The sequence below is a fragment of the Streptomyces sp. NPDC055099 genome (assembly GCF_053607685.1).
Window position 1 is genome coordinate 1 of the sequence record NZ_JBSGUA010000012.1, and the last position, 112163, is coordinate 112163.

General features: G+C 70.8%; 103 protein-coding genes, 1 rRNA gene and 2 pseudogenes (1 of these 106 running past the window's edge). 43 read left to right on the forward strand and 63 right to left on the reverse strand.

Annotation, left to right across the window (positions count from 1 at the left end; all coding sequences use genetic code 11):
- Positions 1-90: ribosomal RNA gene (locus tag ACWFRU_RS27010) — 16S ribosomal RNA — on the reverse strand; the annotation flags it as partial.
- Positions 91-981: 891 nt separating this feature from the next.
- Here ACWFRU_RS27010 and trpS point away from each other — a divergent pair.
- The gene (gene trpS, locus ACWFRU_RS27015) at positions 982-1992 is read left to right on the forward strand and encodes a tryptophan--tRNA ligase (protein ID WP_453690745.1); all 1011 of its coding nucleotides are present in this window, start codon (positions 982-984) and stop codon (positions 1990-1992) included.
- An 89-nt stretch (positions 1993-2081) separates the two neighbouring features.
- On the opposite strand, the gene proC is transcribed toward trpS, so the two are convergent.
- The 4 genes from proC to ACWFRU_RS27035 form a co-directional block, all read right to left on the reverse strand.
- Entirely contained in the window at positions 2082-2894 is an 813-nt protein-coding gene (gene proC / locus ACWFRU_RS27020) for a pyrroline-5-carboxylate reductase (RefSeq protein ID WP_453690746.1), read from the reverse strand.
- Positions 2895-2982: 88 nt separating this feature from the next.
- Positions 2983-3720 (reverse strand): ABC transporter permease, encoded by a 738-nt coding sequence (locus ACWFRU_RS27025; RefSeq protein ID WP_453690747.1) that lies wholly within the window; start codon positions 3718-3720, stop codon positions 2983-2985.
- Entirely contained in the window at positions 3717-4523 is an 807-nt protein-coding gene (locus ACWFRU_RS27030; RefSeq protein ID WP_453690748.1) for an ABC transporter ATP-binding protein, read from the reverse strand. Before ACWFRU_RS27030 ends, ACWFRU_RS27025 begins: the two co-directional genes overlap by 4 nt.
- Before the next feature lie 109 nt (positions 4524-4632).
- The gene (locus ACWFRU_RS27035) at positions 4633-5190 is read right to left on the reverse strand and encodes an EamA/RhaT family transporter (protein ID WP_453690749.1); all 558 of its coding nucleotides are present in this window, start codon (positions 5188-5190) and stop codon (positions 4633-4635) included.
- Between the two features lie 176 nt (positions 5191-5366).
- Here ACWFRU_RS27035 and ACWFRU_RS27040 point away from each other — a divergent pair, with 176 nt between their 5' ends.
- Positions 5367-7604 (forward strand): protein kinase domain-containing protein, encoded by a 2238-nt coding sequence (locus tag ACWFRU_RS27040; protein ID WP_453690750.1) that lies wholly within the window; start codon positions 5367-5369, stop codon positions 7602-7604.
- Between the two features lie 37 nt (positions 7605-7641).
- Here ACWFRU_RS27040 and ACWFRU_RS27045 read toward each other — a convergent pair whose 3' ends face one another.
- The 5 genes from ACWFRU_RS27045 to ACWFRU_RS27065 form a co-directional block, all read right to left on the reverse strand.
- Positions 7642-7935, reverse strand: a complete 294-nt coding sequence (locus ACWFRU_RS27045; protein ID WP_453690751.1) for an SH3 domain-containing protein — start codon at positions 7933-7935, stop codon at positions 7642-7644.
- 150 nt (positions 7936-8085) lie between these two features.
- Positions 8086-9939: a dihydroxy-acid dehydratase gene (gene ilvD, locus ACWFRU_RS27050; protein ID WP_453690752.1), complete on the reverse strand. Its 1854-nt coding sequence runs from the start codon at positions 9937-9939 to the stop codon at positions 8086-8088.
- 147 nt (positions 9940-10086) lie between these two features.
- Positions 10087-10731, reverse strand: a complete 645-nt coding sequence (locus tag ACWFRU_RS27055; RefSeq protein ID WP_453690753.1) for a TetR/AcrR family transcriptional regulator — start codon at positions 10729-10731, stop codon at positions 10087-10089.
- The gene (locus ACWFRU_RS27060) at positions 10728-11552 is read right to left on the reverse strand and encodes a sugar phosphate isomerase/epimerase family protein (RefSeq protein ID WP_453690754.1); all 825 of its coding nucleotides are present in this window, start codon (positions 11550-11552) and stop codon (positions 10728-10730) included. The genes ACWFRU_RS27055 and ACWFRU_RS27060 overlap by 4 nt, the downstream gene beginning before the upstream one ends.
- A 98-nt stretch (positions 11553-11650) precedes the next feature.
- The gene (locus ACWFRU_RS27065; protein ID WP_453690755.1) at positions 11651-12610 is read right to left on the reverse strand and encodes a Ppx/GppA phosphatase family protein; all 960 of its coding nucleotides are present in this window, start codon (positions 12608-12610) and stop codon (positions 11651-11653) included.
- A 71-nt stretch (positions 12611-12681) separates the two neighbouring features.
- Here ACWFRU_RS27065 and ACWFRU_RS27070 point away from each other — a divergent pair, with 71 nt between their 5' ends.
- Complete coding sequence (locus tag ACWFRU_RS27070) at positions 12682-13524, forward strand: hypothetical protein (protein WP_453690756.1); 843 nt, start codon at positions 12682-12684, stop codon at positions 13522-13524.
- 5 nt (positions 13525-13529) lie between these two features.
- Here the strand turns inward: ACWFRU_RS27070 and ACWFRU_RS27075 are convergent, their stop codons facing one another.
- Entirely contained in the window at positions 13530-15254 is a 1725-nt protein-coding gene (locus ACWFRU_RS27075) for a BACON domain-containing protein (protein ID WP_453690757.1), read from the reverse strand.
- Between the two features lie 195 nt (positions 15255-15449).
- Between ACWFRU_RS27075 and radA the strand changes: the two genes are divergently transcribed.
- Positions 15450-16859 (forward strand): DNA repair protein RadA, encoded by a 1410-nt coding sequence (radA, locus tag ACWFRU_RS27080; RefSeq protein WP_453690758.1) that lies wholly within the window; start codon positions 15450-15452, stop codon positions 16857-16859.
- Positions 16860-16938: 79 nt separating this feature from the next.
- Positions 16939-18063: a DNA integrity scanning diadenylate cyclase DisA gene (gene disA, locus ACWFRU_RS27085; RefSeq protein WP_363210644.1), complete on the forward strand. Its 1125-nt coding sequence runs from the start codon at positions 16939-16941 to the stop codon at positions 18061-18063.
- A 76-nt stretch (positions 18064-18139) separates the two neighbouring features.
- On the opposite strand, the gene ACWFRU_RS27090 is transcribed toward disA, so the two are convergent.
- Positions 18140-18961: a hypothetical protein gene (locus tag ACWFRU_RS27090; RefSeq protein WP_453690759.1), complete on the reverse strand. Its 822-nt coding sequence runs from the start codon at positions 18959-18961 to the stop codon at positions 18140-18142.
- Positions 18962-19145: 184 nt separating this feature from the next.
- On the opposite strand from ACWFRU_RS27090, the gene ACWFRU_RS27095 reads away from it, so the two are divergent.
- Positions 19146-19814: a phosphatase PAP2 family protein gene (locus tag ACWFRU_RS27095; protein WP_453690760.1), complete on the forward strand. Its 669-nt coding sequence runs from the start codon at positions 19146-19148 to the stop codon at positions 19812-19814.
- A 25-nt stretch (positions 19815-19839) separates the two neighbouring features.
- On the opposite strand, the gene ACWFRU_RS27100 is transcribed toward ACWFRU_RS27095, so the two are convergent.
- Positions 19840-20493 carry a response regulator transcription factor gene (locus tag ACWFRU_RS27100; RefSeq protein ID WP_453690761.1) on the reverse strand — a complete coding sequence of 218 codons (654 nt, stop codon included), beginning with the start codon at positions 20491-20493 and terminating at the stop codon, positions 19840-19842.
- Complete coding sequence (locus tag ACWFRU_RS27105; protein WP_453690762.1) at positions 20490-22061, reverse strand: sensor histidine kinase; 1572 nt, start codon at positions 22059-22061, stop codon at positions 20490-20492. The genes ACWFRU_RS27100 and ACWFRU_RS27105 overlap by 4 nt, the downstream gene beginning before the upstream one ends.
- A gap of 321 nt (positions 22062-22382) precedes the next feature.
- On the opposite strand from ACWFRU_RS27105, the gene ACWFRU_RS27110 reads away from it, so the two are divergent.
- The 5 genes from ACWFRU_RS27110 to cseC all read left to right on the forward strand — a co-directional run bounded on the left by ACWFRU_RS27110 (position 22383) and on the right by cseC (position 26788).
- On the forward strand, positions 22383-23306 hold the full coding sequence (locus ACWFRU_RS27110) for an A/G-specific adenine glycosylase (RefSeq protein WP_453690763.1): 924 nt from the start codon (positions 22383-22385) through the stop codon (positions 23304-23306).
- Positions 23307-23454: 148 nt separating this feature from the next.
- Complete coding sequence (locus ACWFRU_RS27115) at positions 23455-24003, forward strand: SigE family RNA polymerase sigma factor (protein ID WP_363210638.1); 549 nt, start codon at positions 23455-23457, stop codon at positions 24001-24003.
- Between the two features lie 20 nt (positions 24004-24023).
- Positions 24024-24644 carry a hypothetical protein gene (locus ACWFRU_RS27120; RefSeq protein WP_453690764.1) on the forward strand — a complete coding sequence of 207 codons (621 nt, stop codon included), beginning with the start codon at positions 24024-24026 and terminating at the stop codon, positions 24642-24644.
- An 18-nt stretch (positions 24645-24662) separates the two neighbouring features.
- Positions 24663-25376, forward strand: coding sequence for a two-component system response regulator CseB (gene cseB, locus ACWFRU_RS27125; protein WP_363210636.1), 714 nt, complete (start codon positions 24663-24665; stop codon positions 25374-25376).
- 53 nt (positions 25377-25429) lie between these two features.
- A complete protein-coding gene (cseC, locus tag ACWFRU_RS27130) occupies positions 25430-26788 on the forward strand; it encodes a two-component system sensor histidine kinase CseC (protein WP_453690765.1) in 1359 nt (452 codons plus the stop codon).
- Positions 26789-26985: 197 nt separating this feature from the next.
- Here the strand turns inward: cseC and ACWFRU_RS27135 are convergent, their stop codons facing one another.
- Positions 26986-28563, reverse strand: a complete 1578-nt coding sequence (locus tag ACWFRU_RS27135) for an MDR family MFS transporter (RefSeq protein WP_453690766.1) — start codon at positions 28561-28563, stop codon at positions 26986-26988.
- 157 nt (positions 28564-28720) lie between these two features.
- Here ACWFRU_RS27135 and ACWFRU_RS27140 point away from each other — a divergent pair, with 157 nt between their 5' ends.
- Positions 28721-29296, forward strand: coding sequence for a TetR/AcrR family transcriptional regulator (locus tag ACWFRU_RS27140; protein ID WP_453690767.1), 576 nt, complete (start codon positions 28721-28723; stop codon positions 29294-29296).
- 39 nt (positions 29297-29335) lie between these two features.
- Here ACWFRU_RS27140 and ACWFRU_RS27145 read toward each other — a convergent pair whose 3' ends face one another.
- Positions 29336-30037, reverse strand: a complete 702-nt coding sequence (locus tag ACWFRU_RS27145; RefSeq protein ID WP_453690768.1) for a M23 family metallopeptidase — start codon at positions 30035-30037, stop codon at positions 29336-29338.
- Between the two features lie 523 nt (positions 30038-30560).
- Here ACWFRU_RS27145 and ACWFRU_RS27150 point away from each other — a divergent pair.
- Positions 30561-33836 carry an NACHT domain-containing protein gene (locus ACWFRU_RS27150; RefSeq protein ID WP_453690769.1) on the forward strand — a complete coding sequence of 1092 codons (3276 nt, stop codon included), beginning with the start codon at positions 30561-30563 and terminating at the stop codon, positions 33834-33836.
- On the opposite strand, the gene ACWFRU_RS27155 is transcribed toward ACWFRU_RS27150, so the two are convergent.
- Positions 33826-34245, reverse strand: a complete 420-nt coding sequence (locus ACWFRU_RS27155) for an ATP-binding protein (RefSeq protein WP_453690770.1) — start codon at positions 34243-34245, stop codon at positions 33826-33828. The two genes, ACWFRU_RS27150 and ACWFRU_RS27155, sit on opposite strands and share 11 nt — an antisense overlap.
- 312 nt (positions 34246-34557) lie before the next feature.
- Between ACWFRU_RS27155 and ACWFRU_RS27160 the strand changes: the two genes are divergently transcribed.
- From ACWFRU_RS27160 to ACWFRU_RS27170, 3 genes are read left to right on the forward strand one after another with little or no spacing between them, the layout of a single operon-like run.
- Entirely contained in the window at positions 34558-35463 is a 906-nt protein-coding gene (locus tag ACWFRU_RS27160) for a helix-turn-helix domain-containing protein (RefSeq protein WP_453690771.1), read from the forward strand.
- Positions 35456-35638: a DUF397 domain-containing protein gene (locus ACWFRU_RS27165; RefSeq protein ID WP_453690772.1), complete on the forward strand. Its 183-nt coding sequence runs from the start codon at positions 35456-35458 to the stop codon at positions 35636-35638. Before ACWFRU_RS27160 ends, ACWFRU_RS27165 begins: the two co-directional genes overlap by 8 nt.
- Positions 35635-35829, forward strand: coding sequence for a DUF397 domain-containing protein (locus ACWFRU_RS27170; protein ID WP_453690773.1), 195 nt, complete (start codon positions 35635-35637; stop codon positions 35827-35829). Before ACWFRU_RS27165 ends, ACWFRU_RS27170 begins: the two co-directional genes overlap by 4 nt.
- Before the next feature lie 27 nt (positions 35830-35856).
- On the opposite strand, the gene ACWFRU_RS27175 is transcribed toward ACWFRU_RS27170, so the two are convergent.
- Positions 35857-36570, reverse strand: a complete 714-nt coding sequence (locus ACWFRU_RS27175; protein ID WP_453690774.1) for a DUF4232 domain-containing protein — start codon at positions 36568-36570, stop codon at positions 35857-35859.
- A gap of 206 nt (positions 36571-36776) precedes the next feature.
- On the opposite strand from ACWFRU_RS27175, the gene ACWFRU_RS27180 reads away from it, so the two are divergent.
- Both ACWFRU_RS27180 and ACWFRU_RS27185 read left to right on the forward strand, forming a co-directional pair.
- A complete protein-coding gene (locus ACWFRU_RS27180) occupies positions 36777-37211 on the forward strand; it encodes a PPOX class F420-dependent oxidoreductase (RefSeq protein WP_453690775.1) in 435 nt (144 codons plus the stop codon).
- Between the two features lie 225 nt (positions 37212-37436).
- Entirely contained in the window at positions 37437-40001 is a 2565-nt protein-coding gene (locus ACWFRU_RS27185; RefSeq protein WP_453690946.1) for an NACHT domain-containing protein, read from the forward strand.
- A 156-nt stretch (positions 40002-40157) separates the two neighbouring features.
- Here ACWFRU_RS27185 and ACWFRU_RS27190 read toward each other — a convergent pair whose 3' ends face one another.
- On the reverse strand, positions 40158-42683 hold the full coding sequence (locus ACWFRU_RS27190) for an ATP-dependent Clp protease ATP-binding subunit (RefSeq protein WP_409058953.1): 2526 nt from the start codon (positions 42681-42683) through the stop codon (positions 40158-40160).
- Between the two features lie 441 nt (positions 42684-43124).
- Between ACWFRU_RS27190 and ACWFRU_RS27195 the strand changes: the two genes are divergently transcribed.
- Complete coding sequence (locus ACWFRU_RS27195) at positions 43125-43718, forward strand: SCO3374 family protein (RefSeq protein WP_453690776.1); 594 nt, start codon at positions 43125-43127, stop codon at positions 43716-43718.
- Here the strand turns inward: ACWFRU_RS27195 and ACWFRU_RS27200 are convergent.
- The 11 genes from ACWFRU_RS27200 to ACWFRU_RS27250 all read right to left on the reverse strand — a co-directional run bounded on the left by ACWFRU_RS27200 (position 43697) and on the right by ACWFRU_RS27250 (position 52386).
- Entirely contained in the window at positions 43697-44035 is a 339-nt protein-coding gene (locus ACWFRU_RS27200) for a histone-like nucleoid-structuring protein Lsr2 (RefSeq protein WP_363210622.1), read from the reverse strand. The two genes, ACWFRU_RS27195 and ACWFRU_RS27200, sit on opposite strands and share 22 nt — an antisense overlap.
- Positions 44036-44258: 223 nt before the next feature.
- On the reverse strand, positions 44259-44792 hold the full coding sequence (locus ACWFRU_RS27205) for an amino-acid N-acetyltransferase (protein WP_363210621.1): 534 nt from the start codon (positions 44790-44792) through the stop codon (positions 44259-44261).
- Between the two features lie 9 nt (positions 44793-44801).
- Positions 44802-45317 carry a BlaI/MecI/CopY family transcriptional regulator gene (locus ACWFRU_RS27210; protein ID WP_453690777.1) on the reverse strand — a complete coding sequence of 172 codons (516 nt, stop codon included), beginning with the start codon at positions 45315-45317 and terminating at the stop codon, positions 44802-44804.
- Positions 45318-45503: 186 nt separating this feature from the next.
- Entirely contained in the window at positions 45504-45674 is a 171-nt protein-coding gene (locus ACWFRU_RS27215) for a hypothetical protein (RefSeq protein WP_363210619.1), read from the reverse strand.
- 13 nt (positions 45675-45687) lie between these two features.
- Positions 45688-46329, reverse strand: a complete 642-nt coding sequence (locus tag ACWFRU_RS27220) for a hypothetical protein (protein ID WP_453690778.1) — start codon at positions 46327-46329, stop codon at positions 45688-45690.
- 103 nt (positions 46330-46432) lie between these two features.
- Positions 46433-46795: a hypothetical protein gene (locus tag ACWFRU_RS27225; protein ID WP_453690779.1), complete on the reverse strand. Its 363-nt coding sequence runs from the start codon at positions 46793-46795 to the stop codon at positions 46433-46435.
- Between the two features lie 139 nt (positions 46796-46934).
- Positions 46935-47741 carry a type III pantothenate kinase gene (locus tag ACWFRU_RS27230; protein WP_363210616.1) on the reverse strand — a complete coding sequence of 269 codons (807 nt, stop codon included), beginning with the start codon at positions 47739-47741 and terminating at the stop codon, positions 46935-46937.
- A 7-nt stretch (positions 47742-47748) separates the two neighbouring features.
- Positions 47749-48732 carry a carboxylating nicotinate-nucleotide diphosphorylase gene (nadC, locus tag ACWFRU_RS27235; protein ID WP_453690780.1) on the reverse strand — a complete coding sequence of 328 codons (984 nt, stop codon included), beginning with the start codon at positions 48730-48732 and terminating at the stop codon, positions 47749-47751.
- Positions 48733-48734: 2 nt separating this feature from the next.
- Complete coding sequence (locus ACWFRU_RS27240; RefSeq protein WP_453690781.1) at positions 48735-50447, reverse strand: L-aspartate oxidase; 1713 nt, start codon at positions 50445-50447, stop codon at positions 48735-48737.
- Positions 50444-51445: a pantoate--beta-alanine ligase gene (panC, locus tag ACWFRU_RS27245; RefSeq protein ID WP_453690782.1), complete on the reverse strand. Its 1002-nt coding sequence runs from the start codon at positions 51443-51445 to the stop codon at positions 50444-50446. The genes ACWFRU_RS27240 and panC overlap by 4 nt, the downstream gene beginning before the upstream one ends.
- Complete coding sequence (locus ACWFRU_RS27250; RefSeq protein ID WP_453690783.1) at positions 51442-52386, reverse strand: Rossmann-like and DUF2520 domain-containing protein; 945 nt, start codon at positions 52384-52386, stop codon at positions 51442-51444. Before ACWFRU_RS27250 ends, panC begins: the two co-directional genes overlap by 4 nt.
- A gap of 147 nt (positions 52387-52533) precedes the next feature.
- Here ACWFRU_RS27250 and ACWFRU_RS27255 point away from each other — a divergent pair, with 147 nt between their 5' ends.
- Positions 52534-53697: a threonine aldolase family protein gene (locus tag ACWFRU_RS27255; protein ID WP_453690784.1), complete on the forward strand. Its 1164-nt coding sequence runs from the start codon at positions 52534-52536 to the stop codon at positions 53695-53697.
- Here the strand turns inward: ACWFRU_RS27255 and ACWFRU_RS27260 are convergent.
- Positions 53654-53881: a hypothetical protein gene (locus ACWFRU_RS27260; RefSeq protein WP_453690785.1), complete on the reverse strand. Its 228-nt coding sequence runs from the start codon at positions 53879-53881 to the stop codon at positions 53654-53656. The two genes, ACWFRU_RS27255 and ACWFRU_RS27260, sit on opposite strands and share 44 nt — an antisense overlap.
- 259 nt (positions 53882-54140) lie before the next feature.
- On the opposite strand from ACWFRU_RS27260, the gene ACWFRU_RS27265 reads away from it, so the two are divergent.
- A complete protein-coding gene (locus ACWFRU_RS27265; protein ID WP_453690786.1) occupies positions 54141-55259 on the forward strand; it encodes a DUF5937 family protein in 1119 nt (372 codons plus the stop codon).
- 36 nt (positions 55260-55295) lie between these two features.
- Here the strand turns inward: ACWFRU_RS27265 and ACWFRU_RS27270 are convergent, their stop codons facing one another.
- Together ACWFRU_RS27270 and ACWFRU_RS27275 are read right to left on the reverse strand one after the other, a co-directional pair.
- The gene (locus ACWFRU_RS27270; RefSeq protein WP_453690787.1) at positions 55296-55970 is read right to left on the reverse strand and encodes a response regulator; all 675 of its coding nucleotides are present in this window, start codon (positions 55968-55970) and stop codon (positions 55296-55298) included.
- A gap of 29 nt (positions 55971-55999) precedes the next feature.
- Positions 56000-57202, reverse strand: a complete 1203-nt coding sequence (locus ACWFRU_RS27275; protein ID WP_453690788.1) for a sensor histidine kinase — start codon at positions 57200-57202, stop codon at positions 56000-56002.
- Between the two features lie 162 nt (positions 57203-57364).
- Between ACWFRU_RS27275 and ACWFRU_RS27280 the strand changes: the two genes are divergently transcribed.
- Complete coding sequence (locus ACWFRU_RS27280; RefSeq protein ID WP_453690947.1) at positions 57365-58348, forward strand: SAM-dependent methyltransferase; 984 nt, start codon at positions 57365-57367, stop codon at positions 58346-58348.
- Here the strand turns inward: ACWFRU_RS27280 and ACWFRU_RS27285 are convergent.
- Entirely contained in the window at positions 58313-59464 is a 1152-nt protein-coding gene (locus ACWFRU_RS27285; RefSeq protein WP_453690789.1) for an NADH-quinone oxidoreductase subunit D, read from the reverse strand. The two genes, ACWFRU_RS27280 and ACWFRU_RS27285, sit on opposite strands and share 36 nt — an antisense overlap.
- A 63-nt stretch (positions 59465-59527) precedes the next feature.
- On the opposite strand from ACWFRU_RS27285, the gene ACWFRU_RS27290 reads away from it, so the two are divergent.
- Positions 59528-60046 carry a PH domain-containing protein gene (locus tag ACWFRU_RS27290; protein WP_453690790.1) on the forward strand — a complete coding sequence of 173 codons (519 nt, stop codon included), beginning with the start codon at positions 59528-59530 and terminating at the stop codon, positions 60044-60046.
- 14 nt (positions 60047-60060) lie between these two features.
- Complete coding sequence (locus tag ACWFRU_RS27295; protein ID WP_453690791.1) at positions 60061-61386, forward strand: PH domain-containing protein; 1326 nt, start codon at positions 60061-60063, stop codon at positions 61384-61386.
- A 149-nt stretch (positions 61387-61535) separates the two neighbouring features.
- Here ACWFRU_RS27295 and ACWFRU_RS27300 read toward each other — a convergent pair whose 3' ends face one another.
- The 4 genes from ACWFRU_RS27300 to ACWFRU_RS27315 all read right to left on the reverse strand — a co-directional run bounded on the left by ACWFRU_RS27300 (position 61536) and on the right by ACWFRU_RS27315 (position 65125).
- Positions 61536-62534, reverse strand: a complete 999-nt coding sequence (locus ACWFRU_RS27300; protein WP_453690792.1) for a hypothetical protein — start codon at positions 62532-62534, stop codon at positions 61536-61538.
- Between the two features lie 152 nt (positions 62535-62686).
- Positions 62687-63661: an ABC transporter substrate-binding protein gene (locus ACWFRU_RS27305; protein WP_453690793.1), complete on the reverse strand. Its 975-nt coding sequence runs from the start codon at positions 63659-63661 to the stop codon at positions 62687-62689.
- A 58-nt stretch (positions 63662-63719) separates the two neighbouring features.
- Complete coding sequence (locus ACWFRU_RS27310) at positions 63720-64400, reverse strand: ABC transporter permease (RefSeq protein ID WP_453690794.1); 681 nt, start codon at positions 64398-64400, stop codon at positions 63720-63722.
- Positions 64397-65125, reverse strand: coding sequence for an ABC transporter permease (locus tag ACWFRU_RS27315; RefSeq protein WP_363210601.1), 729 nt, complete (start codon positions 65123-65125; stop codon positions 64397-64399). Before ACWFRU_RS27315 ends, ACWFRU_RS27310 begins: the two co-directional genes overlap by 4 nt.
- A 133-nt stretch (positions 65126-65258) precedes the next feature.
- On the opposite strand from ACWFRU_RS27315, the gene ACWFRU_RS27320 reads away from it, so the two are divergent.
- A complete protein-coding gene (locus ACWFRU_RS27320) occupies positions 65259-66416 on the forward strand; it encodes an ABC transporter ATP-binding protein (RefSeq protein ID WP_453690795.1) in 1158 nt (385 codons plus the stop codon).
- A 64-nt stretch (positions 66417-66480) separates the two neighbouring features.
- Here ACWFRU_RS27320 and ACWFRU_RS27325 read toward each other — a convergent pair whose 3' ends face one another.
- Complete coding sequence (locus ACWFRU_RS27325; RefSeq protein WP_453690796.1) at positions 66481-67599, reverse strand: alpha/beta hydrolase; 1119 nt, start codon at positions 67597-67599, stop codon at positions 66481-66483.
- Between the two features lie 187 nt (positions 67600-67786).
- On the opposite strand from ACWFRU_RS27325, the gene ACWFRU_RS27330 reads away from it, so the two are divergent.
- The 6 genes from ACWFRU_RS27330 to ACWFRU_RS27355 all read left to right on the forward strand — a co-directional run bounded on the left by ACWFRU_RS27330 (position 67787) and on the right by ACWFRU_RS27355 (position 72735).
- Positions 67787-69637, forward strand: a complete 1851-nt coding sequence (locus tag ACWFRU_RS27330; protein WP_453690797.1) for a phosphatidylglycerol lysyltransferase domain-containing protein — start codon at positions 67787-67789, stop codon at positions 69635-69637.
- A 30-nt stretch (positions 69638-69667) separates the two neighbouring features.
- Complete coding sequence (folP, locus tag ACWFRU_RS27335; RefSeq protein ID WP_453690798.1) at positions 69668-70540, forward strand: dihydropteroate synthase; 873 nt, start codon at positions 69668-69670, stop codon at positions 70538-70540.
- Complete coding sequence (locus ACWFRU_RS27340; RefSeq protein WP_453690799.1) at positions 70537-71064, forward strand: nuclear transport factor 2 family protein; 528 nt, start codon at positions 70537-70539, stop codon at positions 71062-71064. Before folP ends, ACWFRU_RS27340 begins: the two co-directional genes overlap by 4 nt.
- A gap of 133 nt (positions 71065-71197) precedes the next feature.
- The gene (gene folB, locus ACWFRU_RS27345) at positions 71198-71557 is read left to right on the forward strand and encodes a dihydroneopterin aldolase (RefSeq protein WP_363210595.1); all 360 of its coding nucleotides are present in this window, start codon (positions 71198-71200) and stop codon (positions 71555-71557) included.
- Positions 71554-72165: a 2-amino-4-hydroxy-6-hydroxymethyldihydropteridine diphosphokinase gene (gene folK / locus ACWFRU_RS27350; RefSeq protein WP_453690800.1), complete on the forward strand. Its 612-nt coding sequence runs from the start codon at positions 71554-71556 to the stop codon at positions 72163-72165. The genes folB and folK overlap by 4 nt, the downstream gene beginning before the upstream one ends.
- 84 nt (positions 72166-72249) lie before the next feature.
- A complete protein-coding gene (locus ACWFRU_RS27355; RefSeq protein ID WP_453690801.1) occupies positions 72250-72735 on the forward strand; it encodes a DUF3180 domain-containing protein in 486 nt (161 codons plus the stop codon).
- A gap of 31 nt (positions 72736-72766) precedes the next feature.
- On the opposite strand, the gene folE is transcribed toward ACWFRU_RS27355, so the two are convergent.
- From folE to dacB, 6 genes are all read right to left on the reverse strand, one after another.
- A complete protein-coding gene (gene folE / locus ACWFRU_RS27360; protein ID WP_453690802.1) occupies positions 72767-73372 on the reverse strand; it encodes a GTP cyclohydrolase I FolE in 606 nt (201 codons plus the stop codon).
- A gap of 132 nt (positions 73373-73504) precedes the next feature.
- Complete coding sequence (gene ftsH / locus ACWFRU_RS27365; RefSeq protein WP_363210592.1) at positions 73505-75529, reverse strand: ATP-dependent zinc metalloprotease FtsH; 2025 nt, start codon at positions 75527-75529, stop codon at positions 73505-73507.
- Between the two features lie 204 nt (positions 75530-75733).
- Positions 75734-76294: a hypoxanthine phosphoribosyltransferase gene (gene hpt, locus ACWFRU_RS27370; protein ID WP_135330538.1), complete on the reverse strand. Its 561-nt coding sequence runs from the start codon at positions 76292-76294 to the stop codon at positions 75734-75736.
- A 51-nt stretch (positions 76295-76345) separates the two neighbouring features.
- Entirely contained in the window at positions 76346-77473 is a 1128-nt protein-coding gene (gene tilS / locus ACWFRU_RS27375; protein WP_453690803.1) for a tRNA lysidine(34) synthetase TilS, read from the reverse strand.
- 239 nt (positions 77474-77712) lie between these two features.
- The gene (locus ACWFRU_RS27380) at positions 77713-78831 is read right to left on the reverse strand and encodes a zinc-dependent metalloprotease (protein ID WP_453690804.1); all 1119 of its coding nucleotides are present in this window, start codon (positions 78829-78831) and stop codon (positions 77713-77715) included.
- A 111-nt stretch (positions 78832-78942) separates the two neighbouring features.
- Positions 78943-80523 carry a D-alanyl-D-alanine carboxypeptidase/D-alanyl-D-alanine endopeptidase gene (dacB, locus tag ACWFRU_RS27385; protein ID WP_453690805.1) on the reverse strand — a complete coding sequence of 527 codons (1581 nt, stop codon included), beginning with the start codon at positions 80521-80523 and terminating at the stop codon, positions 78943-78945.
- Between the two features lie 85 nt (positions 80524-80608).
- Between dacB and ACWFRU_RS27390 the strand changes: the two genes are divergently transcribed.
- Both ACWFRU_RS27390 and ACWFRU_RS27395 read left to right on the forward strand, forming a co-directional pair.
- Positions 80609-81097, forward strand: a complete 489-nt coding sequence (locus ACWFRU_RS27390; RefSeq protein WP_135330561.1) for an inorganic diphosphatase — start codon at positions 80609-80611, stop codon at positions 81095-81097.
- Between the two features lie 130 nt (positions 81098-81227).
- The gene (locus ACWFRU_RS27395) at positions 81228-82901 is read left to right on the forward strand and encodes a threonine/serine ThrE exporter family protein (RefSeq protein ID WP_453690806.1); all 1674 of its coding nucleotides are present in this window, start codon (positions 81228-81230) and stop codon (positions 82899-82901) included.
- A 22-nt stretch (positions 82902-82923) separates the two neighbouring features.
- Here the strand turns inward: ACWFRU_RS27395 and ACWFRU_RS27400 are convergent, their stop codons facing one another.
- On the reverse strand, positions 82924-83616 hold the full coding sequence (locus tag ACWFRU_RS27400; RefSeq protein ID WP_453690807.1) for a DedA family protein: 693 nt from the start codon (positions 83614-83616) through the stop codon (positions 82924-82926).
- Between the two features lie 137 nt (positions 83617-83753).
- Between ACWFRU_RS27400 and ACWFRU_RS27405 the strand changes: the two genes are divergently transcribed.
- Positions 83754-84122, forward strand: a complete 369-nt coding sequence (locus ACWFRU_RS27405; RefSeq protein WP_453690808.1) for a YbjQ family protein — start codon at positions 83754-83756, stop codon at positions 84120-84122.
- A gap of 110 nt (positions 84123-84232) precedes the next feature.
- Here ACWFRU_RS27405 and ACWFRU_RS27410 read toward each other — a convergent pair whose 3' ends face one another.
- Positions 84233-84988, reverse strand: a complete 756-nt coding sequence (locus tag ACWFRU_RS27410) for a MerR family transcriptional regulator (RefSeq protein WP_453690809.1) — start codon at positions 84986-84988, stop codon at positions 84233-84235.
- 148 nt (positions 84989-85136) lie between these two features.
- Between ACWFRU_RS27410 and ACWFRU_RS27415 the strand changes: the two genes are divergently transcribed.
- Complete coding sequence (locus ACWFRU_RS27415) at positions 85137-86564, forward strand: glutamate decarboxylase (RefSeq protein WP_453690810.1); 1428 nt, start codon at positions 85137-85139, stop codon at positions 86562-86564.
- Between the two features lie 12 nt (positions 86565-86576).
- Here ACWFRU_RS27415 and ACWFRU_RS27420 read toward each other — a convergent pair whose 3' ends face one another.
- The 3 genes from ACWFRU_RS27420 to ACWFRU_RS27430 form a co-directional block, all read right to left on the reverse strand.
- The gene (locus tag ACWFRU_RS27420) at positions 86577-87326 is read right to left on the reverse strand and encodes an ABC transporter permease (protein ID WP_453690948.1); all 750 of its coding nucleotides are present in this window, start codon (positions 87324-87326) and stop codon (positions 86577-86579) included.
- Positions 87327-87400: 74 nt separating this feature from the next.
- Complete coding sequence (locus ACWFRU_RS27425) at positions 87401-88378, reverse strand: ATP-binding cassette domain-containing protein (protein ID WP_453690811.1); 978 nt, start codon at positions 88376-88378, stop codon at positions 87401-87403.
- A 120-nt stretch (positions 88379-88498) separates the two neighbouring features.
- Positions 88499-89140: a PadR family transcriptional regulator gene (locus tag ACWFRU_RS27430; protein WP_453690812.1), complete on the reverse strand. Its 642-nt coding sequence runs from the start codon at positions 89138-89140 to the stop codon at positions 88499-88501.
- Between the two features lie 42 nt (positions 89141-89182).
- On the opposite strand from ACWFRU_RS27430, the gene ACWFRU_RS27435 reads away from it, so the two are divergent.
- A complete protein-coding gene (locus tag ACWFRU_RS27435) occupies positions 89183-89806 on the forward strand; it encodes a bleomycin resistance protein (protein ID WP_453690813.1) in 624 nt (207 codons plus the stop codon).
- Here the strand turns inward: ACWFRU_RS27435 and ACWFRU_RS27440 are convergent.
- From ACWFRU_RS27440 to ACWFRU_RS27450, 3 genes are all read right to left on the reverse strand, one after another.
- Positions 89803-90348: a DinB family protein gene (locus tag ACWFRU_RS27440; RefSeq protein WP_453690814.1), complete on the reverse strand. Its 546-nt coding sequence runs from the start codon at positions 90346-90348 to the stop codon at positions 89803-89805. The two genes, ACWFRU_RS27435 and ACWFRU_RS27440, sit on opposite strands and share 4 nt — an antisense overlap.
- Positions 90349-90506: 158 nt before the next feature.
- Positions 90507-91964 (reverse strand): aldehyde dehydrogenase family protein, encoded by a 1458-nt coding sequence (locus ACWFRU_RS27445; protein ID WP_453690815.1) that lies wholly within the window; start codon positions 91962-91964, stop codon positions 90507-90509.
- Between the two features lie 85 nt (positions 91965-92049).
- Positions 92050-92913, reverse strand: a complete 864-nt coding sequence (locus ACWFRU_RS27450) for a helix-turn-helix domain-containing protein (protein ID WP_365826057.1) — start codon at positions 92911-92913, stop codon at positions 92050-92052.
- 329 nt (positions 92914-93242) lie between these two features.
- On the opposite strand from ACWFRU_RS27450, the gene ACWFRU_RS27455 reads away from it, so the two are divergent.
- Positions 93243-93728: an ATP-binding protein gene (locus tag ACWFRU_RS27455; protein WP_160506374.1), complete on the forward strand. Its 486-nt coding sequence runs from the start codon at positions 93243-93245 to the stop codon at positions 93726-93728.
- 69 nt (positions 93729-93797) lie between these two features.
- Here the strand turns inward: ACWFRU_RS27455 and ACWFRU_RS27460 are convergent, their stop codons facing one another.
- The 5 genes from ACWFRU_RS27460 to rpmG form a co-directional block, all read right to left on the reverse strand.
- The gene (locus ACWFRU_RS27460) at positions 93798-94037 is read right to left on the reverse strand and encodes a DUF397 domain-containing protein (protein ID WP_363210578.1); all 240 of its coding nucleotides are present in this window, start codon (positions 94035-94037) and stop codon (positions 93798-93800) included.
- Between the two features lie 267 nt (positions 94038-94304).
- Complete coding sequence (gene rpsR / locus ACWFRU_RS27465; protein ID WP_451215233.1) at positions 94305-94544, reverse strand: 30S ribosomal protein S18; 240 nt, start codon at positions 94542-94544, stop codon at positions 94305-94307.
- Positions 94545-95678, reverse strand: coding sequence for a CobW family GTP-binding protein (locus ACWFRU_RS27470; protein WP_453690949.1), 1134 nt, complete (start codon positions 95676-95678; stop codon positions 94545-94547). It abuts the gene before it with no gap.
- A gap of 44 nt (positions 95679-95722) precedes the next feature.
- Complete coding sequence (locus tag ACWFRU_RS27475) at positions 95723-95968, reverse strand: type B 50S ribosomal protein L31 (protein WP_363210576.1); 246 nt, start codon at positions 95966-95968, stop codon at positions 95723-95725.
- Between the two features lie 5 nt (positions 95969-95973).
- On the reverse strand, positions 95974-96138 hold the full coding sequence (rpmG, locus tag ACWFRU_RS27480; RefSeq protein WP_009719228.1) for a 50S ribosomal protein L33: 165 nt from the start codon (positions 96136-96138) through the stop codon (positions 95974-95976).
- Positions 96139-96227: 89 nt separating this feature from the next.
- On the opposite strand from rpmG, the gene rpmB reads away from it, so the two are divergent.
- The 3 genes from rpmB (at position 96228) to ACWFRU_RS27495 (ending at position 97381) form a co-directional block, all read left to right on the forward strand.
- Positions 96228-96464 carry a 50S ribosomal protein L28 gene (gene rpmB, locus ACWFRU_RS27485; protein WP_389902020.1) on the forward strand — a complete coding sequence of 79 codons (237 nt, stop codon included), beginning with the start codon at positions 96228-96230 and terminating at the stop codon, positions 96462-96464.
- Positions 96464-96769 (forward strand): 30S ribosomal protein S14, encoded by a 306-nt coding sequence (gene rpsN, locus ACWFRU_RS27490; RefSeq protein WP_453690816.1) that lies wholly within the window; start codon positions 96464-96466, stop codon positions 96767-96769. The genes rpmB and rpsN overlap by 1 nt, the downstream gene beginning before the upstream one ends.
- A 96-nt stretch (positions 96770-96865) precedes the next feature.
- Complete coding sequence (locus tag ACWFRU_RS27495) at positions 96866-97381, forward strand: hypothetical protein (protein ID WP_453690817.1); 516 nt, start codon at positions 96866-96868, stop codon at positions 97379-97381.
- A 21-nt stretch (positions 97382-97402) separates the two neighbouring features.
- Here ACWFRU_RS27495 and ACWFRU_RS27500 read toward each other — a convergent pair whose 3' ends face one another.
- The 3 genes and pseudogenes from ACWFRU_RS27500 to ACWFRU_RS27510 form a co-directional block, all read right to left on the reverse strand.
- Entirely contained in the window at positions 97403-99721 is a 2319-nt protein-coding gene (locus ACWFRU_RS27500; RefSeq protein WP_453690818.1) for an FUSC family protein, read from the reverse strand.
- Positions 99722-100091: 370 nt separating this feature from the next.
- Positions 100092-100919 (reverse strand): annotated as a pseudogene (locus tag ACWFRU_RS27505) (DUF2786 domain-containing protein); the annotation flags it as partial.
- Positions 100920-101107: 188 nt separating this feature from the next.
- Positions 101108-101167: pseudogene (locus tag ACWFRU_RS27510) on the reverse strand (hypothetical protein); the annotation flags it as partial.
- A gap of 510 nt (positions 101168-101677) precedes the next feature.
- Here ACWFRU_RS27510 and ACWFRU_RS27515 point away from each other — a divergent pair.
- The 3 genes from ACWFRU_RS27515 (at position 101678) to ACWFRU_RS27525 (ending at position 106402) form a co-directional block, all read left to right on the forward strand.
- Complete coding sequence (locus ACWFRU_RS27515) at positions 101678-102484, forward strand: ABC transporter ATP-binding protein (protein ID WP_453690819.1); 807 nt, start codon at positions 101678-101680, stop codon at positions 102482-102484.
- Complete coding sequence (locus tag ACWFRU_RS27520) at positions 102484-104622, forward strand: FtsX-like permease family protein (RefSeq protein ID WP_453690820.1); 2139 nt, start codon at positions 102484-102486, stop codon at positions 104620-104622. The genes ACWFRU_RS27515 and ACWFRU_RS27520 overlap by 1 nt, the downstream gene beginning before the upstream one ends.
- A gap of 61 nt (positions 104623-104683) precedes the next feature.
- Positions 104684-106402 (forward strand): bifunctional 3'-5' exonuclease/DNA polymerase, encoded by a 1719-nt coding sequence (locus ACWFRU_RS27525; protein WP_453690821.1) that lies wholly within the window; start codon positions 104684-104686, stop codon positions 106400-106402.
- A gap of 33 nt (positions 106403-106435) precedes the next feature.
- Here ACWFRU_RS27525 and ACWFRU_RS27530 read toward each other — a convergent pair whose 3' ends face one another.
- Both ACWFRU_RS27530 and ACWFRU_RS27535 read right to left on the reverse strand, forming a co-directional pair.
- Positions 106436-109717, reverse strand: coding sequence for a BTAD domain-containing putative transcriptional regulator (locus ACWFRU_RS27530; protein ID WP_453690822.1), 3282 nt, complete (start codon positions 109715-109717; stop codon positions 106436-106438).
- 371 nt (positions 109718-110088) lie between these two features.
- On the reverse strand, positions 110089-112163 hold the 3' portion of the coding sequence (locus ACWFRU_RS27535) for an ATP-binding protein (protein ID WP_453690823.1). The gene runs 208 nt beyond the window's last position; 2075 of the gene's 2283 nt are visible here — the last part of the coding sequence; its start codon lies off the right edge, out of view; it ends in the stop codon at positions 110089-110091.

A 112163-nucleotide genomic window follows, 5' to 3' on the forward strand; every position in this document is an offset into this window, starting at 1 on the left:
AATCCACCCCGAAGGGCTTCATCGTTCGACTTGCATGTGTTAAGCACGCCGCCAGCGTTCGTCCTGAGCCAGGATCAAACTCTCCGTGAATGTTTTCCCGTAATCGGGATCGCATCCGCGTTGAGCGGAACCAGGAAGAGGAATAATCTTCCGGTTCACAGCGTCCTCGCTGATGTTGCCACCCCAAGGGGGCGGACTTTTCAAAGGAACCGCGTCCGGCCATAAAGGCCGAGACGGGGTTGTCAATCTGGCGTTGACTTTTGGCACGCTGTTGAGTTCTCAAGGAACGGACGCTTCCTTTGTACTCACCCTCTCGGGCTTTCCTCCGGGCGCTTCCCTTCGGTGTTTCATTTTGTCTTGCTGTCCTGCGTTTCCGACTCTATCAGACTCTTTCGTGTCCGATTTCCTCGGTGCCTTTCCGGTTCCCGCTCCGGCCTTTCGGCTTTCGCGTTTCCCTTTCCGGCGAGTCCGACTCTACCAGATCCTTTCGGGCCTGATTCCCAGTCAGCGGGCTTTGACTTCCCGGCTGTTGGGCCGTTCCGACGAGTGAGACTTTAGCGGAATCCTGCCTCCCGACCTAATCGGGGGCGTCCTTTCGAACGCGGATTCCTCATTTCGCAAAAGCGCATGAAAACGAGCAGACGACGGGGCATCGAAGATGACACGGCATCGATCGTTTGAATGGTTCTGCGGAATGGTTGCCCGGGGACCGACCAGGGGTCGGCGCTCACGCCGGACAACTCGGAGAACACTACGTACGCGGTCCGGGCGTGTCAACCCTGGTCCACGGTCACCTGCGAGGGCTACCGTAGGAGGCGTGACTACACATGCGCACACCCAGCTGTGGTGGGCCGCCTGACTGGCGGCCGTACACGCGCATGTACCCAACGGCTGCCGACCTGGCGGCCGTTTCTTGTTTCTCCCCCTGGAGGACCCGGAGCCCGGTCGTCGGGCCGGCGGTCCTGACCAAGAGGCGGAGAGATGACGAGGATCTTCAGCGGGATCAAGCCGACCGGGCACCTGACCCTGGGGAACTACCTGGGCGCCGTGCGCCAGTGGGCAGAAGTCGATCAGCACCGGGCCGAGTCGCTGTTCAGCGTCGTCGACCTGCATGCCCTGACCGTCGACCACGATCCCGGCCGGGTGCGCAGGCTCAGTCGGCAGGCGGCGACGCTGTTGCTGGCGTCGGGGATCGATCCCGAGCGGGCCACTGTGTTCGTACAGAGTCATGTGGACGAGCACGCCAGGCTCTCGTATCTGCTGGAGTGCGTCGCGACGGACGGCGAGATGCGGCGGATGATCCAGTACAAGGAGAAGTCGGCGCTGGAGCGGGCTCGCGGCGGGAGCGTGCGGCTTTCGCTGCTCACCTATCCCGTGCTCATGGCGGCGGACATCCTGGCGTACGGGGCGGATGAGGTGCCGGTCGGGGACGACCAGGTGCAGCACGTGGAGCTCACCCGGGATCTGGCCGTGCGGTTCAACCAGCGGTACGGACACACGTTCGTGGTGCCGCGGGCCACGTATCCCAAGGTGGCGGCCAGAGTCATGGATCTGCAGGACCCGATGTCGAAGATGGGGAAGTCCGGCGATGCCGGCGCCGGGATCGTCTATCTGCTGGACGAGCCGGACGTCGTGCGGAAGAAGATCCTGCGGGCCGTGACCGACAGCGGGTCCGAGGTCGAGTACGACCGTGAGGCCAAGCCGGGCGTCTCGAATCTGCTGGAGATCCTCGCGGCCTGTGAGGGTGGGAACCCCGAGGGCTTGAGCGGTGTATATGAAACGTACGGGGCTTTGAAGAAGGACACCGCCGACGCCGTGGTGGAGATGTTGAGGCCCCTGCAGGCGAAGCACAAAGAGCTGGTTGCTGATCCCGCGTATGTGGAGGGGGTGTTGCGGCGGGGAGCTGAGCGGGCCAGGGAGATGTCGAGGCCGACGGTGGACACGGCCTATCGCGCGATCGGCCTGCTGCCTCCGGTGGACGAGGCGCGGTGAGAGTGGCGCGGTAGGCGGAGTACGGGGGCCGGTGTCGGGGCGCGGCCAGGGTGGGTGCGGCCTGTGCGCGCCCCGGCACCGAGAGGGGGTCAGCTGTTGTTGCCGGAGGCCAGTTCGCGGCTGCGGTCGCGGGCGGCTTCGAGGGCGGCGATGAGGGCTGCTCGTACGCCGTGGTTCTCGAGTTCGCGGATGGCGTTGATGGTGGTGCCGGCAGGGGAGGTGACGTTCTCGCGGAGCTTGACGGGGTGTTCGCCGCTGTCGCGGAGCATCACGGCGGCGCCGATCGCGGCCTGGACGATGAGGTCGTGGGCCTTGTCGCGGGGCAGGCCGAGGAGGATGCCCGCGTCGGTCATGGCCTCGACCAAGTAGAAGAAGTACGCGGGGCCTGAGCCGGACAGGGCCGTGCAGGCGTCCTGCTGGGTCTCGGGGACGCGGAGGGTCTTGCCGACGGCGCCGAAGATCTCTTCGGTGTGGGCGAGGTGGGCGGCTGTGGCCTGGCTGCCCGCGGAGATGACGGACATGCCCTCGTCCACGAGGACCGGGGTGTTGGGCATGACGCGGACGACAGGGGTGCCGGCTGCGAGGTGCTCTTCGATGAAGGAGGTGGTGATACCGGCGGCGGCGCTGATGACCAGGCGGTCGGGGGTGATGTGCGGGGCGAGCTCTTCGAGGAGGCGGCCCATGTCCTGCGGCTTGACGGCGAGGATGAGGGTGTCGGCCTGCTTGGCGGCCTCGGCGTTGGTGACGGGGTCGACGCCGTAGCGGGTGCGCAGTTCCGTGGCGCGTTCGGAGCGGCGGGTGGTGACCAGGAGGTCGGCTGGGGCCCAGCCGGCCCGGATCATGCCGCTGAGGAGGGCTTCGCCGATCTTGCCGGTGCCGAGGACTGCGACGGGCTGGGGCATGTGTGGTCACCCTCCGGGTGCGGGTCGGCGCTTCGGCCGGGGGCGGGGCAGCGCCTCGGCCAGGTGAGGTCATCCTCGCATTGGTGGGTCAGGCCGTGCGGCGGCGGAGGGTTGCGGCGCCCAGGGCGAGGACGAGTACGGCGCAGCCCGCGACGATGACCGCGTCGCGTACGAAGTCGCCGGTGATGTCGGGGTGGCGCAGGACTTCGTTCATGCCGTCCACGGCATACGACATGGGGAGGACGTTGGAGATCGCTTCGAGGGCGGGGGCCATGTTGTCGCGCGGGGTGAACAGGCCGCAGAGGAGGAGCTGGGGAAAGATCACGGCCGGCATGAACTGGACGGCCTGGAACTCGGATGCCGCGAAGGCGGAGACGAAGAGGCCCAGTGCCGTGCCGAGCAGGGCGTCGAGGAGGGCGACCAGGAGCAGCAGCCAGGCGGAGCCGGTGACGTCCAGGCCGAGGGCCCAGAGCGCGAGGCCGGTGGCGAGGACGGACTGGATGACGGCGAGGAAGCCGAAGGCGAGGGCGTAGCCGGCGATGAGGTCGCCCTTGGCCAGGGGCATGGCGAGGAGGCGTTCGAGGGTGCCGGAGGTGCGTTCGCGGAGGGTGGCGATGGAGGTCACCAGGAACATCGTGATGAGGGGGAAGATGCCGAGGAGTGAGGCGCCGATGGAGTCGAAGGTCTCCGGGCTGCCGTCGAAGACGTAGCGCAGGAGCAGCAGCATCACGCAGGGGACGAGCAGCATCAGGGCGATGGAGCGGGGGTCGTGGCGGAGCTGGCGCAGGACACGGGCCGCAGTGGCGAGGGTGCGGTAGGTGTTCATCGGGGGCTCCCGGAGGGGGTGGTGCTGCCGGTGGGGGTGTCGCCCTGTGCGGCGGTGGCCTCGTCGACCAGGTGGAGGAAGGCCGCTTCGACGGTCGGGGTGGCGGTGCGGGTGCGGAGGGCTTCGGGGGTGTCGTCGCCGAGGAGTTCGCCTTCGCGCATGAGGAGGAGGCGGTGGCAGCGTTCGGCCTCGTCCATGACGTGGGAGGAGACGAGGATCGTGGTGCCTCGGTCGGCGGCGATGGAGTGGAAGAGGTTCCACAGGTCGCGGCGGAGTACGGGGTCGAGGCCGACGGTGGGTTCGTCGAGCACGAGGAGTTCGGGGGCTCCGAGGAGGGCCACGGCAAGGGAGACGCGGCTGCGCTGGCCGCCGGAGAGGTTGCCCGCGAGGGCGTCGGCGTGGGTGGTCAGGTCGACGTCGGCGATGGCGCGGGTGACGTGTTCGTGGCGGCGGTGGGCGGCGGGGCCGCGGCCGGGGTCGAGGACGGCGGCGAAGTAGTCCAGGTTCTGGCGGACGGTCAGGTCGTCGTAGACGGAGGGGCTCTGGGTGACGTAGCCGATGCGGGAGCGGAGGGCGGGGGCGCCGGCCGGCTGGTCGAGGACCTTCAGGGTGCCGGTGACCTTGGCCTGGGTGCCGACCGTGGCGCGCATGAGGGTGGATTTGCCGCACCCCGAGGGGCCGAGGAGGCCGGTGATCTGGCCTTTCGGGACGGTGAAGTTCAGGCCGCGCAGGACGGTGCGGGGGCCTCGGACGACGGTCAGGTCCCGCGCCTCGATGGCGGGGGGCTCCTTTATATTCATCATGTGATGATTATGGCGCCTCGGAGGCCGGGGGCGTCAAGGGACAAGGGAAGAGCCACGCACTATGCGTGCGTGGCTCTGGGGGGTGGGCCCTCTTGTCGGAATGCTCGGGTCAGGTCCTCTTCTTCTTGCGGGAGGGGTTGCCCGTGCGGCGGGACGTGCGCTTCGCGTACTGCTGGCGGGCCGCCTCGTACTCCTCGCGGTGGAGTGCTTCGCCGGGGGCCTCAGTGAGGGAGCGGACGAAATAGGCGAGGAGTACGCCGACGAAGCCGATCGTCAGCAGGCCGCGCATCGAGGACTGGGACGCCGGGTCGTGGCGGCGGGTGAAGCCCTCCCAGGTACGGCGGAAGGCGATCGCGCTGCAGACCGAGAACATGATGAGGACCAGGAAGTTCACGAACGTCCCCACGTCCGCGATGGCCATGCCCTCGTACGCGAACCGCAGCACGAAGCAGCCGGCCGCCGCCGCGAGCAGTGAGCCCACCGCGACGCACGCGCGGCGCGCCCCGTAGCCGTTGTCGTGGCCGACCCAGGTCGTGCCGAAGAAACGGAGGGGCTCGGGCTGCGGGCCGGGGGCCGTCGCGGACGACGGGGACGCGGACGACGGGGCCGACGGGGACGGCCCGGCTTTCGCGTCCGTGCGGTCGGGGGTGCTGGAATCTGCGCTCACCCCTCGAGTATCGCCCGCGGCGGTCGCGGCGCGGCGGCTCCGGGCAGGCGCGCCCTATTCGTCCCCCGCCTTGCCCTGCCGTACCACTCGGCGGCTAGTTTGTGGGGCGGGACGGATGAACGGGCTCATGCGAGAGCTGCGGGAACTGGTGCACGCCGGACGAGGAGGTCGAAAGAGTGTCGCTTCGCGGAGGTGACCCGGCCGAGATCGGCGGTTACCCGCTCGAGGCGCGCCTCGGCTCGGGCGGCATGGGCACGGTCTATCTGGCGCGTACGGCCTCGGGGCGCCCCGTGGCGATCAAGCTGATCCACCAGCAGTTCGCGGGGGACGAGGAGTTCCGCATCCGCTTCCGGCAGGAGGTGGCCGCGGCGCGGCGGGTGAGCGGCGCGTTCACCGCCGCCGTGGTCGACGCCGACCCGGAGGCCGAGTACCCGTGGATGGCGACGGCCTATATAGAGGGGCACACGCTCGCCCAGGAGATCGCCAAGAAGGGCCCGCTGTCCGGCGCGGAGCTGCGCACGCTCGCCATCGGTCTGACGGAGGCGCTGCGTGACATCCACCGCGTGGGAGTCGTGCACCGTGACCTGAAGCCCTCGAACGTCGTGCTCTCGCCCGAGGGGCCGCGCGTCATCGACTTCGGCATCTCGCGCGCCGCGGACCAGCAGACGCTGACGATGACGGGACGGGTCATCGGTACGCCGCCGTTCATGTCACCGGAACAGTTGCAGGCCCCGCGTGGGGTCGGGCCACGCTCCGACGTCTTCTCGCTGGGCACGCTGCTGGTGTACGCGGCGACGGGGCAGGGGCCGTTCGATGCGGACAGCCCGTATATGACGGCGTATCAAGTGGTGCACGAGGCACCGGCGTTGGACGCTGTCCCGGCCGCCCTGCGCGCCGTGGTCGAGCCGTGCCTCGACAAGGACCCTGACGCGCGCCCCTCGGCGGACCAGCTTCTTGAGCGGTTGCGGGACCTGCCGGTCGAGATGGGGGACGCGGCGGGGGCACGGGCCAGCCGTATGCGGGACATCGATACGCAGCATCATCGTCCCTCCTCTCCGGGCGACGGGCCCGGAAGCGCAGGAAGCACGGGAAGCACCGGGAGCACCCCCGCCGCCCCGCGTCCGCGCCGCCGTTGGCGCTCCGTGCTCGCCGCCGCCGTCGCCGTGGCCGCCCTCGGGGGCGGGGTCGCGGCGCTCCAGCTCGGCTCGTCCGACGAGTCCACCGGCGCCAATGGCGACGATGGTGGTGCGGGCAAGGACCGCACCGTCGCGGCCGCCGAGGCGCCACTGCCCGACGGCTACCGGCCGTGGCGCACGAGTGTGCCCAACGACAAGGGCATCCCGGACGAGGTGCGCTGTGTGCCCCGCGGGGACGCGTTGTTCTGCGGGGGCGGCGGAGTCGTCGCGACCCGGCTGCGGATCTCCGACGGCAAGGAGATCTGGAAGGTGAAGAGCCCCGGCGTGCCCATGCAGGGCATGCACATCGTGGGCGCCACGAACGACACCGTCCTCGGCTACCGCATCCCGCCGGAGGTCGCCTCGTCCGGAAAGCCCGTCCAGTTGGTGGCGTTGGACGCGAGGACCAGCAAGGAGCTGTGGTCCCGCCCGATCAGCGGCCAGTCCCAGATCTACACCGGCCGTTCGCAGGACGCGGTTCTCTCCGGCTCCACGGTCCTGTCGGTCGAGCCGGGCCGTGCGCGGGTCGAGGCGAGGGACGCGCACAGCGGGCGCATGCTCTGGTCGACGCCGTTCCCGGCGGGCTCGGAGTGCACGCCGGTCCCGGCCGGTCAGCGGATGTACGCGATGTGCGCGCCGTCCGCCCAGGTCGCGAACGTCGAGGTGCGCAATCCCGTTCTCCACACCCTCGACCTCGGGTCGGGGACGCTCGGCAAGGGCATCCCGGTCGAGGGGCCCGTGCACCCGGTGGGCGGCGACGACGGCAGGCTCGTGCTCCTGCACCAGCGGTTGAAGGGTCCCGAGTTCCTCGGGTACGACAAGGTGCTGCGGGTCGAGCCGGTCAGCGGTCGCGTCTCGGCCCGGCCGCTGAAGTCGACGTACAACGCCACGACCGGCGTCGCCGGCGGCACGGTCTACCTCGCGGAGCCGACCGGGCGGATCAGCGCGGTGGATCCCGCGACCGGGCGCCAGAAGTGGTCCCGGCAGACGGGTGTGGAAGGGGCCTCCGGGCCGACGGCGAGCGGCGGTGCGCTGTACTTCAGCTCGCCCAGCGGGCGTGTGGTCGCCCTTTCACCGCGGGGCAGGACGCTGTGGAGCACCGATCCGCGGGCCGAGGGGCTTGGCGGTGAGGTGAACGCGAGTCCGCGGGTCGCGGTCTCGGGGCGGGTGATCTTCGTGGCGGCGGCCAAGAACACCGTGTTCTCGTTCGACGCGACGAAGCCGCCGAAGTCCGGGTGAACTTCGGCGGCTTCTACTGCCTTTTGCGTGCGGTGGGTCAGCAGCGGGGCGCCACGTAGCCGTCGCTGCCCGTGCGGACGTACGTGTCGGAGACGTAGCGGCCGCTGCCGATGCGGTCCCAGAGCTTCGATGTGCCGGTCGGGCCGGTGACCTTCTCGCCCGGCTTCTGGCAGTGGATCGTCACTCGGGAACCCGCCGAGAGGCGGCCCACCTTGCCGTACGACGTGCCCGGGCCGGAGCGGACGTTGACGTCCGCGACGATCGGGTACGTTCTTGCCGCCGCGGCTTCGATTTCCTCCGCGGATTCCGGTGCTATGACGTTCTCGCTCATGCTTCTCTCCCCCGTGAAGCGGGCGGCTTCGACACCGCCCTTTGCATGTTCGTCACTGGGGGGACGCGTGAGGGTGGCGGGGCGGTTGCGGAGTCGGGGGTTCCTTTCCCCGACCCCGCCCCTTCCGGACGGGCTGAAACACCCCGCCGATCAGCCCAGCTTCGACACGTCCCGCACCGCGCCGCGGTCCGCGCTCGTGGCCATGGCCGCGTAGGCCCGCAGTGCTGCCGAGACCTTGCGTTCGCGGGACTTGGGGGCGTAGACGCCGCCGAGTGCCTCGCGACGGCGGGTCAGCTCGGCCTCGTCCACCAGGAGTTCGATGCCGCGGTTCGGGATGTCGATGCGGATGCGGTCGCCGTCCTCGACCAGGGCGATCGTGCCGCCGGACGCCGCCTCGGGCGACGCGTGGCCGATCGACAGGCCCGACGTGCCGCCGGAGAAGCGGCCGTCCGTGACCAGGGCGCAGGCCTTGCCGAGCCCGCGGCCCTTGAGGAACGACGTGGGGTAGAGCATTTCCTGCATGCCGGGGCCGCCCTTGGGACCCTCGTAGCGGATGACGACGACGTCGCCTTCCTTCACCTGCTTCTTGAGGATCTTGTCGACCGCTTCTTCCTGCGACTCGCAGACCACGGCCGGGCCCTCGAACGTCCAGATCGACTCGTCGACGCCCGCCGTCTTCACGACGCAGCCGTCCACGGCGAGGTTGCCCTTGAGGACCGCGAGGCCGCCGTCCTTCGAGTACGCGTGGGCCGCGTCCCTGATGCAGCCGCCCGCGGCGTCCGTGTCCAGGGAGTCCCAGCGCTTCGACTGGGAGAAGGCCGTCGCCGAGCGCTCGCAGCCCGGAGCCGCGTACCAGAGCTCGACCGCCTCGTCCGACGGGGAGCCGCCGCGCACGTCCCACGTGTCCAGCCAGTCCTTGATGGACGCGGAGTGGACCGAGTGCACGTCCTCGTTCAGGAGGCCCGCGCGGTACAGCTCGCCGAGGATCGCGGGGATGCCGCCGGCGCGGTGCACGTCCTCCATGTAGTACGTGCCGCCGGGCGCGACGTTCGGGGCGACCTTGGCCAGGCAGGGGACACGGCGCGAGACCTCGTCCATGTCGGCGAGGTCGTAGTCCAGCTCGGCCTCCTGGGCGGCGGCGAGCAGGTGCAGGATCGTGTTCGTCGAGCCGCCCATGGAGATGTCGAGCGCCATGGCGTTGTCGAAGGCTGCGCGGGTGGCGATGTTGCGCGGCAGGACCGAGTCGTCGTCCCCGTCGTAGTACCGCTTGGCGATCTCGACGATCGTCGCGCCGGCCCTCTCGTACAGCGCCTTGCGGCCGGTGTGCGTGGCGAGCATCGAGCCGTTGCCCGGCAGGGAGAGGCCGATGGCCTCGGTCAGGCAGTTCATGGAGTTGGCGGTGAACATGCCGGAACAGCTGCCGCACGTCGGGCAGGCGTTCTCCTCGATGCGGAGGATGTCCGCGTCCGAGACCTTTTCGTTGACCGCGTCGCTCATCGCGTCGACCAGGTCGAGTTTTCGGACCGTGCCGTCGACCAGCGTGGCCTTGCCGGCCTCCATCGGGCCGCCGGAGACGAAGACCGTCGGGATGTTGAGGCGCAGGGCCGCGTTCAGCATGCCGGGGGTGATCTTGTCGCAGTTGGAGATGCAGATCAGCGCGTCCGCGCAGTGCGCCTCCACCATGTACTCCACCGAGTCCGCGATGAGGTCGCGGGAGGGCAGGGAGTAGAGCATGCCGCCGTGGCCCATCGCGATGCCGTCGTCCACGGCGATCGTGTTGAACTCGCGGGGGATGGCGCCCGCCGCCGTGATCGCCTCGGAGACGATGCGGCCGACCGGCTGCAGGTGGGTGTGGCCCGGGACGAACTCGGTGAAGGAGTTGGCGACGGCGATGATCGGCTTACGCCCGATGTCCGCGCCGGGTACACCGGAGGCACGCATAAGGGCGCGTGCGCCCGCCATGTTGCGGCCGTGGGTGACTGTGCGGGACCTGAGCTCGGGCATCGTCGCTCGCTCCTTCAGGGATCTGGAGAGACATAAGGATCGACTGTTCTCGAGCGTACGCCGACGCTCCACGATCTGGACAGGCTGTCCGGATAGCGGGACGCCTGTCTCGGTGAGCGGCCCATGAGAAGGGGCGTGAAGGGGTACTCAGGGGCCCGTCAGATGGCCCTGCACCACCGGCGCGAGTCGCGCGATGATCGCCTCCGGGTCGGCCGACGCGAGCGGCTCGACCTGGATCACGTAGCGCAGCATCGCCGTGCCCACGAGCTGCGCGGCCGCCAGTTCCGCCCGCAGCTCGGCGTCCGGCTGGTCGATGCGGCGCGCCACCTTGCCGAGGAGCTGCGTCGTGACGAGACGGCGGAAGACGGCCGCCGCGGTGTCGTTGTTCACCGCCGAGCGCACGATCGCGAGGAGCGGGACGCGCGTCGCGGGGTTCTCCCAGACGCCGAAGATGAAGCGGGTCAGGCGCTCCCCGACGCTGTCGAGCGGGCCGTCCTCGATCGCGGTGGGAGCGTCGAGCGCGGGCGCGAAGGCCACCTCGATCGCCGAGGCGAAGACCTGGTCCTTCGTGCCGAAGTAGTGGTGCACCAGCGCCGAGTCCACCCCGGCGGCCTTGGCGATCCCGCGCACGGACGTCTTCTCGTACCCCCGTGCGGAGAACTCGGTGCGGGCCGCCTCCAGGATGCGGTCCCGCATCGCGGGGCCCTCGGCCGACTGCGTACGGGAGGGCCGTCCCCTGCGGCGCGGAGCCGCACCGCCCTGTGCCGCACCGCCGGGCGCCGACGCCGTCACGAGCGGGGCACCTGCACCGCGGACGCCAGATGCAGCCGCGTGTACGCGAGGGCCTCGGCGAGGTCCGCCTCCCGTTCGGCGCTGGACATCGCGCGCCGCGTGTTGACCTCGATGACGACGTGGCCGTCGAAGCCGCTCGTCGCGAGGCGCTCCAGGAGTTCGGCGCACGGCTGCGTGCCGCGGCCCGGCACCAGGTGCTCGTCCTTGGCGGAGCCCTTGCCGTCGGCGAGGTGGACGTGCCCGAGGCGGTCGCCCATGCGGTCGATCATCCGCATCGCGTCCGTGCGGGCGGTCGCGGTGTGGCTGAGGTCGACCGTGAAGTGACGGTAGTCGTCCTTGGTGACGTCCCAGTCGGGGGCGTAGGCGAGCATCTCGCGGTCGCGGTAACGCCACGGGTACATGTTTTCGACGGCGAATCGCACGTCCGTCTCGTCGGCCATCCGCCAGATGCCGTCGACGAAGGCGTTCGCGTAACCCCGCTGCCAGCGGAAGGGCGGATGCACGACGACGGTCGACGCGCCCAGCTTCTCGGCGGCGACCTGCGCGCGCTGCAGCTTCACCCAGGGGTCCGTGGACCACACGCGCTGGGTGATCAGGAGACATGGGGCGTGAACGGCGAGGATCGGGATCTGGTGGTAGTCGCTGAGTCTGCGCAGGGCTTCGATGTCCTGGCTGACGGGATCCGTCCAGACCATGACCTCGACACCGTCGTAGCCGAGGCGCGCGGCGATCTCGAAGGCCGTCGCCGTCGACTCCGGATAGACCGAGGCCGTCGACAGGGCGACCTTCGCATCCGGGATGCGCACCACTGGTTCTGCCACGAGGGACAGCGTACGGGCCACGCCTGGGCGCGGGGGAGGTGGTCTCCCCCACACCCGGGTCGGATGTGACGTATGTCTACAACCGCCGAGTCGTACGTCTACGCGCCGTCGTCGGTGGTGGCCACCTGGGTCGCCGGAAGGTGGTCGAGGCGGCGCAGGATGACGCCCTCGCGCAGCGCCCAGGGGCAGATCTCCAGCGTCTCGACCCCGAAGAGATCCATGGCGCCCTCGGCGACGAGCGCCCCCGCGAGCAGTTGCCCGGCCCGCCCCTCGGAGACTCCGGGCAGCTCGGAGCGCTCGGCCGTCGTCATCGCCGCGAGCTGCGGGACCCAGTCCTCCAGGGACTTCCGCTTCAGCTCGCGCTGGACGTAGAGGCCGTCGGCGGAGCGTGCGGCGCCCGCGAGCCTGGCCAGCTGCTTGAACGTCTTCGACGTCGCCACGACGTGGTCCGGGGCGCCGAAGCGGCTGAACTCGCCCACCGTGCGCGCGATCTGGGCGCGCGCGTGCCGCCGCAGCGCCTTCACGTCGGCCGGGTCCGGCGGGTCCTGCCGGAACCAGGCGGACGTCAGACGGCCGGCGCCGAGCGGCAGGCTGACCGCCGCGTCCGGCTCCTCGTCTATCCCGTACGCGATCTCCAGGGAGCCGCCTCCGATGTCGATGACCAGGAGTTTTCCCGCCGACCAGCCGAACCAGCGGCGGGCCGCGAGGAAGGTGAGACGGGCTTCCTCGGCGCCGGTGAGGACCTGGAGGTCGACGCCGGTCTCCTCCTTGACGCGGGCCAGGACCTGATCGGCGTTGCTGGCCTCGCGTACGGCGGAGGTCGCGAACGGCAGCAGATCCTCCACGCCCTTGTCCTCCGCGGCCTCCATCGCGTCGCGGACGGTGCCGACGAGGCGCTCGACGCCTTCGGGGCCGATCGCCCCGGCCTCGTCGAGGAGTTGGGCGAGGCGCAGGTCCGCCTTGTGCGAGTACGCGGGCAGGGGGCGCGCGCCGGGGTGGGCATCCACCACCAGCAGATGCACCGTGTTCGAACCTACGTCGAGGACACCGAGTCTCATATACGGAACGCTACTGCGCGTACGGCGCTCGCTGGTCCTCGGACCGGGTACCGCGCGCATACCCTGGAGACGTGCCAAAGACGAAAAAGGCGAAGACCGACAAAACGAAGTCGAAGAAGATGTCGGGGAAGCCGGAGAAGCCGGGAAAACCGGGTAAGGCGCTGCCGGACGAGAAGGGCCTCGACTTCGCCCGCGCCTGGGTGGAGTTCCCTGATCCCGCGGACGACGAGCAGGTCTTCCGCTGCGATCTGACATGGCTGACCTCTCGGTGGACCTGCATCTTCGGCAGTGGCTGCCAGGGCATCCAGGCGGGCCGGGCGGACGACGGCTGCTGCACGCTGGGGGCGCATTTCTCGGACGAGGACGACGAGAAGCGGGTCGCCGAGTCCGTGGCGCGGCTCACGCCGGACATCTGGCAGCACCACGACATCGGCACGGTGAGCGGCTGGGTGTCGACGGACGACGACGGCGAGCGACAGACCCGTCCGTACAACGGCTCCTGCATCTTCCAGAACCGCCCCGGTTTCGCCGGGGGCGCGGGGTGCTCGCTGCACATCCTGGCGCTGAAGGAGGGCCGCGAGCCGCTGGAGACGAAGCCGGACGTGTGCTGGCAGCTGCCGGTGCGCCGGACGTACGAGTGGATCGACAGGCCCGACGACACGCGCGTCCTCCAGGTGTCCATCGGGGAGTACGACCGGCGGGGCTGGGGCCCCGGCGGCCATGACCTGCACTGGTGGTGCACGTCGGCGACCTCGGCGCACGGCGCCGGGGACCCGGTGTATGTCTCCTACCGCCCCGAGCTGACGGAGCTGATGGGCAAGGAGGGTTACGACCGGCTCGCGGAGCTGTGCGAGGAGCGACTGGCGTCGCAGTTGCCCTTGCTCGCTCCGCATCCGGCGGACCCTTCTAGGTAGCGCGGTCAGCCCTCGCTCGGACTCGGGTCGCCGCTGTCGCTCGGCGGCGGTGTCGAGTTGCCCGGGTCGGACGGGGTGGGCGTCGGGTCCGGGGTGCTCGGGGTCGGGTCCGGGTCCGACGGCGTGGGGGTCGGGTTCGGCGTCGAGGGCGTCGGCGTCGGCTTCGGAGGGGTCGGCTTCGGGGTCGGCCGGGGGCCGGGGTGCGTGGGGCGGCCCGAACCGCTGCCGTACCCGCTGATCGAGACGATCGCCCCCGAGGGCGCGATGGAGACGCGGGCGCTCCAGTGCCCGGCCGGCTCGCGCGCGTGGTCGACGTACACCCGGATCGTGAACGTCTCCCCCGGTGCGAGTGTCCCGGAGGACCGGCTCAGGTAGAGCCAGGACGCCCCCGTGCTCGCCGACCAGTGGACCGGTTCGCCCCCGGACGCGGAGAGCGTGATCAAGGTCGTGCCGCCGCTCGGCTGCGCCTGGACGGTGAGGCGGCCCGCACCGGTCCCGGAGCGGGAGGGGGGCGAGCCGGCACTGATGACCTCTACGGAGACGTCCGGTGAGCGGCTGCCCGCGGTGAAGCGGGGATCGGGCGGCATGTGGGCGTTGCCCGCGTTCTCGTAGTCCTCGCGCCGTTCGTCGCCGTTCATCCCGTCTGCCCCGTCCTCGCTCGCGCTGACGGAGCGGCCGTCCTGGCCCTCGCCGGTCAGGGGCGCTCCCCGGTAGGCCGCCCAGAGCGCGAGGACGGGGGCGGCCACCACGGTGGCGACGACCGTCGTCGTCACGGCACGCGCGCGCATCCGGTCGCGGCGGGCCGCGTGGTCCTTGGGGTCCATCGGGAATCCGTGCCGGTCGAAGCGCGGACCGCCGCCCCGCGCGCGCGGGACATGCGCCATCGCCACGTGCACGGCGGCCCGCGGGGCCTCGATGACGGGCAGGGCGGCGGGGGACGCCGCGGTGCCGGGCCAGGCCGATGAGCCGGCGCGCTCGGCGGTGCGGCGGCAGCGCGGGCAGTCGTCGACGTGCCGGACGAGCTCGCGGCGCAGGGCCGTGCCGAGCAGGAGTTGGTTGTCGCCGGTGAGGCGCGCGACGATCGGGCAGGTGCCGGTCTCCACGACGGCGAGCGCGGCCCGGGTGCGCTCCACCTCGCAGGCGGCGGACGCGAGGAGGTCGCGGGTCTTCACGAGGTCCATGCCGATGACCGCGGCGACTTCCTTGGCGGTGAGCTGGTGGCGTACGGCGAGTTCCAGGGCCTCGCGCTGTTCGGGCGTCGTCCCCGCGGCCTCGGGCCAGGCCAGCTGGGCGAGTTCACGCCGCCGCTGCCGCTCCGTCTCGTCCGGGGGCATGTCGGCGCCGTCCGCGGGGGCGTCCGCCTTCGGGACGCGGGGGGCCGCTCCGGAGGCGTGGGCGCCGCCCTGCCGCTTGCGCTTGGCCTCGGCGAGGGCGCGCAGGCAGACCCAGCGGGCGAGTGCGTACAGCCAGGACTTCAGTTCGGCCTCGGTGGCGGGGCCGCGTGAGCCGCGGCGCTCGGCGATGGCGAGCACGTCGCCCAGGGCGGCGGTCGCGGTGTCGTGATCGCAGAGCACGGACAGGCAGTACGTGAACAGTCCGTCCAGACAGGGCTCATAGCGTGCGGGCGGCGCCTGCGGCACCGAGCGGGGCACAACGCGCTGGCGCGCGTCACGATGCGCCCGGTGTGCGCCGGTTGCTTGGGTGGGGGTTTCCGGCCTGCTGCTCATCACCCGTGCGAAGTTAGGCGGATGATGCCGGGCCTCTCCTCCCACTTGAGCACATTTAATCCTTACGGGTGAACAGATCCCTCAAAAGGGGACAGGAACCCATGATTCCGTGACCCGCGCACGCGCCCGAAACGGTTCGCCTCTCGCACGCCCGGCCGCAGTCGGTGAATGTCAGTGGCGCCCGCTACGGTTCGGTTCATGGCTGCCCGTACGAAGTCCGGCAAAGACCGGCCGTCCTATCGCTGCACCGAGTGCGGCTGGCAGACGGCCAAGTGGCTCGGCCGCTGCCCCGAGTGCCAGGCCTGGGGCACGGTCGAGGAGTACGGCGCGCCCGCTGTCCGCACCACCGCCCCCGGCCGCGTCACCTCCACCGCCCTGCCCATCGGCGAGGTCGACGGCCGCCGCGCCACCGCACGCTCCACCGGCGTCCCCGAGTTCGACCGCGTCCTGGGCGGCGGCCTCGTGCCCGGCGCCGTGGTCCTGCTCGCGGGCGAGCCCGGCGTCGGCAAGTCGACGCTGCTCCTGGACGTCGCGGCGAAGTCGGCGAGCGACGACCACCGCACGCTCTATGTGACCGGCGAGGAGTCGGCGAGCCAGGTCCGGCTGCGCGCCGACCGCATCAAGGCGATCGACGACCACCTCTATCTCGCGGCGGAGACCGATCTGGCCGCCGTCCTCGGCCACTTGGACGCGGTGAAGCCCTCGCTCCTCATCCTCGACTCGGTCCAGACGATCGCGTCCCCGGAGATCGACGGGGCGCCGGGCGGCATGGCCCAGGTCCGCGAGGTGGCGGGCGCGCTGATCCGCGCCTCCAAGGAGCGCGGCATGTCCACGCTCCTGGTCGGCCACGTCACCAAGGACGGCGCCATCGCGGGACCCCGCCTCCTCGAACACCTCGTGGACGTCGTCCTGTCCTTCGAGGGCGACCGCCACGCGCGCCTGCGCCTGGTCCGAGGCGTCAAGAACCGTTACGGGACGACGGACGAGGTCGGCTGCTTCGAACTGCACGACGAGGGCATCACCGGCCTCGCCGACCCCAGCGGCCTCTTCCTCACCCGCCGCACGGAACCCGTCCCGGGCACCTGTCTGACGGTCACGCTCGAAGGGCGCCGGCCCCTGGTGGCCGAGGTCCAGGCCCTCACCGTCGACTCCCAGATCCCCTCGCCCCGGCGCACCACGTCCGGCCTGGAGACCTCCCGCGTCTCGATGATGCTGGCCGTCCTCGAACAGCGGGGCCGCATCACCGCACTCGGCAAGCGCGACATCTACAGCGCGACGGTCGGCGGCGTGAAGCTCTCCGAGCCCGCCGCGGACCTCGCGGTCGCCCTCGCCCTGGCCAGCGCGGCGAGCGACACCCCGCTGCCGAAAAATCTCGTCGCGATCGGTGAAGTGGGCCTGGCGGGCGAGGTCAGACGGGTCACGGGAGTCCAGCGCAGGCTCGCCGAAGCGCACCGCCTGGGCTTCACGCACGCCCTTGTCCCGGCCGATCCGGGCAAGATCCCGGCCGGTATGAAGGTCACCGAAGTCGCCGACATGGGGGACGCGCTGCGGGTACTTCCGAGGTCGCGTCGCAGAGAGGCCCCACGGGAGGCCGAAGAGCGCCGGTAGACTTTGCCCTGGTCTCGCCCATCCGTACGAAGCGGTCGTACGGACCGGGGCTTGGACAACCCGCGACCCGAGGAGTGCAGTGGCAGCCAACGACCGGGCGTCAGCTCCCGGCAAGCCCGGTGGGAGTTCCGGCGCCGACGGGCTGATGCGCGCCTCCCTGAGCGCGGTCGCGCCCGGCACGGGCCTGCGCGACGGACTGGAGCGCATCCTCCGCGGCAACACCGGAGGGCTCATCGTCCTCGGCTGGGACAAGACAGTCGAATCGATGTGTACGGGCGGATTCATCCTGGACGTCGAGTTCACGGCGACGCGGCTGCGCGAGCTGTGCAAGCTCGACGGCGGCATCGTCGTCGACAAGGACATCACCAAGATCCTGCGGGCGGGCGTGCAGCTCGTCCCCGACCCGACGATCCCCACCGAGGAGACGGGCACCCGGCACCGCACCGCGGACCGTGTGTCCAAGCAGGTGGGCTTCCCCATCGTCTCCGTCTCCCAGTCGATGCGCCTCATCGCGCTCTACGTGGACGGCCAGCGCAAGGTCCTGGAGGACTCGGCGGCGATCCTGTCCCGCGCGAACCAGGCCCTCGCGACCCTTGAGCGGTACAAGCTGCGCCTCGACGAGGTGGCGGGCACCCTGTCCGCCCTGGAGATCGAGGACTTGGTGACGGTGCGGGATGTCACCGCCGTCGCCCAGCGCCTGGAGATGGTGCGCCGCATCGCCACGGAGATCGCCGAGTACGTGGTGGAGCTGGGCACCGACGGCCGCCTTCTCGCCCTCCAGCTAGACGAGTTGATCGCGGGCGTCGAGCCCGAGCGCGAGCTGGTCGTCCGGGACTACGTGCCCGAGCCCACCGCCAAGCGCTCCCGCACGGTCGAGGAGGCGCTCTTCGAACTGGACGCGCTGAGCCACGCGGAGCTGCTCGAACTTCCCACCGTGGCGCGGGCGTTGGGTTACACCGGCTCCCCCGAGGCGCTGGACTCCGCGGTCTCCCCGCGGGGCTTCCGCCTGCTCGCCAAGGTGCCGCGCCTTCCCGGCGCGATCATCGACCGCCTGGTCGAGCACTTCGGCGGCCTGCAGAAGCTTCTCGCTGCGAGCGTCGATGACCTGCAGACCGTGGACGGCGTGGGTGAGGCGCGGGCCCGCAGTGTCCGCGAGGGGCTCTCGCGCCTTGCGGAGTCGTCGATCCTGGAGCGGTACGTCTGATTCTGGAGCGGTACGTCTAGCGGGTGCTGCTGAGTGGGTGGGATTTTTGCCCGCCCACCCACCCGTTACTCAGCGGTCAGCTGTCCTCAAGTACGAACGACGTCTTCACCGAACCGAGGCCCGGGGACTTGGCCTCCACCAGGTACGTGCCGGGGGACGCGCTGCCCGCCGAAGGCGTCGCGCAGTTCGGCTCGCTCCCCCTGCGGTCCCACTCCACGGTGTGCGTGACGCTCCCGTCACCCGGCACCCGCAGCAGGAGGCTTCCGCCGCCCGCCGGGCAGTCGGCGGAGGACCAGATCTCCTTGTCGCCGTCCGCCTGAGTGATCGTCAGCACGGTCTTCTTGCCGCCGAGATCCACCTTGCAGGCCTTGCCCGCGCTGTTCGCGGCGACGAGTTCGAACTTCGGCTTCTCGCCGACCTCGTATCGGTTGTGGACGCTCTTCAGCTTCAACTTCACGTCGGCGCGCACGCAGTTGGGCAGGCTCGACCCCGCGGGCAGTTGTCCGCCCGCACCGCCGCCGCCCTTGGCGCCGTCGTCCGAGCCGCTGCCGTCACCGCCGCCGGAGCCGCCCGAGCCGCCGGACCCCTCGGAGTCACCCGAGCCGCCGCCGGAGCCACCGGAGCCGCCCGAGCCGGAGTCGCCCTCGTCGCCCGACTCCTCACGCCCGCCCGGGTTTTGGCTGATGGCGGGCCCGGAGCCGGAAGGCCCTGGCGTGATGGACGTGGCGGGCCCGGAGCCCGACGGGCCGTCGGCGCCGTCCTTCTTGCCCCCACCGCCCATGGTGATCACCCACACGGCCAGAAGCGCCAGCAGTCCGATCAAGGACAGCAGAACGGCCCTCCGACGCCAGTAGATGGTGGAGGGAAGCGGCCCGACCGGATTGCGCAGAGATCCCACGGCCCAAACCTTACGAGAGATCCGGGCCTTGTCCTGCCCCACCCGCCGCCCAGAGTCACAAAGTTTACGGATCATCATCACGGAACGAGCGACTCCGCTTTCGTACCCCTGTCTTTCGTCAGGGGGTGTGACGGGTCGATCGCCGGGTGTGACGATTCGGACCCACTACGTACCGTCCGTAATCATGGACACCATGACCGACGATCTCTATCGCGATGTCACCGACTTCGCCAACGACACCCCTACCTGGTTCCAGCATCTCGCCGAGGTGTGGACGGAACTCGGACTGCTGCTTTTCGGTGTGCTCTTCATCGTCGCCTGGTGGCGGGCACGGCGCGGTGATCCCCGTGCCCTCGCGATAGCCGTCCTCGCGCCCCTCGTCACGGCGGTGGCCTACGTCTGCAGCGAGACGCTCAAGTCCGCGGTCGACGAGGAGCGTCCGTGCCGGGCCGTCGCCGGCGCGGTCACCTCGATCGTCGAGTGCCCCGCGTACGGCGACTGGTCCTTCCCCAGCAACCACTCGACGATCGCCGGGGCCGCCGCCGTGGGCCTCGCGCTCGCCTGGCCGCGGATCGCGGCGCTGACGCTGCCGATGGCCGTACTCATGGCGTTCTCGCGGGTCTTCGTGGGCGTGCACTATCCGCATGACGTGGCGGTGGGCCTGCTCCTGGGCGCCGTGCTCGCCCTACTCCTCGTACGTCTGGCGACCCGACCCGTGGCGCGTGTGGTCGAGACGATGCGTGGTTCGTCGACGGGCGTCGTCAGGTGGTTCGCGGGGCCGGGGGATCCGTTGTCGGCGTCACAGGAGTCGCGGCCGGGGTCACACCGGCGGCCCGCGTCGCACCGGCGCTGAGGCTGCGGAGGTTACTGAGCGGGCGTCAGAGGCGCACAAGTCCCGCTTCGTAGGCCACGATCGCCGCCTGGACGCGGTTCTTGACCCCGAGCCGGTCGAGGACCGCGCTCACGTACGCCTTGACCGTGCCCTCCACCAGATGGAGCCGGGCGGCGATCTCCGGGTTGGACAGGCCCTCGCCGACGAGCCCGAGCACTTCACGCTCGCGCGGGGTGAGGGCCGCGGTCCTCGCGCGGGCGTCGGCGCCACGGCCCATGCGCTGGGCGCCGTAGCCGTCGATGACGTGGCGAGCCACCTTGGGCGAGAGGAAGGCGGCGCCGCCGGCCACCGCGCGTACGCCCGCGATGAGTTCGTGCGGGTCACCGGACTTCAGCAGGAAGCCGGTGGCTCCCCCGCTGAGCGCTCGCGCGACGTACGCGTCCTCGGAGAAGGTCGTCAGCATCGCGACCGCGGTGCCGGGCATCGTCCGTACGATCTCCTCGCCCGCGGCCAGGCCGTCGAGCCCCGGCATACGGATGTCGAGGAGCGCGACGTCGGGCCGGTGGGCCTGGGCCAGGGTGATGGCCTCTCTCCCGTCGCCCGCCTCCGCGACGACCTCGATGTCCTCGCCCGCGCCGAGGATGGCGCGGACGCCCGCGCGGATCATCGCCTCGTCGTCGGCCAGTAGTACGCGGATCACCGCACTCGCTCCTTCTCTTGCTCGGTTTCGGTCCCTGCTCCGGCCGGCGCTTTGGGGATCACGCTTTTCTCCGCCAGGGCCCCGTCCTTGAAACAGACCCTGAAGTGCCGGACGGCGACGAAAAGTTCACCGCTGGCGCGGTAGTAGCGGCAGGCGGCTCCTTCGGGCGGCGGGGTCGGGGCGCGTTCCGCGGGCGGGTCGGACGCGACCAGGTCGGGGAGCAGGCGCTCGGCGTCGGCCTGGGTCTGGCCGACCGACAGGCGTGCGTAGTCGGCCGGTTGCAGGACGGCGTGCGAGCGCGAGTACGCGTACCAGGCGAAGGCGCCGCCGACGAGGAGGACTCCGGTGGCCAGGGCGGCGCCGAAGGCGAGCAGGGTCCGGCGGCGGGCGTAGGCGAGTCCTTGGCCGGTGTGTTGCGCAGGGCGCGGAGCTTGGGCCCGGGATTCGACTTGGGCTTCGACTCGGAAGCCGTCGCCGTGCGGGCCCGCGTGGAGGGTGCCGCCGAGGTCTTCGACCCTGGCCCGCAGGTGTGCGAGGCCGGAGCCCGCGCCGGGGCCGGAACCCGGGCGCTGGGGCGCCCCGTTGGTGACGACGACCGCCGTTTCGCGCACTTCTACGGTGACGGGGGCGCCGGGGGCGTGCCTGGCGGCGTTGGTGAGGGCTTCCTGGACGACACGGTGGAAGGTTCGCTGGGTGGCTTCCGGGGTTTCTCTTCCACTCAAGTCCGTACGCTCCCCTTTCTCGCCGTCCTGCTTGTACTGCACGGGCAACCCTGAGTCGGCGGCCCGTTCGACCAGGGCCCGCACGCTTTCGCCCGCCGGGCCGAGGGGGGCGGCCTCGTCCCCCTCCTCCCTCAGCAGGCCGATGATCTGGTGCAGCCGGTCGGTGGCGTCCGACGCTGCCACGCGAAGGTCGGCCGCGGCGGTGCGGTGCCGTTCCGGCAGGTCGGCGGCCACCTGGAGGGCGCCTGCCCGCACCGCGATGAGGCTCAGCTCGTGGCCGAGGGAGTCGTGCATGTCCTGGGCGATGCGGGCCCGTTCCCGCAGCCGGGCCCTGTCGGCGACGATGCGCTGCTCGCGCTCCAGTTGGGCGGCGCGGGTCCAGCCGGCGGCGGAGAGTTCGCGGGCCTGGCGGAGGTAGCGCCCGGTGAGCCAGGGGAAGACGGCGCCGAAGAGCAGGGTCCCCATGAGGACGAGCCACTCCACGACGGGGTCCACGCCGCGTACGAGGATCTTGGCTGTGCCGATGAGGGCGGTGGCCCCGAAGGCGAGGGCCGCGGGGCGGAGCCGGGTGGACCGGCGGCCCATCAGCAGCGCGAAGGTCGCCAGGGCGGGGCCGTACGAGACGGTGAACAGGGAGGGTGCCGTGGCGAGCCCCAGCGCTGCGGCTGCCGCGAAGGCTGTGGCCGGGCGGCGGTGCCGGGTGGCGGTGGCCAGGGCGAGGACGGTGGCTCCGGTTGCCTGCAGCCATGCGGGGTGGGGCTCGGTCAGCCCCAGTGGGGCCGCGCAGGCGGCGGGTATCGCCAGGGCCGCCCAGAGGAGGGCGCCGCGCCCCCGATCACTTTTCACCCCCCGAAGCTACTTCCCCCTGACCGGCGTCCGCCCCTGCCGATCGTCAGGTCCTCCCGCGGCTGCGCCGCTGAAGCCCTGCATCCTTTCTGACCGAAGGGCCTCCCCCACCCACCCGCCCGTACACCCCGCATCCACCCCTGACCGAACAAGCCTTTCCCACCCACCCGCCCGATTGCCCCGCGAACACCTCTGAGCGAACAGACCTTTTCCGCCCACCCGCCCGATTGCCCCGCATCCCTTCCCGTCCGCCCCCCGGCGAGGACAAAGCGGCCCCGCCTGGCCCGCCCCCCGGTGGGCCCGTGGCAGGATCGTCTTGCCATGACTGCGCCCACGAAGCCCATGCCAATGTCAGACAGCCCCGAGCCCGCCGGCGAGGCCCTGCACGGTCCCGTCATCGCCTGGTTCGACGCGAACGCGCGCGACCTGCCGTGGCGTCGGCCCGACGCCGGGCCCTGGGGCGTGATGGTCAGTGAGTTCATGCTGCAGCAGACGCCCGTAAGCCGCGTCCTGCCCGTGTACGAGCAGTGGATCGCCCGCTGGCCCCGCCCCGCCGACCTCGCCAAGGAAGCCCCGGGTGAGGCCGTCCGCGCCTGGGGGCGCCTCGGCTACCCCCGCCGCGCGCTCCGCCTGCACGGCGCCGCCGTAGCCATAACGGAACGGCACGGCGGCGACGTACCGACGAAGCACGCGCAGCTCCTCGCGCTGCCCGGCATCGGTGAGTACACCGCCGCGGCCGTGGCGTCGTTCGCGTACGGGCAGCGGCACGCCGTGCTCGACACGAACGTCCGCCGGGTCTTCGCGCGGGCCGTGACCGGCGTGCAGTACCCCCCGAACGCCACCACCGCCGCCGAGCGCAAGCTGGCCCGCGCCCTCCTCCCCGAGGACGAGCGCACGGCATCCCGCTGGGCCGCCGCCTCCATGGAGCTCGGCGCCCTCGTCTGTACCGCCAAGAACGAGAGCTGCGCACGTTGCCCCATCGCCGCGCAGTGTGCGTGGCAGGCGGCCGGTAAGCCGGCGCATCAGGGGCCCGCCCGGCGGGGGCAGACGTACGCGGGCACGGACCGCCAGGTCCGCGGCAAGCTGCTCGCGGTGCTCCGGGAGGCCGTCGCCCCCGTTCCGCAGGCGGCCCTCGACCGCGTGTGGGACGAGCCCGTGCAGCGGGCCCGCGCCCTGGACGGACTCGTCTCCGACGGTCTCGTCGAGCCGCTTCCCGAGGGGCTCTACCGGCTCCCCCTGACCTAGCTTTACGCCTCGCCTACTTCTGTTACACAACCGACGGAAGGCCGTGCGCCCTCCGCTGGCTGCTCCGCACAGCCTCGTGACAACGCCTCCGTAGCTTCATAGCCGTACCGCACAAGCAGCGGTGGTCGGTGAACGGAGGCGGTTGGGTATGGCGCACGGCGAGGTGCTCGAGTTCGAAGAGTACGTCCGCACTCGGCAGGACGCCCTGCTGCGCAGTGCCCGGCGCCTGGTCCCCGACCCCGTCGACGCGCAGGACCTGCTGCAGACGGCGCTCGTGCGGACGTACGGCCGCTGGGACGGCATAGCCGACAAGCGGCTCGCGGACGCCTATCTGCGCCGCGTCATGATCAACACGCGTACGGAGTGGTGGCGGGCCCGCAAGCTCGAAGAGGTCCCCACCGAGCAGATGCCCGACGCCCGCGTGGAAGACTCAACGGAACAGCACGCGGACCGTGCCCTCCTGATGGACATCATGAAGGTGCTCGCACCCAAGCAGCGCAGCGTCGTCGTGCTGCGACACTGGGAGCAGATGTCCACCGAGGAGACGGCCGCGGCACTCGGCATGTCCGCGGGAACGGTCAAGAGCACCCTGCACCGGGCGCTCGCCCGGCTCCGCCAGGAGCTGGAGAGCCGGGACCGCGAGGAGCCCGCCACCGGCGCGCTCGAACGTGAGGAGCGGGAGCGTTGCGCGGCCTAAGCACCCGGGCTGGCAGGACGATGAGGGCGGGGAGCGCGGCGGCGGTCGCACTCGCCGCCATCGGCCTTTTCCTCACGTCCTGCTCGACCGGCGGCTCCGGCGCCCGTGACGAGGGGCCCGGCAACCGCGGCGAGACGGTGATGACCCCCTCGGCGTCCCCGACGCCGTCGACGACGTCCGCGCCGTCGCCGCCCACCAGCCTGGAGGCGGTCGAGCTCGTCAAGGACGACCCGAAGGTGAGCCGGACGGTCAAGCGCGACCTGAAGCCCTGTGTCGCCGACGAGTATCCGGTCGACGTCTCGTACGGCAGCCTGACCGGAGGATCTGCTTCCGATGTGGTCGTGAACATCATGACCTGCGGCGATGCGGTCGGCACCAGCAGTTACGTGTATCGCGCCGAAGGCAAGAAGTACGAGAATGTCTTCCAGGACGAGGAGCCGCCCGTCTACGCGGAGATCGACCGGGGCGACCTGGTGGTGACCAAGCAGGTGTACGAGAAGGGTGACCCGGTGTCGTATCCGTCCGGCGAGGAAGTCATCACGTACCGCTGGTCCTCGAACCACTTCACCGAGACGGACCGCACCCGCAGTCACTACAGCAGCGCGGCAGGCGGCGACGCACCCGCCCCGACGGAGAACTGAGAGAACTGAGAGCCCCCGATGGCAGAGCACACGCATGTCCTGTTCGTCGAGGACGACGACGTCATCCGCGAGGCGACGCAGCTCGCGCTCGAACGGGACGGCTTCGTCGTCACCGCGATGCCCGACGGCCTGAAGGGCCTTGAGGCCTTCCGCGCCGACCGTCCGGACATCGCGCTGCTCGACGTGATGGTGCCGGGCCTTGACGGCGTCTCGCTGTGCCGCCGCATCCGTGACGAGTCGACGGTTCCGGTGATCATGCTCTCGGCGCGTGCCGACTCCATCGACGTCGTGCTCGGCCTGGAGGCGGGCGCCGACGACTACGTGACCAAGCCCTTCGACGGCGCCGTCCTGGTCGCCAGGATTCGCGCCGTCCTCCGCCGCTTCGGGCACGCGAGCGGCCCCGACGCGGGGGCGCCCGTCGGCGGTGAGGGCGGTTCGCCCGACGGCGGCGTGCTGCACTTCGGCGATCTGGAGATCGACACGGAGGGCATGGAGGTCCGCAAGGACGGCGCCCCGGTGGCGCTGACGCCGACCGAGATGCGCCTGCTGCTCGAATTCTCGTCCGCGCCCGGCACGGTCCTCTCCCGCGACAAGCTCCTGGAGCGCGTGTGGGACTACGGCTGGGGCGGCGACACCCGCGTCGTCGACGTCCATGTGCAGCGGCTGCGCACGAAGGTGGGCCAGGACCGGATCGAGACGGTCCGCGGCTTCGGCTACAAGCTCAAGGCATGAGCCGACCGCATGGCTGAAGTACCAAGAGGTCCGGCGCGTTTCGGGGGACACATATGAGCAGGAGGACGGTGGCCGCGCTGCGCGCGCGCCTTGGCTCCGGCCTGCGCACCGGCGTGCGCTGGAAGATCAGCGCGGCGATCGCGCTGGTCGGCGCGCTCGTCGCGGTGGCGCTGAGCCTGGTCGTGCACAACGCGGCGCGCGTATCGATGCTGGACAACGCGCGCGACGTGCAGGACGAGCGGATTCTGTACGCCCAGCGGATCTACGAGACGTCCGGGCGCACGGGCCAGTTCGGCATGAAGATCGACGACCCGGAGATGCCCAAGGACCTCCTGGCGAAGGTGCTCGCCGGGCGCCGCGCGACATACGTGGAGGACCACGAGGGCGGTGTGCCGGACATCTGGGCGGCGGTGCCGCTGAGCGACGGCCACATCCTGTCGCTGCACACCCGCTTCACCGACCGCAGCGCCACCGTCATGAAGGACCTCGACCAGGCCCTGGTCATCGGCTCCATCTCGGTCGTCTTCGGCGGCTGCGCGCTCGGTGTGCTCATCGGCGGCCAGCTCTCGCGTCGCCTGCGCAAGGCGGCGACGGCGGCGCAGGAGGTCGCCCAGGGGCAGACGGACGTGAGCGTACGGGATGCCATCGGCGGCGTCGTACGCGATGAGACCGATGACCTCGCGCGGTCGGTGGACGCGATGGCGGACGCGCTCAAGCAGCGCCTCGAAGCGGAGCGGCGGGTGACGGCGGACATCGCGCACGAGCTGCGTACGCCGGTGACCGGCCTGCTCACGGCGGCCGAGCTGCTGCCGCCGGGCCGCCCGACCGAGCTGGTCAGGGACCGCGCGCAGGCGATGCGCACGCTGGTCGAGGACGTGCTCGAAGTGGCACGTCTGGACAGCGCGGCCGAGCGGGCCGAGCTGCAGGACCTGATGCTCGGCGAGTTCGTGACGCGGCGGATCGCGGTCCTCAACTCGGATGTGCGCGTGACGGTGGTGCACGAGTCGGAGGTGACCACCGACCCGCGCCGTCTGGAGCGCATCCTCGGCAACCTCCTCGCCAACGCGGCCAAGCACGGCAAGCCGCCGGTCGAGGTCAGCGTCGAGGGCCGCGTGGTGCGGGTGCGTGATCACGGCCCCGGGTTCCCCGCGGGTCTCCTGGAGGAGGGCCCGAGCCGCTTCCGCACCGGCAGCACGGACCGCGCGGGCGTCGGCCACGGCCTGGGCCTGACGATCGCGGCGGGCCAGGCGCGGGTGCTCGGCGCAAGGCTGACTTTCCGGAACGTGACCCCGGCGGGCGCGGGCCCGGACGATCCGGCGGAGGGCGCGGTGGCGGTCCTCTGGCTCCCGGAACACGCCCCGACCAACACGGGCAGCTTCCCGATCCTGCAACTGCCGGACAAGTACAAGTAGCCGGGCTGTTGTGGGCAGGCGTTCCGCAGGGCGATGGGGGTCCCCCCGCTCGAACGCAGTTGAGAGTGGGGGAGGGTGGGCACAACACCGAAGCCGCAGGGCACGAATAAGCAGGACGGCAGCACGCAGCAACGGGCCCCCGGCACCAGAAGGTGCCGGGGGCCCGTCGCGAGGGAGCAGGACCGCAGGTCCGCAGGTCAGACGGACTCAGCAACCCCATCCTTCGGCCCGGCCCCCCGCAGGGGAACCTCCCGCACGAACAGCGCAGCGACAAGCGCGGCGACCCCGATGACCGCACCCAGCAGGAACGCCGAGTGCGTACCGGCCGACACCGCGTGCTGGTACGCCTCCCGCACGGCCTCCGGCAGCTTCGCCAGGCTGTCCGCGTCGAGCTGCGCCGACTGCTCGGTGACCTTGCCGCCGAGCTCCCCGGCGCGCGAGGCCATCGTGTCCTCGACCCGGCTGTTGAAGAGCGCCCCCATGATCGCGACGCCGAAGGACGAACCGAGCGTCCGGAAGAGCGTGGCCGAGGACGACGCGACGCCCATGTCCTTCATCTCGACGCTGTTCTGCGCGACCAGCATCGTGATCTGCATCAGGCAGCCCATGCCCGCGCCGAGCACCGCCATGTAGAGGCCCGACGTGAACCGCGAGGTGTCGGTGTCCATCTGCGACAGCAGGAAGAGCCCGAGGACCATCAGTACGGTGCCGGCGATCGGGAAGATCTTGTACTTGCCGGTGGAGGTGGTGAACCGCCCCGAGAAGAACGAGACGACCATCATCGAGAGCAGCATCGGCAGCAGAAGGAGCCCGGAGTTGGTGGCCGAAGCCCCCTGCACCGCCTGCTGGTAGAGCGGCAGGAACAGCATCGCGCCGAACATCACGAACCCGGTGAGGAAGCCGATCACCGACATGAGCGTGAAGTTGAGGCTGCGGAAGATGTGCAGCGGCAGGATCGGCTCGGCGGCCTTCTTCTGCACGATGACGAAGCTGATGAGCGAGACGACGCCGATCGCGATGAGCTCCATGATCACGGTCGAGGTCCAGGCGTACTCCGTGCCGCCCCACGTGGTGACGAGCACGAGCGCGCTGATGCCCACGGTCAGCAGCGCCGCGCCGAGGTAGTCGATGCGCCCCTTCGCCTTCTTCTTCGGCAGGTGAAGGACGGCGGTGACCATGGCGAGCGCGACGGCGCCGAGCGGCAGGTTGATGTAGAAGGCCCAGCGCCAGCCGAGGTGGTCGGTGATGGTGCCGCCGACGAGCGGCCCGCCGATCATGGCGACCGCCATGACGCCGGTCATCATGCCCATGTACTTGCCGCGCTCCCGCGGCGTGACGAGCTCACCGATGATCGCCATGACGCCGACCATCAGACCGCCCGCGCCGAGCCCCTGGACGGCACGGAAGCCGATGAGCTGGCCCATGTCCTGCGCCATTCCGCTGAGCACGGAACCGAGCAGGAAGATCACTATGGAGGTGAGGAAGACGCCCTTGCGCCCGTACATGTCGCCGAGCTTGCCCCAGATGGGGGTCGATGCGGCGGTCGCGAGCATGTACGCGGTGACGACCCACGACAGGTGCTCCATGCCGCCGAGGTCGCCGACGATCGTCGGCATCGCGGGGCTGACGATCATGTTGTCGAGCATCGCGAGCAGGATGGTGACCATCAGCGCCATCATCACGACGCGCACGCTGCGCGGCTGAGGCGCTTCCTTCTCCGAGCCGGCAGGTTTCGCCCGCTCTCCCTGCTCCATCGCTATTTCTGTCTCGGCCATGTTCCCCACTCCCCGGCTACCTGCTGCGTACGCCCACTTACTTGCCGACCGGCAAGCTGACTACACTGGGGGAAACTAGACCCCTAACTAGCCGGGCGTCAAGTAAGTAAAATCGGATCCAAGGATTCGAGCCGAGAGGGAGCCGAGGAGCAAAGAGATGGTCACGGGCAAGCAGCAGCGCCGCGGGGACACCCGCCAGCGCATCCAGGACGTGGCCCTCGAACTCTTCGCCGAGCAGGGGTACGAGAAGACGTCACTGCGCGAGATCGCGGAACGTCTGGACGTCACGAAGGCGGCGCTCTACTACCACTTCAAGACGAAGGAAGACATCCTCACCAGCATCTTCGAGGACATGACCCGGCCCATCGACGAGCTGATGGAGTGGGGCAGGGAGCAGCCGCGCACGCTGGAGACCAAGCGGGAGATCCTGACCCGCTACAGCGAGATCCTCAAGGGAGCGGCGCCGCTCTTCCGCTTCATGCAGGAGAACCAGGCGACGATGCGGGACCTGAAGACGGGCGAGACCTTCAAGGACCGCATGATGGGCCTGCTCGACATCCTGCGCGACCCCGAGGCCCCGATGACGACGCAGGTGCGGTGCTTCAGCGCACTGTTCACGATGCACGGCGGGATGTTCGTGCTCAAGGACGCCGAAGGCGACCCCGAGGAGAAGCGCAAGGCCATCCTCGAGGTCGCCATCGATCTGGTGACACAGGCGCACGAAGGCGCCTAGGAGCTACGAGCCAGCAGTTGCCGGCTACCAGCTTCCGGGTCAGACGTTGACGCCGTTGGAGCGCAGGAACGCGACCGGGTCGACGGCCGAGCCGTAGTTCGGGGTCGTACGGATCTCGAAGTGCAGGTGCGGGCCGCTGGAGTTGCCGGTGTTGCCGGACGCGGCGATGTGCTGGCCGGTGCCGACGCTCTGGCCGACGCGGACGTCGATCTTCGACAGGTGCGCGTACTGCGAGAACGTGCCGTTGTCGTGCTTGATCACGATGGCATTGCCGTACGCGGGACCGTCACCGGCGCCGTTGCCGCCGGCCTTGACGACGGTGCCCTTGTGCACGGCCTCGACGGAGGTGCCGATCGACACGGCGAAGTCCTGGCCGGAGTGCTTGGCGGACCACATGTTGCCGCCGAGCCCGAAGGACGCGGAGAGCGTGTACTTGTCGACCGGGTCCTGCCAGCCCGCGGCCTTCTTGGCGGCGGCCTGCTTGGCCTGCTTGGCCTGCTCCGCCTTCTTGGCGGCGGCCTGCTTGGCCTTGGACGCGGCCTTGGCCTGCGCGTCGGCCTGCGCGGCTATCGAGTGGGCGGAGACGCCGGGCAGGGCGCCGCCCTTGGCGTCGGCCGCGGCGGCGATGCCGGTGCCGAGGACGGCGGAGGCGCCGAGCCCGACGGTTGCGGCGGTGATGACGGCCGTCCGCGTACGGAGCAGGGACAGGCCGGACTGGGTGGACGTGGCGCGCTTCGACATGGCGGATGACCTCCGGGATGGGGAGCGTGTACGTGACACCGCCGCTGTCGCTGCGTGGCACGTGGGGCTGGTACTGCGTCTGGGACTGCGTCTGCGTCCGAGACACAGAGCGGCCCGGCACACGCTTCGCTGCGTTCCGCCGGGGCCCCACCTTGGTAACCCGCACCCCGCCCCCTGCTCAAACCCCCCATCTACTACCTAATGCCGTAGTCAGCCGCCCCTCTTTCGACCCCTTGACACCGACAAATTCCGACAATTCCCCCTTCAACCATCTGCCGGAATTGACGCCCGGAGCCAGGTTTAACCCCACTTCGAAAGGGCACCTCGGGCCAGCACTGGCACCTTCGGCGGTTGGACCCTTCCGACGCGCCCAAGGTCCCGCGGGTTGCGTGCCGAAGGTCCCGACCACCCCTCCGAGCAGTACCACTATTCCGCCTAGTACCGGACATAACGCCTGTGCGTCATGTCACCGGCTCGCGAGATCCACAACCTCCCGAATGTGACCGGCGCTACGCTGCGGCGCATGGATCCCGCGGCCATAGGCTCCGTCTCCCGACTCGCGTCGAGCGTCGTCACTCCCCTGGTCAAGCGCCTTTTCGTACGCGAGGGGCCGGGCGCGGGCCTGGTGGAGAAACCCGTCCGCCTGTCGGGGCTCGTGTCCTTCCGGGGCGAGAAGCGCAAGCTGTCCGACAAGGACCTGGCGAAGCTCGCGGCGGAGCTGGTGCGCCAGGCCGTACGGGCCTCCGGCGAGAGCGCCGTCCCCGCCGACGAGGAGCAGGCGGTGGTCGACGCGCTGGCCCGCACCCTGCACGCGCTGGGCGACCTCACCCTCACGGACGTCCAGGCGGTCGAGCTCGGCCACAACGCCCTGGCGCTGCGCCTGCGCCGGGCGAGCGGCCACCCCGACCGTGACCTGTCGGCCGACGCGGCGTACTTCTACGACCGCCTGCTCGACACGACGTGCCTGCACATCCTGCACTTCTTCACCCAGCGCTCGGCCTTCGTGGCCCGCACCCTGGTGGAACAGAGCCGCCGCCAGTCAGAACTGATCCGCAAGCTGGACGAACTGATCGCCCGCAATCCCCTTCCCGGGGCGGAGGACGTGGCTTTCGAGCAGCGGTATCTGGCGTACGTGGCGAGGAAGCACGGGAAGTTGACGATCTTCGGGATCGACCTGGCGAACTCACCGGGGCGGTGGCCGCTGGACGTGGCGTACATGCGCCTGGAGGCCGTGCCGTTCCAGGCACTCTGGCGGTCCTTCCTGACCATGCACACGTCCCGGGCGATCCTCGGCCGCCGCGGGCGCTCCGGACGCCCGGATGTCCTCACCACCGCGCTCCGTGCTGAACTGGCGGCCGAGGCGGAAAGGGAAGCCGAGGCGGCCCACGGAGACGAGCTCATCCCGGCAGTCGAACTCCCCACCACCATCAGGGAAATTCGTGTCAACGCGGGATCCGTCGCCAGGCAGGTGCCCGCCGCCCCCATCCCCGCCGATCAAGTGCTCGCCACCCACGACCGCGTCCTCCTGCGCGGCGAGGCCGGTTCGGGCAAGACCACGCTCATCCAGTGGCTGGCGGTCAGTGCCGCGCGCCCCTCCCCGGGCGACGACCACATGACGTATCTCTACGACCGCATCCCCTTTGTCCTGCCCCTGCGCACCCTCACCCGGCACGGCGAGCGCCTGCCCGCGCCCGCGGACTTCCTGGCCGCGGTCGGCTCCCCCCTCGCCGGCACCCAGCCCAGGGGCTGGGAGTCCCGCGTCCTGGCGGCGGGGCGCGGCCTGGTCCTGGTGGACGGCATCGACGAGGTGCCCGACGCCGAGCGCTCCCGTACCCGCGCCTGGCTCAGCGACCTGATCGACGCCTACCCCGGCAACCGTTGGCTGGTCACGTCACGACCCTCGGCCGTACGCGAGGACTGGCTCGCCGAGGAGGACTTCACCGAGCTGACGCTCTCCCCGATGAGCAGGGCGGACGCCGCGGCGTTCATCAAGCGGTGGCACGTGGCCGCCCGCACGGGTGCGGCGGACGAGGACGCCACGCTCGCCTCGTACGAGAGTCAGCTCCTCGACGCGGTCCACACGAAGCCCGACCTGGGCCTGTTGGCGACCAACCCCCTCATGTGCGGCCTGATCTGTGCACTGCACCGCGACCGCAGGGGCTTCCTCCCCCTCGGCCGCAAGGATCTCTACACGGCGGCCCTCTCCATGCTCCTGATCCGCCGGGACCGCGAGCGGCACATGGACGTGCCCGACCTGCGGGAAGAACCACAGCTCCAGCTCCTCCAGCGCCTCGCCTACTGGCTGATCCGCAACGGCCGTACGACCATGGACCGTCAACGGGCGGAAGCGATCATCGCGGACCTGCTCCCCGCGGTCCCGGAGGTGGCAGCACTCGGAGACGCCAAGGCAGTCTTCGAGCACTTCCTCCACCGAAGCGGACTTCTCCGCGAACCGGGGCCAGGCACAGTCGATTTCATCCACCGCACGTTCCAGGACTTCCTGGGCGCGCGGGCGGCGGTCGACGAAGGCGACTTCGGCGTGCTGGCGCGTCACGCGGCGGACGACCAGTGGGAGGACGTCATCCGCATGGCTGTGGCGCACGCACGCCCTCGCGAACGGGTCGAACTCTTCCGGGAGTTGCTTGCGTTCGGCGATGGTCACGCCCAGGAGCGGGCGCGAGTGCGAGTCCATCTGCTGGCGGCAGCCTGCCTGGAGCACGCGGCGGAACTCGCACCAGAGGTACGTGAGCAGGTGGAGCTACGGGTCGCGGAGGTGATTCCGCCCCGCACCCCGGAGGATGCCCGCGAGCTGGCGATGGTCGGACCCATGGTCCTGGACCTGCTGCCGGGCCCGGACGGGCTGGACGAGCAGGAGGCGAGGAACGTCGCGATCACCGCGACGACCATCCCGTCGGACGCGGCGATTCCCTTCCTCGCGCGGTTCGCCCGCCATCCCGCACTCGGAGTACGCAGCCAGCTCATCTGGGGGTGGAGTCGCTACGACTGCCGTAGGTACGCAGAAGCTGTGGTCGCGCAACTGAACGACGGCGAGACCCACTTCACGCTCCGGAACGACGATCAGGTCAAGGAGCTGGAACGGCTCCAGATCCGCCCGAAGCTGCTGGACATCCGCGAGGGCGTGTCCCCCGCAGCCGCCTCGCGACTGATCGCGGCGTGCACCCCCTCGTTCCTCGCCATGAAGGTGCCGCCCGGTCGGCTCACCCCGGCCGGGCTCCATGGGCTGCGCGACCTGAATCAGCTCCGCCTCGCCGGCATCACCGAGCGCTGGAGCCTCGACCTTTTCCCCACTGGCGCTCCGCTGCGCACGCTGGGAATGTTCGAAAGCACGGAAGCTGCGGACGATGTCCACGGCCTGGACAAGTGGCAGGAACTGGAGTGGGTCCTCTTCGGCGAAACGGACGGTCCCAGGTCGCCCGCCGTCTGGGAAGCTCTCACACGCCTCCCCCACCTCATCCGGCTGGACCTGTCATCCGGCGCACTGCCTCACGCGCCGGAGGGGCTGACGTTGTCCGGTGTGACGGAGCTGTCCCTGCTGCACGAGGGACTGCACGAAACCGTCGACTGGGCTTCGACGGCACCGCACGTCACGCGGCTCTTCCCTGACCTCACACACCTGTCCGTGTACGGGTTCAGCGGCCGGGAGCGAATCAGCGTCGCCCCCTTGGCGTCGCTCACCGCCCTGCGGCATCTGACGATCTCCACGCACCACGTGACCGACATCGACGCCCTTCCCCCGCACGTCGAGATACGAGAGCCCCGCCCCCTCTTCACCGAATGAGCTGGAACCACACCCCCTTCCCACTCCCGGTGGGCGTCACCCCGCACACGTCCGACAGCGCGGTCACGAGGAAAAGCCCCCGCCCGCCTTCGTCCTCGGCGGGGGCCCTGCGAGGGGACGGCAGTTGATCGCTCCCGTCGTACACGGCGACCCGTACGTGCGTGGCCGCGATGGCCGCTCTCAGGTGCACGTCACCCTTCGTGTGCTGATGGACGTTGGTCACCAGCTCCGACGTACAGAGCGCGGCGGCCTCGGCGAGGTGCCCGAGCCCCAGCGTGAGCAGCGCGCCGCGTACGAAGTCACGGCAGATCTTGGGTGAGCTGGAGTCGGCGGGGGCGAACAGGGTGTAGGCGAGCGGGGGTTCGGGCCGCTCGGCCTCGTGTACGAAGTCATGCACGGTAACGCCCATGAGACGCCTCCAAGGCGCGCGTAGGGGTTCGTTCGCTGTGACGGTGATGAGTGGGGGGTGGCCCGGCCGCAGTGGCCTACTGCCCTTCGCGAACAAGTCGCCGCCCGGCACGGGGACTTGGATCGGACAGTGCGCTTCTGCGGCTGAGCAGGGGTTACTGCGTCGACAGCGAGGCTTCCACCATCAGCGTGTGAGCGTCGCCATACTCACCGTAGGCACCAACGGCCCACTAGTGCAACCTAGTTGCCTCAATCGGTGGATCCCTCGCCACCAACCCGGCAGACTGAGCGCGAACCCTCAGGAGGTCCAACCTTGGCACTGCGGCTGCACATCACCGAGCGCCAGCGAAGGCTCGGCATCGAGCTACGGAAGCTGCGTGAGAGCGCGGGGCTCAATCTCATCGAGGCGGCTGCGCTGATCGACATGGGGCGACCGCACCTCACCCACATCGAGGCGGCCAGAACCGGCATCTCCACGGAACGGCTCCGCACCCTCGTCGGCAAGTACGGGTGCACAAGTGGCCCGTACATCGACGAGCTGGTCCGCATGTCGGAGAGCAATGGCAAAGGGTGGTGGACCGGTTTCCGCAAAGTTTTGCCGCAGCGATCCCTCGACCTTGCCGAACTGGAAGGTCGCGCCACCAGGATCCAGGGGTACGAGACGCTCGTCATTCCCGGGCTGCTTCAGACAGAGGCGTACATGCGCGCGCTCTTCCGGGATTCACTCTCTGCCGCCACGGCAGATGAGGTCGACGCCCTGGTGCAGTTCCGCCTGCAGCGACAGAGCGCCCTGGCCGATCCCCAGCGCGCCAATCTGCACGTGGTCATCCACGAAGCCGCCCTCCGGCTGGTGGTGGGCAGCTCGCACATCATGCGGGGACAGCTGACGCATCTGCTGACTGCGGCCCGGATGCCGAACCTGACGATCCAAGTACGCCCATTCGATGCCGGTTCCGCCCTGTGGATCGGAGCGTCGTTCTCCATCCTGAGCCCTGGGGTCCCCGGCCTGGAAACCGTGGCGGTCGAGCACCCGTCTGCGCAGCTCAAACTCAGCGACCAGGCCTCGCTCGACCAGTACAGCAGCACCTTCGCCGAGTTGAGCAAGAACTCGCTGCCCCCGGTCGTCACAGATCATCCGCCGGATGCGCACACCGGCCGTGACTCCTGCGTCCTGCTCCAGCACCTTCTCTACACGTACCAAGGAAGCAGCCATGACTGACCTCAACTGGCAGAAGTCCACGTTCAGCGAAGCCGGGGGAACCAACTGCGTCTACATCGCCGCCAGTCCGGACGGCGCCATCCGTCTCCGCGAGAGCGACGCTCCCGACACGAGCCTCAGCGCCTCGCCCGAGGCCTTCGCCGCCCTGATCCGAACCCTCACGGAACGCCAGTGATCCACCCTCAGTGGCAGAAGTCCACCATCAGCGGCGACCAGGCCAACTGCATCTACGTGGCCGCCACTCACAAACCGACCGCCACCATCCACCTCCGAGAGAGCGACACCCCGGAGGTCATCCTCACCACAACACCCGAGGCCCTCGCAGCTCTGATACGTACTCTCAGGAGCTGTCGGGGCCCGGCGTGATGTTGGTACCGCTCAAAGCCAGGCGGCTTACGACTCGCCGCCCTGACCCGCGCTGCCGATCGGGCCGACGTTGACCGAGGGGCCCGAGCCATCGCTGACGGGCAGCGTCGCGGCGCCCGGCCAGTCCAGGGTGACCGACTTCGTCTCTCCGGGCGGGGTCACCACGAGGCCCGTGACGCGGACACCGGAGCCGCCCGTGTCGTTCATCGGGTAGCTGACGTAGAAGGACACCGACTCGCCGCCCGTGAGGACCATCTGCTCGGCGGGCTTCCCCTCGCGCGTGGCGGACAGATCCCCCGCGTTGGTCTTCAGGTCGACGCCCGCGAACCCGGAGAGCAGGCACCCCCGGTCGCCGGGGTTCTTGAAGGTCACCGCGACCGAACCCTTGTCGTCACCGTCGATGGTGCTGTCCGACGCCGAGACGTCGAGGTCATCCGTACGGCACTTCTCGGCCCGCTCGACGTTCCCCGCGTCGCTCCCGGCCGCGGTGCCCTGCCCGCCGGACTCCTTGCCGGCCGAGTCCTTCCCGCCGCCCTGCTCCGAGCCGCCGCCCGAACCGGAGCCACCACCCGAGCCCGAGCCGCCCGTGGAGGACGAGCTGGAGGCGGCCGACGGGTCACCCTGCCCCGTCACGTCGTCACCGTTGCAGGCCGTGAGCGAGAGGCCCGCGGCGACGGTCAGGGCCGCGGCGGCCATACGGAGCGTGCGGCGACGGGCGGTGGTGGTGGTGTTGGAACGCATGGCGGGATCCTCCGTGGGTAGTCCGTGTCGTCCCCTCCTCGGGAACAAGACCGACTCTGGTCGAGCCCACTAATGCCGAACTCCCACCCGACTAACATCCGCCTAACGAACCCCGCTGAGCAGCGAAAAGTCCCCGGAAAGCCGCCGGACCACCCATTCGCCCGCCGCACCGGAATACCCCACACGCGCCCCCGGGTTGGCCCCACATGACAACTGACGCACCCTTCGATCCCCACGCCCTGCTCGCCGCCGGCAGCCTCGGCGTGCTGGCGACCATCAAGGCCGACGGGCGGCCCCAGCTCTCGCCCGTGATGCCGTCGTACGACCACTCCGCGGGCGTCATCCGCATCTCGACGACCGCGAGGACGGCGAAGTTCGCGAACCTGCGCCGCGACCCCCGCGCCGCCCTTGAGGTGACCAGCCCCGACGGCCGCGCCTGGGCCACGGCCGAGGGCGACGCCACCCTCGTGGGGCCCGGGACCGACCCCCAGGGCCCTGAGGTGCAGGCCCTCGTCGACTACTACCGGGCCGCCGCCGGTGAGCACCCGGACTGGGACGAGTACCGCCGGGTCATGGTCGCCGACCGCCGGGTGCTGATCACGCTGGCGGTCGAGAAGGTGTACGGCACGGAGCTGGCCTGAGCCCCCGGCGCACGCCGCCGCCCCCGCCGATCGCCCGCCGCACGCCCCGTCGGCGTACGGCTTGCAGAAAGATCCCACCGAACGCGGCTCCGGGCCGCGCTCGGTGGGATTTTCTTGCACGCCGCCCCCTCGAACGCCCCCAAGCCCCTTCCCCCACCCCCCAGTTGACCTACCCTTGACCCTCCACGACACACGAAATCCCACCCGCAGGGACCCCCTATGTCCATGGAGCCCGTTGTCCGTATCCCCTCGCCGCTCGCAGCACCCCTCGTACAACGGCTCATCCGCACGCCCCCGCCGCAGCCGCCCGCAGCGCCCGACCTGATCGCCGCCCTCACCACCTGGCGCGGCGCCGACACCCCCGCGACCCCGGACGACGTACACCGCACCGCCGCGGACTTCGTCCACCTCGCCGCCGAGGCGCACTCCGCCCCGACGGCCGAACTCGGAGCCGTCATCGACGTGTTGACGCGGACCCTCCTCGCGGTCGGCGAGCTCGACCTCACGGACGTGGACGCCGTGCGCCTCGGCCCGCAGGACTACGCGCGCCGCTTGAGGGGCGCCGTGCAGGGCGCGGACCGCGCGCTGTCCCCGGGCGCCGCGTCGTTCCACGACGAGCTGCTCGTGGCCGTGTGCCTGCACCTCCTGTACCACTTCGTCCGCCGCTCCCCGCACATCCAGCGGGACATGGCCGAGCGCGCCAGCCGCATCCGCCAGCTCATCGACCTGAACGACGCGGAGGCCGCCGCCCGCCAGCCCGAACGCTCGCAGGAGGACAGGGACTTCGAGGCCGCGTACGCCGAAGAGGTCGTACGCCAGCACGGCTGGCTCACCATCGTCGGCGTCGACCTCGCCAACGCGCCGGACCGCTGGCCCCTGGAGGACACCTACCTCAGCCTGGAGGCCGAGGAGAGCAGCGGCAGCGGCGTACCGGGCGAGCCGCGCACCGTGCTGCTCGCCGACCGGGCCCTGGAGGGGCACGAGCGGGTGCTGCTGCGCGGTGTCGCGGGCTCCGGCAAGACGACCCTCGTCCAGTGGCTCGCCGTGGCCGCGGCGCGCGAGGGCACCCGCGTGCCCTTCGTCCTGCCCGTACGCCGCTTCGCCCGCGAGGGCTTCCCCGCCCCGGACGACCTCCTGCACGCCATCAGCCACCCGCTGGCCGACCAGGCACCGGAGGGCTGGGTCGTACGCACCCTGCTCGCGGGCCGCGCCATGCTCCTGGTCGACGGGATCGACGAGGCCCCGGAGGCGACCCGCGGCGAGCTGCGCAACCAACTGCGCCGCCTCCTTCGCATCTTCTCCGGCAACGGCTGCCTGGTGACGTCCCGGCCCTCCGCCGTGGAGGACGGCTGGCTCGCCCAGGAGCGCCTCGCCGAAGAGGGCTTCAAGGAGCTGTCCCTCGCGCCGATGTCACGCGACCAGGTCACCCACTTCATCCATGACTGGCACGCCGCCGCGATGAGCGACGACCAGTGCAAGGAGCAGTCGGAACGCGACAAGCTCAGGGAGTACGAGCAGCGGCTCCTGCACTCCGTCCGCATCTACCGCGAGCTGCGCCAGCTCGCCACGAACCCGCTGATGTGCGGCCTGATCTGCGCCCTGAACCGCGACCGCTCAGGCTCGCTCCCCAAGGGGCGCAAGGAGCTGTACGACGCGGCCCTGGAGATGCTCCTCCAGCGCCGCGACCCCGAGCGCGACGTGCTGTACGCGGATGACGTGCGGCTGCAGCAGGGGCCCCGCGAGCTGCTCCTGCGCAAGCTGGCCCACGCGATGGTGGAGGAGGGCGTCTCGGAGCTGCCGCGCGAGCGCGTGGTCGCGATCCTGGACGGCGCGCTGCCCGCCATCCCCTCCGCGCGCGCCGAGGGCGACGGCGAGAAGATCTTCCGTCATCTGCTGCACCGCACGGGGCTGCTCCGCGAGCAGGCGGGCCTGTCGGTCGACTTCATCCACCGCACCTTCCAGGACTATCTCGCCGCCAAGGAGATAGTGGCCCGCGGCCAGTTCCGCACCCTCGTCGAGCACGCGCACCGCGCCGAGTGGGAGGAGGTCATCCGCATGGCCGCCGCCCACGCACGCCCCGAGGAGTGCGCCGACTTCCTCGAACGGCTCCTCGCCGCCGCCCCGAACCTGCGCCGCCCGCACGTGAACCACCGGCGCCTGATGGCCGCGGCCTGCCTGGAACACGTCACCGAACTCGATCCGGCGGTGCAGCAGCTCGTCCACGAGCGCACGAAGAACCTGGTGCGCCCCACCACGGAACTGGCCGCCCGCAGCCTCGGCTGGGTCGGCCCCATCGTCCTGGAGCAGCTGCCGGACCCCGAGCAGGTGCCGAGCGACCAGCAGGCGCTCCTCCTGGCGATCACGGCCACCCGCGTCCAGGACGACGCCGCCATCGACTACCTCGCCCGCATGCGCCACCGCTCGGCCCTGTCCATCCGGGCCGAGCTGGTCCGCCCGTGGCGGCACTTCGACACGGAGCGGTACGCACGCGAGATCATCGCCCACCTCGACCCGCTCGGCCTGTACTTCCCGGTCTCCGACACGGCCGAACTCGCGGCGCTACGGGAGCTGGGCGGCCGGCCGTGGATCCAGGTGGTCGGCGTCATGCGCACCGAGGAACTCCTCGACGGCCTGGAGCACGACCAGCTCACCCACCTGTGGATCACGGCCGAACTCGCCGACACGGACATGTCCTGGCTCTCCCGCTTCCCGAACCTGAGCGTGCTACGGGTGAACCCACGCCTGCGCCGCGTCCGGAACGTCCCGGAGGGAATCACGATCACTTCGTAAGAGCGGGGCGGGGAGCGCCCCGTCAGGGGCGCGGGGAACTGTGCGACAAGCCACAAAGCACCCGCGGCCAAAGGTCAAACCAAAAGGGGCTGCCCCGGACCGTAGAAACGGTCCGGGGCAGCCCCAGTGAGCCTGTGTGACGGCGAGCCCGGAGGGCTACGCCTCCTTGCTCAGGTTAGGCCCCGCGCCACCAGCGGCCTGCTCGATCGGCGGCACATCCGGAAGCGCCGCCTTCTCCTCGCCGCGGAAGGTGAACTTGGCTTCGTCGCCCTCACCCTCCGTGCCGACGACCACGATGTGGCCGGGGCGGAGCTCGCCGAAGAGGATCTTCTCCGACAGGATGTCCTCGACCTCGCGCTGGATCGTCCGGCGCAGCGGCCGGGCGCCCATGACCGGGTCGTAACCCTTCTTGGCCAGCAGCTTCTTCGCGTCACCGCTGAGCTCGATGCCCATGTCGCGGTCCTTCAGACGCTCGTCCACCTTGGCGATCATGAGGTCGACGATCTGGATGATGTCTTCCTCGGTGAGCTGGTGGAAGACCACCGTGTCGTCGACACGGTTCAGGAACTCCGGGCGGAAGTGCTGCTTCAGCTCGTCGTTGACCTTGGTCTTCATGCGCTCGTAGTTCGTCTTGACGTCACCCGACGCGGCGAATCCGAGGTTGAAGCCCTTGGAGATGTCACGCGTGCCGAGGTTGGTCGTCATGATGATGACCGTGTTCTTGAAGTCCACGACCCGGCCCTGGGAGTCGGTCAGGCGACCGTCCTCCAGGATCTGCAACAGCGAGTTGAAGATATCCGGGTGTGCCTTCTCGACCTCGTCGAAGAGCACGACCGAGAACGGCTTGCGACGGACCTTCTCCGTCAGCTGACCGCCCTCTTCGTAACCGACATATCCGGGCGGTGAACCGAAGAGACGCGAGACCGTGTGCTTCTCGCTGAACTCCGACATGTCGAGGGAGATCAGGGCGTCCTCGTCACCGAAGAGGAATTCGGCGAGCGTCTTGGAAAGCTCCGTCTTACCGACACCGGACGGGCCGGCGAAGATGAACGAGCCACCGGGACGCTTCGGGTCCTTCAGACCCGCTCGCGTACGGCGAATCGCCTGCGAAAGCGCCTTGATGGCGTCCTTCTGGCCGATGACCCGCTTGTGGAGCTCGTCCTCCATGCGCAGCAGACGCGAGGACTCCTCCTCGGTCAGCTTGAAGACCGGAATGCCGGTGGCCGTGGCCAGGACCTCGGCGATGAGCTCGCCGTCGACCTCGGCGACGACGTCCATGTCGCCGGCCTTCCATTCCTTCTCGCGCTTGGCCTTCGCCGCGAGCAGCTGCTTCTCCTTGTCGCGGAGAGAGGCCGCCTTCTCGAAGTCCTGGGAGTCGATGGCCGACTCCTTGTCGCGACGCACGCCCGCGATCTTCTCGTCGAACTCGCGGAGGTCCGGCGGCGCGGTCATCCGGCGGATGCGCATCCGGGAACCGGCCTCGTCGATCAGGTCGATCGCCTTGTCCGGCAGGAAGCGGTCCGAGATGTACCGGTCGGCCAGGGTGGCGGCCTGGACCAGCGCCTCGTCCGTGATGGAGACCCTGTGGTGGGCCTCGTAACGGTCGCGCAGACCCTTGAGGATCTCGATGGTGTGCGGCAGGGACGGCTCCGCGACCTGGATGGGCTGGAAGCGGCGCTCGAGGGCCGCGTCCTTCTCCAGGTGCTTGCGGTACTCGTCCAGCGTCGTGGCACCGATGGTCTGCAGCTCGCCTCGCGCCAGCATCGGCTTCAGGATCGAAGCGGCATCGATCGCGCCCTCGGCGGCGCCGGCACCCACCAGGGTGTGGAGCTCGTCGATGAACAGGATGATGTCGCCGCGGGTGCGGATCTCCTTGAGGACCTTCTTCAGGCGCTCCTCGAAGTCACCGCGGTAGCGGGAGCCGGCGACCAGCGCGCCGAGGTCAAGCGTGTAGAGGTGCTTGTCCTTCAGCGTCTCGGGCACCTCGCCCTTGACGATGGCCTGCGCGAGGCCCTCGACGACGGCGGTCTTGCCGACGCCGGGCTCGCCGATGAGCACCGGGTTGTTCTTCGTACGGCGGGACAGCACCTGCATGACCCGCTCGATCTCCTTCTCGCGCCCGATGACCGGGTCGAGCTTGGACTCACGAGCGGCCTGGGTGAGGTTCCGGCCGAACTGGTCGAGCACCAGGGACGTGGAAGGCGTGCCCTCCGCAGGACCGCCGGCGGTGGCGGTCTCCTTGCCCTGGTAACCGGAGAGCAGCTGGATGACCTGCTGCCGCACCCGGTTGAGATCGGCGCCGAGCTTCACGAGGACCTGGGCGGCGACGCCCTCGCCCTCGCGGATCAGGCCGAGCAGGATGTGCTCCGTGCCGATGTAGTTGTGGCCCAGCTGAAGGGCCTCGCGGAGCGAAAGCTCCAGGACCTTCTTGGCACGGGGGGTGAAGGGGATGTGGCCGGACGGGGCCTGCTGGCCCTGACCGATGATCTCCTCCACCTGCTGGCGGACCGCCTCGAGCGAAATCCCGAGGCTCTCCAGGGCCTTAGCGGCGACACCCTCGCCCTCGTGGATCAAGCCCAGGAGGATGTGCTCGGTGCCGATGTAGTTGTGGTTGAGCATCCGGGCTTCTTCCTGAGCCAGGACGACAACCCGCCGCGCGCGGTCGGTGAACCTCTCGAACATCGTTAATCGCTCCTCAGAGCGGTCAGGCAGTAAGGGGGCTGTCCCCTCCCTGTCCTTCCGCAGCTTAGTCCCGCAAGCGGGGACCGCTCATTCCAACTGCCGACACCCGGCCGAGAACAAGAGGTGCCTCCTGACCCCGAACGCCGACAACTGCTCCAACCCGATGGTGCGAGACGATGTTCCCGCAGGCCAAGCACTTACCCTCACCACCACTACGCCGATGGCGAACGTGAGACGGCCTCGCGCGTGTGTCGCCCCTCCCCACTAGGGATGTCTTACCCGTAAGGACTGACACTCCATGCGGCGCGCGCCGGTTCCCTCCGCTACGGGCGAACACCCTTGCGCGGCCGAACACGCCCGTACGCTCTTTTTCCGGACACTGAGAGCAATCACAAGGACACTCTGCGTAACCCGAGGCGCTTCCGGCCGGTTGCTCCATGCATGGCCTTCACCGTTCCCCAGCCCCGTGTACCGGTCGAGCAGAACGACCCGGTACGGCAGTGGTACGCGAACGAACTCGGCTGGGCGACGGACGAGCACCGCCCGGGGCTGCCGGTGCAGCTCCTGACGGGGCTCCGCTTCGACGTACTGCAGCTGCCCGCCGAGGCCGGCTTCGCCGCGCTGAGGCATCTGGGGCCTAAGGCGCCGGTGGCCCTGCGAGGAGAATCGATGCGGCTCTTCGTGGCCGCGGGAAGCGCCGAGGAGCTGCCGGGGCTCCTGGACTGGCTGGAGTGGGGCGGCATCCCCCTGGACCTCACGGCCGTCGGAGCGGGCGGACGGATCGACGCGCCCACGCCTCCGGGGTGGTCCGGCACGCAGGGGGCCGCCGTGTGGCTGCGACCCCCAGAGCCCGGGTGCGAGGTGGAGCCGACGCTGCCGGCATTGCCGTCCCTGTCCTGCGTGGGGGGTGGCGCCGCGCCTCACAGCGACCCCGCCGTGGGCTCCGGTCTCGTACGACTCGTGGACACGGCGGCAACGCAGTGCCACCGGGTCCGGTTGCGACGGACCCGTCGTCAGCCGTTGGCCTTCTCGTAGGCCTCGCGGATGGACGCGGGGACGCGGCCGCGGTCATTGACCTCGAAACCGTTGTCCTTGGCCCAGGCACGGATCGCCGCGGTGTCCTGACCGCCGCTCGTGGCGGAGGCACGAGCCTTGGAACGCCCGGCCGAACCACGGCCACCGGTACGACGACCGCCCTTGAGGTAAGGCTCAAGAAGACCGCGGAGCTTGTCCGCGTTCGACGTGGTGAGGTCGATCTCGTACGACTTGCCGTCCAGCGCAAACGTCACGGTCTCGTCTGCCTCGCCACCGTCGAGGTCGTCGACAAGAAGGACCTGAACCTTCTGTGCCACCGGATTTCCTTTCATCGATAACTTAGGGCCGGATCGCACGGCGCGAGCCGCAGAATCGCCGCCCCCTGTTATATGCAGTACTGCAGTACGTCGGAAAGCAAACCGCTTTTGCTGGGAAAACACAAACCCCCGGGAGAGACCGGGGACCCCGAGAACCCAGGAAACATGCGCGTTTCGGACATAGGGAACCGGGGCAGCAGGCAGCCCGGAATACCGGCGACGATCACAGATGCAGAAGCATCCGGCTGTTGCCCAAGGTGTTCGGTTTCACTCGTTCGAGGCCCAGGAACTCCGCGACACCCTCGTCTTTGGAACGCAGCAGCTCGCTGTAGACATCTCCGTCGACAGGTGTCTCACCGATCTCCACGAAGCCGTGCTTCGCGAAGAAGTCGACTTCGAAGGTGAGACAGAAAACCCTGCGGACACCGAGCCAGCGAGCGGTCTGCAGCAACTTCCCCAACACCTGATGCCCCACTCCGACGCCCTTGACGTCGGGGTTCACGGCGAGAGTGCGCACTTCCGCAAGGTCTTCCCACATCACGTGCAGTGCACCGCAGGCGACGACCTCGGCGTTGTCGTCGCGTTCCGCAACCCAGAACTCCTGGATGGACTCGTAAAGGGCGACCGTCGCTTTGTCGAGCAGGATCCCCTGACGGGCGTAGGAGTCCAGGAGGTTGCGTACGACCGGCACATCGGCTGTGCGCGCCCGGCGTACGGAGACTGCTTTAGCGCTGAGTTCAGGGGGTTCTGCTGGCATGACCGGACGCTATCGCTCTGCTTCGGGCTCCGCCTCGCCGGGGTTCTGCGGGGCTTGAGTGGCGGGGCCTTGAGAGATCGGGCCTTCAGAGATCGGGGCCTCGGAGATCGGGGCTTCCGAGATCGGCGCTTCGGAGATCGGGGCTTCCGAGATCGAGGGCTGAGAGACCGGGCCCACGATCCGCATCGCGTCACTGAGTGCTTCACGCTGTTCCGCCGACATCATCCCGAAGAACGCGACGAGAGCGGCCGCGGGGTTGTCGCTCTGCGACCAAGCTTCGTTCATCAGTGCGGCGGCGTAGGCGGCCCGAGTGGAGACCGCCTCATATCGATAGGCGCGGCCTTCCGCTTCACGGCGCACCCAGCCCTTCTGATGAAGATTGTCCAAAACGGTCATGACGGTGGTGTACGCGATGGACCGTTCCTGCTGAAGGTCTTCCAGGACTTCTCGAACGGTCACGGGGCGGTTCCACTTCCACACCCGTGTCATGACTGAGTCTTCGAGTTCTCCCAAGGGGCGAGGCACACGAGAACAATAGTGGGAGATGTCACTAATGACGTGACGGACGTGGCGGAGGCGCCATTTCCCGAACAAAAAGGGCGTACGACTCGGAATGTGAGCGAGTCGTACGCCAAGAGTGTGCGGGTGGTGACCTCAGGTCACCGGAGACCTCAGGTCACCGAAGGCCTCATGTCACCGAAGATCAGGCGGTCAGGCCTTGGGGGTCTGCCGGGCGCCCTCGGCGCTGGAGATCACGGCGTCGACGGCCGCGTCCTCCTTGGCCTTGTTGGCGCCGCCCTGGGTCTTCACGATCGTCACGATGAGACCGCCGAAGAACACGGCCATCACTACGGGGGGCAGGAGCGCGGAGACGTATTCCATGCCCCCAGAGTAGCTAGCCCGCGGCGAGCTGGTGCGGCGGGTCCGTCGGGCGGCGCTTGGGAGGGAAGACCTCGGCCGGGGTCGGCACGGGGCGCGGCGGCTCCGGGGCGGCCGGTTTCGCCGGAGGGGAGTTCGGCGTCTTGGGCTTGGGCGCCGCCCGGTCGCCGGCCTCGCTCCGGCCGCCGGGAAGGGCGAGCAGGCGCGTGCGCGAGGCGGGGACGAGGGGGCGGGGCGCCGGGACGGCCGCATGGGACCGGCCCGCGAGACGGGCGCGTACGGCCTGTTCGGCGACGGTCCGGCAGCGCTCGAGGAGGGCGGCGGCCACCGGGTCGCCGCGCAGGGCGCGCAGCGCGGCGAGATCGTCGGCGCCGGGTTGGTAACCGGTGCCGAGGACGTCCTGGAGGAGTGCGAGGTAGCCGGTGGCGGTGCCGGGCAGGGCCGCCCGGTAGCGGGCGAGGTCGGCCAGCAGGAAGGCGCGGAGCCTGGCACCCTCGCTCACCGCCTCGTCGACGGCGTCGGCTAGGCGTAGGCAGTCCTGGACGTCCTCGTCGGAGACGGGGCTGGGATGCAGGGCGAGGGCCAGAGCGCGGCGGAGCACACGCAGTTCCTCCGCACCGAAGGCCATGCCGCCGCGAGATCCGTATGGCGTGGGCATGGACTGACGATACGTGCAAACTGGACAAAATCCGCTTAACGCCAATATGTGGCGTGGCTCTGTCCACTCACCTGCGCCCGCTCACCTGTCTCCGCTCGCGTGTCTACTCCGAGCGGCGGCGGATCATCGCGAAGACGACGGCGCCGACTCCGAGGGCGCCTGCCGCGACGGCGGCTATCCAGGGGAGGACGGTGGCGCCGGTGTCGGCCATCTTGCCGTCAGGGACTTCGCGGGCGTCGGGGCCGTTCTCTTCGGAGCCCGGTGCCGTGGTGGAGGTGGGGGTCACACCGGAAGGCGCCGTGCTGGAGGTCGTGGACGGTGAGGCCGACGCCGCCGGAGCGCTCACCGCGTACGCGGGACGCCCCTCGTCGAACCCGGTGGCCGTGTCCGCCGCCGCGGCGGGACCGGCGAGGCCGGCCAGCACCCCGGCGGCCACTGCCGCGGCCAGTCTTCCCCTACGCCCCATTTGCTCCACGCCCGCTCGAACCTTCTCAAGTCCCGTCCCTGCGCAGACTCTTGTATGGGGCGCAGGGTTGTGTGCGCAAGCCCCGCTTATGAGCCGCCGGTTATGAGCCGACGGCCGCCGGGGAGCCCCCGACGGAGCCTCAACTCCGGGACACGTTCCGCTCGTAGACCAGGCGGAGGCCGATGAGGGTCAGCCACGGCTCGTGCTCGTCGATGACCGTGGCCTCGCCGAGCACCATGGGCGCAAGGCCGCCGGTCGCGATGACCGTCACGTCGTCCGGATCGCCGCCCGGGCCCGCCAGTTCGCGGGCCATGCGCTGCACGACGCCGTCGACCTGGCCCGCGAAGCCGTACAGGATGCCGGACTGCATGGCCTCCACGGTGTTCTTGCCGATGACGCTGCGCGGCCGGGCCAGCTCGATCTTGCGGAGCTGCGCGCCCCGTACGCCGAGGGCCTCCACGGAGATCTCGATGCCGGGGGCGATGACGCCTCCGGTGTACTCACCGCGTGCGGAGACCGCGTCGAACGTCGTCGCCGTACCGAAGTCGACGACGATGGCGGGGCCTCCGTAGAGCTCGACCGCCGCGACCGCGTTGATGATGCGGTCGGCGCCGACCTCCTTGGGGTTGTCCATCAGGATCGGCACGCCGGTCTTGATTCCGGGCTCCACCAGGACGGCGGGCACGTCTCCGTAGTACCGCCTCGTGACCTCGCGCAGCTCGTGCAGGACGGAGGGCACGGTCGAGCAGATGGCGATGCCGTCGATGCCGTCGCCCAGTTCGTCGCCGAGCAGCGGGTGCATGCCCATCAGGCCGTTGAGCAGGACGGCGAGTTCGTCGGCGGTGCGGCGGGCCTCGGTGGAGATGCGCCAGTGCTCGACGATCTCCTCGCCGTCGAAGAGCCCGAGGACGGTGTGCGTGTTTCCGACGTCGATGGTCAGCAGCATGTCGTCGTCACTCCGCCGCGCGCAGGTCGAGGCCGATGTCCAGGATGGGCGAGGAGTGGGTGAGGGCGCCCACCGCGAGGAAGTCGACGCCGGTCTCCGCGTACGCCCGGGCGTTCTCCAGGGTGAGGCGGCCCGAGGACTCCAGGATCGCGCGGCCGTCGACGATGGCCACGGCCTCCGCGGTCTCGCCCGGCGTGAAGTTGTCCAGGAGGATCAGGTCGGCGCCCGCGTCCACGACCTCGCGAAGCTGGTGCAGGGTGTCGACCTCGACCTCGACCGCCAGGTCGGGGAAGGCCTCGCGGACGGCCTTGAAGGCCTGCTCCACGCCTCCGGCGGCCACCACGTGGTTGTCCTTCACCAGGGCCGCGTCGGAGAGCGACATGCGGTGGTTCACGCCGCCGCCCATGCGCACCGCGTACTTCTCCAGGGCGCGCAGACCCGCGGTCGTCTTGCGGGTGTCGCGGACCTTGGCCTTGGTGCCGTCCAGTGCGTCGGCCCACGCGCGCGTGGCCGTCGCCACGCCGGACAGACGGCACAGGAGGTTGAGCGCGCTGCGCTCGGCGGTGAGCAGGTCGCGGGTGCGGGTGGTGACGCTGAGCAGCTTGTCGCCCGCCTCCACCCGGTCGCCGTCCTCGACGTGCCGCTCCACCTCGAAGGTGTCCGTGCAGACGATGGAGATGACGGCTTCGGCGATGCGCAGGCCCGCCGCGGTGCCGGCCTCGCGCGCGGTGAAGTCGCCGGTGGCGACGGCCTCTTCGGGGATCGTGGCGACCGAGGTGACGTCCACGCCGCCCGCCAGGTCCTCCTCGATCGCCATGTGCGCGATGTCCTCGACCTGCACGGGGTCGAGCCCCGCCTCGGTCAGGAGCTGCGCGAGAGCGGGGTCGAGGCCGCACTCCATGGGGTCGTACGCGTCGTCTGAGCCGCAGCCGCAGGCATCGCCGCAGCCGCCGCCCGTGGGGGCGAGAGGGAGGTCGTCGGGGGTGCTCACGGTCACTTCTCCTGAAGGCTGGTCGTCGGGGGGAAGTCTGCGGTCTCGGTCGTGCGCAGGGCCAGGGTCCGGTCCGCGTTGAGGCGTACGACGATGTGGCGCCGCCAGGCGTCGTCGTCGCGGTCGGGGCGGTCCTCGCGCCAGTGGCAGCCGCGGGTCTCCTCACGGCGCTGCGCGGCGGCCACCAGGACGCGGGCGACGCACAGGAGGTTGGTGGTCTCCCAGGTGTCGACGCCCGGCTCGGCCGTCTTGCCGTCCTCGGCGAGCGCGCCCGCGGCCTCGGCGTGGATGCGGGCGAGCCGGGCCGCGGCCTCGGCGAGGGAGTCGGCGGACCTGAGCACTCCGGCGCCCTCGGTCATCACGCGCTGGATGGCGAAGCGGGCCTCGGGGGGCAGCAGGGGGTGCGCGGGGGTGTCGGGGTGGGAGACGGGTGCGGGCACGCGCGCGTGGAGCGTCTTGCCCGCGTGCAGCGACGCGATGTCGGCGGCGATGCGCTCGGCGTAGACCAGGCCTTCCAGAAGGGAGTTGGAGGCCAGGCGGTTCGCTCCGTGCACGCCCGTGCAGGCGACCTCTCCGCAGGCGTACAGACCCGGGACCGTGGTGCGGCCGTGCGGGTCGGTGCGGACGCCGCCGGAGGCGTAGTGCGCGGCCGGGGCGACGGGGATGGGCTCGGTCACCGGGTCGATGCCGTGGGCGCGGCAGGCGGCGAGGATCGTCGGGAAGCGGTTCTCCCACATCTCGGCGCCGAAGTGCCGGGCGTCCAGGTACATGTGCTCGGTGCCCAGTTCCTGCATGCGCCGTGTGATGCCCTTGGCGACGATGTCCCGGGGCGCGAGCTCGGCGAGCTCGTGCTGGCCGACCATGAAGCGCACGCCGTCCGCGTCCACGAGGTGGGCTCCCTCGCCGCGCACCGCCTCGGAGACCAGCGGCTGCTGGCCCTCCGCGTCGGCGCCCAGGAAGAGCACGGTGGGGTGGAACTGCACGAACTCCAGGTCGCTGACCTCGGCGCCCGCGCGCAGGGCGAGCGCGACGCCGTCGCCCGTCGACACGGAGGGGTTCGTGGTCGCCGAGAAGACCTGGCCCATGCCCCCGGTGGCGAGGACGACCGCGGGGGCGTGCACCGCGCCCACGCCGTCGTGCTGGCCCTCTCCCATGACGTGCAGGGAGACACCGGCGGTGCGGCCGTCGGCATCCGTGAGCAGGTCGAGCACGAGGGCGTTCTCGACGGTCGGTATGTCCTGCGCGCGCACCGCCTCGACCAGGGCGCGGGAGATCTCCGCGCCGGTCGCGTCACCGCCCGCGTGGGCGATGCGGCGGCGGTGGTGGCCACCCTCGCGGGTCAGCTCGATGGCGCCTTCGGGGCCGGTGTCGAAGTGGGCGCCGGTCTCGATGAGCCGGCGCACCGCGTCGGGGCCCTCGGTGACCAGCGTGCGCACGGCTTCCTCGTCGCACAGGCCCGCGCCCGCCACGAGGGTGTCGTCCAGATGCTGCTCGGGGGTGTCGCCCTCGCCGAGCGCCGCGGCGATGCCGCCCTGGGCCCAGCGCGTGGAGCCGTCGTCCAGGCGTGCCTTGGTGACCACGACGGTCCTCAGGCCGGCCGCCGAGCAGCGCAGGGCCGTGGTCAGTCCGGCCACTCCGGAGCCGACGACGACGATGTCGGCCTCCAGGGACCAGCCGGGCGCGGGGGCGTGCAGCCGTATTCCGGTGGCGCTCATGGGGTGGCTCCGAACGTGAGCGGGATGTTGTCGATCAGCCGGGTCGCGCCGACCTTGGCCGCGACGGCGAGGATCGCCTCACCGGTGTGGCCCGGTTGTACGTCCGTGAAGTCGGCGGGGTCGACCAGTGCCAGGTAGTCCAGTTCGAGCGGGGGCCTGCTGCGGGCCGCCTGGTCGAGGACGTGGCGGGCGGCGGCGCGGACGGCCGCGGGGCCGCCGGGCACGGACGGCGTGACGGACTGGGCGAGCGCGTGGGTGTCGGCCGCGGCGCGGGACTCCCCCAGGGCGTTCAGGGCGTCGGCGCGCGCGTGCGTGACGGGGGCGAGCGCCGCCCGCGCGTGGAGGGCCTCCTGCGCGGCGTGCCGGTCGCGGCCCGCGAAGAGGGCCTGGGAGAGCGCGAGCGCGGTGCGCCGCTCGGCCGCGGAGAGGTAGCGGTTGCGGCTGGACAGTGCCAGGCCGTCGTCCTCGCGCACGGTGGGTACGCCGACGATCTCGACGCCGAAGTTCAGGTCCCGCACCATGCGGCGGATGAGGGCGAGCTGCTGGGCGTCCTTCTGGCCGTACAGCGCGACGTCGGGCCGGGTGAGGTGCAGCAGCTTGGCGACGACCGTGAGCATGCCGTCGAAGTGGCCGGGGCGGGTGGCCCCTTCGAGGAGGGTGCCCATGGGTCCGGCGCTGATCCGGACCTGCGGTTCGCCGCCGGGGTAGACCTCGTCCACGGAGGGGGCGAACACGAAGTCCGCGCCTTCCTGTTCGGCGATCTTGACGTCGGCGTCCAGGGTGCGGGGGTAGCGGTCGAGGTCCTCGTTCGCCCCGAACTGGAGAGGGTTCACGAAGACCGTGACGACGACTTCGCCCTCGTCGCCCGCGATACGGCGCGCGGTGCGGATCAGGGTGGCGTGACCCTCGTGCAGGGCGCCCATGGTCATGACGACGACGCGGCGGCCGACGCGCGCACGCGTGCGCAGCGGCTCTGCGGTGTGCACCAGGCGGGTCATCGGGCGCCTCCCTCCGCGTCGCCGGTCCCGGTTCCGGCCCCGCCGTTGGCCAGGACCCCCAGGAGGTCCTCGGCGAGCTCGGGCTTGAGCAGCCCGTGGGCGAGGGCGCGGTCGGCGGTCGCGCGGGCCATCGCCAGATAGCCGGCGACGGTCTGCGGGGCGTGCTTGCGCAGCTCGGCGACGTGCGCGGCGACGGTGCCCGCGTCCCCGCGCGCGACGGGCCCGGTGAGGGCGGCGTCACCGGACCGCAGGGCGTTGTCCAGGGCGGCGCCGAGCAGCGGGCCGAGCATCCGGTCGGGGGCGGAAACGCCCGCTTCCTTGAGCAGGTCCATGGACTCGGCGACCAGCGTGACCAGGTGGTTCGCGCCGAGCGCGAGCGCCGCGTGGTACAGCGGCCTGGCCTCCTCGGCGATCCACTCGGGCTCGCCGCCCATCTCGATGACCAGGGCCTCGGCGGCGAGGCGCAGCTCCTCGGGGGCGGTCACGCCGAAGGAGCAGCCCGCCAGGCGCTGCACGTCGACGGGGGTGCCGGTGAACGTCATGGCGGGGTGCAGGGCGAGCGGCAGGGCGCCGGCACGCAGCGCGGGTTCGAGCACCTGCGTGCCGTACCGCCCCGAGGTGTGCACCAGGAGCTGGCCGGGGCGGATGGCGCCGGTCTCGGCGAGGCCCTCGACGAGGCCCACCAAGGCGTCGTCCGGAACGGTCAGGAGGACCAGGTCGGCGCGCTCCAGGACCTGGGCGGGCGGGACGAGGGGGACGTCGGGCAGCAGGGCCGCCGCGCGGCGTACGGACGCGTCGGAGACTCCGGACGCGGCGACCGGGCGGTGCCCGGCGAGCTGGAGTGCCGCGGCGAGCGCGGGGCCGACCCGGCCCGCTCCCACGACACCTACCGTGAGCCTCGCGGGGCGGTCCCGCGGGTCTGGCTGATGAGGTGCGTTCACGCGATGACGCCTTCCCGTTCCAGTCCGCTCGGGGTACCGGACGATTTCTCGTCATGCTAACGCGATTGGCCGGTGCCGCGTCCTCGGCTGTCCACAGGCTGTGGGTATTGGTATGACCGGTGGCCGGCCGCACGCCATGCTCGGGGGATGACTTCACACGACGGAGATTCCGAGGTGAGCGAGCAGGACCTGCTCGCCGCCCGCCGCCGGTCCGCCGCCCTCGGCGCCACCCGCACCCTGCACCGCTGGTCCGCGCACCTCCCGCTCGCGGCGCGGCTATCCGCGCTCGCGGACGCGGCCTCGGAGGTCGTGGGCCCGGACGAGCCCATCGACATCTACGGCAACGCGGTCGTCGCGCGCCTGGAGGACGAGGTCGCGCGGCTGCTCGGCAAGGAGTCGGCCGCCTTCTTCCCGACCGGCACGATGGCCCAGCAGGTCGCCCTGCGCTGCTGGGCGGGCCGCACGGGCAACGCGACGGTCGCCCTGCACCCGAAGGCGCACCCCGAGGTCCACGAAGGGGGCGCCCTCTCCGCGGTGAGCGGGCTGCGCACGGTGCATCCGACGAGGGAGCCGCGGCTGCCCACGGCCGATGAGGTGCGGGACTTCGAGGAGCCCTTCGGGACGCTGATGCTCGAACTGCCGCTCCGGGACGCCGGTTTCGTGCTGCCGTCCTGGGAGGAGCTCGAAGAGGTCGTGGAGGCGGCCAGGGAACGTGACGCCGTCGTGCACTTCGACGGTGCGCGCCTATGGGAGTGCACACCGCACTTCGGGCGCTCCCTGGCGGAGATCGCCGCTCTCGCGGACACCGTGTACGTGTCGTTCTACAAGTCCCTTGACGGCCTGAGCGGCGCGGTTCTCGCGGGCCCGCGCACCCTGGTCGACGAGGCGCGGACCTGGCGCCACCGCTACGGCGGCCAGGTCTTCCAGCAGTTCCCGGCCGCCGTCGCCGCCCTGCTCGGCCTGAAGAACACCCTCCCGCGGCTGCCGGAATACGTGGCCCACGCGCGCGTGGTCGCCGACGCGCTGCGGGAAGGCTTCGCGGCCGCCGGGGTGCCCTGGTCGCGCGTGCACCCCGAGCGGCCGCACACCCACCAGTTCCAGGTGTGGCTGCCGTACGACGCCGAGGTCCTCACCGAGGCGGCGCTCTCGCAGGCCGAGGAGACCAAGACCCAGTTGTTCGGCCGCTGGTTCCCGGACGGGCCGCCCGGCCTCTCGGTCACGGAGGTCACCGTGACCGAGGCGGGCCTGGAGTGGACGTCGGCCGACGTCAATGATGCGGTCGCGGAGTTCGTGCGACGGATCCCCGGATGAGCCGGGCCACGGCTGCCCGGACCCTTCCGTGGGCGGGGCGTTCCTCGACGACGGCACGGAAGCGGCCGTAGTCGCGTACCTCGCGGATGACCTGCCAGTCGAGGCGGCCGGGGGCGGGCGGGGTGCGCTCGTCGTGCTGGGCGGCGCGGTAGCTGTCGAGCAGGTACTGCTGGGTGATGCTCATGGTGGGTTCGCCTCTCAGAACAAATGTTACTTATCGGGCGTCCTTGGGTCGACGGGAAGCAGAGTCGGCACAAGGAAGCTGAGTCGACACGAAGGGAGTGGAGGAGGGGGTGGAGAAGGGGGTGGAGACCGGGTCCGGTGGTGTCGTCGTCCGGCCCTGTCACCACAGACTGCTCCCACCGGCACCCCGTCGTCGCGCCGATTGACACCGGGCGTCAATCGGCGGCCGGGATGTCGGTGGCGCGGTGCACGATGGGTCCATGAGCGTGCACATCGAGATCGCGGGCCTGCCGCCGGAGCGGATCTTCTTCGACCCTTCGCCCCTGGCGGAGCTGGGCGTCGCCCTGCACGCGCTGTCCGAGCCCGGCCATCATCCGGGGCTGCACGGCTGGGCCACGGCGACCACCGCCTGCCTCAAGCCGGACCTCGCCGACCGGCTGTGCGAGGCCGACTTCCTGTGGCGGAACACGTTCTCGGACGTCTTCATGCCGTTCGCCGGGCTCGTCGACGGCGACGGCAGGCCGGGCGCCACGCTCACCGACGAACTGGACCTTCTCGACCGCCTGGACGACGAGCGATTCGTCATGGCGGCCCTGGAGTTCACCTGCGGCACGTCCTACAACGAAGGCGGGCCCTCGCCGCTCACCGACCCGGTCCGCGGTGCGCGCGCCCTGGAGCTCGCCGCCACCCGCGGCACGCGCCAACTGGACTTCGCGCGGCGCCTGCTGAGCGACCCGCACACCGTGCGGGCCTGGCTGCGCCGCCTCCTGGAGGACTGTGACGAGGCCTTCTTCGCGGACACCTGGCGGCGGGTGCGCGTCCAACTGGCCGCCGACGCACGGCACAAGACCGAGATACTGCGCCACAAGGGACTCGCCGAAGTACTGACGTCAGTCTCGGCGGCCCTCTCCGTGGACGCGGACAGCCGTCGCATCACCGCGGACAAGCTCGTGCCGGGGCAGACGACCGCCCTGGACCACTCCCTGGGCGCGGGGCTCACGTTCGTGCCGTCGCACTTCGCCTGGCCGCACCTGATGGTCCTGCACGCGCCCGGCTGGCGCCCGGTGATCCACTACCCCGTGTCCGCGCCGGACCTGGCAAGGCCCACCTCGGTGGAGACCCTGGAGAAGCGGCTCACGGCCCTCGCGCACCCCGTACGCCTGCGGTTGTGCCGCGACATGGCCCGCGCGCCCTTCACCACCGGAGAGCTGGCCCACGCGGTCGGCCTGACGGCCCCCGAGGTCTCCCGGCACCTCACCCTCCTCAAGAAGGCGAGCCTGGTCACCACGGCACGGCGCGGGCGGTACGTGATGCACCAACTGGACGTCTCCGTGGTGGCCCGCCTGGGCAGCGACTTCCTGGAGGGCATCCTGCGCTGACCCCGCGGATCGGTCGGCCCTCGGGCCGCCCCGCCCTCAGGCCCCGCCGCCGCCCGCCCGCACCAGGCCCGTCTCGTACGCAAGGACGACGACCTGCACCCGGTCCCGCAGGCCGAGCTTCGTCAGGATGCGGCCCACATGGGTCTTCACCGTGGCTTCCGACAGGACAAGGCGCGCCGCGATCTCCCCGTTCGAGAGCCCCTGGGCGACCAGGATCATGACCTCGCGCTCACGGTCGGTGAGCCGCTCCAGCTCCTTGTGCTGGGGCTGCCCGCCCGCGTTCGGCAGCATCGGCGCGAAGCGGTCCAGAAGGCGCCGTGTCGTCGACGGCGCGACCACCGCGTCACCGCTGTGCACGGAGCGGATCGCGGCGAGCAGCTCCCCCGGGGGCACGTCCTTCAGCATGAAGCCGGAGGCGCCCGCCTTCAGCCCCGAGAAGGCGTACTCGTCGAGGTCGAAGGTCGTCAGGATCAGGACCTTCGGCGGATTCGCGTCCTGGCAGATGCGCCGGGTCGTCTCCACGCCGTCCAGTTTCGGCATGCGTACGTCCATGAGCACCACGTCGACCTCGGTCGTCCGCAGCGCCTGGAGCGCCTCGACCCCGTCGCCCGCCTCCGCGACGACCTCCATGTCCGGCTGTGCGGCGAGCACCATCCGGAACCCCGTGCGCAGCAGCGCCTGGTCGTCGACGAGCATGACGCGGATCGGCATCAAAGGCCCTTTCATTTCGGTGACAGGTGTCAATTTGCGGGCTTGAGCGGGAGGAGCGCACTGATGCGGAAGCCGCCGCCCGGCCGCGGCCCCGCGTCCAGCGTGCCGCCGACCATGCCGACGCGCTCCCGCATGCCGATCAGGCCGTGCCCGCTGCCGTCCGCGCCGCCGTCCTCGTACAGCTCGTGGGGCGCGCCCTTGCCGTCATCCTCCACGAGCAGCCCCAGGCCGTCGTCGAAGTAGACGAGGCGCACGCTCGCGCCGGTGTTCTCGCCGCCGTGCTTGCGGGTGTTGGTGAGCGCCTCCTGCACGATGCGGTACGCCGTGAGCTCGACGCCGCTGGGCAGCGGACGCGGGGTTCCCTCGACCTTGAAGTCGACCGGGAGGCCTGCCGTGCGCACCTGCTCGATGAGCTCGTCGAGCTGCTCGACGTCGGGCTGCGGGACGTACTCCCCGCTCTCCTGGTGCTCGCCGGTGCGCAGCACGCCCAGCAGCCTGCGCATCTCGGCGAGTGCCTGCCGTCCGGTGCCGGAGATGGTTTCCAGGGCCTGCTTGGCCTGCTCGGGGGCCGCGTCCAGGACGTACGCCGCGCCGTCGGCCTGGACGACCATCACCGAGACGTTGTGCGCGACGACGTCGTGCAGCTCGCGCGCGATCCGGGCCCGCTCGGCGGCCACCGCGACCTTGGACTGCGCCGCCCGCTCCTTCTCCAGGCGGTCGGCGCGCTCCTCCAGCTGCGCGAAGTAGGCGCGGCGGGTGCGGATGGAGTCGCCGAGCACCCAGGCCAGGGCGAACGGCACCATCTGGAAGATCGTGAAGAAGATGCTGCCGAAGGTGCTTATGCTCTCCTCCGGCCAGCGCAGCGACGACAGCGGAGCCGCGCACAGACCACCGATGAGGGCGAACCGCGAAGCCCACTTCGCGCCGTCGGCCGACGCGGTGTAGATGATCACCAGCATCGCGAAGTCGGCCGGCATCGTCTTCACGTCGAAGATCAACTGGGCGACGCCGAGCACCACGGCGAGGATGAGCATCTTCTCGACGTACTTGCGGCGCAGCGCCACCACGACGGACATGCCGAGGACGATGACGGCGGCCGCGACCTTCGGGTCACGGCCTTCCCCCTCGGCCATGGAGACCAGACCGATGCCGGACACGCCGAGCAGGACGAGGGCCCAGAAGCCATCGACCCCGGTCGGGTGTCTGCGGAGGAAGTCATAGACGCGCTGCACGTAACCCAGCGTAGGCAGCGCGACGGCCCTGCGGGGTCAACCGGAGGTCCGATCCGTACCGCTCGCGTGTACTCCCCAAGGTGGAGGCCCGCTTAGCCTTCTCGCGTGACGAACGAGGTCCCAGGTGAGCGGAAAGACGCGCGGCGTGGCTGGCGGGAGGCCATGCAGGCCGCTCTGTACGGCCCCGGCGGCTTCTATCTGCGCCCCGAGGGGCCCGCGGGACACTTCCGGACGTCGGTGCACGCCTCGGCCCATTTCGCGGGCGCGGTGGCCCGGCTGCTGTGCCGGGTGGACGAGGCGCTCCACCACCCGGACGAGTTGGCCTTCGTCGATCTTGGCGCGGGACGCGGCGAGTTGACCGCGGGCGTCCTTCACGCGCTGCCCGCCGACGTGGCGCCACGCGTGCGTGCCTGCGCGGTCGAGCGGGCCGCCCGCCCGGCGGGACTCGATCCGCGCGTCGAGTGGCACGACCTGCCGCCCACCGGGGTCACCGGCCTGCTCTTCGCCAACGAGTGGCTCGACAACGTCCCCCTGGACGTCGTCGAGGTGGACTCCGAAGGCCTGGTCCGGCAGGTGCTCGTCGGCGACTACAGCAGCGAGTCCCTCGGCGACCCGGTGCGGGGCGCGGACGCCTCCTGGCTCGCGCGCTGGTGGCCGCTCGCCCCGGAGCCCGGCCTGCGCGCCGAGATCGGCCGTCCCCGGGACGAGGCGTGGGCGGCGGCCGTGGCGACGCTGACGCGCGGCCTGGCGGTCGCCGTGGACTACGCGCACGACCGCGCCGCACGGCCGCCCTTCGGGACGCTGACCGGCTTCCGAGGGGGCCGCGAGGTGGCGCCGGTGCCCGACGGCACGTGCGACATCACCGCCCATGTGGCCCTGGACGCGTGCGCGCTGCCCGGAGCCCGTCTGCTCACCCAGCGGGCGGCCCTGCGGGCGCTCGGCGTGCACGGTGGCCGCCCGCCGCTCTCCCTGGCCTCCAGTGATCCGGCGGCGTACGTGCGTGCCCTCACGCGCGCGGGAGAGGCCGCCGAGCTGACCGCCGAGGGCGGGCTCGGCGACTTCGGGTGGCTGATCCAGCCCGTGGGAATCGATGACGCGCCCGGCAGGCCGCTACTTGTCGATGTCGCCGACCACGAAGAACAGTGACCCCAGGATCGCCACCATGTCGGCGACCAACTGCCCCGGCAGCAGTTCGGCGAGGGCCTGGATGTTGTTGTACGACGCCGAGCGGAGCTTCAGGCGGTACGGGGTCTTCTCGCCCTTGGAAACCAGGTAGTAGCCGTTGATGCCCAGAGGGTTCTCGGTCCACGCGTACGTGTGGCCCTCGGGAGCCTTGAGCACCTTCGGGAGGCGCTGGTTGACCGGCCCCGGCGGCAGCTCGGCGAGCCGCTCCAGGCAGGCGTCGGCGAGGTCGAGGGCGTTGTGGGTCTGCTCGAGGAGGCACTCGAAGCGGGCCAGGCAGTCGCCCTCCTGACGCGTGACGACCTTCAGGGTGTCCTGGAGCTCCCCGTACGCGAGGTACGGCTCGTCGCGGCGCAGGTCGAAGTCGACTCCGGAGGCGCGGGCGATGGGACCGCTCACTCCGTAGGCGTGCACCGCCTCCGGGGACAGCACTCCGACGCCGCGCGTACGGCCCCGGAAGATCTCGTTGCCGAGCACCAGCTTGTCGTACACGTCCATGCGGGAGCGGACCGATGCGACGGCCGCACGCGCGCGCGTGGCCCATCCGGCGGGCAGGTCCTCCTTGAGGCCGCCCACGCGGTTGAACATGTAGTGCATGCGGCCGCCGGAGATCTCCTCCATCACGTTCTGGAGCTCCTCGCGCTCCCGGAAAGCGTGGAACACCGGGGTGATTCCGCCCAGTTCGAGGGGATAGGAGCCGAGGAACATCAGGTGGTTGAGGACGCGGTTCAGCTCGGCGAGCAGGGTGCGCATCCAGACGGCGCGCTCGGGCACCTCCATGCCGAGCATCCGCTCCACGGCGAGGACGACCCCGAGCTCGTTCGAGAACGCGGAGAGCCAGTCGTGTCGGTTGGCAAGGACCACGATCTGCCGGTAGTCGCGCGCCTCGAAGAGCTTCTCCGCCCCGCGGTGCATGTAGCCGATGACCGGTTCCGCCTGCTGGATCCGCTCGCCGTCGAGGACGAGGCGCAGCCGCAGCACGCCGTGCGTGGACGGGTGCTGCGGGCCGATGTTGAGCACCATGTCGGTGCTCTCCGCGGCGCCGCCGATGCCGAGCGTGGTCTCCGTCGTGGGGCTCATGCGCGCATTCTCTCGTACGCGCGCTCCTACGCGACTGTCACATCGGCTACGTACGCTTGAGGCATGGAAACGGGGACGGCGGGACCTGCACGGCCCACGCGGCCGGGAGAGTCGGACGCGGAGCCGGTGTGGACCGGGCTGCCGCGGGGGGTGCTGCGGATGCGGCGACTGCTCCTCGTGGTGTGGCTCGTGCCGCTCGCGGCTGCCGTCGGGGTGCTCCTGTGGATCTTCGCCGGGCCCTCGTGGGCGGCGTTCGCGGCCGTCCCGCTGGCGTTCGTCGCGTGGGGCTGGCCGATGCTGGGGCGCAACTGGCGCTCGTGGCGGTACGCGGAGCGGGTGGACGACCTCCTGATCAGCCGGGGCGTGCTCTGGCGCGAGGAGACCGTCGTCCCGTACGGCCGGATGCAGCTCGTCGAGGTGACATCGGGACCCGTGGAGCGCTACTTCGGCCTGGCCGGGGTGCAGCTGCACACGGCGGCCGCCGCCACCGACGCCCGCATCCCCGGCCTCGTGCCCGAGGAGGCGGAGCGGCTGCGCGACCGGCTCACCGAACTGGGCGAGGCCCGCTCGGCGGGGCTGTGAACGGCGTACGGGAAGTGGCCGGGGAAGAACACGTCCCCGGCGTCGAGGTCGTGCGAGAGAGGCGTCTGCACCCCGTCACGCCCCTGCGCAGGGCCTGGGCCCCGGTCGCGGTCCTCGTGGGCTTCGCGGTGCACGACCCGGGCGGCACGCAGCGGCGGGTCTCCGAACTCCCCGTGACGGGGCTGCTCGCGGGCGTCGCCGCCACCCTCCTGGGCGGCGCCCTCTACGGCTTCATGAGCTGGTGGTTCACCCACTTCGCCGTCACCGACACCGAACTGCGCATCCGCACGGGCCTGATCTTCCGGCGTACGGCGCACATCCGGCTCGACCGGCTCCAGGCGGTGGACGTGACGCAGCCGCTCGCGGCCCGTATCGCGGGCGTCGCCAAGCTCAAGCTGGACGTCGTCGGCACGGAGAAGAAGGACGAACTGGCCTTTCTGGGGCAGGAGGAGGCCTCTTTCCTGCGGGCCGAACTCCTCGCGCGTGCGGCCGGTTTCGCGCCCGAGACGGCGCACGAGGTCGGTGAGGCGCCGGTCAACAACCTGGTGCACGTACAGCCGCGCATGCTCGCCATCGCCCTGCTGCTGACCGGCACGACGTGGACGATGCTCGTCGCCACGCTCATCGTGCCGCCCTTCCTGTGGTTCGTCACCCACAACCTGTGGACGGTGCTCGCGACGGGACTTCCCATGCTGGGCGGCGCGTTCGCCGGGAGCGTGGGGCGGTACATCGGGGAGTACGACTGGAAGGTGGGCGAGTCCCCCGACGGCCTGCGCATCGACCACGGGCTGCTCGACAAGGCGCACGAGACGGTGCCCCCGGGGCGCGTGCAGACGGTGCGCGTCGTGGAGCCCTGGCTGTGGCGGCGGCGCGGCTGGGTGCGGGTGGAGCTGGATGTCGCGGGCTCCTCCAACGGCGTCCTGGTCCCGGTCGCGCCGCGGGAGGTCGCGGAGGCCGTGATCGCGCGCATCCTGCCGGGGGTGCGGGTGCCGGACGCCGCCGAGCTCGTGCGGCCTCCCGCGCGGGCCGCGTGGTGCCTTCCGGTGTGGTGGAAGGGGTACGGCCTGACGGTGACGGACACGGTGTTCGCGGCGCGGCACGGCCTTCTGCGCCGCCGCCTGTCCCTGGTCCCGCACGCGAAGGTGCAGAGCGTGCGGCTCACGCAGGGGCCCTGGGAGCGCTTCAAGGAAGTGGCGGACGTGCACGTCGACACGGGCGCAGGCAAGACGGTGACGGCACGGTTGCGGCCAACACAGGAGGCGGCCGCGCTGCTGTCCGCACAGGCGGAGAGGTCCCGTACGGGACGGAGGACCGCGCGGCCGGACCGGTGGATGGCCTGACAGGCTGAAAACCCAGCGCTCCCGCACGGGACGCAAGAGGGCGCGGTCGGACCGGTGATGACGTGACGGGCTGGAATTCAGCCCGTCCGGCGTTTGAGGACGAACCCGGCGGAGCCGGTGATGACGGCGGCCAAGGCCCAGGGGCCCGCCTACGCCCGCAACGCCGTCCGCAGCTCCGCCACGTCGATCTGCTCGGTCTCGTCATGCTCCGTCAGGTCGATGACCTGGCCCACGGCGCGGTCCGAGCCCTCCGCGGGGGCCTTGAACTCCGCCTCGGACTCCGCCTTGTGCACGGCGAGTGCCTCCTCGCCCACGACGTCCGCGAGGTCCTCGTTCTGCACGGACTCCAGCGCACCGGCCGTCGCCTCGCTCTTCGTGCCGAAGAAGTCGAAGCCGCCCTGGACGCTCTGGCGTCGCCTCTGCGCGGGCGGCGCGACGGCGACCGCGCGCTCATGCCCGCCGTATCCCTCGGCCGCCCCGGACTTCCCCCGCGCTTCGTCCCCGTCCGCGCGCTGCCGGGAGGCATCACCCTCGGGGGACGGCTTCGGAGTCAGCCGGTCAAGCGCCATGTTCGCCCTGGCGTACAGCGACGGGGGCGCGATCGACCCCGGGCGCACGACGGGAGCCGGCGCCTCGACGCGGGCCGCGGGCTCCGCGGGCGTGGGGGCCGGGGGCAACGCCCGCGCGGGGGTGGACGCCTCGATGGCGAGCAGCCGCCGCCCCTCGAGGGCGCTGGCGCGCTCGGTCTCCGCTGTCGCGTACCGCCGCAGGAGCGCCGCGTGTTCGTTGCGCAGGGCGGCCAGCTCGGCCCGCTTGGAGCGGAGCTTCTTCTCCAGACGGCCCCGGATCTCGCGGGACTCGTCGAGATCGGACTCGCACTCGGCTATGCGTTCCTCGTAGCGCCACTCGTCGCTCTTGCGGGCCCGGCCCAGCTCGGCGACCTGCTTGCCGGCCGCCAGGTCCCAGCGGCGCATGACGACCGAGCCCACGACGGCAGCCGCCGCCGCGGCGGCGACCAGGCCGCGGAGCACGACGGGTTCCGCGAACAGCCAGGCGCCACCGGCGCAGACAACGGAGAGGCCTGCGACCGTCGAGGGAGGAAGCAGCCTGTGCAGGGGTGGGGAATGGCGGTGACGTCCACGTGGCATGGCCAGAAACTTACCGCGCGTAGGCGAACTATGGTGCCCCGCCCGCCAAAATGAGAGCGTCACAGCGCTAACTCCCCACCCTTCACGATCCTCTTCGGCCACTCAACTCCACTTTCGGCCGTGCCACTTCGAGGATGCTCCTCCTTCCCGCACTACTTCTTGATCAATCCCTTCGACTCCAGATACTCCTTGGCGACATCGGCTTCCTTCTGCCGCTCCACATCGACCTTCCGGTCGAGTTCCGCGAGATCTTCCGTCGTCAGGGTCTTGGTCAGCTTCCCGAGCGCGTCGGCTATCTCCTTGTCGCCCGCTTCCTTCGCGTTCACAACCGGAAGGATGTTGTCCGCGTTCTGCAGCTTCTTGTCGTCCTCAAGGGCCACCAGACCGAAGCTGTCGAGCGTCGCGTCGGTGGTCGTGGTCAGCACCACCTGGTCCGTGCCATTCTTCACGGCCTGCTTGGACTGCGTGGTGCCGACGCCCTTGGGGTCGATTCCCGCGACATCGATGCCGTACGTCTTCTTGAGTCCCGGGGCGCAGAACGGGCGCGACTCGCATTCGTCACTCGCGGCGATCTTGACCTTCTCGCCGGACTTACCGAGATCCGAAAGCGTCTTGAGCTTGTGCTCCTTCGCGTATTCCTTGCTCACCGCGAACGCGTTCTGGTCGACCGCCCCGCCGACGGGAAGCACCTTCAGTCCCTGCGGTTCCGCGAGCTTCTTCAGCGCGGCCACCGTGTCGTCCACGTCATTCGAGGCGACCGGCTTCGCCTTCGGGCCGTTCTTGCCGAGGTTGAGGAACTCCGCGAGGGTCGCCGCGTATTCGGGGGCGACATCGATGGAGCCCTTCTTGAGCTCGGGTTCGTACACCTCGCGGTTCTGGACGGTCTTGACCTCGGCGTCGTATCCGGCGTCCTCGAGCACGCCCACATAGAGCTCGGCGAGCACCTTCTGCTCGGTGAAACGGGCCGACCCGACCACTATCTTGCCCTTGCCGCCCGCCTTGTCCCCTTCGCCCTTGCCGTCCTTCTCCAGGCTGTCCCCGCCGCACGCGGTGAGCCCCGCGGTCAGCGCCACGACGGCCACGGCCGCCCCTGCCATCCGTCGTGCGCGACGCGTTGTGCTGTTCATGGGTGAACCACCATTTCGAAAGACCCGGGAAAACTGGAAACCTTGAGGATCTCGGGAATCACCGCGCGACCCCCGAGCGCCCTCGTATGGGACTGAACACCTTCCCCACCACGACGAGCACCACCTCCACGAAGAGCGCGAGAAGCGCCACAAGAAGCGCGCCCGCCACCACCTGGGGCGTGTTCTGCAGGTTGAACCCGGCGGTGATGATCCGGCCGAGGCCCCCCTCGCCCGCCATCGCGGCCAGCGTCGCCGTGGCGACGACCTGCACGCCCGCGGACCGCACGCCGGTCATGATCAGCGGATACGCGAGGGGCAGTTCGACCCGCGCGAACAACTGGCGGCCGCTCATGCCCATCCCCCGGGCCGCCTCCACCACCGCCCGGTCGACCTCACGCATCCCGATGTACGCGTTGGTCAGCAGCGGCGGCACCGCGAACAGGACGAGCGCGATCAGCGTCGGCACGTCCCCGTGCTCGCCGAGCGGGGTGAGCGTGAGCAGCACGAGCACGGCGAGCGTCGGCACCGCGCGGCCGATGTTCGAGATGTTCACCGCGAGGGCGCCGCCCTTGCCGATGTGACCGAGGTAGAGAGCGATCGGCAGCGCGATCAGGCACGCGACGGCGAGGCAGACCCCGCTGAAGTAGAGGTGCTCGGCGAGGCGGTGCCACACCCCCTTCTCGCCCTGCCAGTTGGCACTCGTGGTCAGCCAGTCGTACGCGCCGGTTATCGCGTTCATGCGGGTTCAGCCACCTTGGCCGTGCGCTCCGCCGGGGCGGGACGCTTCGTACGTATGCGGTGGACGCGGGTCCAAGGAGTCAGCCACCGCTGTAGCGCGAGGAGGAGCAGGTCGGCGACGACCGCGAGGACCACGCAGAGCGCGGACGCGGTCAGCACCTGTGCCTTGAAGGTCGTGTCGAGGCCGTCGAGGATCAGCGATCCGAGGCCTCCGTAGTCGACGATCGCTCCCACTGTCGTCAGCGCCACCGTCGACACCGTGGTGATGCGGACTCCGGCCAGCAGGGCGGGCAGCGCGAGCGGCAGTTCCACCTCCCACAGCAGCCTCAGCGGGCCGTACCCCATCCCCTTGGCCGCGTCCCTGGCCTCGTCCGGCACGGCCTGGAGCCCCGCCAGGATGTTCCGCACCAGGATCGTCAGGGAGTACAGCACGAGGCCCGTGACGACCAGCGACGCCGAGAGGCCGAAGAACGGCAGAAGGAGCGAGAACATCGCGAGCGAGGGAACGGTGTAGAGCACGGTCGTCACGCCGAGGATCGGTCCCGCCAGGAAGCGCCAGCGCCGGGCGAGCAGCGCGAGCGGCAGCGAGACGGCGACACCGATGGCGACCGAGGCGGCGGTGATGCCCACGTGCTGCACGGTGGCGTCGATCAGCTCCTGGCTGCGGGAGCGGACGTACTCCCCGCAGATCCAGTCGTTCGTCACCAGACAGTTCTCTTCGCTCATCCCGCCCCACTCCCCCCGCAGTCCCGTTTCCTGAGGCCGTCTGGCGACCCTAACGCGCAGCACCGACAATCGCCGAGACTCGTCGTGCTGGCGCAACATGGGCTTTACACAACGCCCGCAACAATGGGGAATCATGATCCGGTTCGAGCACGTCACCAAGCGGTACGAGGACGGCACCACGGCCGTCGACGACCTGTCCTTCGAGGTCGCCGAGGGTGAACTGGTCACGCTCGTCGGCCCGTCGGGCTGCGGCAAGACGACGACGATGAAGATGGTGAACCGCCTCATCGAGCCGTCCGAGGGCCGGATACTCGTCGCGGGCGAAGACATATCGACCACCGATCCGGTGCAACTCCGGCGCCGTATCGGCTATGTCATCCAGCAGGTGGGCCTCTTCCCGCACAAGACGGTCCTGGAGAACACGGCGACCGTCCCGCACCTGCTCGGCGTGAAGCGCGGCAAGGCCCGCGAGCGTGCCGCCGAACTCCTCGACCTGGTCGGCCTCGACCCCGCCACCTTCGGCGACCGCTACCCCGAGCAGCTCTCCGGAGGGCAGCGCCAGCGGGTCGGTGTGGCCCGCGCGCTGGCGGCCGACCCGCCCGTGCTCCTGATGGACGAGCCGTTCGGCGCGGTCGACCCCGTGGTGCGCGAGCACCTGCAGAACGAGTTCCTCCGCCTCCAGCAGGCCGTCCGCAAGACCGTCCTCTTCGTCACGCACGACATCGAGGAGGCCGTCCGCCTGGGCGACCGCATGGCGGTCTACGGAGACGGGCGCATCGAGCAGTTCGACACCCCCTCGACGATCCTGGGCGCCCCGGCCAACGCGTACGTGGCGGACTTCGTCGGCGCGGACCGCGGCCTCAAGCGCCTCTCCGTGACGCCCATCGAGGAGGGCGACCTGGAGCAGCCCCCCGTCGTGCACCTGGACGACCCGCTGCCCGCGCGGCTCGACGCCCAGTGGGCGGTCGTCCTGGACGGCGAGAACAACCTGCACGGCTGGATCTCCGCCGAGGACGCGCACGGCGCCGGGGGGACCGTCAGGGATCACGCCCGCCGCATGGAGGCATGGCTCCCGGTGGGCGCCACCCTGAAGCAGGCGTTCGCCACGATGCTCCAGCACGACGCGGGCTGGATCGCGGTCATCGACAAGGACAGCGAGGGCCGCTTCCTGGGCGTCCTCACCCCGGCGCGGCTGCACGAGGCGCTGCGCAGGTCGACGGCGGCCGACGCGCGCGACATCGCGCGCGGGGAGGTCGAGTTGGAGACGATCACGGCCATCAGCAAGCCCTGAGGCGCCACTTGCCCTGCTGAGGCGCCACTTGCCTCGCTGAGGCGCTCCTTGTCCCGCTGAGCCGCTACTTGCCGTTCAGTCGCCCGCTGATCCACTCCAGGGTCGCGGGGATCTCCCTGCGCCAGGTGTTGAAGTTGTGCCCGCCGCTCTCCAGCGTGATGGACGAGACCTTGGTGGGCGACTTCACCTTGCCGATGAACTTCTTGGTGTCCGCGAAGTTGTCCTCTCCTTGTTTGCTGGTGGTGACAAGGAGGGACGTCTTGGGCGCCGGCATGTGGTCGAGGTACCACATGAGGTCGGCCCGCTCCTCCAACTCCTTGTCGCCGTGGAAGAGATCGCCGGTCGTCACGTCGATGGGCGCCTTGTAGTACGCGGAGAGGCCCGCCCCGGCGGCGTACACGTCGGGATGGTGCATGGCGAGCTTCAAGGCGCAGTAGCCGCCCGTGGAGTCACCGATGACGCCCCAGCTCCCCGTGGTGCGGCCCGCCCTGTAGTGCTCGGAGATGGCGCCCGGCAGGTCCTTGGCGAAGAACGTCTCGGCCTGCGGTCCACCGGGGATGTCCACGCACTCGGTGTCGCGCGGCGGCGCCACGGTGGGCCGCATCATGACGAGGATCATCGGCTCCATCTTGTCCCGCCTGACCAGCGAGTGGGCGGTCTGCGGGTAGTGCAGGCCCTTGATCAGCGCCTCGGCGGTGCCGGGGTAGCCGGTCAGCACGACGGACACCGGGAACGTGCGGTTCTTGTACCGCGGCTGGAAGTACTCGGGCGGCAGATAGACGTACGCGGGGCTGGCTATGTCCGCCTCCTTCCCGCTGACGACCACCTTCTGGATCTGGCCGCCGGTCGAGGGCCTGCCGCCGCCGGGCACGTTCACGGGCCGGGTGCCGCGTACGTCGACCGGGGAACCGCCCTTGGCCGGATCGTGGTCGACGACGACACCGGGGCTCGTCTCCTGGCCGAAGAGGTCCGCCCACGTGGCGTAGAAGCCGAACGCCTGGTTGGCGGCGAGGCCGACCGAGGCGAAGATCGCCAACTGGGTGGCGATGAGCAGCCCGACGCGGCCGGTGACGGCCCGCCAGGACTGGCGGGCCAGACGCGGCCAGAACCAGACCGTGCCGATGAACAGCAGGACGGCGAGGAGAACCGCCAACACGAGGAGCTTGTTGCTCGTCAGACCCATGGAACGTTCTGCCTGCGCTTTCTGCCTGATCCGTAGTTCTTTTCCGGCGGTTTTCCGGTCGGGAGTGAACCCGACTCCCAGAAGGACCGTCCTAGAGGTCGCAATGTCGCCGGATGCCGTTTTGGTGCCGGAATCAAGGTCTCTCGCAGAACCACGGGATGCGATGTCTGTCAGGATAGATGCGGAAATGTCGGGTGGGGTTCCGGACAGTGAGGGCAGCCGCCCCGAGGGACGGCGCCGTACCGGCGGGCTCCGTGACGGCAGAATCGGTCGGCTGTTCCGAGGCCCACGCCCCGAGTCCGTACCGACCCTCGTCGCCCGTGCCTGCACCCTCGTGGGCCTGCTGAACATAGCGGCCGGCGTCTTCCCGCGCTTCCGGCACAGCCGCATGCACGCCATCGCCGAGGTCCTGCCCGGCGCGCTCGGCCCCTTCGCCGCCGCGCTCGCGCTCAGCTCCGGCGTCCTCCTGCTGCTTCTCGCGCACGGCCTGCGGCGCCACAAGCGGCGGGCCTGGCGGGCCGCCGTGGTGCTGCTCCCGGCCGGTGCCGTCGCGCAGTTCGCCTACCGGCACTCGGTCATCGGCGTACTGATCTCAGGGGCCCTCCTGACGCTGCTCCTTCGCCACCGGGGCGAGTTCGCCGCGCTGCCCGACCCGCGCAGCCGCTGGCGCGCGTTGGCCAACTTCGTTCTCCTCGGGGCCGGTTCCCTCGTCCTCGGCCTCGTGATCGTCAGCGCCCACCCGGGCAAGGTCATCGGCGACCCGAGCATCACGGACCGCCTCACCCACGTCCTGTACGGCCTGTTCGGCTTCGAGGGCCCGGTCGACTACTACGGGACCACGTCCTGGACCGTCGCCTACTCGCTGGGCGCGCTCGGCATGCTGACCGCCCTCACCACCATCTACCTGGCCTTCCGCCCCGAACACCCCGCCGCGCGCCTCACCGAGGACGACGAGGCCAAGCTGCGCGCCCTGCTCGACAAGCACGGCGCCCGCGACTCCCTCGGCCACTTCGCGCTCCGCCGCGACAAGGGCGCCGTCTTCTCCCCCAGCGGCAAGGCCGCGGTCACCTACCGCGTCGTCTCCGGGGTGATGCTCGCGAGCGGCGACCCCATCGGTGACGTGGAGGCCTGGCCCGGCGCCATCGAACGCTTCATGGACGAGGCCAAGGCCCACTCCTGGACGCCCGCCGTGATGGGCTGCTCCGAGACCGGCGGCGAGGTCTGGACCCGCGAGACCGGCCTGGACGCCCTCGAACTGGGCGACGAGGCGGTGGTGGACGTCGTGGATTTCTCCCTGTCCGGGCGTGCGATGCGCAACGTACGCCAGATGGTCAAGCGGATCGAGCGGAATGGCTACGAGACGCGCGTACGGCGCGTGCGTGACCTCGGGGAGCGCGAACTGGAGCGGATACAGCGCGCCGCCGACGACTGGCGCGGCACCGACACCGAACGCGGCTTCTCCATGGCGCTCGGCCGCATCGGTGACCCGGACGACGGCGACTGTCTGATCGCCACCGCCCACAAGGCGGACGACGAACCGGGCCCCTACGGAGACCTCAAGGCGATCCTCCACTTCGTCCCCTGGGGCAAGGACGGCGTCTCCCTGGACCTCATGCGCCGCGACCGCGCCGCCGACCCCGGCATGAACGAGCTGCTCATCGTGGCCGCCCTGCAGGCCGCCCCGAAGCTCGGCATCGCGCGCGTGTCCCTCAACTTCGCGATGTTCCGTGCGGCCCTCGCCCGCGGCGAGAAGATCGGCGCGGGGCCCGTCCTGCGCGCCTGGAGGGGCCTGCTCGTCTTCCTCTCGCGCTGGTTCCAGATCGAGTCGCTCTACAAGTTCAACGCGAAGTTCCGCCCCCGCTGGGAGCCCCGCTTCGTCGTCTACCGCTCCTCCAAGGACCTCCCCCGCATCGGCTTCGCGGCCATGCAGGCCGAGGGCTTCGTGACCCTCGCGATGCCCCGCTTCCTGCGCCGGGCGGGCGCACAGCGCCGCCCCTGCCCGCACCGGACCGCAGAGCGTGAGGTCCGGGCGGCGTAGCGCCCGCCCGCTCGGGCCTAGGCTGGAGGCATGAGTACGTTGCGCGGGCGGGGACCGGTCGAGGGGCTGCCCCACTGGGGCCGCTGTGCGGTCATGGGGGTCGTGAACGTGACCCCCGACTCCTTCTCCGACGGGGGCCGCTGGTTCGACACCACGGCCGCCGTCAAGCACGGCATCGACCTGGTCGCCCAGGGCGCCGACCTGGTCGACGTGGGCGGTGAGTCCACCCGCCCCGGCGCCACGCGCGTGGACGAGGACGAGGAGCTGCGGCGCGTGGTCCCCGTCGTGCGGGGCCTGGCGGCCGAAGGCGTGACGGTCTCCGTGGACACCATGCGCGCCACCGTCGCCGAGCAGGCACTGGCCGCGGGCGCCGTCCTGGTCAACGACGTCAGCGGCGGCCTCGCCGACGAGCGCATGGTCCCCGCGGTCGCCGCCGCGGGCGCGCCCTTCGTGGTGATGCACTGGCGCGGCTTCCTCGCCGACATCCACGCCACGCCCGTGTACGAGGACGTGGTCTCCGAAGTCGTCGACGAGCTGCACGCGCGCGTGGAGGCCGCCATCGAGGGCGGCATCGCCCCCGAGCGCATCGTCGTCGACCCCGGCCTCGGCTTCTCCAAGAACGCGGAGCACGACCTGGCGCTCCTGGCGCGCATCGACCGGCTGCGCGAGCTCGGCCACCCGATCCTGGTCGCCGCGTCGCGCAAGCGCTTCCTCGGCCGTGTCCTGGCCGGTCCCGAGGGCTCTCCGCCGCCCGCCCGCGAGCGCGACGCGGCCACCGCCGCGGTCTCCGCCATCGCCGCCCACCAGGGCGCGTGGGCGGTCCGTGTGCACGAGGTGCGGGCCACCGCCGACGCCGTCCGTGTCGCACACGCCGTGACCAGCGCGGCGGGCGGTTCTCGGTGACCGGGGCCAGGACCGACGTCGAACAGGTCGAGCTGGCCAACACGGCCTTCTACGAAGCACTGGAGCGCGGCGACTTCGACGAGCTCTCCGACCTCTGGCTGGACGCGGACGCGGCGCCCGAGGCGCACGACCCCGACGCCCGGGACGACGAGGACATCGCGGAGGACCGCGCCGAAGCCGCGATCTCCTGCGTCCACCCCGGCTGGCCGGTGCTCACGGGCCGCGGCGAGGTCCTCAGGTCGTACGCGCTGATCATGGCGAACACCGAGTACATCCAGTTCTTCCTGACCGACGTGCACGTCGGCGTGGCCGGTGACACCGCCCTGGTGACCTGCACGGAGAACATCCTCAGCGGCGGCCCGCCGCCCGAGGCGGGCGGCGAACTCGGTCCGCTCGTCGGCCAGCTCGTCGTCGCCACCAATGTGTTCCGGCACACAGTCGACGGATGGAAGCTCTGGTCGCACCACGCCTCACCCGTACTCGCCGAAACCGACGACGAAGAGGGCGAGGACACACCCTCTTGAGTGGGTAGGGGCGATTCCGGGAGCCCCCGCGGACGAGGGCTGTCAGTGCGCGCAGGTAGATTCGATCGAGGCTGGTGTGCCGACCGCACTCGGTGCAGGCCTGCCGATAACGACGATTGCAGGAGTGATTCGCGTGGATCGTGTCGCGCTGCGCGGCCTCAAGGCCCGTGGACACCACGGTGTCTTTCCGCGGGAACGCGAAGAGGGCCAGACCTTCATCGTGGACCTGGTGCTTGGCCTGGACACCCGTGCGGCCGCCGCCGACGACGACCTGGCGAAGACCGTGCACTACGGCATCGTGGCCGAGGAGGTCGTGGCCGCCGTCGAAGGCGACCCGGTGGACCTCATCGAGACCCTCGCCGAGCGCATCGCACAGACGTGTCTGAAGCACGAAGGAGTCCTGGAGGTCGAGGTGTGCGTCCACAAACCGGACGCCCCGATCACCGTCCCCTTCGACGACGTGACCGTCACCATCACCCGGAGCCGAGTATGACCGCGTTTTCCACGCAAGGGCAGAGCGACCCGACCGTCCAGCCGGTGCCCACCGCCGTCGTGGAGCAGGTCGACGCCGCCGACACCACCCTCTCCAACCCCAAACGCGCCGTGATCGCCCTCGGCAGCAATCTCGGCAACCGTCTGGAGACGCTGCAGGGCGCCGTCGACGCCCTGGAGGACACCCCCGGCCTGCGCGTCAAGGCCGTCTCCCCGGTGTACGAGACGGAGCCCTGGGGCGTCGACCCCGGCACCCAGCCGTCGTACTTCAACGCGGTGGTCGTGGTGAAGACGACCCTGCCGCCCTCCTCGCTCCTGGAGCGGGCCCACGCCATCGAGGAGGCCTTCCACCGCGTCCGGGACGAGCGCTGGGCCGCCCGCACGATCGACGTCGACATCGTGGCGTACGCGGACATCGTCTCGGACGACCCCGACCTCACCCTCCCCCACCCGCGCGCGCACGAACGCGCCTTCGTCCTGGCCCCCTGGCACGACGTGGAGCCCGAGGCCCAGCTGGCGGGACGCGGCGAGGTGGCCGACCTGCTCGCCAAGGTCACCCGCGAGGGCGTCACGCCCCGCGTCGACCTGGAACTCCGCCTGCCCGAGTAATCGTTAGGGTCTATCGGACCCGCACGATCGAGATCGACGAGAAGCTCGGCAAGAAGCGGTCCGTACGACGATGAAGGGTCATCCGTGAAGCAGCTGCGCATCAGGACACTGATCGGCCTCTTCCTGGTGGCCGGCGTGCTGTCCTGGGCGGGCGCCCGGCTGTGGGACTCCGTGGGCACCCTCCCGCGGGTCCCGCTGGCCGCGCCCATCGTGCTCGCGGTGATCGCGGCCGTGCTGCTTGCCACGGCCCTGTCCCTACGCGCCCGGCTGCGCGCCCAGCGCGAGCGACGTCCCGGGGCCAAGGGCGTCGAGCCGCTGATGGCCGCCCGCGCGGTCGTCTTCGGCCAGGCGAGCGCCCTGGTGGCCGCCCTGGTCGCCGGGATGTACGGCGGCACGGGCGCCTTCCTCCTGGAGTACCTGAACGTCCCGACCCGCCGCGACCAGGCGATCTACGCCGGTCTCTCCCTGGTGGCCGGCATCGCGGTCATAGCGGCGGCCTTCTTCCTGGAGCGCGTCTGCAGGCTCCCGGAGGACGACGACGAGACCGGCGGAACGGCCGCGGCCGCCTGAAGCGGCCGGGCGCGGACCGGAGCGTCCGCCGCTAGCGCGCCATGATCAGGCTCATCGCCTCGTTGCGCGTCGCGGGGTCGCGGAGCTGCCCGCGCACCGCCGAGGTGATCGTCTTGGCGCCGGGCTTGCGCACCCCGCGCATGGTCATGCACATGTGCTCGCACTCGACGACCACGATGACGCCGCGCGGCTCCAGGATCTCCATCAGCGAGTCGGCGACCTGCGTGGTCAGCCGCTCCTGGACCTGCGGACGGCGTGCGTACACGTCCACGAGGCGGGCGAGCTTCGAAAGGCCGGTGATCTTGCCGTCGGAGGACGGGATGTAGCCGACGTGCGCGACACCGTGGAAGGGCACCAGGTGGTGCTCACAGGAGCTCTGCACCTCGATGTCCTTCACCAGGACCATCTCGTCGTGGCCGAGGTCGAACGTCGTCGTCAGGACGTCCTCGGGCTTGAGCCACAGACCGCCGAATATCTCCTTGTACGCGCGTGCCACGCGGCCCGGAGTCTCCCGCAGGCCCTCGCGGTCCGGGTCCTCCCCGACCGCGATCAGCAGCTCACGCACGGCGTTCTCGGCCCGCTTCTCGTCGAAAACGCCGATCGTGCCCTCGCCGTCCAGCGTCACGGGGTCGGTCATCTGTGCCTCGTTCCTTGCGTTTCATGCGTCACTGCGTACGAAAGCGCTACTGCGTACGAAAAAACTGCGCCCCCCAGGCTAGAACCAGGGGGGCGCAGCTTCCATTCCGGGCCTGTTGAGGCGACCGGGGGATCAGCCTTCGGGGCGATCCTCCTTGGTCACGTCGATCGGCGTCTCAGTCGGGCCCGCGGTCACCGCGGGCGTGGCGCCGTTCGCACCGTTCGTCAGTGACAGCTCCCGGGGGGAGAGCACCGGCGGGCGGGTCGAGGGCGTGCGCCGCGAGGAACCGGTCCACGCCGGGCGGGCCGGACGCTTCACGATGCCGGCGAAGACCTCGGCGATCTGCTCCTTGTTCAGCGTCTCCTTCTCGAGGAGCTGCAGAACCAGGTTGTCGAGAACGTCGCGGTTCTCGACGAGGATCTCCCAGGCTTCGTTGTGCGCGGTCTCGATGAGCTTCTTGACCTCTTCGTCGACCAGCGCCGCGACCTCTTCCGAGTAATCGCGCGGGTGACCCATCTCGCGGCCCAGGAACGGCTCGGTGTTGTCGCCACCGAACTTGATCGCGCCGAGCCGCTCGGTCATGCCGTACTGCGTGACCATGGCCCGTGCGGTCGCGGTGGCCTTCTCGATGTCGTTCGCCGCGCCCGTCGTCGGGTCGTGGAAGACGAGCTCCTCGGCCGCGCGCCCGCCCAGCATGTACGCGAGCTGGTCGAGCATTTCGTTGCGCGTGGTCGAGTACTTGTCCTCGTCCGGCAGGACCATCGTGTAACCGAGGGCTCTGCCGCGCGACAGGATCGTGATCTTGTGGACCGGGTCCGAGTTCGGAGACGCCGCCGCGACCAGGGCGTGTCCGCCCTCGTGGTACGCGGTGATCTTCTTCTCCTTGTCGGACATGATCCGCGTCCGCTTCTGCGGACCGGCCACGACACGGTCGATCGCCTCGTCGAGCGAGTGGTTGTCGATCAGCTTCTTGTCGCCGCGCGCCGTGAGGAGCGCCGCTTCGTTCAGCACGTTCGACAGGTCGGCGCCGGTGAAGCCCGGCGTACGCCGTGCCACCGCGCCCAGGTCGACGTCCGGGGCGACCGGCTTGCCCTTCTGGTGAACCTTGAGGATCTCCAGACGGCCCTGCATGTCCGGACGGTCGACCGCGATCTGACGGTCGAAACGGCCGGGACGAAGCAGCGCCGGGTCGAGGATGTCGGGCCGGTTCGTGGCGGCGATCAGGATGACGCCGCCCTTCACGTCGAAGCCGTCCATCTCGACGAGCAGCTGGTTCAGCGTCTGCTCGCGCTCGTCGTGACCGCCGCCCATACCGGCACCGCGGTGCCGGCCGACGGCGTCGATCTCGTCGACGAAGACGATCGCCGGGGCGTTCGCCTTGGCCTGCTCGAAGAGGTCACGTACACGCGACGCACCGACACCGACGAACATCTCGACGAAGTCGGAACCGGAGATCGAGTAGAACGGCACGCCGGCCTCACCCGCGACGGCGCGCGCGAGGAGCGTCTTGCCCGTACCGGGCGGCCCGTAGAGGAGCACGCCCTTGGGGATCTTCGCTCCGACGGCCTGGAACTTCGCAGGCTCCTGGAGGAATTCCTTGATCTCGTGGAGTTCCTCGACGGCCTCGTCCGAGCCGGCGACGTCGGAGAACGTCGTCTTCGGGGTGTCCTTGGTGATGAGCTTCGCCTTGGACTTCCCGAACTGCATGACCCGGGAGCCGCCGCCCTGCATCTGATTCATCAGGAACAGGAAGACGACGACGATGAGTACGAAGGGGAGCAGGGAGAGCAGGATGCCGACGAACGGGTTCTGCTTCGACTCCGAGACGGTGTAACCGTCCGGGATCTTCTTGTCCTCGAACTTCTCCTGCAAGGTGTTGGCGATGGCGACACCCTGGTCGCCGATGTAGCTCGCCTGGATCTTGCTGCTGTCCTTGACCTTCTGGCCGTCCTTGAGCTCGACCTTGATGGTCCGCTCGTCACCGGTCGTGAGCTTGGCGGATTCGACCTTGTCGTCGTTGATCGCCTGCACAACCTGGCCGGTGTCCACCGTCTTGTAGCCGCCGGACGAACCGACGACCTGCATCAACACGACCACGGCAAGGACGGCCAGCACGATCCACATGACTGGCCCACGGAAGTATCGCTTCACGTCCATCCATACGGAGCGATGACGCCCCGTCCCTCCTGCCATAGTGAGTTTGATAAAGACTGTTCTTCGGACGGTACCCCAGCATTGTCACCCGAAGCCGCACGGGACGGCTGACAAACCCGTCTTCGCATGCTTCAACGCGGGGAAACGGGTGAGGGTTCCCGGCCGCCTCCGACGAGTTGGCCGGGGGAGGGCCGGGAGGCCCGGTGATCAGCCGCCGTACACGTGCGGGGCGAGGGTGCCGACGAACGGCAGATTGCGGTACTTCTCCGCGTAGTCCAGGCCGTACCCGATGACGAACTCGTTCGGGATGTCGAAGCCGACCCACTCCACGTCGATCGCGACCTTGGCCGCCTCGGGCTTGCGAAGGAGCGTGCACACCTTCAGCGACGCGGGCTCGCGCGAGCCGAGGTTGGAGAGCAGCCAGGACAGCGTCAGACCGGAGTCGATGATGTCCTCGACGATCAGGACGTGCTTGCCCTTGATGTCGGTGTCCAGGTCCTTGAGGATCCGCACGACACCGGAGGACTGGGTGCCCGCGCCGTACGACGACACGGCCATCCAGTCCATGGTGAGCGGGGTGGACAGCGCACGCGCCAGGTCCGCCATGACCATCACCGCGCCCTTGAGCACACCGACGATCAGCAGGTCCTTGCCCGCGTACTCCGCGTCGATCTTCGCTGCCAGCTCCGCCAGCTTCGCGTCGATCTCTTCCTTGGTGATGAGCACCGACTGAAGGTCGGTGCCCATGTCTTTCGCGTCCACCCGCATCACTTTCGGTCGTCCGTCACACCGGCTGTGCGAGGCCCAGGGGCCCCTCGGTCAACAGCCTTGCCGGATCACCAGTCTGCCACCCTGGCGCTGGGCGACGACTTTGCCCGGGAGATTGATGGCTCCCTGGCCGCGCCAGCCCGTGATCAGCCGGTCGACCTCTTCGAGGTGCCGGGCGAACAGCGCACCGGCCGGGGCGCCCGCCTCGATGGCGGCGCGGCGGACGATGCGGCGGCGGACGGCGGGCGGCAGGGCGTAGAGCTTGGCGCACTCCAGGAGCCCCGCCGCGTCGCGCACGGAAGCTTCCGCCTGTGCGGCCCAGTGGTCCAGGGCGTCGGCGTCGTCCCGGGACAACTGGGCCGTACGGGCGAGTGCTTCCACGACGCCCTTGCCGAGGGCCTTCTCCAGGGCGGGCAGGCCCTCGTGCCGCAGCCGCGAGCGCGTGTAGGCGGGGTCGGTGTTGTGCGGGTCGTCCCAGACGGGCAGCGACTGGACCATGCAGGCCTTGCGGGCGGTCTGCCGGTCGATGTGCAGGAAGGGGCGGCGGTAGCGGCGGTCGGCTCCCGGGCCGCCCGAAACGGCCGCCATCCCGGACAGGGAGCGGATGCCGGAGCCCCGGGCGAGACCGAGCAGGACGGTCTCCGCCTGGTCGTCGCGGGTGTGGCCGAGCAGGATCGCGGCGGCGCCGTGGCGCTCGGCGACGGCGTCGAGCGCGCCGTATCTCGCGTCGCGGGCCGCGGCCTCGGGGCCGCCGTCCCTGCCGACGTCGACGGCCACGGACTCGATGGGGTCGAGGCCGAGGGCGGTGAGCCGCGAGACGACCTCGGCGGCGCGCAGCTCGGACCCGTCCTGCAGTCCGTGGTCGACGGTGACGCCGCCGGCACGGATGCCGAGTTTGGGGGCCTCGAAGGCGAGGGCGGAGGCGAGCGCCATGGAGTCGGCGCCACCGGAGCAGGCGACAAGGACGAGTGGCGACGTGGCCCGCTCGCGTGGAGGGTGGGGGTGCGCGGGGCGTGGGGGGACGAGCTCGGGGGTGCGCTGTGCGTCGGGGGCGCGCTGTGCTTCGGGCCGCCGTAGATCGGCGCGCTGGGCGTCGGTGCGCTGTACGTCGGTCAGTACGTCGTGGAGTACGCGGCGGACCGCCAGGCGTATCGCCGCGACCGCAGGATGGGGACCCATGTCCGGTTCCCTTCATGAAGTTCGGGGGTGAGCCTCGGACCTGTCACTCCTCAGGACCACACTCGGGAGATCGGGCCTCAGGCAGATCCCCAGAGGTTAGTCACTCAGAGTGTGTCGATGGTGACAGAGCCGAGCCGTTCCCCGAGCATTGCACGCCTACCCATGGCTCACGGTCCCTCGGACGGGTGATTGCAGGGGCGTTCGCCTGCCATCGGCCGCAACTCGCTCCCCTGCTGTCCTCAGTCTCCCTTACGGTGCACCCGCGCGACCCAGTCCGCCGGTTTGGCGATCTCCGACTTGGTGGGCAGCGTGTTCGGCGAAGTCCAGACCCGGTTGAAGCCGTCCATTCCGACCTCGCCGACGACCGCGCGCACGAAACGCTCGCCGTCCCGGTATTGGCGCAATTTCGCGTCAAGGCCGAGCAGCTTGCGCAGGGCTTGGTCAAGGCGGCTCGCCCCGCGCGCCCTGCGCTGCTGGAATTTCTCCCGGATCTCGGCGACGGACGGCACCACGTCGGGCCCGACTCCGTCCATCACGAAGTCGGCGTGGCCTTCGAGGAGCGACATGACCGCCGTGAGCCGGGCGAGGATCTCGCGCTGGGCGGGGGTCTGGACGAGCTCCACGATGGAGCGGCCCCCGTCGTCCTCCTCGCCCTCGGGGCGGCCGCCCGCGAGGGACTGCGCCGCTTCCCTGATGCGTTCCAGGACCGTCATCGGGTCGACCTCGGTCTCCGAGAGGAACGCCTGGATCTCGCCTTCGAGGTGGTCACGCAGCCAGGGCACGGCCGAGAACTGCGTGCGGTGCGTCTCCTCGTGCAGGCACACCCAGAGCCTGAAGTCGTGGGGGTCCACGTCCAGTTCGCGCTCGACGTGCACGATGTTCGGCGCCACGAGGAGGAGCCTGCCGCCGCCGTGCTCTCCCGCGGGGAGGTCGCGGGTGGCCGGGGCGAAGGTCTCGTACTGCCCGAGGACGCGGGAGGCGAGGAAGGAGAGCAGCATGCCCAGCTCCACGCCGGTGACCTTGCCGCCGACCGCGCCGAGCACGGCGCCCGGACCGCCCGAGCGACGGTCCTGCATCTTGTCCAGGAGGGGCTTGAGGATCTCCCGGAAACCGGCGACGTTCGCCTTGATCCATCCGGCGCGGTCGACGACGAGCACCGGGGTGTCGTGGATGTCCTCCGTGCCCATCCGGGTGAAGGCCCGGACGTGCTCCTCCGAGGACTTCGCATGCTTCCGGAGCTCGGCGACGATGGCGCGTGCCTCGTCCCGGCTCACTTCTGGACCCGGCCGCACGAGCCGGGTCGCGGTCGCCACCGCGAGATTCCAGTCGACCATCTCCGCACCACCGATGCTCGTCATGCGTCAACGGTACGTGGTCGTGTCCGCCCGCGGAGGGGGTTGAACCCCGAGATTGCCCCACTCCGCGCCCGTAGGGGTCAACGAGGCGGGGCGAAGGTCAGCGGCGAAAGGTCACCGGCAACCGCACTTCGCCACCGCTGACGCCATCTCGTCCAGCGCCGCCTGGGCCGCCTTCGGGTCCGTCGTGCCGGTGGTCATGAAAGCGAAGACCAGGAGGCGGCCCTCCGCGTCGACGACCGTGCCCGCCAGGGTGTTCACGCCCGTCAGGGTGCCGGTCTTGGCACGGACGACGCCGGTGCCCGGGGAGTCCTTGGGGTAGCGGTCCACCAGGGTGCCCGTGAAGCCCGCCACCGGCAGGCCCGTCACCACGGAGCGCAGTTCGGGGTGGGCGGGGTCGGCGGCGCGGGCCAGCAGCGCGGCGAGCAGCTCAGCCGAGCTGCGGTCGGCCCGGTCCAGGCCGCTGCCGTCGGCGAACTTCGTGCCCTTCAGCGGCAGCTGCGCCTTCTTGAGCTGGGCGTCGATGGCCCTGCCCGCGCCGTCGAAGCTCGCGGGCTCCTTCGAGGCGAGCGCCGTCTGGCGGGCCAGCGCCTCGGCGATGTCGTTGTCGCTGTGCGTCAGCATCCGCTCGACGAGGGCCGACAGGGGCGGGGACTCGACCTCGGCCAGCGAGTCGGCCCGGTCGCCCGCCTTGGACGGGCCGGGGTCCTTCTTGTCCTTCCCGACGGTGCCGGTCTCGATGCCCTCCTTCTCCAGGAGGCCGGCGAACTTCTTCGCCGCGTCGCCCGCCGGGTCGCCCGACCGGGGAGCCGGGCCGCTGGAGGAGTCGTCGAGGCGGCCCTCGTCGGCCATCAGGGCGCTGACCAGGGTGAGGTTCTCGTTCGGGCCGATGGGGTGCTGCTGCTCCCCGCTGTAGAGCGAGGTGTCGTACGTCAGGGTCACCTTCTCGGTGCCGCGCTCCTTCAGGGCGCGCGCGGTGTCCTTGGCCAGCTTCCGCAGGCTGGCGGCGCTTCCCGCGTAGGGGCCGTCCTTGCGTGCGGTGAGCGTGGGGTCGCCGCCGCCGACCAGGACGACCTCCTTGGAGTCCGGTTCGATGACCGTCTTCGTGGTGATGCGGTGGTCCGCCCCGGCCGCGGTCAGTGCCGCGACCGCCGTGGCGATCTTCGTGGTGGACGCGGGCGTCAGGGCCTCGCCGCCGCCCTTGCCGTAGACCCGCCGCCCGGTGCCGGCGTCGATCACGACCGCCGAGCGCTCGGGGCCCAGCGCCTTGGCCTTCAGGAGCGGATCGAGGACCCCCGCCACCGCCTTGCCGTCCGGTGCGGGCGCGGAGCCGCCGTGCGCGGAGCCGGCCGGCACACCGAGGCCCTTGAGCACGGACGGGGCGCTCGGGGCGTCCGCCGGAGCCCGTCCGGACGTACGACCGCCGTGATCTGTGCCACCCCCGGCCTCCTGAGAGGCCGCCCAGTCCCGCTCGGCCGTACGCTGACCGGAGGAGTCCCAGGGGCCGGCCGCGGCCACGGCACCAGCCGCGATCGCGAGTCCGACGGTGGCCGCACCCGCCGTGAGCTGCAAAGTCTTGCGCTTCGCAGGAATTTTGAGAGCGGCGGAGATCTTGGGAGCCGACGGCTTGGGAAGCTGCTCGAGGAGCTTCCCGACCTGCTGCCGGGTCTGCTGCCAAGGCTTGAGCTCGGGCACGACGACCAGCCCCTTTCGCGATCACACATCTGCGTGAGGGACACTTAACCACCCGAAGTATGTGCTGATCATGGAGGAGCCACCCGTGGAGTTCGACGTCACCATCGAGATTCCGAAGGGTTCGCGGAACAAGTACGAGGTGGACCACGAGACCGGCCGGATCCGCTTGGACCGTCGCCTCTTCACGTCGACCAGCTACCCCGCGGACTACGGCTTCGTCGAGAACACCCTCGGCGAGGACGGTGACCCGCTGGACGCCCTCGTCATCCTGGACGAGCCGACCTTCCCGGGCTGCCTCATCAAGTGCCGCGCGATCGGCATGTTCCGGATGACCGACGAGGCGGGCGGCGACGACAAGCTGCTCTGCGTCCCGGCGTCGGACCCCCGCGTGGAGCACCTGCGCGACATCCACCACGTCTCCGAGTTCGACCGCCTGGAGATCCAGCACTTCTTCGAGGTCTACAAGGACCTGGAGCCCGGCAAGTCCGTCGAGGGCGCCGACTGGGTCGGCCGCGCGGACGCCGAGGCCGAGATCGAGAAGTCGTACAAGCGTGCGGAGGCCCAGGGTCACTGAGTGCCCCTGCACCTCCCCTGACGGGCCGCGCGATCTTCACGAAGACCGCGCGGCCCGTTCGCGTATCTGTGCGCATACTGTTCGTACTGGAGGTGCACAAGGTACGTATGTGGGAGCGAGGCAAGTGAAAGTGGCTGACCAGGAGGCCGAAGACCGCAAGCCACAGTCGGACGAGGCCCGGAGCGCGTTCGCTCAGCCGGCCGGCGTGATGCAGCAGCCACCACCGCCCGAGGACGAGTCGCAGACGACCTCCGAGTTCGCGATCCCGAACGGCCTTGCGAGTCCCGCGTCGACCACGCAGGAGACGGAGAAGTCGGCGTTCACCACGCCGAACACCTACAGCTCCCGCAACGCGCCGCCCGCGTTCACGCCCCCGCACGGCATACCCCTGGTGAAGCTCACCAAGGAGACGCCCTGGCAGGACCAGATGCGCACGATGCTGCGCATGCCGGTCGCCGAACGGCCCACTCCGGAGGCCACGCAGAAGCACGAGGACGAGACCGGGCCCGCGGTGCCGCGTGTGCTCGACCTGACCCTGCGTATCGGCGAGCTGCTCCTCGCGGGCGGCGAGGGCGCCGAGGACGTGGAAGCGGCGATGTTCGCCGTCTGCCGCAGTTACGGCCTGGACCGCTGCGAGCCGACCGTCACGTTCACCCTGCTGTCGATCTCGCACCAGCCCTCCCTGGTGGAGGACCCGGTCACCGCCTCCAGGACGGTGCGCCGCCGGGGCACCGACTACACCCGTCTCGCGGCCGTCTTCCAGCTGGTGGACGACATCAGCGACACGGACATCGACATCACCCTGGAAGAGGCCTACCGCCGTCTGGCGGCGATCCGGCGTAACCGTCACCCGTACCCCGGATGGGCGCTCACGGCGGCCAGCGGGCTGCTCGCGGGGTCGGCCTCCGTGCTCGTCGGCGGTGGCGCCCTTGTCTTCCTGGTCGCGGCGTTCGGCGCGATGCTCGGCGACCGGCTCGCCTGGCTGTGCGCGGGCCGCGGCCTTCCGGAGTTCTACCAGTTCGTGGGGGCCGCGATGCCGCCCGCGGCGATGGGCGTCACGCTCAGCCTCGTGCACTCCCAGGAGGTCAACGCCTCCGCCGTGATCACCGGTGGGCTCTTCGCGCTGATCCCCGGAAGAGCCCTGGTCGCGGGCGTCCAGGACGGCCTGACCGGCTACTACATCACGGCGGCCGCCCGCCTTCTGGAGGTCTGCTATCTCGTCGTGGGCATCGTCTGCGGCGTCCTGCTCGTCCTGTCGCTCGGCGTGATGCTCGACGCGACGAGCCTGCAGCCGGAGACGGCGTTCGTGGCGACCGACTCGCGCCCGGTGATCCAGATCCTGGCGTCGATGGCGCTGAGCCTCGCCTTCGCGATACTGCTCCAGCAGGAACGTCACACCGTGCTGATGGTGACCCTCAACGGCGGTATCGCCTGGGTCATGTACGGGGCGCTCGCGCAGACCTCGCTCGCGCTCTCGCCGGTCGCGGCGACGGCCGTCGCCGCCGGGCTCGTGGGCCTGTTCGGCCAGCTCTTCTCGCGCTACCGCTTCGCTTCTTCACTGCCGTACGTCACCGCGGCCATCGGCCCGCTGCTGCCCGGTAGCGCCACGTACTTCGGTCTGCTGGCGCTCGCGCAGAACGACATGAACACGGGCATCAACTCGCTCACCAAGGCGGCGGCGACGGCACTGGCCATCGCGATCGGCGTGAACCTGGGCAGCGAGGTGTCGCGGATGATCCTCAAGATCCCGGGCGCCACCACCGCGGCGAACCGCCGGGCGGCCAAGCGGACCCGAGGCTTCTAGCCCCGGGTCCACCGGCGGGTGCCTATCGCTTCGCGTGCCGGCCGCGTGCGGCCGGGGCCGCCCCGGGGGCCTCGCCCTCGGCGGCCGCGGCCTTCTTGGACTTGCCGCGGGCCCGCAGGAACTCGATCACGATCGGCACCACCGAGATCAGGACGATCAGGATGAGGATCGCCTCGATGTTCTTGTGCACGAAATCGATCTTGCCGAGCCAGGCGCCGAGCAGCGTGACACCGGCACCCCAGAGGATGCCGCCGATGATGTTGAACGTGATGAACGAGCGGTACCGCATGCCGCTGACGCCGGCGATGATCGGCGTGAACGTCCGCACGATGGGCACGAAGCGGGCGAGGACCAGCGACTTCGGGCCGTACTTCTCGAAGAACTCGTGCGCCTTGACCACGTTCTCCTGCTTGAACAGCTTGGAGTCCGGGCGGTTGAAGAGCGCGGGGCCGACCTTCTTGCCGAAGAGGTAGCCCGCCTGGTCGCCGAGGATCGCGGCGATGCAGATGAGGACGATGCAGAGCCAGAGCGGGAAGTCGAGCTGCTTCGTCGTGATCAGCAGACCCGTCGTGAACAGCAGCGAGTCACCCGGCAGGAAGAAGCCGATGAGCAGGCCCGACTCGGCGAAGACGATCGCGAGCAGACCCCAGACCCCGAACGTGTTCAGGAGGTAATCCGGATCCAGCCAGCTTGGTCCGAGCGCAAGCGTCGTCACGGTTCGGGGCTCCTGTGGGTGAGAGGGCGATGCGGCGGGGGGATGGCCGCCCAAAGCTATCAACGCGAGGTGACGTGCCCAGGTTCCAGCGTTCTTCCAGGGTGCACTGTGCGTGTTCCGGGGCAAAGCTGTGTGCCATGGGTATCGAAGACTTCGGCGGTGGCACCGACCCGCTCTCCGACGTACTGGTCGTGACGACGAACGACGTACCGGGCTACCGCGTACAACAGGTTATCGGTGAGGTCTTCGGCCTCACCGTCCGCTCCCGCCACTTGGGCAGCCAGATCGGCGCGGGCCTCAAGTCCATGATCGGCGGCGAGCTGAAGGGACTCACGAAAACGCTGGTGGAGACCCGGAACCAGGCCATGGAGCGCCTCATCGAGCAGGCACGCGCGCGAGGCGCCAACGCGGTCCTGATGATGCGCTTCGACGTGACCGAGGCCGCGGACGTGGGCACCGAGGTGTGCGCGTACGGAACGGCAGCCGTGATCACCAAGGAACCGTGACCTGACGGACAAGAGGGACAGCGCGACGCGTAAGGGGCGCCCACCCATGGTGGGCGCCCCTTACCAGCTCCTTGCCTACCGCCTACCGCCTACCGCCTACCCGTCCCCGCTCAGCCGTTGCGTGCCGCGTTCGCCAGGATCGCGTCCCGCATGTAAACGGCGAGTCCGGGCCGGATCGCCTCGTAGGTGGCCGTGAACCGCTCGTCGGCCACGTACATCTCGCCGAGGCAGCCGTGCAGCTCGTGCGAGCAGGTGTAGTGGAAGCGCGTGATGGAGAGGCGGTGCTCCTCCGCCGCGTCCATCGCCTCCACGGAGTCCGCGGGCAGGCCCTGGGCGAGCAGGTCCGCAATGCGCGCGTGCACCGCGTTGAACGCGTCGTTGATGCGCTGCCAGTCCTCCTTCGTGTACGAGGCGGCCTTGCGCTGCGACTCCTTGTACGCGTCGGTGTGGCCCCAGCGCCGCTCGACCTCCTCCGCGTACTGGTCGGGGTCGTCCCCGAAGACCTCGAACTTCTCCTCGGGCGTGAGGTTGATGCCCATCTTCTTCGCCTCCATGGCGGTCTCGACGGCGGCGGCCATCTCCTGGAGCCTGGTGATCCTTGCGGTCAGCAGTTCGTGCTGACGGCGCAGGTGCACCCGTAGGTCCGTCTCCGGGTCGTCCAGGAGGGCCGCCACCTCGTCGAGGGGGAAGCCGAGCTCCCGGTAGAACAGGATCTGCTGCAGCCGGTCCAGGTCGCCGTCGCTGTAGCGCCGGTGGCCCGAGTGGCTGCGCTCGCTGGGCACGAACAGGCCGATCTCGTCGTAGTGGTGCAGCGTGCGCACCGTCACCCCGGCGAAATCGGCGACCCGCCCCACGGAGTAGCTCATGGCTTCCGCCTCTCTCTCGGTACGCGCCTCAGCCTGGGTCCTCACGTCACGTGAGGTGCAAGTGCAGACCTTGTCAGCCGCCCATATCCTCGCCAGAGGGGACAGGAAAGGCACGCCAGACAACCTCATGGCTTCGAGGAGACCGCCCATGCCGCTCCACCGCAGCGAGGACCCGAACGGCGACTCCAAGGGGCGCACCCTCGCGGTGAACCCCTTCTACGGAGAGGCGAACCCGGTCAGCGGCATGACCGAGGCCCCGCCCAAGCACCGCCTCCCCGACGGGCCGCTGCCTCCCACGACGGCGTACCAGCTGGTGCACGACGAGCTGATGCTGGACGGCAACTCACGGCTCAACCTCGCGACCTTCGTCACGACGTGGATGGAGCCGCAGGCCGGCGTCCTCATGGCGGAGTGCCGGGACAAGAACATGGTCGACAAGGACGAGTACCCGCACACCGCCGAGCTGGAGCGGCGCTGCGTGGCCATGCTCGCCGATCTGTGGAACGCGCCGGACCCCGCGGGTGCCGTCGGCTGCTCGACGACCGGGTCGAGCGAGGCGTGCATGCTGGCCGGGATGGCGCTCAAGCGCCGCTGGGCCAAGGACAAGCGCAACAGCGGCCGTTACCCGTCCCCCACCGCGCGCCCGAACCTGGTCATGGGCGTCAACGTCCAGGTCTGCTGGGACAAGTTCTGCAACTTCTGGGAGGTCGAGGCGCGCCAGGTCCCCATGGAGGGCGACCGCTTCCACCTCGACCCGGAGGCCGCCGCCGAGCTCTGCGACGAGAACACGATCGGCGTGGTGGCCGTGCTCGGCTCCACCTTCGACGGGTCGTACGAGCCGGTGGCCGAGCTCTGCGCGGCTCTCGACGACCTCCAGGAGCGCACCGGGCTCGACATCCCCGTGCACGTCGACGGGGCGTCGGGCGCGATGGTGGCGCCGTTCCTCGACGAGGACCTGGAGTGGGACTTCCGGCTGCCGAGGGTCGCCTCGATCAACACGTCGGGCCACAAGTACGGCCTGGTCTACCCGGGCGTCGGCTGGGCGCTGTGGCGCGACGCGGACGCCCTCCCGGAGGAGCTGGTCTTCCGCGTGAACTACCTCGGCGGTGACATGCCGACGTTCGCGCTGAACTTCTCCCGGCCGGGCGCGCAGGTCGCCGCGCAGTACTACACGTTCCTGCGCCTGGGCCGCGAGGGCTACCGGGCCGTCCAGCAGGCGGCCAGGGACGTCGCCCGCGGCCTCGCGGAACGCGTCGAGGCGCTCGGCGACTTCCGGCTGATCACACGCGGGGACCAGCTGCCGGTGTTCGCCTTCACGACGGGGGACGACGTGCGGGCGTACGACGTCTTCGACGTGTCCCGGCGGCTGCGCGAGCGCGGCTGGCTGGTCCCCGCGTACACCTTCCCGGCCCACCGCGAGGATCTGGCGGTCCTGCGCGTGGTCTGCCGCAACGGCTTCACGGCCGACCTCGCGGAGCTCTTCCTGGAGGATCTGAGCAGCCTGCTGCCCGAACTGCGGCGCCAGCCGCATCCCTTCACCCGGGACAGGGACGCGGCGACGGGCTTCCACCACTAGGGCCTTCTGACGCTACTTGCTGAGGCCCCCGAACCTGCGCACCGCGAGCGGCATGAACACCCCCACGAGCACCAGGGGCCACACCACCGCCAGCAGCCCCGCGTGCTCGGCGGCCCATGAAGTGCCCACGACCCCGGGGTCGTTGCCGAACAGGTCGCGGACCGCCGTGGCCGTCGCCGACATCGGGTTCCACTCGACCGCCGCGCCGAGCCAGTCCGGCATGTTCTGCGGGACGGTGAAGGCGTTGGAGAGGAAGCCCACCGGCCAGACCAGGATCTGCACGGCCATCACCAGCTCCGGCCTGCCCGCCACCATCGCCAGGTGGATGCCGACCCACAGCATCGCGAACCGCAGCAGGAGCAGCAGCCCGACCGCGCCGAGCGCCGCCCCGAAGGAGCCGTGCCACCGCCAGCCGATCGCGAGGCCCACACCGATCATGACGATCAGCGAGACGAGCGACTGCAGCATGTCCGCGACCGAACGGCCCACCAGGATGGCCCCGTTGGTCATCGGCATGGACCGGAAGCGGTCGATCACGCCCTTGTTGAGGTCCTGTGTGACGGCGACCATCGTCGCGTCGAGCCCGAAGGTCATGGTCAGCGCGAACATGCCGGGCACCAGGAACTCGGCGTAGCTGCCCGCGATGCCCTTGCCGCCGCCGATCAGGAAGTTGAACATCAGCAGGAACATCACCGGGAAGGCCAGGCCGACGAGCACCTGCACCGGCTGGCGCGCCCAGTGCGCGAGTTCGCGCCGCGTCATGGTCCAGGAGTCGATCGCGGCCCATCGGACGGGCGAGCCGCCCGCCACCGGCGTACGGCTGATCGTCGTCGTGCTCACACGCTCTCCTTCGTTCGCGCCCGGCCGTCCGCCGCCTCGTGCTCCCGGTCGTCCGGCGGGCCCGTCAGGCGCAGGAACGCCTCGTCCAGGGTCGGCCTGCGCACCGCGATGTCCTCGGCCTCCACACCGGCCTCCCGCAGGCCCTGTACGACGCCGGTGAGCGCCTCCATGCGGTCGGCCACCGGGGCGCTGGCGAGGCGGCGGTCCGCGTCCACGGTGGCGTCGCCGGGCAGGAGGCGCGCCGCCAGCTCCAGCTGGGCCGCGTCGCGCACCACCACGTCGATGCGGTCGCCGCCCGTCTTCGACTTGAGCTCGTCCGCCGTGCCGTCCGCGATGACCCGGCCCCGGTCGATCACCGAGATGCGGTGGGCGAGCTGGTCGGCCTCTTCGAGGTACTGCGTGGTGAGCAGCACCGTCGTGCCGCCGTCGACCAGCGAGCGCACCGCCTCCCAGACCTCCGTGCGTCCGCGCGGGTCGAGTCCGGTCGTCGGCTCGTCCAGGAACAGCACGTCGGGCTCCGTGATGAGCGAGGCCGCCAGGTCCAGACGGCGCCGCATGCCGCCGCTGTACTGCTTGACCGCCTTGCGGCCGGTGTCCCCGAGCCCGAAGCGCTCCAGGAGCTCGTCGGCCCGCACGCGCGCGTGGCGGGCGCCCAGGTGGTAGAGCCGCCCGAACATGTCCAGGTTCTGCCGTCCGCTCAACTCCTCGTCCAGGGCGGCATGCTGGCCCAGCAGCCCGATGCGCCTGCGCACCTCGTCCGGACTGCGCCGCACGTCGTACCCGGCGACCTCCACCCGGCCCTCGTCCGCCCGCAGCAGCGTGGCGAGCACTCGCACCGCCGTGGTCTTGCCGGCGCCGTTCGGGCCGAGCACGCCGTGCACCGTGCCGCGCCCGACCGTCAGGTCAAGGCCGTCGAGCGCCCATTTCTCCCCGTACCGCTTCCGTGCGCCCTCGACGACGATCGCGTCCGTCATCCGTCTCCCTCCGAGCCCTTGGGGCCTCGTAGTCAAACTTGACTACGAGTCCAACGCGAGGGAAGGTATCCCCGTTCCCGGAATTAGTCAAACTTGATCAGTGGTAGGGCGGCCCGTCGCTCAGTGATCGTCCCCCGCGTGCGGCTCCCCGGTCCCGAACGGGTTCTCCTCGCCCTCGGCGAGGACGCCGACGAAGGGCTCGCCCTCCCCCGCGAACGTGTAGGCCCCGCCCTCGATCCGCTCGATCAGCCCGCGCGTCCACTCCATGCCCCCGTCGGCCGAGTGGACCCAGAGATTCATGATCTCGCCGATGTGCCCGAGCTGCTCCGGACCCTCCTCGGGCGTGTAGTACTCGGTCACGGACCTGCGCCACTCCTCGATGCCCGCCACCCGCTGCTTCAGCAGGTCGACCGCCTCGCCGCGGGGCAGGTCGACGATGAAGCCGAGGGCGGCGGAGAGCATGTCCGGGCGCTGGTCGTACGAGACGAGGTTCGACCGGAGCAGGTTCAGGAACTCCTCGGTGCCCGCCTCGGTGATCTCGTACTCCGTGCGCGGCGGGCCGCCCGCCGTCGACGGGGCGGTCTCGTGCGCGAGCAGCAGACCTTGCTTGGCCATCTGCTTCAGCGCGTGATAGATCGACCCGGGTTTGGCGTTGGACCACTCGTGGGCGCCCCAGTACTCCAGGTCGTTGCGCACCTGATAGCCGTGGGCCCGTCCGTGCTGACGGACGGCGCCGAGGACAAGAAGCCGGATCGCCGACATCAAAGCCACCTCCTTCTAATCAACTTTGATTAGAGTAGCGGCATGGCCGAGACAATGATCCCTCTGCTCCCCTGCCATGAGCTCGACGAGACCCTCGATTTCTACAAGGCCGTCGGCTTCGATGTGACCTTCTACCAAAAGGCACCCAATGCGTACGCCGTGGTGCGGCGCGACACCATGGAACTGCAGTTCTTCCGGCTCAAGGGCTACGACCCGCAGGCCTCCTACAGCACCTGCTACATCGTGACCGACCGCGTGGACGCCCTCCACGAGGCCTTCCGCGCCGGACTCAAGCAGACCCTCGGACGGATACCGACCCGCGGCCTCCCGCGGATCGGGACCGTGCGGGACATGAGCTACGGCGTCCGGCAGTTCCTGATGTCGGACCCGGCGGGCAACTGCGTACGCATCGGGCAGCCCATCGCCGAGTCCTTCGAGCACACGCCGGTCCCGAGGGAGAGGTACGCGCGCGCCCTGCACCAGGCCATCCTGCTCGGCGAGTCCAAGCAGGACCACGCGGCCGCCCTCCGCGTCATCGATCACGCCCTCGCCGCCGACGGCACCCCCACCCCCGACCAGCTGCGGGAGCTGCGCGCCCTGCGGGCGGAGATGGCGGCGCAGCTCGACGGCTCCCAGCCGCCGAGCCCCTGGCCGCCGAGCCCCTAGCCCCAGTTCTCGCCGCGCTCCAGGGCCACCAGCTCGAAGGCGGTCTTGCCGTCGAGGGTCTCGCGGATGATGTCGGCGTGGCCCGAGTGCCGGGACATCTCGGTGATCAGGCGCAGCAGCACCCACCGCATCGACACGTCCTCCTTCGGGAACCACGGCTCGTCCGGAAGCGCGAAGGTCTCGTCGAGCGTCGGCCGGGAGCGGATGAACTCCTCGGTCCGCTCGGCGACTTGGCGCCAGTACGCGAGCGCGGACTCGACCGTCTCGCCCTCGGTCAGGCGGAAGCACTCGTCCCAGTTCGCCTCGGTGCGCTCGACGGCGGGGGCGACCCCCATGGCCCGCGAGATCCAGCTCTCCTCGACCTCCGCGACATGCTTGAGCAGCCCGGAGAGCGAGAGTTCACTGGCGCTCGGCTTCGTGGCGGCCTGCTCGTCGGTCAGGCCGATCAGGGCGCGCCGGATGCCGCCGCGCTCTGCGCCGAGGAAAGCGAGCAGCGCGCCGCGCTCGTCGCCGGGGGCCTCTGCGTTGACGTGGGTGACCATGGGGTCCGCCTCTCTTGGAGCCTCTTGGAGAGCCAGTAGCGGCCTGCCGGGCTTTCCCGACACCACGAACGTTACGGACCCTTGCGGTCAGGTTCTGTCCGCAAGGGTCCGCGAGTCTTCATGCCACGCCGAGAGTTTTCATGCCCTGCAGGGGCGGCTCAGAAGGGGAAATGTGAGCGCCCGTGCTGCACCGAGATCCACTTCTGCGTCGTGAACGCCTCCACCGTCGAGTCGCCGTTCAGGCGGCCGACGCCCGAGGCCTTCTCGCCGCCGAAGGGCACGATCGGCTCGTCGTGCACGGTGCCGTCGTTCACGTGGAACATGCCGCTGTTGACCCGCCGCGCGAACCGCACGCCGCGCTCGACGTCGGCGGTGTGGACGGCGCCGCTGAGCCCGTACGGGGAGTCGTTGGCGATGCGTACGGCCTCTTCCTCGCCGTCGAAGGGCACGAGCAGCGCCACCGGGCCGAAGATCTCCTGCCGCAGGGCGGGAGAGTCGGCCGGCAGGTCCGTCAGGACGGTGGGCGCCACCAGATTGCCCTCGGTGCGGCCGTGCAGCAGCGCCTTGGCGCCCGCCGCCACGGTCTGGTCGACGAGCTTCGTCACCGCTTCCGCCTGCGAGGAGTTGATCAGCGGGCCGATGTGGGTCGCCGGGTCCGCCGGGTCACCGACCTTCAGGGAGGCGACCTTCGCGACGAACTTCTCGGTGAACTCCGCCTGAACCGACCGGTCGACCAGGATGCGGTTGGCGGCCATGCAGACCTGGCCCTGGTGCACGAAGCGGCTGAAGACCGCCGCGTCGACGGCGTAGTCGATGTCGGCGTCGTCCAGGACGACCAGCGCGCTGTTGCCGCCGAGCTCCAGGATGGAACGCTTGAAGTGCGAGGCGCAGACCGTGGCGACATGGCGGCCCACACGGTCCGAGCCGGTGAAGGAGATGACGCTCGGCACCGGGTGCTCGATGAACGCGTCGTTGATCTCGGCGATGTCGGTGATGACCACGTTCAGCACACCGGCCGGCAGACCCGCGTCCTCGAACACCTTCGCGAGGAGGCTGCCGCCCGTCACCGGGGCGTTCTGGTGGGGCTTGAGCACCACCGCGTTGCCGAGGGCGAGGGCCGGGGCGACGGTCTTGGTGGAGAGCAGGAGCGGGAAGTTGAACGGGCTGATGGCTCCGATCACGCCCACCGGCTCGCGGTAGAGGCGGTTCTCCTTGCCCTCGCCGGGCGACGGCAGGATGCGGCCCTCGGGCAGCAGCGCGAAGTTCACGGCCTCGCGCAGGAACTCCTTGGTGAGGTGGAGCTCGAAGGCGGCCTTGAGCCGGGTGCCGCCCAGCTCGGTGACTATCGCCTCGGATATCTCTTCCTCACGGTCCTCGATGATGCGCAGGGCACGCTCGAAGACCGCGCGCCGGGCGTAGGGGTTGGTCGCGCCCCACTCCTTCTGCGCGCGCTCGGCCGCCCGGTAGGCCTGGTCCACCTCGTCGGCCGTCGCCACGGTGATCGACGCCAGCTTCTCCCCGTCGTACGGATTGAAGTCGATGATGTCCCAGGAGCCGGAACCGGCCTTCCACTCACCGTCGATGTACTGGTGAGCCAGGTCAGTGAAGAAGGACATGAGACCCCTTGCCGCAGAGACGGTGCAGACAGACGGTGCAGACAAACGACGCAGACACCTGATTGCACGTCATCGTACTGACCGGTCACGTCAGTTGGAGCAGACCTCGGAGAAGATCGCGACTATCGGCCGGATTCGGGCTGTCGCTCTGCAGCTCGCCCACCACCCGCTCGTACTGGCCGACTTCCTCGGGCTTGTCGAGGTACAGGGCTCCGGTCAGCTGTTCCACGTAGACGACGTCCGAGAGGTCCGATTCCGGGAAGCGCAGCATGGTGAACGCTCCGCTCTCGCCCGAGTGCCCACCGAAACTGAACGGCATGACCTGGAGAGTGACATTCGGCCGTTCGGAGATGTCGATCAGGTGCTGCAGCTGACCTCGCATCACTTCCCGGTCGCCGTACGGGCGTCGGAGCGCCGCCTCGTCGAGTACGCAGTGGAAGCGAGGGGCGCGCTCGGAGATGAGGAGCTTCTGGCGTTCGAGGCGCAGGGCGACGCGGCGCTCGATGTCGGCCTTGCTCGCGCCCTTCATGCCGCGCGCGACGACCGCGTGGGCGTACGCCTCGGTCTGCAACAGGCCGTTGACGAACTGGACTTCGTAGACGCGGATGAGCGACGCCGCGCCCTCGAGACCCACGTACGTCTGGAACCAGCCCGGCAGGACGTCGGAGTAACTGTGCCACCAGCCCGCGAGGTTGGCCTCCTTGGCGAGCGAGAGCAGCGCGACGCGCTCGGCCTCGTCGGTGACGCCGTACAGCGTCAACAGGTCCTCGACGTCTCTGGACTTGAAGCTCACCCGTCCCAACTCCATGCGGCTGATCTTCGATTCGGAGGCTCGGATCGAGTAGCCGGCCGCTTCACGGGTGATGCCGCGCGATTCCCTCAGGCGCCTGAGTTGCGAGCCAAGGAGCATGCGCCGTACGACCGAGCCGCTCGACTCCCCTGCGGTCACTTCGCTCAATCCTCCCCATCACTTGGAAGCCAGCAGTCTGCCATTAAACGCTTCAGGCCGTACTCGTTCGGTTACAGAAACGGAAAGCCTTCGGAAGTCCTCCACAAGAAGTCGTAGGAAGAAATGGGCAAGAAGTGGCACGGGAGCGACCAAGTCCGGCGCGTGCACGTGCATCTGCCCTTGCATCTGCTGTACGCATTCGGAACCATGGTCCGCGCGCCACCAGTTGTTCACCGTCGCACCGAGCTGTACCGATGCGTCGCGGCGCCGCTGTACCGACCGCACCACCGCTCCATCGCTATGTACCGCGAAACCGGGGAGTGCCTCGCATGGGGACGAATGGATCGACCATGCTCGAGCCGTTACGGCAGGGGCTTCCCCCACTCGACCCCTCAGCCGTCTCCAGCGCCGCGTCCTGCTCGCTGCCCGCCCGCTACGAAGCGGTCGGCAGCGCACGGCAGTTCACCCGCAAGACGCTGTGTCAGTGGGAACTGGAAGAGCGCTTCGACGACATCGCCCTCGTCGTCTCCGAACTCGTCACCAACGCCCTCAGACACGCGCTGCCCTCGGACACCCCGCGCGACCACGGTCCGCCGGTGCGGCTGCACCTGATGCGCTGGACCTCACGCCTGGTGTGCGCGGTGCGCGACCCCAGCGACGACAGTCCGGTCGCGCGCGAGACCGACGACGACTTCTCGGCCGAGTCGGGCCGCGGCCTGTTCCTGGTGGACTCGTTCAGCGACAGCTGGGGCTGGCACCCGCTCGCGGGCGCGCTGCGGGGCAAGGTCGTGTGGGCGCTGTTCCAGCTCGCCTGACACCCGGACCAGCGGTTTGCCGTCGACCCGGCCACGGTTCAGTGGCGTGAACGGCGTTCAGGAGCGGGGCTAACCACCTATCAGGTGGTCGAACTCCCCGTCCTTCATCCCGAGCAGCATGGCCTCTATCTCGGCGCGCGTGTAGACGAGCGCCGGCCCCTCGGGAAAGCGCGAGTTCCGCATGGCGACATCGCCGCCCGGCAACTTCGCGAACTCCACACAGGCACCCTGCGAGTTGCTGTGCCTGCTCTTCTGCCAGACCACCCCATGAAGCTCCGTGGCGGCCATGCCGTTATACACGTGATGCACAGTCGCTCCCCGGTGGTGCAGTGCCTGGTGTGGCTCTAGATCGCTCTAGATGCAGTGGTCAACTGTCCCGGATCATAGCTGTGTTCACATGCTGATGCATGGGCAGATGCACGTGCACGCGGGGTGCTCTCTTGATTACAGCTCTGTCAGCACCTGGACGGCATCTGCCCAACTCCCCCCGGGCCATGCGAACACCGTTCTAGGTAAAGACGCACGGAGTGCCCTTCCTGTTCCAACGTTCACGCATCAGCCTGAAGGCGGCGCGGTTCAGCGGGCCGAGCCGTAAGGCAGCAGGGCCATCTCCCGCGCGTTCTTGATCGCACGGGCCAGCAGCCGCTGCTGCTGGGCGGAGACCCGGGTGACCCGCCGGGAGCGGATCTTCCCCCGGTCCGAGATGAACTTGCGGAGCAACTCCGTGTCCTTGTAGTCGATGTACGTGACCTTCGCCTGGTCAAGGGGGTTGGGACGCGGCTTCTGCTCGCGTCCGGACGGCTTGCGCGGGGACATTCAGACCTCCAGGAGAGTGTCGAAAGCGGGGGGCAGGTGTTTCCAGGCGGCGCGCCCGGCGGCGTACTCCTCGTCCGTGAGGAGGCAGGACTCCAGGACTTCTTCGAGCCCTTCGCGGTCCAGGCCGGGCGACACGAAGACCAGGTGCTGGCAGCAGTCGCCGTGCTCGGGATGCCAGTCGAGCGCGGCAGCGGCCCGCCGCACCGGCGGCACCATCTCCCACGCGGCGTCGGGCAGCGAGGCCAGCCACGGCCCCGCGCTCTCCACGCACAGCGCGCCGCCCGCCGCGTCCCAGCCGAGCAGCGTGTCCGGGTGGTCGGCGAGCCAGAACCGCCCGCGGCTGCGGGCCGCCGCGCAGGTCAGATCCTCCAGCGCCTGGTAGAGCCGCTCCGGATGGAAGGGCCGGTCCCGGTGCCATACGAGGGTGGCGACCCCCGCCTCGTCGGCGTCGGTCGGCAGCAGCGCACAGGACGGATGCTGCGCCGCGGCCGCCGCCTCGACGTCGAATCCGGCGAGCGCGGCACCCGCCAGGTCCCCATGACCGCTGATCGGGACCTGGCGGGCGGTCGGGTGGAGCTGGCCGAGGAGCGCGCGGTCCTCGTCGTCGGCCTCGGGAGAGTCCGCGAGGGCGAGCACCGGGGCGTACTCCAGCTGGCGGGCCCAGGTGTCGGCGACCGTGCGCTGATCCGTGGTGGCCGCGGCGAGCCCGGCCTCCATCAGGTCGTCGCCGTTGCCGAGGTAGGGCAGCACGAGCGCCGGGTCGACGGCCGTGATCACGCCGGTCAGCCGCAGCCCCTCGTGCCCGTGCGACGTGATGACCTCGGCCATCGCCTTGGGCTCGACGGAGTCCCACAGCTCGACGATCGCGAGCCGCGTGAGACCGGAGCCGGCGAGCCGTTCGAGCTCGGGCACCAGGTCCTCGCGCAGGGCGCAGCACGCACAGTCGTTGACCAGCGGCGCCTCACCGGAGGAGAGCACTCCGCCGACGTCGCGCACGGTGCGTACGACGGTCCCGTGCACGGCCGTCGACAGGTCGTGGTGGAGCGCGACGCTTCCGGGCACGGTGGCCAGGAGCCGCTGGACGGCGGCCTTGCGGGCGTCGGAGTGCAACCCGCCGACGATGGCGACGTCCATTGCCGCCGTCCGGTCGGCGGCGGGGTTCACCGGATCCACGGGATTCACCGCGCACCGAACCGGCGCTCGAAGCGCTCCACGCGTCCCGCGGTGTCCAGGACCTTGGCCGTACCCGTGTAGAAGGGGTGGCTCGCGGAGGAGACCTCGACGTCGATGACGGGATAGGTGCGCCCGTCCTCCCACTCGACCGTCTTCTCGCTGGTCGCGGTGGAGCGGGTCAGGAAGGCGAAGCCGGCGGACTTGTCGCGGAAGACGACGGGACCGTACGGCGGGTGGATGTCCTTGCGCATGGCGGTCAGCGCTCCTCTCGGAAATCGACGTGGCGCCCGACGACGGGGTCGTACTTGCGCAGCGTCATGCGGTCGGGGTCGTTGCGGCGGTTCTTGCGGGTCACGTACGTGTAGCCGGTTCCGGCCGTGGACCGGAGCTTGATGATCGGGCGGAGTTCGTTGCGAGCCATGGCGCTAGTGTATGAAAATGAATCCCGTTTTCAAAACGGTTCCACAGGGGATCACCGAGTGCTTCCCCACGACCGAGAGGTGCGTCACCATGTCCGCCCACTGCCAGCTGACCGGCGCCACGCCGGGCTTCGGCAACCAGATCTCCCATTCGCACCGGCGCACGTCTCGCCGCTTCGACGTCAACGTCCAGCGCAAGCGCTACTGGCTGCCGAGCGAGGGCCGCCACGTACGGCTGCGGCTCAGCGCCAAGGGCATCAAGACCGTCGACTCCATCGGCATCGAGGCCGCCGTCGCCAGGATCCGTGCGCGTGGGGTGAGGGTCTGATGGCCAAGAAGAGCAAGATCGCGAAGAACGAGAAGCGCCGCGAGATCGTCGCGCGGTACGCCGTGCGCCGGGCCGAGCTCAAGGAGATCCTGCGCAACCCGACGACGGGCGAGGCCGAACGACGCTCGGCCCAGGCCGAGTTGGCGCGCCAGCCGCGGGACGCGAGTGCGACGCGCGTACGCAACAGGGACAGCGTCGACGGCCGCCCGCGCGGATACGTCGGGAAGTTCGGCCTCTCCAGGGTGAAGCTGCGTGACCAAGCGCACGCCGGATTCCTCCCCGGGGTGCGCAAGTCGTCCTGGTAGCTTGGCGCGCGGTTCATCGGCTTGGTTCGAGCGTCACGTAGGTCACGTAGGTCACGTAGGTCACGTACGACACGTACGTCATGTAGGGGGAACTCAGTGCGCACGCACGTCCGGAACGTACGTATCGGCGCCGCGGCGGCGGGCCTTGTCGCCGCCCTTGTCCTGACCGGTTGCAGCAGTGACGGCGGCGACGGTGGGGACGAGGGCAAGGACAAGGGCTCGGCGGGGTCCTCCGCGGGGGCCGACGGATCCGAGACGCCGGACGAGGGTACGGATGCGGGTGCGGGTGACGCGGGCTCCGGTGCCGAGGAGGGTGGTTCCGAGGGCAGTTGGGTCGCCACCGCCGACGGGAACCCGCTGGCGCTGGTCATCGCCGGGAAGCAGGCGACGCTGCTCGGGGAGAACGTCCTGTGCAGCGGGACCGCGGCCGGTGACGCGATCAAGCTGAAGTGCGCCAAGGGTGACTCGAAGCGCACCGAGGGCACGGTCGAGTCGGTCAACGAGACGTCGATGACGGTCTCTTGGCAGGGCGCGGGCCAGGACCAGTTCACCAGGACCAAGGGCGGAAAGCTGCCGGAGGGGCTGCCTACGGCGGGGCTGCCCGAGTCATAGGCCCTGCTTGATGTGACGCGGTCAGCGGGCCGTGGGACCTTGTTCGGGGTCCTGCGGCCCATTGTCCGTTTTGGTGGTTTCCGAGCCGTCCACCAGCATGGGCGGCGGTGTGGTGTCCAGGGCGTCCGACAGTTCGTCGAGGGTCGCGAGGAGGAGCCCCGCTCCCCTCCGTACGACCCGGTCGGGAACGCCCTCGCCGTCCCATTCACCGAGGGCCTCGCGCACGGCTTCCCACTTCGGGACGCGACGCTCGCGCACGGCCTTCGCGCCGTCCTCGGTCGACTTGCGCAGGGCTTGCGCGAGGCGCTCGGCCGCGGGGACGGGGGTGGCGTCGCGGTCCGGGAGGTGGGCCTCCATCAGCATGGCCACGCGGCCGAGCTGGGCGAGGGCGTCCTCGGCGTCGGCGGCCGCGGCGCGGGAGAGGCCGCGGTGGCGTACCGGCTCGTTCTTGGCGCGGGCGACCGCTTCCTGCCAGGCGATACGGGCGTCGCGGGCGGCGAGCAGCGCCTCGCGGACGTCGGGGCAGGCCTTGCCGACGGGGTCGGCGTAACGGCTGACGACGGCGGCGGCGTACCGACCGTCCGCGATCAGCCAGTCGGCGAGGCGGTTGCGCAGGCGCGGGGTCTCCCAGGCCGGATACACGGCGTACGCGATCATCGCGAGGACGCCGCCGAGGAGCGTGAGCACGACACGCTCCGGCACCGTCTGCGTCCACTGCTCGCCGCCCATGCCGAGCAGGAACACGACGTACGCGGCGACGCAGGCCTGGGCGGCGACCTGGCCGGTGCGCATCAGGAGGTACATCATCCCGGCGCAGAGCACGGCGAGCGCCGCGGAGAGCCCGGTGCCGGGGTGCGCCAGCTGCACCACGCCCGTGGCCAGCGCGACGCCCACGAGCGTGCCGCCGAAACGGGCCACCGCGCGGGAGTACGTCTGCGAGAAGTCCGGCCGCATGATCATCACGGAGGCCATGGGGGCCCAGTAACCGTGGCCCAGGGGCAGCCAGGTCCCGAGGAGATAGCCCGCGGCGGCCACCGCGGTGACGCGGATCGCGTGGCGGGTGACGGGGGATTCATGCCGACGGCGGAGCTCGGTCCTCATGGCGCGGAGGGCGGCGGGGAGGAGGGCGGGGAAGGTGGGGCGAAGGAGGGGGGTGGGGGTTGGGGTGGGAGTTGGGGTTGAGGTGGGGGCCGGTGTCGGAGTCGGGGCCGGGGTCGCTGATGGTGTTTCGGCAGGGGGTCTGCCCGCGGGGTCGGCGGGGGGACTGCCCGCGGAATCGGCGGGAGGTCTGCCCGCGGAATCGGCGGGGGATCTGCCCGCAGCCTCGGCGGAGGGAGTGCCCGCGGGCTCGGCCGGGGGTCTGCCCGCGGTTTCGATCACGTCGCGCAGGAGCGCGGAGAGGCGTTTGGCCGCTCGCTGTGCCGGGCCCGTGAGGATCGCTCCGGTGTCCGGGGTCCGCAGGGTGGCCACGGCCTCGGGTGGGATCTTCACCGGCTCGCCGTGCCGGATCGCCCTGGCCGCCGCGTCCAGGATCGCGCCCGCCGCGGCCAGGATCTCGCGTACGCGATCGCGTTCGGGGCCCTCTTCCGGTACGCCGACCGCGGGGTCGGCCAGCGAGGCGAGCACCGGGCGGATGCGTTCCGCGACGCCGCGGGCGCCGTGGAGTTCGGCGGGGCGGGTGCGGGCCTGACGCGGGGTGATGGTCGCCGCGTCGCGGGCCGCCATCAGGGGTTCGGGGTCGAAGTCGGCGTGGGGGTCGTGGCGCAGGCGGCGGGCGTAGTCGGCCTCGGCGGCGAGGGCGTCGGCGAGGGCATCGCGTTGGGCACCCCATCTGCGTACGGGAAAGAGGACCACGAGGGCAGCCTGTACCGCGCCGCCCACCACCATCATCGCGGCGTGGCCGGCCGCGGCGGCGATGGAGCCGGGGAGGGTGACCGTGACCAGCATGATCGCGACGTTGGACGAGGCGATGAGGCCGATGGTCGGGCCCGCGGCCCAGCTCAGGCCGGAGAGGAAGGTCCAGAGGGAGAGGAGGGCGAGGAAGAGGAGGAGGTGGGAGCCGGTGAGGTAGCCGAGGAAGGTGGATACGGCGAGGCTCGTGCCGGAGGCCAGGGCGAGTTCCGGGCGGGGGCGCCAGCTGCGCTGGAAGGTGGCGATGGCGGCCTGAAAGGCGCCGAAGGCCGAGCTCGCGGCCACGGCCGGTCCGAAGAGGGTGAGGCTCAGACCGATGACGACGGCGAGACCGGCCGCGCCCCGGAGCGCGATCAGAGGCTCAAGCCGCTTCCGCTCGACGGTCAGCCCCGAGCGGCTGGTCTCCTTCAGCGCTCGAAGCCAGGTCACTCTGTGATGATACGGGGGATTTGGGGTGGTGTGGGGGGGCGATGCGGGTCTGCTGTGGCGGGCCGGCGCGGCTCTGCTGCGCAGGCGCAGAAGCCCGCCCCCCCACCCGCAACGCGGACCCTGCGCCTGTATGCGCACCGCACCCTCTCCCCCCCACCCGCGCCCGCCCCCGGGGGTCTGTTCATTCAGGCACTGCTGCGGGGCAATCGGGCGGGTGGGCGGGAAGGCTTGTTCGTCCAGGTGGTGCTGCGGGGCAATCGGGCGGGTGGGTGGGAGAGGCTCGTTCGGTCAGGAGGCACCGCGGGGTAACGGGCGGGTGGGCGGGAAAGGCCCGCCCGGCCAGGAGGCACCGCCGGGGGCAACCCGCACCCTAGGGAAGCCGAGCCCGCCCAGACCCCACCGCCACCGCCGCCGCCTCCGCCGCAGCCGCCCCCTGCTCCCACCCCTCCCGATCCACGGCACCCCGTACCCGGGTAGACGTGGTCCGAGGGAACATCCGCTCCGCATGCGAAGTGACGGCCACGTCCCGAGCGGCCAGGACGGGCAGCAGCTCACCCGCCTCCGGCGCCCCCACGGTCACGTCCTCCGCGGCCGCGGCCAACCGCGCCCCGATCCGGTTCGCGTACGCCAGGAGAAACGCCTGACGGAACGTCTTCGTACGCTTCCGGCCGCCCGCCCGCTGCCCCGCCTCCGCCTTCGTCATCGCCGCCGTCCCCTGTACGAGGAGGGAGGTGTGGAGGAGTTCGACCACTTCCAGGTCGGACTCGAAGCCGACGACGGTCGAGAAGCCGTACGCCTCGTTCCACACCGCACGGCAACGGTTCGCCGTGGCCACCGCGTCCAGGAGGATCGCCTTCGCCGTCTCGTACGGGGCGTCCACGCCGATGCGGCAGGCGCCCGGAGTGTCCTTGGCGTGGGTGCGGGAGGCGAGCAGGGCCTCGTCGATGGTGTGCCGGGCCATCAGCTCCTGCGCCTTGGCGGTGAGCGCCTCCGCCTCCTCGGGAAACCCGGTGGCCTCGGCCTTGGCGAGCAGGGCGCGGATACGGGTGAGGATGCGGGGCTCCTCGTATCCGGGCGGCGGAGGCGCGTGGAGCGGGGCACCGGGAGCCGGACCGACGGGCTCGATCGCCGGGAGGCGCAGGAGGAGGCGGTAAAGGGCAAGGGCGACGGTGGCCTGCGAAAAGCGATCCAGCTTCGGGGCGGCCGGGGTCCGGGGCGAGCGGCCCGACTTCGAGCCTCCCGAAGACGAACGATCGGACCCCGCACCGGACGCGGACGAGCCGCCCGGACCCGCGCCGGCCCGAGACGATCCATCCGACTTCGCTCCGGACCGGGACGAGCGCCCTGACTTCGAGCCTCCCGAAGACGAGCCCCCCGAAGACGAACCCGCCGAAGACGAGCCCGCCGAAGACGAACCTCCCGAAGACGAGCCGCCCCGCTTCGCACCCCCCGCCGACGCCCCCTCCGGCCGGAGGAGATCCTGGACCCCGTACTGAAGGCTGAGCTCGGACAGTTGCGCGTCCCAGCGGGGCGGAAGCGTGTCGCCGTACCGCCTGGTCTCCGTGATGATCAGCTCGGCCGCCAGCCGGGTCAGGTGCGCGCGGTCGACGCCATGGGCGACGTCATCCTGCGCGCGGCCGACCATGCGCATGACGTCCGCCGGCTGCCAGCCCCGCTCCCACGCCCGGCGCACCAGCTCCTCGCCCCTGCGCCACAGCTCCGCGTCGGCATCAGGGGCGGCCGCCAGAAGGGACGCACCGGTGTCGAGACCCTCGCCCCCGCCCCCGTTGCCGCCCCCGTACACGTCCGCGTACAGCGCCGCCGCGAACGCCTTGTCGATCACCTCTGTCACCTCGGCCACCGGATCATCCATACGTCAAGGGTATGGCTGGCCCTACCCCCAGGACGCCCCCCAGTGGTCGTGCCCGGAGGGGCCGCGGGCGATTGGGTTGGGGCATGACCTCAACTGCCGTACGGCTCACCGCCGTCCGCCGCCACTACCGTGACGTGACCGCCCTCGACGGCGTCGACCTCGCGATACGTACCGGTACCTTCACCGCGATCATGGGCCCTTCCGGCTCCGGCAAGTCGACGCTGCTGCAGTGCGCCGCGGGTCTTGACCGGCCGACGTCCGGGACGGTCGAGGTGGGCGGCACGGAGCTGACGGGGCTGAGCGAACGGCGGCTGACCCTGCTGCGCAGGGACCGTATCGGCTTCGTCTTCCAGTCCTTCAACCTCCTGCCGTCACTGACCGCCGCACAGAACGTCGCCCTGCCGCTGCGTCTCGCGGGCCGCAGACCCTCGCGCACGGAGGTGGGGGACGCCCTGGGCCGGGTGGGCCTCGCCGACCGCGCCCGGCATCGCCCGGGAGAGCTTTCGGGCGGACAGCAGCAGCGGGTGGCCCTGGCGCGGGCACTCGTCACCCGCCCCGCCGTCCTGTTCGGCGACGAGCCGACCGGCGCGCTCGACACGCAGACCAGCCGTGAAGTGCTGGCGCTGCTGCGGGAGTTGGTGGACAGGGAAGGCCAGACGACCGTGATGGTGACGCACGACCCCGTGGCGGCGTCGTACGCGGACCGGGTGGTGTTCCTGGTGGACGGGCAGGTGGCCGACGAGGCGCTCGCACCGGACGCGGGGGAAGTCGCCCGGCGGATGGCGGGGCTCGAGGCGACTGCGGGTGCGGGTGCGGGTGCGGGTGCGAGTGCGGGCGGCGGGCCGGCCCTCCGTGGACGCGCGGGTGCCGCGATCGTGGGTGGTCGGTGATGTTCTTCGCCTCCCTCCGCAGCCGATGGGTCGGCCTTCTGGGTGCGTTTGTCGCCGTCGCACTCGGCGTGGCGCTTGTCGCCGCGATGGGGCTCGGGCTTGCCTCGACGTTCAGCGCGCCGGAGCGGGAGCCGGTGCGTTTCGCCGGGTCTCCCGTGGTCGTCATGGGTCAGAACACCCTGACCGTGCCGGTGCGACGCGGCCCGGACGTCACCCACGTATCGAAGCCGCTCGCTCATCCACACCCTGTGGATATCGAACTGCTGCGCGACCTCCGACGCCTCGGGCCGGTACGTCTGGACGGGGCGAAAAGGGACGCGGTGGGGGTGGATGCCCCGGCAGGGAAGGTGCGGGACGTCGTCGGTGACCGGGCGCGCGTCCTGACCGGGGGCGAGCGGCGGCTCGCCGATCCGGGGCCGGGGCGGGACGCGGAGGCACTGGTGGCGGTGAACTCGTTCCTCGGGACGGCGGGCGGGGTGTCCGCGTTCGTGTCGGTTTTCGTCACGGCGTCCACCTTCTCCTTCGTCGTGGCGCTGCGGCGGCGGGAGTTCGGGCTGCTGCGGATGGCCGGAGCGACACCGGGACAGGTGCGCAGGACGGTGCTCGCGGAGGCGCTGGCGGTGGGGGTCGCGGCCTCCGGGACCGGGTGCGTGCTGGGAGCGTGGGGCGCGCCGGTGCTCGCCGAGGCCCTGGTGGACGCGGAGATCGCTCCCGAGTGGTTCGGGATCGGCGGGGCGGTCTGGCCGTACCATCTCGCCTTCTGGGCCGGGGTGTCGGTGGCCGTCTCCGGGGCGTGGATCGCGTCGCGGCGTGCGGGGCGCGTGGGTCCCGTGGAGGCGCTGCGGGACGCGTCCGTCGACACCGGGGTCATGCCGTGGAGCCGGCGCGTCGTGGGGGGCGCGCTGCTGGTGGCGGGGGTCGGGCTGCTGGGCTGGACGCTGTGGAGCGATCCGTCCGCGCTGATGAAGCGGAAGACGTACACGACCCAGCCGATGCTCCTGATCACCGCGTTCGCGGCGCTCACCCCTCTCCTCGTACGTCCCGTCCTGCGCGCCGTCCGCCTCCCCGGCGCGATCGGCCTCCTGGTCCGGGAGAACTCCGCGGCCTCCGTGCGCCGCACCGCGGCCGTCGCCGCGCCCGTCCTGGTGACGGTGGCGCTCGCGGGCTCGCTGCTCGGCTCGGCGGAGACGGCGGGCGCGGCGAGGGCGGCGGAGGCGCGGGAGCGGACCGGGGCCGAACTGGTCCTGACAGGGGAGGACTTGAGGGAGCCGGATTCGCTGCTGGGGAGGACCGAAGGGGTGGCGGTGGCCGCGTCGTCCGCTTCCACGGCCGTGTTCGTACGGGAGGAGGGCACGGCGCTCATCCGGTCGGAGGCGCGGGCCGTGAGCGACCCGGCCGCGTTCGCCTCGGTCTCGCGGCTTCCGGTGGTGGCGGGGGACGTACGCGACCTCGACGACCGCTCGATCGTCGTCAACGAGGAGTGGGAGCGGCGGCGGGTGGGCGAGCGGGTCGACGTCTGGCTCGGGGACGGCAGGCCCGCGCGGCTGCGGATCGTCGCGGTGCTCGCGCGAGGTACCGGGGACAACGGTGCGTACGTCACGTCCGCGAACGCGGGAGCCGGCGCGGCGGTGGACCGCGTCGACGTGCGGCTACGGGACGGGGCGGACCCGGCTGCGGTGGCGGGGGCGCTGCGGGAGCGGGGCGGGGGCGAGTTCCGGGTCCGCACGGCGGAGGAATGGCTGACGGACACACACCCCGCGACGAAGCCGCAGACACGGCTGGGGCTGCTGATGCTGCTGGGCATCGCGTTGGTCTACACGGCGATCTCCCTGGCGGGAACTTTGCTGATGGCGACCTCGGCGCGGGGCCCTGAACTGCGCTCGCTGCGGATGGCGGGGGCCACGCGGTCCCAGGTACGCCTGGTCGTCGCCGGCGAGTCCCTGCTGGCGGTGGCGTTGGGCACGACCCTGGGCCTGACGGTGACCCTCCTCAACCTGGGCACATTGCACGCGGGCCTCACCCGCCTGTCGGCACCGGCGGGGATGTCGGTGCCGTGGGAGATGGTGGGGACGGCGGCGGGGGTCTGCGCGGCGGTGGGAGTGGGGGCGGGGGTGCTGGGGGTGCGGGGGCAGCGGTGAGGGCCCTCCAACCCCACCGCCCTCCCCCGCATTGTCAGTGGCTGCTGACAGACTCGGGCGTATGAACGAAAGGTGGGCCATCGCCGCCACCGAGGCCGGTGGTGCCACGCTCGCCCCCCTCGGGGACGACGGCCTGCCCGCGGGGCCGGTGCGGCATGAGCGGGACCTTGTCGCGGCCGTCCGCGCCAGGCCCGACGTGAGCCGCTGGGTCTGGCGCTCCACCGCCGAGATCTATCCCGCGCTGCTCGCCGCGGGCGTCCGGGTGAACCGGTGTTACGACATCGAGGACGCCGAACTCCTCCTCCTCGGCCACGAGGGCCGCCTCGGCGAGCCCCGCTCGGCCGCTGCTGCCTGGGCCCGGCTGAACAACGCCCCCGTGCCGGCCGACCCTCCCCCCAGAGCGGCCTCCCCCGGCGCCCAGGACTCCCTCTTCGAGCCGTCCCCCGTCAGCACCCCGCTCCCCTTCGACGCCCTCCTGGAGGTGTATGCCGCGCAGCAGCGAAGACACGAGGCCGCCGAGCACCCCGGCAGGATGCGGCTGCTCACGGCGGCCGAGTCGGCCGGCCTGCTGGTGGCCGCCGAGATGAACGTGGCGGGCCTGCCCTGGCGCGCCGACGTCCACCACGCCCTCCTCACCGAACTCCTCGGCGAGCGCTATGCGGGCGGCGGCAGGAACGCGGGCGCGGCCGAACCACGCCGCCTCGCCGAGCTGGCCGACGAGATCTCCGCCGCCTTCGGCCGACGCGTACGCCCCGACCTGCCGAACGACGTCATCAAGGCCTTCGCGCAGGCCGGAATCAGGATCAAGTCCACCCGCCGCTGGGAGCTGGAGGAGATCGACCACCCGGCGGTGCGGCCCCTCGTCGAGTACAAGAAGCTGTACCGGATCTGGACGGCCCACGGCTGGAGCTGGCTCCAGGACTGGGTGCGCGACGGCCGCTTCCGGCCCGAGTACACCCCGGGCGGCACCGTCAGCGGACGCTGGACGACCAACGGGGGCGGCGCGCTGCAGATCCCGAAGATCATCCGGCGTGCGGTCGTCGCCGACCCCGGCTGGCGGCTGGTCGTCGCCGACGCCGACCAGATGGAACCGCGGGTCCTCGCCGCGATCTCCCGCGACCGGGGCCTGATGGAAGTGGCCGGAAGCCACGAGGACCTCTACACACGGCTGTCTGACCGCGCGTTCTCCGGCGACCGTGACCACGCCAAGATCGCCCTCCTTGGTGCCGTGTACGGACAGACGTCGGGGGACGGCCTGAAGAATCTGGCGGCCCTGCGCCGCAGATTCCCCGCCGCGGTCGCGTACGTCGACGATGCGGCGAAGGCGGGCGAGGAGGGCCGCCTCGTACGGACCTGGCTGGGCCGCACGAGCCCGCCCGCGGCCGGTGCGGGGGACTTCGACGAGGCTGGCATCCCGCAGGACGCCCCCGCCGAAGCCCCTTCCCAGGACGGCGAGTTCACCCCGGGGTACGCGTCGAGCAACACCCGCGCCCGCGGCCGCTTCACCCGTAACTTCGTCGTCCAGGGCAGCGCTGCCGACTGGGCCCTGCTGATGCTGGCCGCGCTGCGTCAGTCCATCGCCGCGGCCGGTCTCCGCGCCGAGCTGGTCTTCTTCCAGCACGACGAGGTCATCGTGCACTGCCCGCAGGAGGAGGCAGAGGCGGTCACGGCGGCGATCCGCGCGGCCGGGGACCTGGCGGGACGCATCACGTTCGGCGAGACACCGGTGCGTTTCCCGTTCACGGTCGCGGTGGTGGAGTGCTACGCGGACGCCAAGTAGCCCTAGGGCTAAGCGGGTTCTGGCGGGGCGGGTTCAGGCCGGCGGTGAGTCCGCCAGCAAGCTCTTCAGCTCCCCGACCACCTCACTGCTGTCCGTGCCGTGCAGCGCCGCCAGCGCCGACCTCCACTGCGCGTACGCCTCTTCCGTACGCCCCTCCGCGTACAGCAGCAGCCCCCACTGATGGCGGGCGAGTCCCGCCATGTGGGCGTCGGCCCGCTGTTCCGCGCGCTCCAGGAGACCGGCACACTCGCGCCCCGCGTCCTGCGTGCGGGACATCTCGCGCAGGGCGCGGACCATACCAAGGCGCACCTTGGACTCGTTGTGCCAGTCCTCGGCCTCGCCGTGAAGGCGCAGGCTCTCCTCGAAGTGCCCGAGCGCCACGCCCGGTTCACCGAGGACGAGGTGCGCCTTGCCCATGTCGCAGTGCAACTCCTGCCGCAGGCCCACGTGCCCGAGGGTCTCGCCGATCGCCAGGCTCCGCTCGTAGTAGGAGATCGCGGCGCGGGCGTCGGTGTGCTCGTAGACGTTGCCCAATGTACTGAGGGCGAACGCCTCGCTCAGCGGGTCGTCCACGGCCTTGGCGAGCTCCAGGCTGTGGCGCAGCGCCTCGGCCGACTCCTCGTAGCGGCCGAGCGCTTCGAGGAGGAGCCCGCGGTTGATGACACCGCGGTGGACGCACGACATGCGGTCGAGCGACCGCCACAGGTCGAGGGCCTCGTCGATCAGGTCGAGCGCCGTACCGCTGCGGCCCGACACGTAGCTGAGCCCCGCGAGGTCGGTCAGGGCCTGGGCCTCGGCCGCCGTGTCCTGCCTGCGGCGGGCCGCGGTCACCGAGAGGCGGTTCAGGAGGTCGGCCTCGGCGAGACGGCCACGGCGCTTGAGGTACGAGAAGAAGCAGCGGACCAGTACGGGCAGGAGGGAGGAATCGCGGCCGTGCCGGTCAGCGAGGGCGATGACGTTGGCGAGCTCGGTGTCGCCCCAGGCGAAGGCGTCATCGGTGGACATCGGCGGCACGGCCGGTACGGGGCGGCCGTCAGCGGTGTGCCGGGGCAGCAGCCGTTCGGGCAGCTCCCCGAGCCGGTCGTCGCGGTCGAGCCCCTCCGGCATGATCGCGAGCAGGGTCTGCCGCGCCGACTCCGCGTACCACCGCAGGGCCATGTCCACGACGTCCGCGGCCCGCGCCTCGTCCTGGTGGGCCGCTTCCCGCGCGAAATCGCGTACGAGGTCGTGCGGGGCATAGCGGCCGTAGGCCGTCTCGTCGAGGAGCGCGACGTCGACGAGCCGGTCGAGTGCGGCCCCCGCGCGCCACTCCTCCACGCCCAACAGGCGTGCCACGAGCGGGACTCCGTACGCCGGGAGGTCGAGCGCGCCGATCGCGGCGAGTGCGGCGGCAGCGTCCCGGTCGGACTCGCGCTCCGACGTGCGCAGCGCGTCCAGGGCCACGGCCAGCGAGCGGCGGACGCTCAGGTCGTCATGCTCCAGGTGGTGCAGCCGTCCGCCGCTGACGGTGAGGAGTTCGGCGAGGGCGTCGGGGGTGAGCGCGCGGCGGGCGGCGAGCCGGGCCGCGATGATCCGCAGGGCCAGCGGCAGCCGGCCCGCGAGTTCGACCAGGGGGTGCCCCTCGTCGAGCCCCGCGCGCCCGGAGACCGCCCGCAGCAGGGCGACGCTGTCCCCCTCGGAGAGCGGGTCCAACGGGAAACGACCCGCTCCGTCGAGCGCGGTGAGCGGCGAACGGCTGGTGACGATGACCGCGCAACCGGGTCCCGCGGGCAGCAGCGGCCGCACCTGCGCGGCGGTCGCGGCGTCGTCGAGGACCACCAGGGTGCGGGTGGGGGCGAGCAGCGAACGGAGCAACGCGGCTGCCGCGTCCGGGTGTTCGGGGCTGTGACTCGCGTCGACCCCGAGGTCCCGGAGCAGGGCGGCGAGGGCCTGGATCGGCGTGAGGGGCGTCATGCCGGGAGTGGCCCCGCGCAGATTGATGTAGAGCTGCCCATCGGGAAAGTGCGCCCGCAGCCGGTGCGCCACGTGGAGGGCGAGAGCGCTTTTCCCTACTCCGGCCATGCCGGAGAGGACGGCTACGGGCGGAGTGGTGGGGGTGGGAGTGGTGGGTGTGAGCGTGGTGGGGGTGGGTGAGTTGCCGTGGTTGCTGTCGCTGCCGCTGCTGCTGCCGTCGTTCAGGCCGGCGAGCAGCTGCGCCAAGGCACGTACGACGTCCTCGCGGCCGGTGAAGTGCGGTGGTGCTAGCGGGAGTTGCGCGGGACGTGTGTGAGGGGAGGTACGGGGGGTGGAGGTGGGGGCGGCGTTGACGGGGGCGGGAGTGGGAGCAGGAGTGCGGGTGGCGTCGGCTGAGGCGGCATCGGAGGCGTGGAGGGCATCGGCGGGGCTGGCGTAGGACGCGAATGAGGACGCGGGTGAGGAAACGAGCGCGGCCTCAGCCGAGGCTGCCGTGACCGCCGTGACCGCCGGGGCACCCGAGGAGCCCACCTCGCTCACGGTGCCGGCACCAGCACCACCAGCACCACCGGCACCCGCACTAGTGCCGGAACCACCGACACCCGCAGACCCCTGCAACACCTCACGGTGCGCGTCCCGTACCGAGGCGCCGGGCTCCACGCCCAGTTCCTCCACCAGCCTGCGCCGCAGCTCGCGGTGGACGGCCAGGGCTTCCGCCTGGCGGCCCGTACGGTGCAGTACCAGCATCAGCTGCCGGTGGAAGGCCTCCCGCAGCGGATGCTCGGCGACCAGCTCGGCGAGCTCCGGCACGAGCCCCCCGCCTCCGCCGCCGGACGCGAGCTCCGCGTCGTACCGCAGTTCGAGGGCGAGCAGCCGCGCCTCCTCGAGGCGCGGTACGAGCGCGTGCCCCGCCGCATCCGCGGGCACCCCGCCCAGCGGAGTACCGCGCCACAGCCCGAGCGCACCGGACGCGGCCTCCGCGCAGCCGTCCCAGTCACGTTCCGCGTGCGCGGCCCGCGCCCGTGCGACCAGCTGCTCGAAGACCCGTACGTCCAACTCCCCGTCGGCCACCCGCAGCCGGTACCCCGGGGGCACCGCCCGCAGCCGGCCCGGGTCGTCCAGGAGCCGGCGCAGCCGCGTCACGTGGTTCTGCAGCGAGGCGTGTGCGGACGCGGGCGGGGCGCCGCCCCACAGCGCGTCCTTGAGGGCGTCGACGGACACCACGCGGCCCGGTTCGAGCAGCAGCGCGGCCAGCAAGGCGCGGCCCTTGGCGCTCTGCACCGGCTGTGGCTCGCCCTTGGCGTCGTACACGGCAGGCGCGCCCAGGAGCCCGAACCGCAAGCCGTCGCACCGTACGTCCACGCCATCTCCCGCCAACCGTTGGCCACATGTTAGCGATCGGTTGGCGGACCCTGATGGGATCAGAACATCGGGCCCGGCCCCGCCGGTACTCGCGCGCAACGCGTAACTCGGGGGAGTGTCACCGTTGCGGCCGGGCCCGCTCAGGTTCTGCGAGGCGCTCTTAACTTCCTGACGGGGTGGGGGAGTTAAGGGGCCCGCGGAACGAGAGCGGCCGCGCCTGCGTCACCGGCCCCACGCGGGACGTACGGACGCACAGACTTCGGCCTCTCGCTCCGGCGGCCGGATACCGGCACCAGTTGCTCACGGATCGCCCACCATTCGCTCACGTGGGGCCATCGGCAGCACCTTCCGCGTACCCCCACGACCACTCGTCACCCCGCCGATTCCAACGGCACCGAGGGATCCGAGGACTCCGAGGGCTCCGACGCCTCCGACGGCACCCACACCGTGAACACCGCCCCCTCCCCCGGCGTGCTCCGCACCGTCACCGTCCCGCCGTGCCCCTCCACCAGCTGCCGGACGATCGCGAGGCCGAGCCCGCTGCCACCCGTGGACCGCGTGCGCGACTTGTCCGCGCGCCAGAAGCGGTCGAAGACGTGCGGGAGGTCGTCGGGGTCGATGCCGGTACCGGTGTCGGCGACCTCCACCACCACCGCGTCGGGCGTGGCGCGGCAGTCGATCGTGACGCTGCCGCCCTCCGGGGTGTGCCGGATCGCGTTCGAGACGAGGTTGCCGATGGCCTGCCGGAGCCGGAGCGGATCTGCGGTGAAACAGGGGTCGCCGGTCGTCGTCGCGCTCAGCCGTACGCCCGCCGCCTCGGCGCCCGCCTGGTGCGCCGCCGCGACCTGGTCGACGACGTCGGAGGCGTGCACGGGCTCGCGGTGCAGCCGGAGGGTACCGGCGTCGGCGGCGGCGAGATCCTGCAGGTCGTTGACGATGTGCTGGAGCAGCACGGCCTCTTCGAGGAGCGAGGAGACCAGCTCCGGGTCGGTGGCGACGACGCCGTCCTCGGCCGCCTCCAGCCAGCCGCGGATGTTGGACAACGGCGTACGCAGCTCATGCGCGACGTCGCTCACCATCGCCTGACGCTGATCCTCCAGCGCCTTGCGGTGGTCCTCCAGGGCCTTGCGGTGGGCGGCCATGTCATTGAAGGCGTCGGCGAGTTGACGGATCTCCCCCGCCGAACCGGCCGAGCGCGCGTTGACAGGTTCGGCCGCCTCGCCCGTCTTCATCCGCTGCGTCGCGGTGGTCAGCGCCCGCAGCGGGCGGGTCAGCCGGCTCGCGGCGAACGCGGTGACGGCGACGGTCACGGCGAGGATGCCCGCGGAGAGGCCCGCGAGCCGGGTGGTGTTGGCCCGGGAGAGGCTGAACCCCGAGGTCTCGCCCGCGCGGGCCGCCGCGCTGCGGGAACCGTCGGCGGAGGTCACGAAGAGGAGCGCGGGCGCGGAGACGTACGGTCCGAGCTGCTCGCGGCGGGCGCTGCCCAGGCAGGCGGCGGCTTTGGCGTCGGCCACGCGGGTGCCGTCCATGGGATCAGCGGGGACGGCAGGTCCGCTGGGGGTGCTGCGGGCGGCGGGGCCGCCCGGCTGGGTGGGGGTGGCCTTGGGGGCGGCGGGGCCCTCCGGCTCGGTGGGGGTGGCCTTGCGGGCGGCGGGGCCGTCCGGCTCTGCGGATGTGGCCTTGGGGGCGGCGGGGCCCTCCGGCTCGGTGGGGGTGGCCTTGGGGGCGGCGGGGCCCTCCGGCTCGGTGGGGGTGGCCTTGGGGGCGGGCGAGTAACTGTCCGCCGGGGTGGGGGTGGCGCGACTCTCCACCCGAAGCCCCGGCTCCCCACGCATGCCCGACTCGACGGGCGGACCCACCACACCGGGGGCGGGGGTCGCCCCTCCGCCCGACCGCCGCCAGGTGAGATCGAGCTCGACCGTGACGGGCGGCTGCGACCCGCGCCGCAGACACGCGTTGGTGAGCTCGTTGAGCCTCTTGAGGGCCTTGCTCTCCGTGCGGGTGGGGACGACGAGCCGCGTGTCGTTGCAGGTGAAGTCGAGAAAACGGTTCGGGTCGTTGGCGGCCTCGATGCGCGGACGCCCGCCGGGCCCCTGCACGGACCGGGCGACGACCCCGAAGTCGTGCATGCAGCCGACGACGTCGGAGGCCACCTTCGCCAGCTCGTCCCGCTCCCGCCCGGAGAGCCGGAAGGGACCGACCGCACGCGGATCGATGCGGTCGAGCCCCGCGCTGTCCTCGCCCCCGCCATCCTCGCCTGTGGTCAACGCCCCGTCGACGGCGAGCGGATCGACGACGGCCGAGGCCTTGGAGGGCAACTCGACACCGACGCGGCTCCCGTCGGCTCTCCGCGAGTCGGCGATGACGACGCGGTCCTGGGTGGTGAGGGTGATACGCCGCCCGGTCTGCCGGGCCAGCTCCCGCACGGTCTTCTCGGCGCCCTGCC

Bases quoted from the DNA above. Each gene is read 5' to 3' on its own strand.
- trpS (WP_453690745.1), top strand. From the start codon at position 982: ATGACGAGGATCTTCAGCGGGATCAAGCCGACCGGGCACCTGACCCTG.
- proC (WP_453690746.1), bottom strand. From the start codon at position 2,894: ATGCCCCAGCCCGTCGCAGTCCTCGGCACCGGCAAGATCGGCGAAGCC.
- ACWFRU_RS27025 (WP_453690747.1), bottom strand. From the start codon at position 3,720: ATGAACACCTACCGCACCCTCGCCACTGCGGCCCGTGTCCTGCGCCAG.
- ACWFRU_RS27030 (WP_453690748.1), bottom strand. From the start codon at position 4,523: ATGATGAATATAAAGGAGCCCCCCGCCATCGAGGCGCGGGACCTGACC.
- ACWFRU_RS27045 (WP_453690751.1), bottom strand. From the start codon at position 7,935: ATGAGCGAGAACGTCATAGCACCGGAATCCGCGGAGGAAATCGAAGCC.
- ilvD (WP_453690752.1), bottom strand. From the start codon at position 9,939: ATGCCCGAGCTCAGGTCCCGCACAGTCACCCACGGCCGCAACATGGCG.
- ACWFRU_RS27065 (WP_453690755.1), bottom strand. From the start codon at position 12,610: ATGAGACTCGGTGTCCTCGACGTAGGTTCGAACACGGTGCATCTGCTG.
- radA (WP_453690758.1), top strand. From the start codon at position 15,450: ATGGCTGCCCGTACGAAGTCCGGCAAAGACCGGCCGTCCTATCGCTGC.
- ACWFRU_RS27095 (WP_453690760.1), top strand. From the start codon at position 19,146: ATGGACACCATGACCGACGATCTCTATCGCGATGTCACCGACTTCGCC.
- ACWFRU_RS27110 (WP_453690763.1), top strand. From the start codon at position 22,383: ATGACTGCGCCCACGAAGCCCATGCCAATGTCAGACAGCCCCGAGCCC.
- ACWFRU_RS27115 (WP_363210638.1), top strand. From the start codon at position 23,455: ATGGCGCACGGCGAGGTGCTCGAGTTCGAAGAGTACGTCCGCACTCGG.
- ACWFRU_RS27120 (WP_453690764.1), top strand. From the start codon at position 24,024: ATGAGGGCGGGGAGCGCGGCGGCGGTCGCACTCGCCGCCATCGGCCTT.
- cseB (WP_363210636.1), top strand. From the start codon at position 24,663: ATGGCAGAGCACACGCATGTCCTGTTCGTCGAGGACGACGACGTCATC.
- cseC (WP_453690765.1), top strand. From the start codon at position 25,430: ATGAGCAGGAGGACGGTGGCCGCGCTGCGCGCGCGCCTTGGCTCCGGC.
- ACWFRU_RS27135 (WP_453690766.1), bottom strand. From the start codon at position 28,563: ATGGCCGAGACAGAAATAGCGATGGAGCAGGGAGAGCGGGCGAAACCT.
- ACWFRU_RS27140 (WP_453690767.1), top strand. From the start codon at position 28,721: ATGGTCACGGGCAAGCAGCAGCGCCGCGGGGACACCCGCCAGCGCATC.
- ACWFRU_RS27145 (WP_453690768.1), bottom strand. From the start codon at position 30,037: ATGTCGAAGCGCGCCACGTCCACCCAGTCCGGCCTGTCCCTGCTCCGT.
- ACWFRU_RS27150 (WP_453690769.1), top strand. From the start codon at position 30,561: ATGGATCCCGCGGCCATAGGCTCCGTCTCCCGACTCGCGTCGAGCGTC.
- ACWFRU_RS27155 (WP_453690770.1), bottom strand. From the start codon at position 34,245: ATGGGCGTTACCGTGCATGACTTCGTACACGAGGCCGAGCGGCCCGAA.
- ACWFRU_RS27165 (WP_453690772.1), top strand. From the start codon at position 35,456: ATGACTGACCTCAACTGGCAGAAGTCCACGTTCAGCGAAGCCGGGGGA.
- ACWFRU_RS27175 (WP_453690774.1), bottom strand. From the start codon at position 36,570: ATGCGTTCCAACACCACCACCACCGCCCGTCGCCGCACGCTCCGTATG.
- ACWFRU_RS27180 (WP_453690775.1), top strand. From the start codon at position 36,777: ATGACAACTGACGCACCCTTCGATCCCCACGCCCTGCTCGCCGCCGGC.
- ACWFRU_RS27185 (WP_453690946.1), top strand. From the start codon at position 37,437: ATGGAGCCCGTTGTCCGTATCCCCTCGCCGCTCGCAGCACCCCTCGTA.
- ACWFRU_RS27190 (WP_409058953.1), bottom strand. From the start codon at position 42,683: ATGTTCGAGAGGTTCACCGACCGCGCGCGGCGGGTTGTCGTCCTGGCT.
- ACWFRU_RS27195 (WP_453690776.1), top strand. From the start codon at position 43,125: ATGGCCTTCACCGTTCCCCAGCCCCGTGTACCGGTCGAGCAGAACGAC.
- ACWFRU_RS27205 (WP_363210621.1), bottom strand. From the start codon at position 44,792: ATGCCAGCAGAACCCCCTGAACTCAGCGCTAAAGCAGTCTCCGTACGC.
- ACWFRU_RS27215 (WP_363210619.1), bottom strand. From the start codon at position 45,674: ATGGAATACGTCTCCGCGCTCCTGCCCCCCGTAGTGATGGCCGTGTTC.
- ACWFRU_RS27220 (WP_453690778.1), bottom strand. From the start codon at position 46,329: ATGCCCACGCCATACGGATCTCGCGGCGGCATGGCCTTCGGTGCGGAG.
- ACWFRU_RS27225 (WP_453690779.1), bottom strand. From the start codon at position 46,795: ATGGGGCGTAGGGGAAGACTGGCCGCGGCAGTGGCCGCCGGGGTGCTG.
- ACWFRU_RS27230 (WP_363210616.1), bottom strand. From the start codon at position 47,741: ATGCTGCTGACCATCGACGTCGGAAACACGCACACCGTCCTCGGGCTC.
- ACWFRU_RS27240 (WP_453690781.1), bottom strand. From the start codon at position 50,447: ATGAGCGCCACCGGAATACGGCTGCACGCCCCCGCGCCCGGCTGGTCC.
- panC (WP_453690782.1), bottom strand. From the start codon at position 51,445: ATGACCCGCCTGGTGCACACCGCAGAGCCGCTGCGCACGCGTGCGCGC.
- ACWFRU_RS27255 (WP_453690784.1), top strand. From the start codon at position 52,534: ATGACTTCACACGACGGAGATTCCGAGGTGAGCGAGCAGGACCTGCTC.
- ACWFRU_RS27260 (WP_453690785.1), bottom strand. From the start codon at position 53,881: ATGAGCATCACCCAGCAGTACCTGCTCGACAGCTACCGCGCCGCCCAG.
- ACWFRU_RS27265 (WP_453690786.1), top strand. From the start codon at position 54,141: ATGAGCGTGCACATCGAGATCGCGGGCCTGCCGCCGGAGCGGATCTTC.
- ACWFRU_RS27270 (WP_453690787.1), bottom strand. From the start codon at position 55,970: ATGCCGATCCGCGTCATGCTCGTCGACGACCAGGCGCTGCTGCGCACG.
- ACWFRU_RS27280 (WP_453690947.1), top strand. From the start codon at position 57,365: ATGCAGGCCGCTCTGTACGGCCCCGGCGGCTTCTATCTGCGCCCCGAG.
- ACWFRU_RS27285 (WP_453690789.1), bottom strand. From the start codon at position 59,464: ATGAGCCCCACGACGGAGACCACGCTCGGCATCGGCGGCGCCGCGGAG.
- ACWFRU_RS27290 (WP_453690790.1), top strand. From the start codon at position 59,528: ATGGAAACGGGGACGGCGGGACCTGCACGGCCCACGCGGCCGGGAGAG.
- ACWFRU_RS27300 (WP_453690792.1), bottom strand. From the start codon at position 62,534: ATGCCACGTGGACGTCACCGCCATTCCCCACCCCTGCACAGGCTGCTT.
- ACWFRU_RS27305 (WP_453690793.1), bottom strand. From the start codon at position 63,661: ATGAACAGCACAACGCGTCGCGCACGACGGATGGCAGGGGCGGCCGTG.
- ACWFRU_RS27310 (WP_453690794.1), bottom strand. From the start codon at position 64,400: ATGAACGCGATAACCGGCGCGTACGACTGGCTGACCACGAGTGCCAAC.
- ACWFRU_RS27315 (WP_363210601.1), bottom strand. From the start codon at position 65,125: ATGAGCGAAGAGAACTGTCTGGTGACGAACGACTGGATCTGCGGGGAG.
- ACWFRU_RS27320 (WP_453690795.1), top strand. From the start codon at position 65,259: ATGATCCGGTTCGAGCACGTCACCAAGCGGTACGAGGACGGCACCACG.
- ACWFRU_RS27325 (WP_453690796.1), bottom strand. From the start codon at position 67,599: ATGGGTCTGACGAGCAACAAGCTCCTCGTGTTGGCGGTTCTCCTCGCC.
- ACWFRU_RS27330 (WP_453690797.1), top strand. From the start codon at position 67,787: ATGTCGGGTGGGGTTCCGGACAGTGAGGGCAGCCGCCCCGAGGGACGG.
- folP (WP_453690798.1), top strand. From the start codon at position 69,668: ATGAGTACGTTGCGCGGGCGGGGACCGGTCGAGGGGCTGCCCCACTGG.
- folK (WP_453690800.1), top strand. From the start codon at position 71,554: ATGACCGCGTTTTCCACGCAAGGGCAGAGCGACCCGACCGTCCAGCCG.
- folE (WP_453690802.1), bottom strand. From the start codon at position 73,372: ATGACCGACCCCGTGACGCTGGACGGCGAGGGCACGATCGGCGTTTTC.
- ftsH (WP_363210592.1), bottom strand. From the start codon at position 75,529: ATGGACGTGAAGCGATACTTCCGTGGGCCAGTCATGTGGATCGTGCTG.
- hpt (WP_135330538.1), bottom strand. From the start codon at position 76,294: ATGCGGGTGGACGCGAAAGACATGGGCACCGACCTTCAGTCGGTGCTC.
- tilS (WP_453690803.1), bottom strand. From the start codon at position 77,473: ATGGGTCCCCATCCTGCGGTCGCGGCGATACGCCTGGCGGTCCGCCGC.
- ACWFRU_RS27380 (WP_453690804.1), bottom strand. From the start codon at position 78,831: ATGACGAGCATCGGTGGTGCGGAGATGGTCGACTGGAATCTCGCGGTG.
- ACWFRU_RS27405 (WP_453690808.1), top strand. From the start codon at position 83,754: ATGGGTATCGAAGACTTCGGCGGTGGCACCGACCCGCTCTCCGACGTA.
- ACWFRU_RS27410 (WP_453690809.1), bottom strand. From the start codon at position 84,988: ATGAGCTACTCCGTGGGGCGGGTCGCCGATTTCGCCGGGGTGACGGTG.
- ACWFRU_RS27415 (WP_453690810.1), top strand. From the start codon at position 85,137: ATGCCGCTCCACCGCAGCGAGGACCCGAACGGCGACTCCAAGGGGCGC.
- ACWFRU_RS27420 (WP_453690948.1), bottom strand. From the start codon at position 87,326: ATGACGCGGCGCGAACTCGCGCACTGGGCGCGCCAGCCGGTGCAGGTG.
- ACWFRU_RS27425 (WP_453690811.1), bottom strand. From the start codon at position 88,378: ATGACGGACGCGATCGTCGTCGAGGGCGCACGGAAGCGGTACGGGGAG.
- ACWFRU_RS27430 (WP_453690812.1), bottom strand. From the start codon at position 89,140: ATGTCGGCGATCCGGCTTCTTGTCCTCGGCGCCGTCCGTCAGCACGGA.
- ACWFRU_RS27435 (WP_453690813.1), top strand. From the start codon at position 89,183: ATGGCCGAGACAATGATCCCTCTGCTCCCCTGCCATGAGCTCGACGAG.
- ACWFRU_RS27440 (WP_453690814.1), bottom strand. From the start codon at position 90,348: ATGGTCACCCACGTCAACGCAGAGGCCCCCGGCGACGAGCGCGGCGCG.
- ACWFRU_RS27445 (WP_453690815.1), bottom strand. From the start codon at position 91,964: ATGTCCTTCTTCACTGACCTGGCTCACCAGTACATCGACGGTGAGTGG.
- ACWFRU_RS27455 (WP_160506374.1), top strand. From the start codon at position 93,243: ATGGGGACGAATGGATCGACCATGCTCGAGCCGTTACGGCAGGGGCTT.
- rpsR (WP_451215233.1), bottom strand. From the start codon at position 94,544: ATGTCCCCGCGCAAGCCGTCCGGACGCGAGCAGAAGCCGCGTCCCAAC.
- ACWFRU_RS27470 (WP_453690949.1), bottom strand. From the start codon at position 95,678: ATGGACGTCGCCATCGTCGGCGGGTTGCACTCCGACGCCCGCAAGGCC.
- ACWFRU_RS27475 (WP_363210576.1), bottom strand. From the start codon at position 95,968: ATGCGCAAGGACATCCACCCGCCGTACGGTCCCGTCGTCTTCCGCGAC.
- rpmG (WP_009719228.1), bottom strand. From the start codon at position 96,138: ATGGCTCGCAACGAACTCCGCCCGATCATCAAGCTCCGGTCCACGGCC.
- rpmB (WP_389902020.1), top strand. From the start codon at position 96,228: ATGTCCGCCCACTGCCAGCTGACCGGCGCCACGCCGGGCTTCGGCAAC.
- rpsN (WP_453690816.1), top strand. From the start codon at position 96,464: ATGGCCAAGAAGAGCAAGATCGCGAAGAACGAGAAGCGCCGCGAGATC.
- ACWFRU_RS27515 (WP_453690819.1), top strand. From the start codon at position 101,678: ATGACCTCAACTGCCGTACGGCTCACCGCCGTCCGCCGCCACTACCGT.
- ACWFRU_RS27520 (WP_453690820.1), top strand. From the start codon at position 102,484: ATGTTCTTCGCCTCCCTCCGCAGCCGATGGGTCGGCCTTCTGGGTGCG.
- ACWFRU_RS27525 (WP_453690821.1), top strand. From the start codon at position 104,684: ATGAACGAAAGGTGGGCCATCGCCGCCACCGAGGCCGGTGGTGCCACG.